The sequence below is a fragment of the Flavobacterium weaverense genome (assembly GCF_003688495.1).
Lineage (GTDB): Bacteria > Bacteroidota > Bacteroidia > Flavobacteriales > Flavobacteriaceae > Flavobacterium > Flavobacterium weaverense.
In genome coordinates, this window is record NZ_REFH01000009.1 from 173,014 (window position 1) to 288,356 (window position 115,343).

The window sequence follows — 115,343 nt, forward strand, 5'->3', positions numbered from 1 at the left end:
GCAGATTATTTTATGTGGGAACGTTTTATGACTAAACCGCTAGTGGATAATGGTACTTTCCGACGAATTGATGATTGTCCTACGCCATGGCCATGCTTTGTAATTGCAGTTCGTGATGAAGTTATAGAAAATGACCCAACAATTATCTCAAAAATTCTTTCTGTTATAAATCAGACAACTGAAGACTTCAAAGATATCCCAAGTATTGATAAATCATTGGCATCAAATTACAACCAGAAAACAGAAGATATTAAAGAATGGCTTTCGTTGACGCATTGGTCGCAAAAATCATTAGCACCACAAATGTTAAACAAAGTTCAAAATCAGCTTCTTCAACTTAAAATTATAGATAAAAAAGGTACTTTTGAGGATATTGTAAAAACAGTCTAGATTACTGTTTTTATTAATGCTTATGATAAAAATCAATAACATCAATTTTCAAGAAATAAAACAAAAACTTCAGGTCAAAAAACCATGGGATGATGTTATTATTTTTGTATTGAATATTTTGATAGCCATCCCGCTTTTTATCATATTACATCAAAATTTAATAAATCCAAACTGGTTTTTAAACATTGATCGTGTTATTCTCTTTATAGTGATGATTGTGGTTATTCAAATCATTCTTAGACTATTACGAAAATTTATTATTCCTTGTATCATCGTTTACTTATTGGTTTTGGGTTACGGTTCAACGATAGGTAATTATGGATTTAATAATGTATATGACGATTATAATTCAATGATGTATAGCATGTCATATAATCCGTATCCGCAGGATATTATTATCGCTAAACTTCTGCCCTTTCCAAATAAATCAAAAATTATAAATGCAATAGAATACCAAAATCCAAAGGTTCGAAATTTTGCTGTGATGGCAACATCAAAATATTTTAAAGATCTAAAAGGTTATTCTGAATACCGCACCATAATTCAGTGTTTTGCCGTTTTTAAGGAAATTAATGGCAGATGGAACTATGTAAGTGACCCAAAAGCTGGCGATTATATTGCCACTGCAACTGAATCACTACTATATTTTTCTGGTGATTGTGATGACCATTCCATCTTGATGGCCGCATGTGTTAGAGCAATTGGTGGAACTCCCCGTTTGATACATACTAAAGGGCACATCTACCCTGAGATCTTAATAGGTTCGCACGCGGACTTAGAAAAAGTCAATTTTCTAATTAAAAACATCTTGTTCCCAAACGAAAGCCGCGACAAAAAGCTCTTTTATCACGTAGACGAACGTGGCCAAATATGGATGAATTTAGATTATACGGCGAGATATCCTGGCGGACCGTTTTTATCAGAAGAAATTTTAGGAGCGCTAACATTAGATTAAGTGTTTCTAGAAATTATTCATGCAGAAAAAGATCACTTAAATTTTTTGCTTAATCGAACGTGAAAATGATGTTAATATGAATTCAAGCAAATTATATTTTGTTATCTTGAGCAAACTTAAGATTTACATTTAATTTGTTCACCATGGAAAATTCAACATTAAAAGCTTTCATACCACTATTTTATCTCGTTTGGTCAGACGACCTATTGACCGAAAAAGAATTCTCGACTTTGAAGAATTTTATAACATCACAGAGTTGGTTGTCTAAAAAAGATCAAGAATTAATGCTATCTAAATTAGATGCAAAAAATCCTCCCTCTCGAGTTGTTTTAAACAGTTGGAAAGCCGAAATAGAAGCAGTCCTTAGCCTAAATCCAACTGTAAAATCAACATCAGAGATAGCAATTTTACTTTCTGATAACAATCAAGCGATAAAAAATAATCATATTGAGTTTCTAAAACTTGAAAATGATTTAGGATTTTCAGGTGACGAAATTATTGCTGATTTCAGTAAAGAATCAAACAGCTTCACTTCAAATCAAGCAGCTTCTTCTAGTTTTGAAATAGAAAAATTAACCGAAATTTTAGATGGCGAGCAAGCTCCTATAATAAAAAAGGTAAAATCAATTATTAGCCAACCGGTATTTGCTTACGAAACCTCTACCGATACCGCCGTTTATCGGGAAAAAGTATTTGAATGGTGTAAAATTTTGGCAAAAGAAAACTTAGGAAATATGGCCTATCCCACTGAATATGGTGGAGGCGATAATATTGCTGATTATTTTGCTATAATGGAAACCTTAAGTTATCATGACTTAAGCTTAGTAATTAAATTTGGAGTTCAATTTGGATTGTGGGGAATGAGTGTTCACTCCTTGGGAACAGAAAAACATTATGCTAAGTATTTAAGAGATATTGGTTCTTTGAAACTTCCTGGTTGTTTTGCAATGACGGAAACTAATCACGGTTCGAATGTTAAAGGAATGGAAACTACTGCAACATACAATCATGAGACAAAGACTTTTACAATTCACACTCCGCATCCAAAAGCTCAAAAAGAATATATAGGTAATGCCGCTGTTCACGGCCAAATGGCGACAGTTTTTGCCAAATTAATTATTGGCGAAACAGATTATGGAGTTAATGCATTTATAGTTCCTATTAGAGATAGCAATAGTATTGTCTTAAAAGGAGTAACTATTAATGATTGTGGTTTAAAAATGGGATTGAACGGAGTTGACAACGGAACAATTAGTTTTAATCAAGTTGTTATTCCGAAAGAGAATATGCTTGACCGATTTGCTTCTGTAAACGAAAATGGAGAATTTGAAAGTCCAATTCCTAGTGATAATAGACGCTTCTTTACCATGCTTGGTACTTTAGTTGGTGGTCGAATAGGTATCCCTAGATCGGCTTTGGCTGCAGCCAAATCTGGATTAGCAATTGCAATCAGATACAGTGATAAACGCAGACAATTCGGTCCAGAAGGTGGTTCAGAAGTGCCAATATTAAATTACCGAATTCATCAAAGAAGATTACTACCATTACTAGCAAAAACATACGCTACTCATTTTGCATTGAAATATGTTACGAAGCGTTTCATGGTCAGAACTGAAATTGAGATGCCTGAGATTGAAGCATTGGCGGCGGGAATGAAAGCGTACTCTACTTGGAGTACTACTGCCATTTTACAAGAATGTAGAGAAGCGTGCGGTGGAAAAGCTTATCTATCAGAGAACAGAATTGATGCTCTAAAAAATGATACTGAAGTATATACCACGTTTGAAGGTGATAATACAGTTTTAATGCAATTAGTTGCTAAAAACCGCTTATCAGAATTCAGAAAGTCATTTGGAAAGATGGATACAATGGGAATCATTCAATATGTTTACGGAAATGCAAAAACTGCTATTTCTGAAAAAAATCCTATTGCAACACGCAAAACAGATGCAGAACATTTAATGGATGAAAAATTTCATTTAAGTGCTTTTCAGTATCGTGAAAAAACAACTTTGGCATCAGCCGCAAAACGATTAAAGAAACTTATTGATGGCGGTCTCGAACCTTACGATGCTTTTAATGTGGTGCAGCACCAAATGATTGATGTAGCACAAGCATATCTTGAAAGAATAGTTTTAGAGCAATTTCAATTAGCTATTAAAACAATTGCTGATAAAGAAGTGAAGGCAATATTAGTAAAAGTATACCAACTATATGCGCTTTCACAAATTGAAAAAAATAAAGGATGGTATTTAGAAGACGGTTATATGGAAGCCGTTAAAACAAAAGCTATTCGTAAAATGGTCAATCAATTGTGTTGGGATATCCGACCAGAAGCCGTCGCTTTAGTGAAAGCTTTTGACATTCCTGACAGTTGCCTTGCTGCGCCAATTGCTTTTTAAAAGTTAAAACCTTACCGGATAAATTTTTGAGAAGTTTAACACCCTGTTTTTCATTAAAGTTAAAGTAGAAAAATACATCAATATATTTTCTAAAAGCCCTCAACACGATACAAAGTGTTCAGGGCTTTTTTGATTTATAAATATATGTAAAAAGCTGTGTAGTGATTAAACTACATGCATTTCCATTTTCCACTACAAAGCCATTTGTAAAGCTAACGTAGATTTGCAGTGTTCAAAAGGAACAAATAAAAAAGATATAAAATCCCAAATCTATATTATTATGAAAAAACAAATCGTTATTGCAGCACTAGCTCTTGGAGCATTCGTTTTCGGAACTACAAATGCACAAGCTCAAACAGGAACCAGTTCTACACCAGTAAGCACTGCAGTAAATATTATTTTATCAGACGTTATTTCAATTGACGCTGGAAGTGTGGCAACCGGAGGTTTTGTAAATTTCAATTATAGTACAACAGCAGATTATAACACGGCTAAAAATGAAACGGTAGCAAATAGTTTAAAAATAACTTCATCAAGAAATTTTGATGTAAAAGTAAAAGCAGAAGGCGCAAATTTCGTAAACCCTACACATTCAGATGTTATTCCTGTAGATGTTTTACAAGTTAAAGCAGTAACTGGTGGAACAATGGTTGGAACTTTAAACGATATCACTTTATCTACAGCTGATCAGATATTGGTATCTGACGCAACTTTAGGAGCAGAAAGAACATTAGATATTGATTACTCTATTTCTGCAACTAAAGCAAAAACTGTTCTTTTAGGAAAAGCACCTGGAACTTACACTCAAAAAGTAACTTACACGGCAACAGCTTTGTAATTCATACTAAAAAAATTCAAAAGCCCTAAGCACGATTTAAAGTGTTCAGGGCTTTTTTGATTTATAAATATATGTAAAAAGCTGTGTAGTGATTAAACTACATGCATTTCCATTTTCCACTACAAAGCCATTTGTAAAGCTAACGTAGATTTGCAGTGTTCAAAAGGAACAAATAAAAAAGATATAAAATCCCAAATCTATATTATTATGAAAAAACAAATCGTTATTGCAGCACTAGCTCTTGGAGCATTCGTTTTCGGAACTACAAATGCACAAGCTCAAACAGGAACCAGTTCTACACCAGTAAGCACTGCAGTAAATATTATTTTATCAGACGTTATTTCAATTGACGCTGGAAGTGTGGCAACCGGAGGTTTTGTAAATTTCAATTATAGTACAACAGCAGATTATAACACGGCTAAAAATGAAACGGTAGCAAATAGTTTAAAAATAACTTCATCAAGAAATTTTGATGTAAAAGTAAAAGCAGAAGGCGCAAATTTCGTAAACCCTACACATTCAGATGTTATTCCTGTAGATGTTTTACAAGTTAAAGCAGTAACTGGTGGAACAATGGTTGGAACTTTAAACGATATCACTTTATCTACAGCTGATCAGATATTGGTATCTGACGCAACTTTAGGAGCAGAAAGAACATTAGATATTGATTACTCTATTTCTGCAACTAAAGCAAAAACTGTTCTTTTAGGAAAAGCACCTGGAACTTACACTCAAAATGTAACTTACACTGCAACAGCTCAGTAATTCATACTAAAAAAATTCAAAAGCCCTAAGCACGATTTAAAGTGTTCAGGGCTTTTTTGATTTATAAATATATGTAAAAAGCTGTGTAGTGATTAAACTACTTTACTTTACATATTTGACTACAAAAGTATCTTCAATGCTAGCATAAATTTGCAATGTTTAAAAGAAACGAAGAGAAATAATAAATTTCATGACAAAACAAATCTTTAATGCTGTACTAATTTTAATAGCATTAATTTTAGGAAGTACTAATCTGTTCGCTCAATCAAATGCGACTTCAGTAACTACAACCGTGAATATAATTTTGGCGGAAGTTATTTCTATTGACAATGGAAGCATAGCAAATGGCGGAGTAGTAAATTTCAGTTACTTTACAGCTAGCGATTATAATAACACTAAAAATCTAACGATTGAAAATAGTTTAGTGGTGACTTCTTCAAATAACTTTGATGTAAAAGTAAAAGCAGAAGGAGAAAATTTTATAAGTGAAGCTGGCACTATTCCGGTGGGAGTTTTACAAGTTAAAGCTGTTAGCGGAGGATCAATGATTGGCACGCTAAATGATATTACTTTGTCAACAACTGAACAAATATTAGTTGGAAATGCAAATCCAGGAGCTCAGAGGACTTTAAGCATCGATTACTCAATTCCCGCAAATAAAGCTCGAACTGAACTTTTAGGTAAAGCACCTGGAACGTATACACAAAGAGTAAAGTTTACGGCAACCGCTTTATAATCAGATACCATTCATAGTTTTATGATATCGAATTAGGAGAATATTTAAATAATGTCTATTTTGCTACGATTATATATTTACAATTAAATTATTTAAGAAAAATATAATTGAAATTTGTAGAAACACCCCAAACTACTAACCTATTATGAAAAACATTTTGAAAACCTACCTACAAAGATTTCAAGAAAGTTTGTTTTTGCTTTTACCATTTAAATCTTCAACTTTAAGGGTATTATTTATTAGTGCATTAATTTTAACTACATCTTTTGCTAAAGCGCAGGAAGTAGCAACTAAAGTTAATATTACACTAGCAGACGTTTTATCAATTGACTCAGAAAGCGCTGCAAATGGTGGTGCTGTTGATTTTAGATACGAAACTGTTTCAGACTATAACTCTCAAAAAACAGCTACTGTACCAAAAAGCTTGGTAGTTACTTTCAGCAAAGCTTTTGATGTTAAAGTGAGAGCTAATGGAGAATATTTTGAAAATGGAATTAACCAAATTCCAATTAATGTTATCACCATACAAAGAAATGAGTCTTCAACGTTGATGGGGAAATCAACTCCCATTATACTTTCGACAACAGATCAAGTTCTTGTAGGCTCAGCCGCTTTAGGACTTAAACTACAATTAGATTTAGATTATATAATTCCAAAAGCAAAATCATCATCTACTGATATACTAGGTAAACCAGCAGGAAGTTATACTCAAACGGTTACTTACACTGCAAGTGCCTTGTAAAACGCATCTTTCAAAAAGTTTTAATTACCTACCTAATAAAACTTTTTAAATAATAATTTAATCCCAAATCCAAATGTACAATTACTTTAAATTTGTATTAACTTTTATATTTATCCAAGGTTTCGCTTTAGTTGGCTTTTCTCAAGGAGTTTCAATGTCACCTACTCGCTTATTTTTTACAGGTAATCCTGGTGAAACAGTAACTCAAAATGTTGTGATTCATAACGGATCTGCAAATGATTACATTTTCAATATAAATGTAAAAGACTGGAATCGTGAAGAAGATGGAACTAAAGTCTACTTTGAGCCAGGAATATTAAAACAAACCAATTCGGCTTGGATTTCTACTCTTGAAAAAAATATTAATTTACCTGCTAAGTCGACGCAGGAAGTTTTAGTTACAATGAAAATTCCAGCAAATGCATCGACAGTAGAAATGACAAATTCTATGCTATTTTTTACACAAATAGGAAAGCAAAAAGATGAGCTGAAATTAGATAAGGGAATAGGTATTATAGCCTTATTTGAATTTGGACTTCACGTTTACTACACACCTGCCGCTAGCAATTCAGTCAGCGTAGATATCATTAGTATTGAAGCGACGCCAAAACAGGTTGATAATTCTCAAGCGGTAGCAATCCGCCTTTTTAACGACGGTTCTGTAGTAAATGATGCTGCAGTAGAGTTAGAACTAACAAACATGGATTCTGGTGAGGAAATTAAATTGACTCCGATAAATCTATCGATGATGCCAGGTACTTATCAAAATATCACACACAAGCTACCAGAAAATATTAAAGGAAAATATGCAGGAGTAATCATTGTTAAAATGGCAGGTTCGAATGATTTACGAGTTGGTGAAAAATCTTTTGAATTTTAAGTTTTATTATTGAAATCTTCAATTAACATATTATCTTTTCTACAAAGAAAGGTTGCATTGCTACTGTTTATATTCTTTATGTTTTCTACAAATATCTTTGGGCAAACCTCAGATAATGAGGTTAAGTTTTATTTTGAAGCTGACACTATTAAAGTCACACAAGGCAAAACTTTTACTAATTTTTTGTACATAAAAAATTTATCGAAAACGAAACTAAATATTAGCAGTTTGATAGCTAGTGCAAATTACCCTGGAATTTTACTTATGCCTAAAACTCCATCAGTTATTGGCATTGGTGAAACTGAAAAAGTATTTGTTAAGTTTATCGCTAGTACTCCATTTATGAAGATGAGCTCGAACGAAATTAAATTTGAACTTTCTTATTCGTTAGATGATGAAAAGAGCAAAACTATAGGAGCAAGTTTTCAAAGAAAAATAAATGAGGAAGAAGATGTACTAATTTATCCAATCACTCAAGAGAATTACATTAATCCCTTGATTCCAGAATCTACAATTTCATTATTTGTCGAAAATACGGGTTATGCAAGTCGATCCGTACGATTGCAATTTGATTCAGACTTCGCAGGTCTAAAACTTTTAGAACGTCAAATAATTTTAAATTTAGAAGGGAAGGAAAAAAAAACTGTTGAATTAAAACTTTCAATGCGCCAGCAAAATGTATATTTTCCAAACTACAATATACAAGTTAAAGTCACTGATGTTAACAAAAACAAAATAATTAATATCAATACCATTAAGATAATGGTTCTCTCTAATAGCACTCAATTGATGCGTAATTCAAACATTGCCACTGACAAAAACTATATGGAGTTAGCTTATAATCAACTGAGCAGTGGTTTTGATTACACTCAGTTAAAAGCAAATACCCAACTTAATTTAGGAAACGAAGTTCGAGGCACTTTTAATACTGCGATCGATTATTACAACAGTGAAAATAAATTTAGCATATATGACACCTATCTTGATATAGAACGTAAAGGGTCCTCAATCAGATTAGGAAATATTTATGGCAACGATTATGATTACTCCGTTTCTGGTCGTGGAGCTAAAGTTTTAGCAAATTTAGGTTCTAAAAGAAATTTAGAAGTTTTAGCTGTTGACAACAACTACAATATATTTAGTACTTACACTAACGGATTTGAAAGTTCAAAAACTATCGGAGCAAAATACAGCTTTGGTGATTACAACAGCTTTAATGGTAAAATATCTTATTTATTCGATCATGATCCTAGACTATCGATTGATTCGCAAATAATGCACTATAGCTCTGGATTTCAAATCAATAAAAATCATAATTTCAGAATTGAAACCGGACTAAGTCATGAGCAAAGTGCGTTAAACGACAATAAAGAAGCTGGTTTTATGAGTAGTATTAATTATGACTATAGGGATAAGCGTTGGGATTTAAATTCACTTACTAACTTTGCGTCAAGTAATTATGTAGGAATGAACAGAGGTTCAGTCAATACCTATCAGAACATTGGATATCGATTTACAGAACAACAGCGCTTGTTTTTACAATATCAAAATTCACAGTCTAAACCAAAATATCTTTACAATCAAGTGGTGACAGACAATAATGGACAAGTATTATTTGATTCCTACAATTTCTACAGTACGCATGGATTAAAGTTAGGATATCAAATTTCCAAAAATAATTGGAATTTTACTTTTAGCCCGCAAGTAGAAAAACAAAAGAATATTAACAACCTTATCAATGAAGGAATACTATCATATCGATTTCGCACAGATATTGGTACTGCAATTAAATCTCATCGAATTAATTTAACTGCGGAGTACTCCTACTCTGAAGCATCAAAAACGCTTTATAAATTTTCTAGTTTTAAAACAACTTTAAGCTACAGTTTTAAAAACTTTTCTTTGAATGGTACAGCGCAGTTTAATCCTAATACTATTTATGATTTAAATTATTTTTCAGAAAGCAGTGATAATTTTATAAACTATAGTGCTTATTCCTCGTATAACTTTTCGGCTTTACAAAATAAAATCAAAGGTTATCTATCAGCAGGACTTAATTATTCTGAACTTTACAATAATGTAAATCAGAATGCTAACGCAAATATCGAATATAAAATAACAGAAAGTTGGGCCGCTACAGGTTATGCTAACTATTCCAATTATCAATCTTTACTTGCAAATAGTTTTAAAGGAAATAATTATCAATACAAGGTTGGTATTAAGAAATACTTTTCGAATGGAGGTTCGGGTGGCTATCACACTATTAGTTTACAATTCTTTCAAGATAAAAACTTAAATGGTATATTAGATAAAGGAGAAAATTTAATGGCAGAAGAAATTATCAAGTTGGATAGTTACGTTGCTAAAACCGATAAGAATGGCAAAGTAAGTTTTAGAAATGTACCGAAAGGAACTTATAAGTTACGTGTGAATGAAAGCGTGGGCGTTCGCTTAATGCAGGATCCTGAAATCATAGTTGGTAAAAATGTAAATTTAAAAATAGGATTAGGAAAAAATAATAAGGTAAAAGGTAAACTGGTTGAAGTGAAGCAAACTTATGATGATTTAGAATCAGATGTTCGTGGAATTGTAGTTTATGCAGAAGATGATAAAGGACAAAAAACGTACACCGCGGTCGACCAAAATAATGAATTTGAATTCTACCTTAAAAATGGATCATACCGCATTTTTATAGAAAACAATAAATACGAGTATGTTAAATCATCTCAAACAATACAATTAAACAATGCTGACTATTCTGAAACGCTTCTTTTCAATTACGTGAAAAAAGACAGACAGATCAAAGTCAAGAAATTTTAAATCGTACGATATGAAACTACTATATACATTATTTTTCGCACTATTTTTTTTACTGACAGGTACAGAGTCTGTTTCTGCGCAAGATGTTAGAATCACAATTCCAGGAAACTCCATTTTTAATCGATCTGAGTTTGTAACAGTTCAAAATGTAATGAATAGCCAAGGTAATAAGTCATGGAGAGTGGGCGGAATAGACCCAAAAATTAGGTCTGATTCAGGTGAAAATTTTAAGCATACTTCCTCTGGTGAATTTAAATTACCTACATCTGTTCTTCAATGGCAACTAGCGAAGATTGGAAACCAAACTCCACCATTTGATTCTGGGGACGTGTTACCGGGATATAAATGGTTTACAAATTCTTTTCAAACATGGTATCAACCTAGTGGTGGCTCTAAGTATAATCAAGGAGATATAAATTTTAGTTTTCGAGTACCATCATTACAAATTGAGGGCAATACCTTTCATGCAGGGCAGTATAAACTAGAGGTAGTGCAGGATTATGGTCGTAGCGGTTGGTATGCAATCCAATTTAGTCCTGATAATTTTAATGTTTTTATTTCCATTCCCGAAGAGATTAAGTGGATTTCAGGTGCTGACAGTAAAAATGTTACTATTAACTCATTAAATGATTTCCGCTCTGGTTCACAACTTTCTGTAAATCTTGGTACAATGGAAGTTGGCCATACGGTTGATTTTACTTTAGCAGCAAAGAGTAGAAAAAAGGAATTTACATTTAAACCATTAGATGGAAAAGATGGAAAATTTACTATTTCAACAGTTAAATTGGGTAGTAGCAACCCAAAAATTAATTCTAAATTAATTACTGAGAAGTTTAATAATCACTCTGCAGAGGGTGCTTTTAAAGTGGAGCGTGGCAATAGAAGCGTTTTCGACTTAAATCTAACAATTAGTTCAGAAGATTTTAAAAATGACTTTTTCGAAGCTGGAACTTATGCTTTTCAAATTGTGCTTGATGCCAAAAGTGCTAATAAAGTTAACTCAGAAAAAGAAATTGAAGTTACATTAGTGGTTCCTGCATTATCAGAAATTTCGGTTCCTGGCGGAAACTCTGAGGTGAATTTTACATTCAATACGATGCAGCAATATAATGAAGGACAAAGCAAAACTGTTCCTAATCAGTTGCGGGTTTCTAATAATGAAAAATATGAACTGTATGTGAAATCTGCTGCAAATTACTTTAATTCTAATGGTGTGCAATCGACTTTAAATTCATCTATATTGCAAATTAGTGTTGAAGGAAACACACAAAAACAAACACTCACTACTACTCCTAAAAAATTAATAGATAAAGGAAATCCTGCAATCGACAAGAATTTAAATGTTATCTATACAATATCACCAGAGTCAGCGCAGTCGTTAGTTCAGCAGCAAAAGAAAATATACGGTATTAATATAATTTACAGCTTTACAGCTTTATAATAAAAAATTTTAAGTCATGGAAAAAATTGAAAATCCACATAACGCCGCTAAAAAAGACACTACATATAAATTAAGCATATTTGAAAACCGCTATGGTGAAGCATTTGATTTTTTGATTTTTTCAATCGTTAGTATGACTGACGTAGCCTTATGTACTGTGACGCTTTTTAGCGATGACAAAGCGTATGTAATAGCGACAAATGACAATTCCATTGAGAAAATTTGGCCGTTTGATAAACAATTCGATCAAATTTCAATTGATGATAATGAAATAGAAACTGCTCATGAAGCAAGTGCTTTAGATGTGAAATTCAGCACTGCTTTTCCAATAACGGATTCTAATAATGTTATTATAGGAAGCTTAAATATTTTTGATACTAAAGAGCGTATTCTTACGCCAGAAAACAAAATCTATCTTGACAAATCAATCCAACAGCTAAATCGTTGGGTTAGAATCAAAGAAAAAGAGCAACGTTTGACTAATCAAGATCATTTATTTGAGTTTGCAGATGACTTAATTGGAATATTTTCGCTTGACGGCAAATTTATAAAAATCAATCCCGCTTTCGAAAAAACACTTGGTTGGGAAAGCGAAGAGTTTATGGAAGCGAATTTTATAGATTTTGTATTTGAAGAGGATAAACAAGAAACCTTAAATGCAATGAGCACTCTTAACAAGGGTGAACGGATTCAAAATTTCACTAATCGTTATCTTACGAAATCCAACACAATTAAATGGATTGAATGGACTTGCTCGTCTGATCTTGACTTAAACGTCGCATATACTATAGGAAGAGATGTTACTGAGTATGTACAAAAAGAAAAGTTATTACGTAAAAGTGAATTAAAATTCAGGAAAGTATTCGAAAATATTAGTGGAATATTAAGTGTTTTAGACCTTGATGGAAATTTTATCGAAGTAAACAAAGCTGGATTAATTGCTTCAGGCTTTTCAGAAGAAGAAATGAGCACTTCATCGCTTTATGATCTTATCGATCCAATAAGACATAATAGAATAGAATTCTTCTTAAGTGAAATTAAAAAACAAGGTTACGCAGCCGGTGAAATGGAAATCATCAAAAAAGATGGTGAGCAATCAACCTGGTACTTTATGTGTTCTCTAGATGAAGATCAGAACGGTAATAAGCAAATTTTCTCTAACGTAATTGATATCACGGAACGCAAGAGAATCGATGAAGAACTTAGAAAAGCAAAGGAAGATGCCGAAGAAGCATATTTAGCTAAATCTGAGTTTGTTGCTAATATGAGTCACGAAATACGTACGCCATTGAATGGAATAATTGGTTTCACTGAGCTTGCTTTAGGAACTAATTTAGATGACACTCAGAGACAATATTTAGAAATTATCAATCAATCTGGTATCTCACTGTACAGCATAATAAATGACATATTGGATTTTTCGAAAATGGAAAAGAACCATATGAAATTAGACATCGACAAAATTGATGTAGAAGAAGTAATCTCTGAAGCGTTCAATATTGTCTCTTACAGTGCCAATAAAAAAGGTCTTGAAATGCTAATCGATATTGACCAAACCGCACCAAGATATATTTGGGCAGACGGTATGAGACTCAAGCAAATATTTGTAAACCTCTTAAGTAATGCACTTAAATTTACTGAAAAAGGAGAAATCAAATTATACGTTAAAGTATTAGACGACTTAGGCGATAGTAGATTAAAAATGCGTTTTGGCGTGCGTGATACTGGAATAGGGATTCATATTGATAAGCAGCAAGAAATATTTAATGCTTTTTCTCAAGAAGATGCTAGTATTACAAAGCGATTCGGTGGAACAGGATTAGGGTTAACAATTTCGAACAAACTTCTAGCATTGTCTGACAGTGCGCTTGAGTTAGAAAGTGAACAAGGCAAAGGAAGTAATTTCTTTTTCGACATTGATTTCGACACTGAAAAAGAAGAATTTAAAATGGAGCTTGACGGAATAAAAAGCGTTCTAATTGTTGATGATAATGACAACAATAGAATGATTCTTCGTAGAATGTTAGAAATAAAAGGAATAGCAGTTACAGAAGTTAACAGCGGATTGCAAGCAGTGCTTACAATGATGGAAAAAACCAAGTTTGACGTAATTATCATGGACTATCATATGCCTGTTATGGATGGTATTGAGACGATCAGAAAAATTAAAGATTTAAATAAAAATGCTCCTTTTATTGTACTCTATAGCTCTTCTGACGATGAAACACTTCAGGAAGCCTGTGAGGAATTAGAAGTAGATAATAGATTGGTAAAGCCAATTAGAATGAACTTAATGTACAAAGTACTTTCTAAACTTAAAAATGATAGTAAAATTGAGGAAGAAGCTATTGAGATTGAAGAAAAGCAATCTGATGTTATAAAATACGGAGTAACGATATTAGTCGCTGAAGACAATCCAGTTAATATGTTCTTAACTAAAAGTTATCTGAAAGAATTAATTCCCAATTGTAACATCATTGAAGCTTCTAATGGCGAGGAAGCGGTTGAACAGTTTAAAAAACAAAGTTTAGATCTTATTTTAATGGACATTAGAATGCCTCAATTGAATGGAATCGATGCAACTTTATTAATACGCAGTTTAGAGAAAGATATCGAGATTCCTATAATTGCTTTGACAGCAGGAAGTTTACCCGGTGAAAAAGAAAAATGTGTCCAAGCAGGAATGAATGATTTTTTAGCTAAACCCTTATTAAAATTAACTTTAGCTACTATGCTAAAAAAGTGGATTGGTAAAGAGTAAAAAATAACTAAATTCGCAATCCCCTTTTCGAATTAAAAATTAATAAAAAAGTACTAATGATCAATACGCTTGAAGAATTACAACTAGAAAACACAAAACTTAAAAACGAAAATAATCTTTTGACAGGTTGGATTTCTTTGATTTCTCATGATACTAAGCAAATATTTGGCAATTTAAAATGGATAATCGAAGCTTACGACGATAATATTATTGGTAAAGAAGATCTTTTTAAAATGTTGCCTCAAATTAAAAAAGACGCTACAAAGAATTTCAATACGGCTCAAGATACTAGTGATTGGTTAAAAACGCAGTATGGTAATTTCAAACCTAAAAATGAAAATATTAATGCTTTCAACTTGTTTGAACAACTTCAGGAAGAGCAAGATAGCAAAATTACTGCAAAAGAATTAAATTTTGAATTTGAAGGTGATCGTACTCTAGAACTAATAACTGATCGCACTTTAATCCATTTTATACTTAACAAATTAGTTGATAATGCCATTAAGTATTCAAATAAGCAAAGCAAAATAATTCTAAATGTTACTAAAACCGATAGAGAATTCATCTTATCGATAACAGACTTTGGCACTGGAATTAATGAAAAGAATATAGATTCGATCTTTTCTTTCGAAAGTTCGGTGTTTGCAGGAACGATGGGCGAAATCGGTGCAGGTTTAAGTTTGAAAATCGTTCAAAGTTTTGTATTTTTGTTATATGGTAAAATTGTAATTAAGTCCAAATTGGACGAAGGAACAACAGTTTCCATTTATCTACCCCAAATCGATAAATAATAAAATATGCAAAAAATTGATCGTATTCTAGTTGCGGATGATCATGAAATTGTAAGAATGGCATTACTTCATGTAATCAGACAGTTGAAACCTCACGCTCACTTGTCTGAAGTAAATGATTATAAATCATTGTACACTGCTATTTCTAACGATTCTTATGATTTACTTATATTAGATGTTAATATGCCTAATGGCTCATTTCAAGAGGCTGTCAATTATGTAAAATTGAAACAGCCAAAAATTAAAATACTTGTTTTCTCTTCCCAAGATGAACTGATTTACGCGTTGCGCTATTTAAAATTGGGAGCTGATGGTTATTTGAATAAAGAATCTTCCTCTGCTAAAATTGAGAAAGCTTTGAATGCTATGCTGACTTCAGGACGTTATATTTCTGAAGAAGTGAAAGATGCAATGATTTCAGAATCTTTAAATGGTCCTACAAATAGTACTCCTATTGAATCATTATCAAATAGAGAATTACAAATTGCTAATAAATTAGTGGAAGGAATACCTTTAAAGGAACTTTCGAACACATTAAATTTACATTCATCGACAATTAGCACGTACAAAAATAGATTGTTTGAAAAGCTAAATATACAGTCTATACCAGAGCTCGTTGAAGTTTTGAGGCTTTATAAAGAATAACTTTGTAATCGAATAGTTTTAGATTTCAAGAGAGACAAAATAGAAAATATCTGTTTTGTCTTTTTTTATTTAGAAGCAATTAATTATGTGAAGTTTATCTTTATATCAAATTTAGTCGTTCTAATACTATCTAACTGTACTTTTGAATTAAATTTGCTGTATCAAATATCATATTTAATTATTACAGAAATAGTTCTAGTGGAAGTGGAAAAAATGCAAGAAACAAAATGGAATGTTTGCAAGGAATGTAAAGGACAAGGTAAAAAAAGCCATGGCCTCAGCAAGAAGACGCAATACGAGTACAAATTAGCTTTGCAACAATTTGAGAAAAGTAAAGAAATTGCCCAACTTCCAAAAATTCCCAAAGCACATTTATATACTTGTAAAGATTGCTTAGGACTTGGTATTGTTCCCGGTTCAGAATATCCTCTTCAAGATAAAAATAAATTTCCAGAGATAGCAATAATTGGTGGTGGAATTGGTGGAGCAGCATTAGCTGTAGCTTGTTTACATAGAGGAATTCCTTTTACAATCTATGAGCGCGACAAAGATTTTGATTCGCGATCTCAGGGTTACGGCCTCACTTTACAGCAAGCTAGTAAAACAATAAACGCGTTAGGAATAAAGTCACTGTATGACGGAGTAATTTCGACAAAGCATATCGTACATAATACGGATGGTGCTGTTCTGGGGGAATGGGGAGTTAGAAAATGGCTAGACGGCGATGTTAAAAATTCGAAAAAAAGAACTAATATACATATTGCTCGTCAATCCCTTAGAAAGGCTTTATTAGAACAGTTAGATATACAAGAAAGTATTAAATGGAATCACCAACTCATAGATTTCAAAGAAGCTCCAGATAAATCGATGGAATTAACTTTCCTTGTTGACGGCGTAATGAAAAATACAAAAGCTGATTTAATTGTTGGTGCTGATGGTATTAGAAGTTCCGTACGGAAATTATTATTTGGAGAAACAACTACTCCACTACGATATCTAAACTGTATTGTGATTTTAGGAATTTGTCCTTTAACAGCAATCGAAGATACAAATAGCTCGTTACTTGATTCTGCTACTGTCTTTCAAACTGCCAATGGGAGCGAACGAATATATATAATGCCTTACGACTCAGAATCTGTTATGTGGCAGCTTAGTTTTCCAATGACAGAAAATCAAGCGCTAACCTTAAGTGCTAAAGGACAAAAATCACTAAAAGAAGAAGCAATTCTAAGATGTCAATGGCACACTCCTATTCCTGCGATAATAAAAGCTACTTCTGTTAATCAAATCTCTGGTTATCCTGCATACGATAGAGAATTGCTCGATTCAGATTTACTAATTAATGCTGGAAACAGTACTTTAATAGGCGATGCTGCACATCCTATGAGTCCGTTCAAGGGACAAGGTGCAAACCAAGCATTACTTGATGCATTAGCATTGGCACGAGCCATTACTAAAGAGTGTGAATCTTCCTCTCAATGGAAAATAGATGGACTCAGAAATACTATTTTGAAAGATTTTGAATCTGAAATGATAGAACGAACTGCTGTCAAAGTTAAAGATTCTGCTGAAGCAGCACTATTCCTGCATTCTGAAACGGTACTTTTAGAAGGTAATTCACCGCGCGGAAGTCTTGCAAAGAAAAAGTAATAATAAAATCTTGTTACAATAGAATCAATCGTACAATAATCTAAAATAAATTTTTACAAATCTTTCTTTTCTATAATGCTTAGACTGAGATTCTCTAGCTGTAAATAATACAATATTATAATCTAAAATTAAATTTTACTAAAAAATGAGAATTTACATTTTATGCTATTGCTTTCTAACGACAATTTATTAAAATGTTTCTATCAAAACTTTATAAATTTATTCAGACTCCCTTTTAAAGCTACAAAATGTAAAATTTTGAATCGTTTCGAAAGGTGTTTTATGATCTTCAGTGATACATCTTACTTTATGAAATCCATTTTTGAATGCAATTTCCAAATCATTTTCACCGTATTGTACAATATTTAGTCCACTACATTTCGTTGGTCCGTTTTTAGAAAAGGTTCCAATTATTAAATATCCCTTAACTGCTTTTCTGGCCAACTGTAAATATTTTTCAATTTGTTGTGGTGTCGTTAAGAAATGAAATGTCGCTCTGTCGTGCCAAATATCATAGTTCCTTGTTGGAACAAATTCAGTTATATCGCTTACAATCCAATTAACTTTCTCACCTTTTGCTCCCAATCGCTTTTTAGCCTTTTCCAGTGCTTTTGCTGAAATATCTAAGACGGTAATGTTTTTATATCCTTCTTCTAATAAATAATCTACCAGTTTACTATCTCCTCCACCAATATCAATAATTTCGACATTTTTATCTAAACTAAAAGAATGAATAAACTCAAGAGAAGTTCTTGGAACATCTTGTGTCCAACTAACTTGTTCTGGATTTTTAGTTTCATAGACTGTTTCCCATTGATCTTTATTAGCTTCATTCATAATTTCCTTGCTTCCGTTTAATTGTTATTAAAAACGTTTTACTGCTTACTATATATACAAATTTAGTAACTATTTATTTTCTTACACAGTTTATTTTTTTTCGGACAACATTTACAATGCTAATCGCCAAGTCTTTGTTCAATACATTTTAACGATTTTTTAGAATACAATCCCTTTTTTAGTTTAATTAAACCTTGGATGATAAAAGTATAGATAAATATGCATTAAAATATAAAATGAAAATTACAAAATATAGCTTAGCATTACTTAATGTTTATAATGACTTAAAAAATAGTGCAATAGTTCTGGTAAAGCTTCAACTTTGACCTGCTTTATTAAATCTATTTTTAAGCTATTGAAAGGTCTTTGAAATCGTTAAGTAGATTTTAAAATCGGTAGAGAACAATAAATTAGTGTATAACACTTTTCTAAAATAAGGTATTTAAAAGTAACTGCTTTTATTTCAAACTATTGGATATCGATGATTTTTGAAATTGATGACAAAGATTATCCATATATCAAAAAAAAACTCCTTAATTTCTTAAGAAGTTTTGTGGGCGATGAGGGGTTCGAACCCCCGACCCCCTCGGTGTAAACGAGGTGCTCTGAACCAGCTGAGCTAATCGCCCTTTCGGGTTGCAATATCTTTCGGTATTGCGTGTGCAAATATACAGTTAGAAATCGTATTCACAAGCACTTTTTAAAATTATTTTTATAAAAAATTTTCAATATTTCCTTTGTCTCTCTTTAACAGCATTTTAAATAAGAGATGATTCCGAATCATTTTTTTGTATTCCCTTCGTATAGTCTTACATTTGCTTTTTTAAACAATAAAAAATGGCAAGATTCAAAGAAAACGATTTACCAAAATCAAAAATCACAGCGACATCACTCAATAAAGCACTAATTATCTTCAAATATGCAGGCGGTCATAAATGGAAATTCTACGTTGGTTTAATATTTCTTCTTTTTACAGGAGCAACAGCTTTAGCATTTCCAAAGCTTATGGGTATGCTTATCGATTGCGTTAAAAATAAGAATAACTCTGAAGCTAATTATATTGCATTAGGTCTTATTGTTATTTTATTTATGCAATCCATATTTTCATTTTTTAGATTGTATTTATTTGTCAATTTTACTGAGCATACGCTAGCTAACCTTCGCTTGGCATTATATAGTAATTTAGTAAAATTACCGATGTCTTTCTTTTCGCAAAAGCGTGTAGGTGAATTAAATAGCAGAATCAGTTCTGATATTACCCAAATTCAAGACACCTTAACTTCAACCATCGCAGAGTTTTTAAGACAATTTATACTAATAATTGGTGGTGTACTTTTACTAGCAAGTGAAAGTATTAAATTAACATTATTAATGCTATCTGTTGTCCCTCTTGTAGCGGTGGCAGCGGTTATTTTTGGTCGTTTTATTCGAAAATACTCAAAAAATGTTCAAGATAAAGTGGCAGAAAGCCAAGTTATAGTTGAAGAAACAATGCAAGGTATTTCTATTGTAAAGGCTTTCGCCAATGAATGGTACGAAATCGCACGATATGATGGCAAAATTAAAGAAGTAGTAAAAATAGCAATCAAAGGAGGTAAATATAGAGGATACTTTGCATCATTTATTATTTTCTGTCTTTTCGGAGCCATTGTTGCTGTAGTATGGTTTGGTGTTCGCTTGAGCATCAGCGGAGAAATGAGCGTGGGTCAATTGATTTCGTTCGTTTTGTATTCTACATTTGTTGGAGCATCTTTTGGTGGTATAGCAGAACTATACGCGCAAATACAAAAGGCTATTGGAGCAACAGAACGTGTTTTTGAATTACTCGATGAAGCACCTGAAAAAATCAATTCAGTTCAAAATCCTTCTTATCAAAAAATTAAAGGTGATGTGACTTTCAAAAACGTCGGTTTCAGCTATCATTCTAGAAAGGAAATTAAAGTATTAAAAGATGTTAGTTTTACCGCTAGTTATGGCCAAAAAATTGCCATCGTTGGACCTAGTGGAACTGGAAAATCGACTATAGCATCATTACTTTTACGCTTTTACAACATTGATAGCGGAGAAATACTTGTCGATGGTAAAAATATTTATGATTATGACTTAGAAAAGCTACGTGGAAATATGAGCATTGTACCGCAAGACGTTATTTTGTTTGGTGGAACGATCAAAGAAAATATAGCCTACGGAAAACCAGATGCTACTAATGACGAAATAATTTTGGCAGCGAAGCAAGCAAACGCTCTCAATTTTATCGAAAGTTTCCCTGAGAAATTTGAAACAATCGTTGGAGAACGAGGAATTAAATTATCGGGAGGTCAAAGACAGCGTATTGCAATTGCACGCGCCTTGCTAAAAAATCCTAGTATTTTAATTTTAGATGAAGCGACTTCTTCATTAGATAGTGAAGGTGAAAAATTAGTCCAAGAAGCTCTTGAAATTTTAATGCAAGGAAGAACGAGTATAATTATTGCACACCGTTTATCTACAATTCGTAGCGCTGACCAAATATTAGTTTTAGACAATGGAGTAATCTCAGAGCAAGGAACACATCAAGAACTTATTACATTGGAAAACGGAATGTATAAAAACTTAAGTAACTTACAGTTTAGTAATAGTTAGGATACTCTCCCCTCCCGAAGTATCGGGACTCTCCGAAGGAGAGGGCGAGTAAAGACATAATAGAAATAGTATTAAATTAAAAAGCTCCAATTTTGAAAAATTGGAGCTTTTTTTGTTTCTATAGAATTAGAAGATAAGCGAGGAAAGCTGAAAACTAATAATACACTATCATTTTCCGATCACTCACTATTTAACACTGATAACTAAATACTACACTGATCAATCAATACTGAACACTGATCACTGAAACTTACTTCCCCTTTCTTCTATTTCTTTCTGCTTTTATCATTGATAATTCGCGGCTTGTTTGTCCCGCAACTGAAGTATTTTCTTCAGCACGACGAATTAAGTACGGCATAACATCTTTTACCGGTCCAAAAGGCAAGTATTTAGCGTCGTTATATCCATTTTCAGCTAAGTTGTAGCTAATATTATCACTCATTCCGTACAATTGACCAAACCAAATACGTTCATCGTTTGCATTTATACCTTTCTCTTTCAATAATTCCATCAATTTGTAAGTACTCAATTCGTTATGAGTTCCTGCAAAAATTGACATCGTATCTAAATGTTCTGCCATATAACAAACAGTATCATCATAATTTTTATCGGTAGCTTCTTTAGTTGCGCATATTGGAGATGGATATCCCTTTTCTATAGCGCGAGCTATTTCCTTTTCCATGTAAGCGCCACGAACAAGCTTCATACCAATAAAAAATTCTTCTGCTTTTGCTTTTTCATGCAATTGTTTTAAGTAATCTAAACGATCCCAGCGGTACAATTGTAAAGTATTAAAAACAATAGCTTTTTCTTTATTGAATTTGCGCATCATATTAGTTACCACTTCGTCAGCAGCGTCTTGCATCCAACTCTCTTCTCCATCAATCAACAAAGCGACATTCTTTTTATGAGCTTCGTTACACACTTGGTCAAAACGAACTAATACTCTATTCCATTCTGCTTGCTCATCAGCAGTTAAAGCAATTTTAGCTCCAATTTTTTCGTACAGTTCGAAACGGCCAAAACCAGTCGGTTTGAAAACTGCAAATGGAATTGCCTGACGTTCTTTGGCAAATTCAATAGTTTTCAAAGTCATATCTAATGCAGCATCAAACTGATTTTCCTCTTCTTTTCCTTCAACAGAATAATCTAAAACAGACGAAACTCCTTTCGTATACATCTTATCCACCACTGAAAGACAGTCGTCTTCGTTCACGCCACCACAAAAATGGTCAAAAACAGTAGCGCGAATCAATCCTTCAACAGGAAGGTTAGCTTTTAGTGCAAAATTTGTAACTGCGGTACCTATTCGAACTAAAGGTTGATTATCAATCATTTTAAAAAGAAAATAAGCTCTGTCTAGCTCAGTGTCGCTTTTTAACGAAAATGCAACTTGTGTATTATTGAATATTTTTTCCATTTTTTGTGAAATTTTTCTACAAATATAAAGAGACTTTTAAATATTATTCAGCAAAAATTACCTTATTTTGCGGTTATAATAAATTATTTAAGATGCAATCAATTCAAGCCAACAGTTATCCAATTCATTTTAATGAAAAAGCATATGAAGCACTAAATCTTCATATAAACGAAAACAAATATTCAAACCTATTTATTATTGTTGACAGTAATACAAATGAGTTTTGTTTACCTCATTTTCTGCCCTTTTTAGAAACTGATTTAACGATTGAAATCATAGAATTTGAAGCTGGAGAAGTTAATAAAAATATAGAGACTTGCGTCCAAGTCTGGAATGTGTTAACAGAGCTTGGCGCTGACAGAAAAACTTTAATCATTAATTTAGGTGGAGGCGTTGTAACGGATTTAGGTGGTTTTGTAGCCTCTACTTTTAAAAGAGGTGTTGATTTTATTCACATTCCTACTACCCTACTATCAATGGTTGACGCTTCTGTAGGTGGAAAAAACGGAGTAGATTTAGGTAATTTAAAGAACCAAATTGGTGTGATCAACGTACCGACAATGGTTCTTATTGATACACAGTATCTTGAAACGGTTCCTCAAAACGAAATGCGTTCTGGATTAGCAGAAATGCTAAAACATGGTTTGATTTATGATAAAGAATATTGGGAACAATTTCTGGATTTAAAAGCACTCGATTTCGCTGACTTTGACCAATTAATTTACCGATCTGTAGAAATTAAGAACGAAATCGTGACCCAAGATCCCACTGAGAAAAACATCCGCAAAGCATTAAATTTCGGACACACGCTCGGTCATGCCATTGAAAGTTATTTTTTAGAAAACGAAGATAAGACTACTTTGTTACACGGTGAGGCAATTGCTGCGGGAATGATATTAGAAAGTTATATTTCTATGAGCAAAGAATTGATAAATGAAAACGAATATTCGGAGATCAAATCAAGTCTCAAATCGATATATGAAGACATTCTTTTTGATGAAAATGATATCGAACCTATACTTGATTTACTTATTCATGATAAAAAGAACGAATATGGTAACATACAGTTTGCACTTATTGAAGGTATCGGAAAGATTAAAATTAATCAATCAGTTGAAAATGAATTAATTCTTAATGCCTTCGCAGATTATAAATCTTAATTTTATTTTTACAAAAAGGAGATAGTGAGTTTATAATATTTTTTTACATTTGCATCAATGAAAAAGTGTCAAAATAAGCCAAATTATAGTTCTAATAAAACTCGGAACAATATGTCTTTTCTAAGAATATTGAAGCGATTTTATTCTATTAAAGGAAACTTTAGTTTTGATGTATTTCAATATATGAAATCAGATCACGAAAAGCTTCAGATTATATATGCAAATATTCGAGTTTGAATTGTAGCTTAAATTATTTTAAAATATTCTAATCTACTAATTTATTACATCTGATGAACACAAAATATTCTGATTTAATCAATCAAACTTATTATTTCCCGCAAGAAGAATTTAAACTGAACAAAGATAATCTTCAATTTCATAATATTGATTTGATGAGTCTTGTTGAAAAATATGGTACGCCATTAAAATTCACATATTTACCACAAATTTCAAATAACATCAACAAAGCTAAAGCATGGTTTAGAAAGTCGATGGAAAAAAATAAGTACGAAGCTAAGTATTATTACTGCTACTGTACTAAGAGTTCTCATTTTGAATATATAATGAATGAGGCGTTCAAAAACAATATACACATTGAAACATCGTCTGCTTTTGACATTAATATCGTTGAGAATTTACTTCAAAACGGTAAAATAAACAAAAGTACCTACGTAATATGTAATGGTTTCAAAAGAGACCAATATGTTGAAAATATCGCGCGATTAATTAATAATGGTCATAAGAATACGATTCCTATTATTGATAATTACGAAGAGCTAGATTTACTTCAAGCAGAAATCAAAGGTAAATTCAAAATTGGAATTCGTATCGCTGCGGAAGAAGAACCAAAGTTTGAGTTTTATACTTCAAGACTTGGAATAGGATACAAAAACATAGTAAGCTTTTACAAGAAACAAATTCAAGATAATAAAAATTTGGAACTGAAAATGTTGCACTTTTTTATCAATACTGGGATTAACGACAATGCTTATTACTGGAACGAACTTGTAAAATGTATCAAAGTTTATGTTGCCTTGAAAAAGGAATGTCCATCATTAGACGGATTAAACATTGGTGGTGGTTTTCCAATTAAAAACTCTCTAGCATTCGATTTCGATTATCAATATATGATCGACGAAATTATTAACCAAATCAAAATTGCTTGCGACGAAGCAGAAGTTGATGTTCCTAATATTTTTACAGAGTTTGGATCGTTTACAGTAGGAGAAAGCGGTGGAGCTATTTATCAGATTTTGTATCAAAAACAACAAAACGATAGAGAGAAATGGAATATGATTGATTCTTCTTTCATTACTACTTTACCAGATACTTGGGCAATTAATAAGCGTTTTATAATGCTTGCTGTTAATCGCTGGAATGATACGTATGAAAGAGTTTTGCTAGGCGGAATGACTTGTGATAGTGATGACTATTACAACTCTGAACAAAACATGAACGCAATTTATTTACCTAAATACAATAAAGAAAAACCACTTTATATTGGTTTTTTTAACACTGGAGCTTATCAAGAAACAATAGGTGGATATGGTGGTTTGCACCACTGTTTGATTCCGCAGCCAAAACATATTTTGATTGATAGAGATGAAAATGGTATATTGGCAACTGAAGTTTTCTCAGAGCAACAAACTGCTGACGAGGTACTTAAAATATTAGGTTACGATAAAAAATAATATATATTTGTCTATTAGCTAAGTAATTTTTATAAATTGCTTTATTTATAAATCAAATTTATGTAAGACTTTTTAAGATTAAATAAAATAAATAAAAACAAAATGAGTAAAGGACCAATCAGCCAATTTATTGAGAAGAATTATCTGCATTTTAATGCAGCTGCTTTAGTGGATGCTGCAAAAGGATATGAAGAACATTTATTAGATAATGGGAAAATGATGATTACGCTTGGTGGTGCGATGAGTACTGCTGAACTTGGAAAATCATTAGCAGAAATGATCCGTCAGGACAAAGTACATATCATTTCATGTACTGGAGCTAATCTTGAAGAAGATATTATGAACTTAGTTGCTCATAACTCTTACAAGAGAATCCCAAATTACAGAGATTTAACACCTCAAGAAGAGCGCGATTTATTAGACAATCACTTTAATCGTGTAACTGATACTTGTATTCCTGAAGAAGAAGCCTTTAGAAGATTACAATCACATTTATTCGACATTTGGAACAAAGCTGATAAATCTGGAGAACGTTTTTTTCCACATGAATTTATGTTCCAAATGATTAACTCAGGAGTTTTAGAGCAGTATTACGAAATTGATCCAAAAGATTCTTGGATGGTTGCTGCAGCTGAAAAAAATCTTCCAATAGTAGTTCCAGGTTGGGAAGACAGTACGATGGGAAATATTTTTGCATCGTATTGCATCAAAGGAGAATTCAAACCAACAACTACAAAAAGCGGAATTGAATACATGATGTGGTTAGCGGATTGGTATCCAAAAAACTGTGGTGGTAAAGGAATCGGTTTCTTCCAGATTGGTGGTGGAATTGCTGGTGACTTCCCTATATGTGTGGTACCAATGCTAGATCAAGATTTAGAAGTAGAAAATGTTCCTTTTTGGAGCTATTTCTGTCAAATTTCAGATTCTACAACAAGTTACGGTTCATATTCAGGAGCAGTGCCAAATGAAAAAATTACTTGGGGTAAGTTAGATATTACAACTCCTAAATTTATCATCGAGTCTGATGCTACAATTGTAGCACCATTAATTTTCGCTTATTTATTAGACCTATAGCATATTTATGAAAAGAGTAATAGTTGATTACGCCAAACTTACGAACGAAATTTTAAATCTACTAGTAGAAAAATTTCCAGATGGTTATGATGATTCAAACATCATAAGTTTTAGAAACGCTAAAAATGAATTGATTGAAGCAGTCGAGGTTCGCACTGATGATACAATTTATTTGGTAAAAGTGAGCACAAAACTTTCTGATAGAATTGAAAATTATGACGAAGATGAGGAAATGTTAATTGACGAAGTTGTTGAGCCGATAAAAGGTCTAGACTTAGATGATGATATTGACGATGATGACGAAGATGATGCTATCGATAAGCCAGATACTGGCGATGATGAAGATGACGAAGATGCAGATGAAAAAGATTATGCAGATGAAGAAGACGATCAAGATGATGAAGATTAATTTCTATCATTCTTACTTATACAATTTAAAAGGAACTCTTAAATGAGTTCCTTTTTTTTATTACTTTAGTTTCAAAACGTACACGCCACAATGACTACCCAAATCTTACACGACACATTAAAGGAAAATTTTGGATTTGAAAAATTCAGACCTAATCAAGAAGACATAATTAATGGCGTGCTTTCTGGACAAGATACTTTAGCAATCATGCCCACTGGTGGTGGGAAATCAATCTGTTTTCAATTGCCTGCGTTGCTCTTTCCGGGTATTACAATAGTTATTTCGCCACTTATTGCTTTAATGAAAGATCAAGTTGATAGTTTGAAAGCAAATGGCATTGCAGCATGCTTTATTAACAGTAGTCAAACAGAAGGCGAACGTCAATTCTACATCGAAAGTCTAAAAAACAACACAATAAAATTAGTTTACATTGCGCCTGAGAGTTTGTCTTTTCTAGATACTATTTTTAATAGTCTAACAATTAGTCTGATTGCAATTGATGAAGCACATTGTATTTCTGCATGGGGACATGACTTTAGGCCAGCTTATACTAACCTAGGATATTTAAAAAATCGCTTCCCTTCTACTCCAATCTTAGCTTTAACTGCAACGGCTGATAAAGCTACACGTAAGGATATTACCGATCAACTAAACTTAATAAATCCAACTATCTTCGTAGCTTCTTTTGATCGGAAAAATTTAAGTTTAGAAGTTCGTCCCGCTTTAGACCGCGTCAAACAAATTATCGATTTTATAAAAGAGAAGCCAAATGAGTCGGGAATAATTTACTGCTTAAGTAGAAAAACCACTGAGGAGCTTGCTGAAAAATTACAAAAAGTTGGAGTCAATGCAAAAGCCTATCATGCAGGTTTGGATAATAAAATTCGGTCAACAACGCAAGACCAATTTATAAATGATGATTGCCAAGTAGTTTGTGCTACAATTGCTTTTGGGATGGGAATTGACAAATCAAATGTGCGTTGGGTTATTCACTATAATTTACCAAAAAATATAGAAGGTTATTATCAAGAGATTGGTCGTGCGGGTCGCGATGGTCTGCCATCTGAAACCGTATTATTCGAAAGTTACGGCGACATGATTCAGCTTCAAAAATTTGCTTCTCAAGGTTTAAACGCCGAAGTGCAATTAGCAAAACTAGAGCGAATGAAACAATATGCCGACGCATTAAGCTGTCGTCGCAAAATTCTTCTTTCCTATTTTGGCGAACTTGTTACTGATAATTGTGGAAATTGCGATATCTGCAAAAACCCACCTTCATTTTTTGATGGAACTGTAATTGCTCAAAAAGCATTATCAGCCATTATTCGTTTGCAGGAAATTGAACCTTTACCAGTTATTATTGACTTTTTAAGAGGTTCTAAAAACGCATATATTTACGAAAAAGAGTATCAGCACTTGAAAACATATGGTGTGGGCGCTGATCTTTCTTGGTTTGATTGGAATCAATATTTAATCCAGCTGATAAATTTAGGCTATTGCGAAATTGCATTTCATCAGCAAAATAAAATTAGATTAACCGCTTTTGCAAAAAAAGTGCTTTTTGAAGGAGAAAAAGTGCAATTAACAACCGTACAGAAAATTAACGTAGATAAGATTGAATTAAAAGAAAAGAAATCAAAAACCACTGCTAATTCTCTTTTCGAAAACTTGAGAAAATTGCGTTATGAAATTTCTAAGGAAGTAGAAGTTCCGGCTTATGTGATATTTAGCGATGCCGCTTTGCGCCAAATGGAAACCGAGCGTCCTATGAGCGATCAGGAACTTTTAGCCATTGACGGTGTGGGAAAAGCAAAGCTAGAAAAATATGGCGATATTTTTATTAAAGCTATAATTGATTTTCAGAAAGCCAAATTAGTTACTAAAAAGAAAGAAGGGACAACTTACAAAGAAACTTTAGAACTATACAATAGTGGATTATCAGTTGGAGCTATCGCAGAGAAGCGGAAATTAGGTTTAAGTACAATTATGTCACACTTAGCTAAACTATACCTAGACGGATCAGCGATTGACTTAAAAACATTTGTTTCAACTGAGGAAGTTAGTGAAATTGCAATAGCTAAACAAAAGCTTGAATCTCCAGTTGCCTTAAAACCTTATTTTGATTATTTCGAAGAGAAAATAGATTACGGAAAAATCAGATTAGGTTTAGCGATACTCGAAAAAGAAAATACAATTAGTTAATTATGATTAATTCCTTCCAACCATTCGTAGATTCTAGTACCAAGATTTTAATTTTAGGAACTATGCCTGGAATAGCATCTCTTGAAAAACAAGAATATTACGCGCATCTGCAAAATCATTTCTGGCGTATTATCTACAAATTATATAGTGATCAAGAAGTTTCCACATTATTTTCAGATAAAATCAAAATTTTAAAGGCAAATTCTATCGGAATATGGGACGTATTGGAAAATTGCGAGCGAAAAGGAAGTTTAGACATGCATATTAAAAATTACAAGGAAAATGATTTTGAATCACTTTTTAAAAAATTTCCTGCAATACACAAAATTGCCTTTAATGGTAAAGAGAGTCATAAGTACTTTTATAAGAAATTTGGACAAATAAAAGGCATCACGTATTACGTAATGCCTTCTACAAGTCCTGCTAACACAATGTCTTTCGAAAAAAAATTAGAAATATGGTATGCGATAAAAGAGTAAATTATAAATAACGCTCTTCAAAAACTTTTTGATGGTGTTTTTGATGACCTATCATAATAAACCCAATCGCACGTACAGATACACCAGCATTAGATGCAATTCCCGTTCTTTCTAATTGTTCTACCGAAAGACTTTTAAATAAAAAAATATTTGAATGCCTCACAGCTGAAAACTCAGTTAATAAGTCTTGAAGACCGCGATTATTAGCCGCAGTGTTAATTATATATTCATTTTCATCAAATCCCGGTAACGGAGTTTTATCATTTCTTGAAATGCGTAAAGCACGATACGCAAAAATTCGCTCTGTATCTATTATATGTTGAATGATTTCTTTGATAGTCCACTTTCCCTCAGCATACCGATAGTCAAATTTATCCATAGGAATATTTTGCACAAAATGTATGAAATCATGTAGTGATATTTCTAGTTCTTCGATCAATGTTATCTCCCCCAAAGCATTAATATAAGGGAAATAAGATTCGGCATACTCTTTAACTGGTAATTGTGATAGTTTCATTTTTTTATCTTTTAAGCTGAATTTCTACTAGCATTTGTATTCCCAAAAAGAGAGCGTGTAACGATTTTCTCATACACTTTTATTAGCTCCTCATTTGGTACACTTTCTTTATTTAATTCATTTATCTTTAACAATGCATATTGTTGTATTGTTATCAATGGCAATATAATACGCTCTCTAACATCAATTGAAGCTTTACCATCAGGATAGTTCTCCATTAAACTTTTATGACCTGCAATTTTTAACAACAATCGTTTCGTTTCTAAAAATTCATCGTAAATAATTTGCCAAAATTCTCCAAACTCCGCATCTTTTCTCATATATGCCGTTAGCGGAAAAAATGACTTTGCTAATGACATCATACTGTTTTCTAAAAGTGTTTTAAAGAACATTGAATTATTGTATAAGTCCTGAACTTTGTCCCACTGATCAGTTTCCTCATAATGTTTTAGCGCCGTTCCTAAACCAAAAAATCCAGGAACATTTTGCTTCAGTTGGCTCCAAGAACCTACAAATGGAATTGCTCTTAAATCAGCAAAATCTAAACTTGCTGATTTGCTCCTTTTTGAAGGTCGGCTTCCTATATTTGTCTTTGCGTAATATTTCAATGTACTCATCTGTTCTAAATACGGAATGAATTTAGGATGATTTTTAAAACTTAAGTATTTTTCGTATCCCAAATCCGCTAAAGCATTTAGAACATCTTTTTCGCCGCCACTAAGCTCATTTTCACCTTTATTAAAAACTTGGTTTGTAACACCGGCGCTTACTAAATTTTCTAAATTATAGCGACAAGAATCCATAGTTCCAAAGTTTGAACTAATAGTTTGTCCCTGCACAGTAATTTGAATTTCGTTATTTTCAATATTTGGACCTAACGAAGCATAAAACTTATGTGTTTTTCCGCCACCACGAGCTGGAGGTCCTCCACGACCATCAAAGAAAATAACTTTGATTCCGTATTTTCTAGAAATTGCGGTAAGCTCTTCTTTCGCCTTATAAATACTCCAGTTTGCCATCAGATAACCACCATCTTTAGTTCCATCAGAAAATCCAAGCATTATTGTTTGCTTATTATCTCTGTTAGACAAATGCTTTGCATAAGCTGGATTTAAATATAATTTCTCCATTATTTCATGTGCACTTTGTAAATCTTCGACAGATTCAAAAAGAGGGATGATATCAACAGTAGGATTCTCCCAATTACTCAATCGGAATAATGCAAAAGTCTCCATCACATTAAGTGCGCTTTCATTATTACTAATAATGTATCGGTTGGCACCAAATTCTCCATTTTTAGCTTGAATCGTTTTAATGGATTGTACTGATTCAATAGTTAATCGGGTTAATTCATTTTCGAAAACCGTAGGATCTAAATCACTGCTTAAGTTCGATAAGACCTCGAATTTTTCTGCTTCTGCTAATTCAAAATAATTTTTAGGAAAAACGCTAGCATCGTTTTTCAAGTAATAATCAACAATATCACTAAAAACTGAATCGTGTATTTTACTGTTTTGACGAATATCCAATGACGCAAAATGAAAACCAAATAGATTTACTTTTATTAACAAAGCCTCTAAATCATCTAAATATAAAGATTGATGTTGGTCAATTATTATATGTTTAATTTTATTCAATTGTGCTTTAAACTCTTCTAGAGTGATAAATATTTCACCTTTAGAATAAAATACAGACCTATAAAGCTTATATTCAAGTTCAGCAACTAATGTATCTACGCCTGAGAAAGTTAATTTTCTTTTTAGTGCTCTAATTTCGATATAATAACATTTCAAAATTGAAGTACGAAGTCTTTCAGCAACATTTAAAGTTATGTCTGTAGTTACGAATGGATTTCCATCACGATCACCACCTGGCCAAAAACCAAGTTGAATTAATGGATTGTCAATTGATTTACCTTTAAAAATATTTTTTTGTAAGTAGTGCACCATTTCTCCTGACGTCTCATAGAAAACGTTTTCAAGATACCAGATCAAACTTACTGCCTCATCAAATGGATTAGGTTTTTCGTCCTTAATAAAAGGTGTTTTTCCTAATTGAGCCAATAATTGTTTAATCTCTAATAAATTATTTTTCCTGATTGCATTAGTTAAATCATTGATTATTCCTAATACTGCTCCTGGATAAAACTGAGTTGGATGCGCAGTTAAAACCGTCCTAACATGAAAATTTTGCAAAAAGTCAATTACTTCTTCCTGCTTGTTTTTAGCATCTGTTTTTTCTTTTACATCCCTTAACGATCCTCTTCCCTCCATATTGTGAACTATGGGAAAAGCTGCATCTTCAATCGCATCAAATAAAACAACTTGACGCTCGATGTACTGAATAAAACGAAACATTATATCAATCTTATCTTCCTCAGTAGCATTTTGAAAATATCGTTCAGCGAAGAAATCTACAATCTCTTTCGGTGTTTCTTGTTTTTTAAATCCTGTATCGCATATATCTGAAAACAAAGGCAGTAATGCTCCCGTATTATCAATGGAATCAAAAGGAAGCGTAATAAAAACACTATTATAGATATTATATTTTGATAGAACGTCTTGGTTAAAACGTTCGATTTTTGGTAAAGTGTACATAATTATATAGTTGTAGTTGGTTTAGTCAATTAATTTGTCATAAAAAAACCCCAAGAATAAACTTGAGGTTATATTTTAAATATAGCGTATTCAAGGTTAATTACATATTTTTGAAAATAGTATGCATCAAACGCTTCTTATCATTAATGCTTTCTTCAAGCGAAATCATAGTTTCAGTTCTATAAACACCATCAATATCATCAATCATAAAGATGACATCTTTTGCATGCTTAGTATCTTTTGCTCTAATCTTACAAAAAATATTGAATTTACCTGTTGTAACAGAGGCTACAGTTACATAAGGAATTTCATTAATACGTTCTAAAACGAATTTTGTTTGAGACGTGTTGTTTAGGAAAACACCAACGTAAGCGATGAAAGAATAACCTAACTTGTCATAATCAAGTACCAAAGATGATCCCATGATTATACCAGCATCCTCCATCTTTTTTACTCTAACATGAACCGTTCCTGCAGAAATCAGTAATTTTTTTGCAATATCGGTAAAGGGAACTCTTGTGTTATCAATCAGCATATCCAATATCTGGTGATCTACTTCATCTAAACGAAATTTACTCATAATTCTTTAATTAATTTTATTTTAATTGCTTTAACAAAGTATAAAATTATACATAAATATTAACAAGACGATACAATAATTACGATTTTATCATTCCATTAACAAATTTGATGTTATTATCTAAATAAAAATCAGCTTTTTGATTTAACTTCGGAATATTATCAGCATCATCTTTATATAAGGCCTCTTCCGCATCGTATTCAAAATGAGCAAAGTAATGTTCTAAATTACCTATTTCTGAAATATAGGCATTAAAGCATATCTGATTTTCAATTAACTCTTCTTTGTATTGAGCTGCAAAATTGGTGATTTTTTCAATACCATCATAATTAATTTTGATGTTTTTATAAATAAAATCATAAAAAACGACTTTATTTTGAGAAATATTCAAGTATTTGTCAATTCCATTGACAACTATAACGTTTTCGTAAAGTGTAATGAAACTGGTTACAAGTGACATGAAAATATATTTACGGGTTTCTTCTCGCTGATAATCACCTGCAAAATGACCCGCTTCAAACAAAATAGTAGGTGCTCCTAAACTCTGAAACATATCACCAATACAATTGATGTTGAAAGAATCATCAAAACGACCTACTTGTCCAGGAATATACTTCTGTAATGCTTCATTAATTGCTACAATTACCGAAATAGCTTTCATTCTTGATTCATTAATCTCTCTTGCATCATTATAAGAAGGAGCTAAAAAAGAAACTGTAGCTGGCTTACCAGTAGCGCCAACGCCGAAAATAGTACGTTGATCGTGCAAGTTAAAACAGTAGTCCGGTTTAAAAGAATCAAATGTTTTTCGTAAAACTTGACTTTCTGGCTGAGAAAGATCTACAGAGTCGCGATTCAGGTCTACTTTGTTAGCATTTTCTCTGGTATATAACAAAGCTCCATCTGGATTTAAAATCGGAATACTTAAAAAAGTAAATTTATTTAGAAATTGCTGTGCTAAATCAGAACCACTTTTTAAGAAATTTAAAAAATCAAATAATGCTTTTGTCGTCGTACTTTCATTTCCATGCATTTGCGACCACAGAAAAATTTTCATCTTACCTGATCCAATTTGGAAAGAATAAATAGGTTTCTCTAAAACAGAGTATCCTATAATTTTAAGTTCATTTTCCGTATTTAATTTATTCAATAGCGGCTCAATCGAACTTAAAGTTAAGTAACGACCACTTATTGATTTCTCTTTATTTTGATTAAAAAGCACTTCTAAATTCATTGCGTTTTGTTTGATTTACAAAAGTAAACATCTTTGCATTTACATTTGTAAACTCAAAAAGTAAACAATTTTTCATTAATGTAAACACTTATATTACGCGTTAACCGCAAACGCATATCCTTACAATTAACAATTGTTACTAGTTATATAATAATTTATTAAAATATTTAAAACTAGTATTTTAACGTATATTAATTTTAGCATTACTTCAAACAAATATTACTGTATTCTATTATTTACATCTGTAATCTTGCTATTGAGATTACTTTTAGTTACATTTGTAATTAGTAATGGATTAATTGTAATTTACAATGGTAAACATAGAAGATTTTATAAAAAGGCTGGAGATATTGTTAGACTATTACAGTCTAAATGCTTCTTCTTTTGCAGATAAAATTGGTGTACAAAGATCAAGCTTGTCTCACCTATTATCTGGAAGAAATAAGCCAAGTTTAGATTTTATACTTAAAATTTTAGAGGTTTACCCCGATGTAGATTTGTACTGGATTTTAAATGGGAAGGGAACTTTTCCAAAATCTTCTAATGAGAACTTTGAAAATATTGCACAAATTAACACTGTTTCAAAAGAGAACGATTCTCCACTGCAACATAAAGATAGCATTGTGGAAGATTTATTTTCGAATAATAAAATAACAAAAGCAGTTACTAACTCCACTACAAAAGAAATAGAAAAGCAGAATAACACCGTAGCTCTAAATTCTAACGAGATTGATAAAATTGTAATTTTTTATAAAAATGGAACTTTCAAAAGTTACAGACCAGATTAGTTAAAATAAAAAAATGAGCTCGATATAATATCGAGCTCATTTTTTCTAGGAAATATATTTATTTTACTTTTTCTAAATAAGTAAAAAATACTTGGTGCTCAAAAATTTGAAGCTTTAATTTATTTTATTAAAAGAAAGATTGAAGTAACCCCTGCTTCTACTCGTGAATTTGTTGGAGCTATATCAGCAGATGTCATTGGATATACAAATGTTAGCACTTTACCACCACCATTTAATCGCTCTGCTACATAAATATAATTAGTAGAACTATCGTAAGCAACGTCAACAGGATTTCCCAACATAGAATTGGGACCGTATATTCTAACTTGGTTAGAAACAGCAATTGTGCCTAATGCTGGAGTTGAAGCGAAAACACTCGAGAAATTTTTTATAACAATTAATCCACCGTCAGTTGCTGAAGCTGCATCAGCAACATCAGTTAAAATCATTACATCATCTGCTGAAGAGTACGTGATACCATGTGTACGGGTCAAACCTGCTATTGTTACGCGTTTAGTTGCAGTAATCATCCCTGAAGCTTTACTCATAAAATCTTTAAAAAGAACAACATCACCAGTTAAATCAGCAACTGCGTACAAGTCTGCTCCAGTCATGTGAATTCCCCAAAGTTTAAAATCAGTTGTAAAGGTTTTTAGTAAATCAAAACCGACAGCAGTCTTTTTATAAACAAAAAGCTTATTTGTCATTCCGTTTGTAGCAAATTGATCTTGCGCCACCACAACGATATCCCCGGAAACTGCTGTTTCCCTAGCATTAGTGAATTGGCCAGTAATACTATTTAATGTAGCATTCAAATTATCGGTTCCTGCTTTGAATCCCGTTCTTAAACCAGAATAACTTTCTAAACGATTGCTACTTCTTGAAGCGACTGTTACCGCATCGTTTTCACTATCATACGAAATTCCTTCTGCATCCAGCGAAGCAATTGTAAACGATTTCACCATAGAATTTGGCTTTGCCAAATCAAGATAGGAGATTTTTCCAGAAGTGTTACTTGATGTTACTAAAGTAGCTTCAGAGGAATTGCTGTTTGAATCATTATTATCGCATGAAGCGAAAAGTAAAATCAAAAGTGCCGAACTGATAAATAAATTTTTCATGTGTATATTGTTTAATGGTTTAGTACACTTACGAAAAATTGAAGATCTTGGTTCTGCTTTTTTAATATATATTTAACTTTGTTCAAGAATATATCCGTTTTTGGGAATTTTACCTTTTACACCGATGAAATGTTTCTTTAAAATTTCAATTTCAGCTTCGATGTCTCCTGTGGGAAAAACTGGTTTTCCTAAATTAACCTCTTTTTTACCAAAATCGAATGCTACAGGCACAATAGGAACATTTGCTTTTAAAGCAATATAATAAAATCCTGTTTTGAGTTCTGTAACTTTATTTCGCGTTCCCTCTGGCGCAACAGCCAGACGAAAAACTTCTTTACGCTTAAATATAGCAGCGATAGAATCTACTTTATTTAAACCTCCCGATCGATCGAGTGGCTCTCCTCCCATATATCTAAAATACCAACCAAGAGGAAATCGAAACAACTCTTTTTTGCCCACAAAATTCATTTCTAATTCAGTTATTCCTCTGGTGAAAATTCCCAAATAAAAATCGTGTGCGCTAGTGTGTGGAAGTACCATCAACACACACTTTTTTATGTCTGTATCGATTGTTCCCACTATTTTCCAACCCATAAGTTTGAAAAATATCCACTTGTATAATTGTTTCTTCATTCTTTTGTATTTTGGGCAAAATAAATAATTAAAACCATATTTTTGACTAAAACTTCTTATAATGCTTAAAAAAATATTCAGCTACTTCATTCCTATAAAAATCTACGAAGTTAAGTCGGCTTTAAGTAAGTCAATTGAGGTTAGTTGGGCGAATGGCGAATTAGTATTAGACTCTGAAAATGCTAATTATTCTTATGGAAGTTTACAACGTATTCTGCGATTAGGATTAAAAAATATTGGATACAGCAAAATAGTATCGATGAATCATATTTTAGTGCTTGGGGTTGCTGGCGGAAGTGTTATAAAAACATTAGTTGACGAAATTAAATACAAGGGTTTAATAACTGGTGTTGAAATTGATCCTGAAATAATCGAAGTAGCGAATGTCTATTTTCATTTAGATAAAATTAAAAATCTTAAAATTGTAATCGATGATGCTTTTGAATATGTTCTAAAAACTAAGAATAAATATGACCTCATTATTGTAGACGTTTTTCAAGATACGAGTATGCCCGCTTTTCTATTTGAAAGCTTTTTTACAAATCGTATTTGTTCACTGCTTAACGATAGAGGATTTATATTATTTAATACAATGATTTTAACTGAAAATCAAGATAATAGAAATAGAAAGTACGTTTCTGAATTTTATCAACCACAATTTAAAATAAAAACAATTCCTAGGGTTGAAGATCACAATGAACTTATTGTAATTAAAAAATGCGGTTAATTATAAATAGAATTTAAAAATTAACGTAATAAAATAGATCTAGAAAGCAATTATTTTGTACTCTTACGGAGCCGTATTTAATAGGGAAGCAAAATGAAAAAACATTTAAAAAAATTACTTTTAGGAAAAACCGCAAAAGTTACGCGACCCAAATTTAATCCAATTCAGAAAAGAATTCTAAATATTCAATCTATTTGGAACAATGATCATCAGGATGATAGCGGAATCGAGAAAATTGTCCGTTTGATTCTTGCCTCTTCACAATTATTATTTCCTGGAATTTATATTAAATATTTAGCAAGTAAAAAAGGTATCGCCTATCAGGAATTAGCTTCTGATTTTTACATCCTATTTAAAGTAGCATTACCACTACTAATTTTAATAAATCAATGGCAAAGCCATCAATGGCTCATCTGGATCGTTGTTTATCTTTTTTTAGAAACTTTATTTTACATTCCTACGTTGATTTTCGCTTCAGATTTATTTGGAAAACCACGGTCGTATAAGAGATCAATGCTTTTATTGTTTTTCAACTATTTGGAAATTGCTTTTGAGTATGCCGTTTTTTATTCTGTGGGTAATTATCTAAACAAAGCATTTACTCATTGGTTTGACCCAATTTATTTCAGCATCGTAACATCATCTTCTATTGGCTACGGTGATTTGTATCCTATTAATCCCCTTGGGAAATTTCTTGTAAGTACTCAATCATTGTTATTCTTGTTTTTTATTGTACTTTTTTTGAACTTTTTCTCCACTAAAATAAACACTAAAGGTTATTTTGATCATGATGATCATTAATTCATTACAGCATTTTTCTAGCTTTTTCTAAATCTTCAGGAGTGTCTATTCCGATTCCAACATGCGTTGTTTCGACCATTTTTATCCGTTTTCCAAATTCTAAATAACGTAATTGTTCCAGTTTTTCGGATGCTTCCAAAGACTTCATTGGTAAGCTATAAAAATCGAGTAAAGCTTGTTTTCTAAAAGCATATATACCGATATGTTGCATATACCGAACTCCCACATTTCTCTCTCTAGGAAACGGAATAACGGAACGCGAAAAATATAAAGCGAATTGATTTTGATCAACAACTACTTTTACATTATTCGGATTATTGATTTCTTCCTCGTCTTTTATTTCTCGCATTAAAGATCCTAAATCTACTTTTTTATCAATGTCATTTTTAAAAACCTGAATCAATTCCCGTAATGGTTCACTATTTATAAATGGTTCATCACCTTGCACATTAACAACGATATCTACATCAATGCTCTCAACTGCTTCAGCAATACGATCGCTACCTGACTCGTGTTCCTTTACACTCATAATCGCCTTTCCATTATGAGAAACTATTTCATTATAAATTAAATCAGAATCAGTTACTACAAAAACATCATCGAATAGATTTGTTTCAACTGCTGCTTCATAAGTTCTTAAAATCACTGTTTTTCCTCCCAAATCCTGCATTAGTTTTGCTGGAAATCGCGTAGATGCGTAACGTGCTGGTATAACTGCTATTATTTTCATTTCTATATTTTTTGTTCTGCCGCGAAGACGCTAAGGCACGAAGTTTTTATTTTAATTTTCCAAAAATCTTTACATTTCAAGATTCATAAAACAATATCAAATATAAGATTGTCCTCAACTCTCGCCAGTGTAAAAATAATGTAAATTATATTAAATTTTGTTAGTAATAAAATAGATGATTAATGCTACCAAAAAAATAAACCCCACTTAAAGTGAGGTTATTGCTGTATCAAATCTTTATCTGTATAATGTCCTTTTAAACTATATATTAAAATAACATTATTTTCTAGAATTTCATAAATGATTCGATGTTCTTCATTAATCTTCCGTGACAAATTTCCTTACAAATTGTATTTTAATGCTTCGGGCTTTCCAATACCAGAGAAAGGAGTTTTTAAAATATCTTCAATTAGTAACAGAATCTTCTTTTGAACTGCCCTATTTACTGATTTCTTCCAAAATTCTCTATGCTCGAGCGCTTTCTTGGTAAATTTTACTTCCATAAATCTTCGGGAGAAATAGTAGTGCAGTCTCCTCGATAATATTCTTCTCTACCTTCATGAACAGATTTTACAAGCTCAAAATTATATTCATTATTTTTTTCTTGTACAGTGACGTTTTTAACTCCTTTTAGATGTTCCAAAAGTGTTTTAACAAATGTAATGTGCTGATCATCTACTTCAATAGTTATCGTGCTCATGATAATTTTATTTTGTAATTATAATTATAAAGATACTGAAAATACGTTTCTGTTTGACATATCAGAATTTTAGTAAAATCAACAAATCTGCAATGATCAATAAAATCAATACTCCTCAAAACTTTCATCCTTAAATCCTATCAAATACAATTTATTCTTGGCTCTAGTCATTGCTGTGTACAACCATCTAATGTAATCTCGATTAATTCCATCTGGAAGATAAGGTTGTTCTATAAAAACCGTATTCCATTGACCACCTTGTGACTTATGACAAGTTATTGCATACGAAAATTTGACTTGTAGGCCATTAAAATATTCGTTGGCTTTTACTTTTTGAAACTGATTGAATTTAGTTTCTCCTTCGTAATCCTTCAACACTTCTTGATACAATCGATTCGATTCTTCATAAGTTAGAGAAGGTGATTCGCTTTTTATAGTATCTAATAATAAGACGGTTTCAAAAGGTTTCTGGTCTGGATAATCAATCATTCTAATTTTGACTTTGGCAAACTTAAAACTGTATAATTCTTTTATATTGAAAATTTCTAATACTTCAATAATATCACCATTGGCTATAAAGCCAGCATGATCAGAATCTTTCAGCCAAAAATAATTATTTTTGACTACCATTAAAAAATCTCCTGTAGATAGTTCGCTTTCTTTGTCTAAAATTTTAGTTCTTATTTGCTCATTGTACTGATTCGCTCTTTTATTCGAACGGACAATAAACGCAGTGTCTTCAATACTATAATTACTATACGCTGAATTTATCGCATCTTGAATGTCGTATCCATCAGTTAAGCGAACAATATCTTTGAATTTTTTAACATTGAATTTAAACTCGGTGATAAAAGAATCTTTGAGCAATTCCCGAAGTTCAGTCGCATTATACAAAATTCCTGAATTTTCTTCTTGACGCATTACTTCGTCTAATTCTATGTGCTCGACTTCTTTGTCATAGTTCATACCTAAAGTCTGAATATCTAAGGCCGGACTTATGTCTAAATTTACAGGAGGCAATTGTGCCGTATCTCCCAGTAAAATCATCTTACAATTTTTACCTGAATAGACATAGGAAATCAAGTCATCTAACAGAGATCCGTTTTCATATAATTTAGAATCGGAATTGGTGTCAGAAATCATCGAGGCTTCATCGACTATAAAAATAGTGTTAGTATGCTTGTTTTGTTGTAATGTAAAAGAAACGCCACCACCAGAAGATTTCTTAGGGAAATAAATTTTCTTATGAATGGTAAACGCGGGTTTATTAGAATAATTAGCAATCACTTTTGCCGCACGACCCGTTGGCGCCAATAAAACATATTTTTTATTAATGTCCAGCAAGCTGTTTACAATAGTAGAAATTACGGTTGTTTTCCCTGTTCCTGCATATCCTTTAAGTACAAAAATGGTTCTGTTATCAAGTTCGTTTAGGAAAATAGCAATCTTTTGAAAAAAAATATCTTGTTTATAAGTGGGTTGAAAGGGGAATTTTTTTTGTAAAAGACTGTAAAACAAGGAGGAATTCATCTATGGATAATTTGTAAAATGAAATTCAAAGATAGGCTTTCCATTGTAAAGAGATTGTACCATTATGATTGATTTTTGAAATTGAAAGCAAGATCGAAAATGATTTTTACAATTGAACTTGCTTTTTTTATTTGTAAGTTTGCAACCTCATTTAATTCTTTCTACAGTAGAAAATAGAAATGGATTGAAAACCAAATTATGCCAACACAAAACACTAACATAACCGAAAAGGTTTATAAAAAACTATCTATTCAAGTTTCTTTGAATGGTTTATCTTTTTGCTGTTTTGACACATTGAATAATACCGTAAGTTCCTTCAATGAAGTGCATTTTGACGCTGTGCAAAAAACTGCTAAAATTGAAGATTTATTTGCCAATGCTTTTGAATCTCACCCAGAACTTAGAGAAACCTACGATGAAATTTTAGTAATTCATAATAACAATCTTTCGACATTTGTACCAGAAGCACTTTTTGATGAACATTTCTTGGGTAGTTATTTACAGTACAACACAAAGGTTTTTGAAACTGATTTTTTTGCATTTGATGAAATTCCGAATTATAATATGAACTTGGTTTATATTCCTTATGTGAATATAAACAATTTTTTTATTGATCAATTTGGGTCGTTTGATTACAAACACGCAAATAGTATTTTAGTTAATAAATTGCTGATTGCTTCTAAAAATAAGGATGAGAAAAAAATGTTCGTTCACATTAATTCTGGACATTTTGAAATAATTGTGGTCCAAAATCAAAAGCTATCACTTTTTAATTCTTTCGAATATAACACAGCAGAAGATTTTATTTACTATATATTATTCACGGCTGAGCAATTAAATTTAAACCCTGAAAATTTCCCATTAGAATTAATAGGAGCTATTACTAAAGAAAGCGACTATTTTAATATCGCATACAAATACATTCGCAACGTTACTCTTATAGATGTAGAGGATTTGCGATGGAATAATTACTTTTCTGAGGTCGAAAACAGAAAACATTTTATACTTTTCAACTCATGAGAATAATTTCAGGAAAATACAAAGGAAGACGCATTTCTCCTCCCAAAGGATTACCCGTTCGACCAACAACCGATATGTCTAAAGAAGCATTATTTAATGTTTTAAATAACCATTTCAGTTTTGAAGGACTCAAAATATTAGATTTATTTGCAGGAACAGGAAACATAAGCTACGAATTTGCGTCCCGTGGATGCACACCAATAACCTCTGTTGACGGAGATTTTGGTTGTGTAAAATTCATCAAGCAAGTCGCTGCAGAATATGATTTTAATATCGCTGCAACTAAAAGTGATGTGTACACGTATTTAGAAAGGTGTAAAACATCTTACGATATTATTTTTGCCGATCCACCTTATGGATTTGACCAAAAAACATTTGAAAAAATCATAGAGTTAGTTTTTGAAAGAGAGTTACTTAATTCAGATGGAATGATGGTTATCGAACATTCTAAATACACAAAACTCGATCACATGATTCACTTCTCTTTCCAGAAAAGTTACGGTGGTTCAATTTTTAGCTTTTTCGAAATAGCTTCAGATAGTGACGAGGAAGAAGAATCCGAAATTGAAGAAGGCGAAGAAGAATAAACTTTTCTTAATTATACCTTCCCTTATCTAATTATATTAAAAAAAAAAAGATGCTAGTACAGCATCTTTTTTGTTTTACAATTTTATCTAAGCAAATTACTATTAAAAGCGCTTTTAAAACTATCTTTTATTTGGCACCAGCTTTTTGCAACAGTTTTACCATTTCAGTATAGCCAGATTTTTTTGCGTGATCTAATGAAGTATCACCATTTTTATCAGCGATATTTACATCACAACCTCCATCTATTAAAGCTTCTAGAATTTCAATATGCACTTTTCCGCCGTCGCTTAATATAACAGCTTCAAGCAATGCGGTCCATCCTAAATTATTAATATGATTTTTAGGAAAATTTGGCCAGTTCACTAACAATTTCACTATGTCCAAATGACCTTTTTCAGCGGCTGGTATAAGTGCAGTTCCGCCATAACGATTGTAGATTTTAAAGTTGGCTCCGTTATTAAGCACTAATTTTACGATCTCTACATTACCTTCAGCACCAGCATATAAAAATGGACTGTTTTTCATATTGTCCTGCGCATTAACATCGGCACCAGCATTTATCAAAACTGTAGCTATTTCATTATTCTTATTGTAAACTGCTTCCATTAAAGGAGTTCTTCCTTGATCGTTTCTAATTTCTAAAGAGATATTTTTTTCTAAGATATCAATTAACTGATTCTTATCTCCATCGTAAACTGCTTCAAAAATTGCCTTATTGCTTTCCATACTATCTGCTTTTAATTCCTTTTTTTTTGACGAACAACTCAGTAACATCACCATCGATAAAACGATGGTGCAAACTACTTTATTATTTAATTTCTTTTTTAGTTTCATCTTCTAAAATTAGTGATTAAAAAATTGGTAAGAAAGCCGTTCGGTAGTTCATCCGCAAACCTTGTACAATAATTACACATTTTATACTATTGGTTTAATTAGCTTACTTTTTAAAGTTAGCTAACCCTGTTTTCAACCACTTGTGGTATTCTTGAACGTCAGGTGTATAACCTACGGGATCTAATAAATTTTCACCATCAGTATCCGCTAGTACATAAAATGGTTGCGCATTTGCCTTATATTTTATGGTTTGGAATTCGCTCCACTTTTGACCTACATATTTTAATTGTTTACCAGGTCTCAATTTCGACTCGATTTCTTCACCTGCAGGAAGTGGTCTTTTATCATCAACATATAATGAAATTAGTACAACTTCATTTTTTAATATAGATAAAATTTGCTCTTTTGGCCAAACTTGCTGTTCCATTTTTCTACAGTTTACGCACGCATAACCAGTAAAATCAAGCATTACAGGTTTATTTACTTTTTTGGCATAAGCCATTCCTAAATCATAGTCTGTAAAAGCGACAATATTATGTGGAGCCATTAAATGCGCACCTTCTGGAATTTCGGGAGTTGCTGCAGTTGCAGATCCGCCTTGAGAAGATCCTACACCGTACGGTGATTCACTGTAATGTTGAGCTGGTGGAAAAGCGCTAATTAAATTTAACGGCGCACCCCATAATCCAGGAATCATATAAATTGTGAATGTCAAAGTCAATAATCCTAAACTTAATCTTCCAACAGAAATATGCGAAAGTGGAGAATCGTGTGGCAATTGTATTTTTCCAAAAAGATAAAATGACAAAGCTCCAAAAATAGCAATCCAAATCGCTAAGAAAACTTCTCTTTCCAGTAAGTGTAATTGTAAAACTAAATCAGCATTTGATAAGAATTTAAATGCCAAAGCTAATTCTAGAAATCCTAAAACTACTTTTACAGTATTCAACCAACCGCCAGATTTAGGTAGTGAATTTAACCATCCTGGGAATGCTGCAAATAAAGCAAATGGTATCGCTAAAGCCAAAGAAAAACCAAGCATTCCGATAATAGGTCCAACTTGATTTCCACCCGCTGCTGCTTGTACTAATAAAGTTCCGACGATAGGTCCTGTGCATGAAAAAGAAACAATCGCTAATGCCAATGCCATAAAGAAAATCCCAATCAGTCCACCTTTATCAGCTTTTGTGTCTACTTTATTTGCCCAAGAATTAGGAAGCATAATTTCGAATGCACCTAAAAAAGAAACTGCAAAAACAATTAACAACAAGAAGAATATAACATTAAACCAGACATTGGTAGAAAGTGCATTTAATGCGTCAGCGCCAAAAACGGCGCTTACTATTGAACCTAATAACACATATATGATAACAATTGATAATCCGTAGATAATCGCATTTTTAATTCCTTTAGCTCTATTTTTACTTTGTTTAGTAAAAAAGCTCACTGTCATTGGAATCATTGGAAAAACACAAGGAGTCAATAATGCTGCAAATCCAGAAAAGAAAGCGATAATAAATATGGCTAATAAACTTCTATCATTAGATTTTTTATCAGTTCCAGTAACTACATTTTCTGTTTTACTTTTGTCAACAGTTGCTGTAGTAGTTGAGTCGATTGCCACTTCTTCTTGCACTACCGTATCAACCGTAGTTTTTTCTGTAGAAATTAGGACAGCCTCTTTTTCTACTTTTACATCTTCCTTAACAACCGCGGTTATGGCAGTTTCTGGAATTTGAAAGTTTAGATCGACATAAGTTGGTGGTAAACAATTGGCATCATTACACACCATAAATTCAACTTCTCCAGTGATTTTAAAAGCTTTTTTTGAAACTACATTAATACGCTGCTTGAACGTAGCTTTATTTTCAAAAAACTTAATTTTCATATTGAAAATTGCGTCATTAACGGTTTTTCCAGTTTCTTCAGATACTTTACCAAGTAACTCGTAAGCCGAATTTTTAGGAAAAGTAAAGGCAGTTGGAATTGGACCATTTTCAGGGACGTTTTGCGAGTATAAATGCCAACCGCTTTCAATAGTTGCTTGAACAACTAAATCATATTTCGTTTCTGAAACTGCTACCACAGATGTAGACCATTTGACAGGATTATGTATTTGGGAAAATGAGACAGCACTTATAAGGAGTGCTAACAGTAATACTATTTTTTTCATTGTAATATAATTTTTGGTAGATAGGAATAAAAAAGGGCCATTGCTTAAATGACCCTATAAAATTCTTTCGTTGTTTGTGTACTAATTCAAAATACTTAAAATAAAACTAAGTAAAAACGAAAGTTGTTTTTAGTACTACTTTTTAGGTTTAAAAATAAATTCGAAACTCTCAGCGCCATTCATCATCGTTTTAACCAAATTCTGAATGTCTTGCTCTGTTACTGAATTGATAAGATCAACGTTATTTTTTGCATCATTTCTATTGTAACCTTCAATAGCATAATCATACATTACGCTCAACTCGTAACCAGTATATTCTCTTTCTTCTTTTACATCCTTTAAATAACTCGTTAGAACTTTATTTAAATCTTCTTTTTCAATGTCGCCATTTTTAATTTTGTCAATTTCTTGGTGAACAATGTCTACTAACTTTTCTACTTTGTCAGGATTACAATCAAAATATACATAGAAACTTGCATTTTGTTTTGGTCTCTTAGGCAATGTACTGTAAACACTAGCTCCGTACGTTCCACCTTCTTGTTCTCTTAATGTTTCTAATAATCTATTTTCAAGGATATCTTGAAACGCTTTTAAAACATAAGCGTTTTTTAAACTATAGGTATATGGTTTTTTGAATGAAATACGAACCGTAGCTTTTGGATCTTCCATTTCCATGAAAATTTCTTTCTTGTTAGTTCTGTTCAACCATGAAACCGAATTATCTTGCCATTTCTCTTTTTTCTTGGTAGTTGGCAAACTAGCAATGTATTTTTCTAATAATGGTTTCAAAGTTTCTTTTGAAATATCACCAGCGATAAAGAAAGTGAAGTCAGCAGGATTTTTAAAACGGTCTTGGTAAATAGCTTTTATTCTTTCGAATGAAATATCATTTAAATATTGCTCGTTAAACAAGCGTTTTTTAGCATTATTAGATCCGTACAAAGTAGAAGTAATACTGTCTTCCATTTTTGTCCCAATGTCATTCTTTCTTTGAGTTAAAGTATTCGCTAGATTATTCTGAAGAACTTTAAAACTATCTAAATCAAAACGAGGTTTTACAAACTGTAAATGAATCATTTGTAATAACGTTTCAATATCCTTAGTAGTTGTCATTCCTGAAATACTTTCTTCCAAGTCAGCAATTCCAACACGCGCATTAGCATTTTTACCTGCTAAAACTTTTGATAAATCTGTAGCGCTATAATCTCCTAAACCAGATAATCTTGCTAGAGTACTAACCATTGAAGCTGAAGGTAAATCAGCATCTTTGATTAACGAATTACCACCAAAACTTGAAGCTTCTAACAATACATTGTTTTTTTCAATATCAGTAAATTTATAATCTACCACTACTCCATTGCTCAAAACAAATCGCGTAGAACCAATTTCCTTATTCGCTTTTTCTGAAACAATTTTACCCGCTTTTATTGCAAGACCAGAAATTAATGTTTTTCCAACAAATTCATCAGCGTAAGCAGTTAAAGTAGAATCATTTTCTACCTCACTAATCAATTTTAATGCCTCTTGTTGAGAAAGATTATTTTCTCCTTCAACACCTGTAACATCTAAAATTCTATTCTCTTTCGTGTACAAACTCTTAAGAAAATCTTGCAAATCTTGCGCTTTCATTTGGCTAAAAATTGTTTTTACAATTTCATATTCTTTAGCCATATCGGTCATTGCCTTATTTTCTAAATAATTTAGCTGCATTGTGTTTACAATTTCAGCATGCGCTGTTTGATCAATTTTACTAATTTTAGTTTGGTATAAATTGTTATAAACCGCTACGGTTCTTTCGATTTCTGCTGCTGTAAAACCAAATTTAACAGCACGCTCTAATTCTGCTAAGGCAGTTTTAAAAGCTTGTTGCTGCATATTGGGTTTTGGCGAAATCATTAAACCAAAAGTATTATTGGCTCTAGCCAAACTTGAAAAACTTGCTGTTGCTGAAACAAAAGGAGAGTCTGGTTTTTGAGAAATCTCTCTTAATCTAGAACTTAACATTCTTGAGACCATACCATTAAACAACGATTCTTTTAAATCTGCAACCGTTTCATTTTTCAATGATTTAGGATGATTAACTGCATAAACAAGCGTAGAAGTAGCAACTTCTTTATCAGTTCCTAAATTGTAAAGCATTTCCTTGTTACCTGGAATTGTAATTACAACTCTTTCAATTGGATTTTTAATAGCTTTAATTGGTGAAAATAATTTTTCAATTTTCTGCTCTATTTCTGCAACATCAATATCTCCTACAATAGCTATTGCTTGCAAATCTGTTCTATACCAGTCATGGTAAAAATCTCTTAATGCTTTATATTTAAAATTATCCACTACACTCATCAAACCTATTGGCATACGATCAGCATACTTAGTATTGTTAAACATTGTAGGTAATGATTTTTTGAATAGACGCATATAACCATTTTGACGGGTCCTCCACTCTTCTTTAATTACACCACGCTCTGAATCAATTTCAGCATCAGTAAGTGATAAACCATCTGCCCAATCGTGCAAAATCAATAATGAAGTATCAATTAATCCCGGAACATTTGTTGGAATATTATCCATGTTATAAACCGTCTCATCAAAAGCAGTGTACGCATTAATATCTTTTGCAAATACAGCACCGTGTTTTTGAAGCGTATTTAAAACTCCTTTTCCAGGAAAATTTTTAGTCCCGTTGAAAGCCATATGTTCTAGAAAGTGAGCCAAACCTTGCTGATCATCATTTTCTAAAACAGAACCTACATTTTGAATTATATAGTAACTCGCAACATTTTTTACGACATCTGTTTTATAGATATAATACGTCATTCCGTTTTTAAGAACACCCTTTTTAATTCTGGTATTCACCGGAAGCGGATCGTTCAATTTTAGTTCTTGTGCAGAAACAGTAAATACTGCCAAGAAAAGAAAAAATACAGTTAATAGATTTTTCATATTTATTTAATAGTAAATTTTAGATATAGAGTATGGAAGAGAATAGATTTCTCTTGAATTAATAAAATAAAAAGAATGTGTTATTTGGGCGTGTTCGCCGCGGCGACCGGGCTTTACGTTCCCGCTTTTTTTCCAAGATTTCCGTTCGAAAACGAAAATCTCAAAAAAAAGAGCTCCACTACAATCCCTCACGCAAACAAGGAATTAGCAGACTTATGGTTTTCTGTAGAACAAATTAAATTCCAAAACAGAAATAAAACTGTGAGCCAATACAACTTAACAGAATGAAGTTTTAAAGCACATTCTTCAGATTGTTTTGATCGCTCAAAATATTTAAATTACATATCTAATGAATTCAATATATCTTGTAATTCAGGTTCTGAAGGTCTAGGTGCATCAGAGCTTATTATTTTTCCTTCTTTATCTAAGATGATAAAACGAGGAATTGCTTGAATATAATAACCAGCAATAAATGATGACGCAATTTCTTTATCTGCTAAAAGTTGGATTCCAACTAATCCTTCTTTTTTAATCATATCGCGCCATTTTTGTTCATCTTTCAAACGGTCAATAGAAATACTTACAAACTTGATGTTTTTACCGTGATACATTTTTTCTACTTTTCCAATAAAAGGAAACTCGTATTTACAAGGTCCGCACCATGTTGCCCAAACGTCAATAAAAACATAGCTTCCTCTAAAATCAGAAAGTGATGATTTTCCACCATCATGATTGATGTAGTTTTTAAAATCAGGTGATTGTTTACCAGCTCCTAATTCACTATTATTTCTTTTTTCCTCAACAAAATTTACAGACATTCCTTTATTAAATTCCTCTAAGTATGCTAATTGAGCAGTAACGAAATCAGCCTCTAAAGTTGATTTTTTCTGATCTAATTCAGTTTTAAATTCGTCACTGAATTTTTTCATTTTAGAATCAAAGTTTGGCTTTTCAACATTCAAAAAAGCTTTGTAATCTGCACCCATTAAACCGCCTTCAAGTTTAGCTCTAAATCGTAGGAACGTATTTTCATGTTCGCCTTTTCCTTTAAAAACGATTGTTTTAGAGAGACTTTTAGCATCAAAATTAATTTCTAAATCCATATCATTAGCTAGGTAAGCAGCAAAAATATTTCCGTAAACTGCATTATAATAAGCAGCTTTTTCTAATTTAATTGTATCTCTAAAAACACCGTTAGCTTCTACTTTAATTGTAAAAGATTTTCTGCTCGTCGGATTATAAAATCTCAAGCCTAAATCTTCAGTAGGGTTTTCAATTTTTCCATGTAAAACAATATAATCTTTTTGCGCGGGTGCGTCTTGGCATGAAAGCATAACTAATAGAAATGCTAAGAATGATAAATTTTTCATCTAATTGGTTTTTAATTTAATAGTTAAAAAAGTGAGAGTGTGATTCAAAAATTAATAAACAATTCAATTCCTTGTTCACACTCTCCTTTAATCGTCAAGGATTAATACCCTTTGTTTTGGATTATAGTTTTATTACCGGCAAGTACTTGCAGTGGTATTGGTAATACAAATTGATTTGGAGATACTAATGAAGCTTTAGCTGTAGCAGCCGTTAGATTTCCAAGATTTACATAACGAACGATATCAAACCAACCTTCTCCGTTTTCGAAGAAAAGCTCTAATAACTTTTCGTTACGTATGTCGCTTAACAAAGTTGCTTTATCAGAAAGGTTTTTAGCAGTAACTCCTGCTCGCAATCTAATTTCGTTAAGGCTTTCTAATGCAATATCAAGATCACCACCAGCTTTTCTAACTTCTGCTTCTGCTTTAATCAAATAGATTTCACCTAGACGCAAGTGATACAATGTATTTCCTTGAGAAGATAGATTATTCAAAAACGGATATTTTCCATTTCCATTTGATTTTTTAGTAGCTGCTGAATAAGCAAAAGAAAAACGAGGATCATAACCTGAACCGGTAGTTGTTAATTTACCATCAGTTGTAGTTCCCACTTGAGCATCAGCTAATGTTCTTAATGTTTGGCTGTAGCTAGTTTTAATTACTTCGTACATATTTGTTTTTCCTTCGTTATCAGGTCCAGTTAATGGAGCAAAAATTACTTCTGAAGAATTAAAACTGTTTTTGAAAATATCAGAATATTGTGCTTCTAAAGCATAACCTTCGTCATTATTAATTACTTCATCCGCTAAAGTTGCAGCTTCAGTATATTTTTTCTCGTACAAGTACACTTTAGACAATAAAGCTTTAGCAGCTAAACTTCCAGAGTAAAAATGCTCTACATACTGAGGTCCTTTTGCGGAAGCATCAACTAAATCAGCTTCTATTTGCTTGTACACATCTGCAACAGTATTTCTTGGATTAGATTCTAATGTCGTAGAAAAAGAAGTTCTTAATACAATACCATTAGCAGAATTTAAGTCATAGAATTCACCAAAATAACGTAGCAAATTAAAATGAGCAAAAGCGCGTTGGAATTTTGCTTCTGAAATCATTTCTCCTTTTTTGTCGTCAGCAATACCAATTGCTTTTCCTGCTTCTAATTCTTGAATTAAAAAATTAGTTGCATTGATAATCTTATAATGACCGCTGTATAAATTAGCCAAAAAGATATTATCAGCGGGAACTTCATTTGTATTAAAACCTTTGCTTCCGCTCATAAATCCAGAGATAGTCCCTTCATTTCCATAAGCTGCAAGATGCAATGGAAAAAAACTAACATCAAACTCTCTACCTAAATCATAAACACCATTTAAAACTAACTGAGCCGAAGCTTCATCTCTAATAGTATTTTCTGTAGTTAGTTTATTGTATGGTTTTATATCGTCAATACTACAGCTTGTTACTGATGCTGCTACTGCAAAAAGCAAAACTGCAGTACTATTTTTTATATATTGTTTCATCTTTTTTTAAATTTAAAATTGAACTTGAACTCCGAATGAGAATGACTTAGCTAATGGATATGGATCTTCATTGTTGATTTGATCAGTAATCGTTCCTCTTTCTGAGAAAGTCTCTGGGTCAATACCAGGCCATTTAGTCCATGTCAATAAATTAGTTCCTGTAAGTGTTAGCGACGCTTTGTCAATACCCATTTTACTAATTAATTTTTGTTCAAAATTATAAGTGAACTGCATACTTTTTAGACGCAAGTAAGAAGTGTCATAAATGTAGCGATCTGAAATTCTTCCATTTGAAGAAGGATCTGTATAAAGTGCTTTTGCGTAACGCGCATTAGGATTTTCAGGTGTCCAAGTATTTAAACCGTATTCACTGTATTTATTTTCTCCTAATGAATTGAAAACTCCTGTTGGAATTGCATTCCAAATCGATTTTGCTCCTACTGAATATTGGAACAAAGCACTTAAACTAAAGTTTTTGTAAGCTAATGTATTTGATATTCCACCAAAGAATTTAGGTTGGATGTCGCCTATTACTGCTTTATCATCTGCTGTAATTAAACCATCTTTATTTACATCTTCCATCATGAAATCTCCAATAGAAGTGGATGCTTTATCATATAATCCTGAAGGTGAAGCTGCGTTTAATGCATCTATTTCATCTTGTGAATTAAATATTTTAGTTACTTTATATCCTTTGATCGTCCCTACTGGTTGGCCTTCGATATAATAATCTAACTGGAAAGGATTAATACTTGCACCGTTTAGTTTAACTAATTTATTTCTATTGAAAGACCAGTTTACAGTCGTTGACCAAACAAAATCAGTACTTCTAACAATGTCTCCACCTAAACTGATTTCAATACCTTTATTACTTACGTCCATAAAGTTAGAATAGTACGATTTAGGCCCTAATTCCAAAGGAATAGGAGTTTTAACTAATGCACCAGTAGTTTTTCTAGAATACGCATCAAAACTACCTTTCAAGCGATTATTAAAAAATCCAAAATCTAAACCTAAGTTAACCTCGTCTGTAGTTTCCCAACCAATTTCTGGATTTGGAAAATTATCCTCAGCAACAATACCAGAATTACCATTGTAGATGCTAGAAGCAGTATTTTGAAAAAATTGTAAGTAAGCAAAGTCAGATACGTTAGTAGATCCTACTCTTCCTGCACTCGCTCTTAGTTTTAAGATATTGATTTGTTCAACTTCCGAAAGGAATTTTTCATTGGAAATATTCCAGCTTGCAGAAATAGATGGAAAATATCCTCTTTTATTAGCCGGTCCAAATTTAGATGAAGTATCTGTTCTAAAATTTAAAGTAGCATTATATAAATCACTGAATCCGTAGTTTAAACGAGAGAATAAAGAATATAAACCTGTATCTAATTTATTAGTAGAATAACCAATAATTGTACGAGCTGATGTAGCGTTATTTAAAATTTCGTCATCTGGAAAACCGCTGTAAAAATGACTAGAGCTATTAAAATTAGTTCTGTCCCAAGCAGCTCCTCCTAATATTCCAAACTTATGATTTTCTGAAATTTTAAAATTATAATCAGCTGTTAAGTTCGTTGTAATGTTAGAAACTAAACCATCTGCCTCCGCTAAATAAGAATCATTTGCAAAAAAGATATAATCTGTTTCTACAGTTCTTGGTATAAACGAAGAATTCTTGTTGTAAAAAATAGAAGCGTTTGATTCTGCTTTCAATTTTAAGTCTTTTAATGGCTCAACTTCGATATAAGCACCACCAATAAAGTTGTATGCTTTATTGTTAGTTTTATTACCCAAACGCATTAAAGGATTAGGCTCAAGAGTCATAAAACCATTTTGATAATCGGCCTGACCTACTAATTTTCCATTTGCATCTCTTGGCGCTAAATCTGGACGAGCACGAGCGATAGAAGTATTGATAGTAAATTGATTTAAAATGTCATTTTCTCCAGAATTAGATTCTGTATGACCCACATTTACTGAAGTTCCTATTTTTACATATTTAGTAAGATCAGTATCTAATGAAAGACCTAAATTATACTGCTTCATTTTATCTTTGATAGTCAAACCTTCTTGATCTATAAATGATGTACTGAAATTGTAATTAGTTTTCTCGCTTCCACCACTCAAGCTTAAATTAGCTTGTTTAGTAACAGCCATACTTCTAAAAACTTCTTTATTCCAATCTGTATTTGCAGTGCCAAAATAATCATCGTTTATACCATCATTGCTTACAATGAAAGTATCAAAATCTAAATCAACTTTTGCAATATTTTGTAAATCAAAAGCCGTAAATGGATCTAATTGACCGTTATTCATAGCATCAACGCTATTATTAATCAACTGATTGTAAAAGTTTTTATACTGACTTGCATTTAATGCTCCTACCGTGCTGATAGGGCTTGCTATAGTAGTAGCATAATTAAAATTAACTCTTGAAGGTTGTCCTTTTTTACCTCTTTTAGTTTTAATGATAATAACACCATTAGCACCACGAGATCCATAAATAGAAGTTGCTCCAGCATCTTTCAATACATCAAAACTTTCAATATCGTTAGGATTCAAAGTTGATAATGGATTTGCTCCGTTCAAAGCATCAACATTAAAAGGAACACCATCAATTACAAATAAAGGTTGGTTTAATCCTCCACCTACAGATGATAATGGCGAAGTTAAACCTCTAATATTGATACGAACAGGTGCACCAGGACGACCTGTATTTTGAGAAACTTGAACTCCTTTAACTAATCCACCTAAAGCTCTATCAAAACCAATTGTTCCAGTTGAAGCTTGAACAATATCCTTAGCACTTACTGATGAAACCGCTCCAGAAAATTCAGAACGCTTTTGTTTACCGTATCCTACTAATACAACTTCTTGAAGTTCATTAAGTTCTTGTAAAAGCACTATTTTTAAGTTACTTGTACCGTCATACGCTATCCTCATAGGTTCAAAACCTACGTATGAAAATATCAAATATTTTCCATTTGCTTCAGATGCAAATTTAAATCTTCCATTGAAGTCTGTAGTTGTACCGAAATTTGTTCCTTCGATAGTTACAGTTACACCTGTTAAAGGTAATCCAGCTTTATCTACAACAACTCCTTCAATTTGCTTTTGATAAGCAGCACTTACAGTTTCAACTTTAGTTTTATCAACTTTTTTAAGAACAATCTGATTGCCTAAAATTTGATACGAAATATTAGTGTTGCTAAAAAGCTTTCCTAATACGTCTGAAACCAGTTTTTTATCGACATTCAAATCAATTTTTTGATTCAGATTCAACTCATTACGGTTGTAAAAGAAATGAAAATCGGTTTGGTTTTCAATGATCTGAAATACATTAGACATTGCAACACCATTTACGTCCATAGTAACGGTGTTCTTTTGTCCATAACTACTTGATGCACTGACCTGCATAAGAGTGGTGAATAAAAATAAGAGTGAAAATTTCATCTTTAGGTTAGAGTTATTCAAAATGCGTCTCAACGCACTTTTAGTTCGCTGTTTTTTCATAAGTTTACACTTGGTTTAATTTTGTTAGTTTTAGATTAAATCATTTTTTAGAATGACTGGGAAGGTGTTGGCGCATCTTCCTTTTTTTTTGCTCAAATAAATTCTTACATATTCTTAGGTTTAGTTATAGTTATTACTTTATTTTTTATCGTATAATTGAAAGATTTGTAGGTTTGAAAAGTTTTCAAAACCTGCTCTATATTCTCTTCTTTAAATGTCGCTGTAATCATAATATTATTCAGCTCATCGTAATTATTAACAATATCAACATTGTATTTTCGCTCCAGTTTATTTGTAATTACTCCAAAAGAATCATCGATAAACATTAACTGTCCAGAAACCCAAGCAATGTATTTTCTAACATCTACCGGTTCTGTTTTCAAATTTTTATTTTCGAAAAATGCTCTGTTACCTGGTTTCAAAATCACTTCATCATTTTCAGTAATGTTATTTGAAGCTGCAACACTTCCTTCAACTAAAACAGTATAGGTTTTAGCATCTTCTTTATAAGAAGTCACATTAAACTTTGTTCCTAAAACTTTTACGTCCATGTCACTTGAACCAACTATAAAAGGATGTTTAGCATCTTTAGTTACGTCAAAATAAGCTTCACCGTCTAAAAACACTTGACGATTTTGTCCATTTATAAAACGGACAGGATATCTTAACGAAGTACCAGCGTTTAAATGAACATTAGTTCCATCTGATAATCTAAGTTCGAAGCGTTTTCCGTAAGGAACTTTAATAGTGTTGTAAACAAGCGTATCTTTTGCGGAAGCATTATTATAAACTAATTGGTTTCCTTTTTGAGTACCTACCACATTTCCATTTGCATCCACTACTTCAGTAGTTCCATCTTCCTTAATAACTTGGATATCTCCATTAGCTAATTGCAAAGTAATTGCTGCTTCTGAAGCGATAGAATTTTCGAATGTTGGCTTTAATACCGAAACCTCTTTGTCAAAATAAAAATAACTAATAGACAAAAGAACAAGGACGATAGCTGCAAATTTTAAAAATAGCGTTGTCGCTTTCAAGGATCGAACTTTAGTTTCTTTTTGCTCTATTTCCTGATTATGCAAAGGCGTCTCTAATTGAGACACTATTGAACTCCACGCTTTATCTTTCTCTGTAGTAGTTGCAAAAACTACCTGTCTGGTTTTTTTATAAAAAAGTAAGTAATCTGAAAATGCTTTTTTGTTTTCAGGACTTTCATCGATCCATTCTTTTAGAAAAGAAAATTCGTTCTCGCTTATCTCCTTAGAGATATAAACCGAAATTAGTTCTAAAATACTTGTTGGAATAGTGTTCATATTTGTCATCTTATATTGTATAGAGTACAATAGATGAAAAATGGGTGACAAAAAATTAAACTTTTTTTAAACTAATAGTAAAATTATAATTACATCCAGTGAACTGCGCAGTTGTTTTAAGGCTCTTGAATAATGTGTTTTCACTGTATTCACCGATATTCCCAGCTCTAAAGCGACGTCTTTGTACTTTTGATTTTCCAATACAATTGCTTTAAAAACTTCTTTGCTTTTTAAGGGTAAAGCTTCTATTTCTTGATATAATTTTTGTTTTTCTTGCTCTAAAAACTCTAAATCAAGATGCTCATCGTCCATTAGTACATTTACTTGATCTTCAATTTCCTCAAAATAATATTTACTTTGTTTTTTTACGGCTTTTAAACTGTTGTTTTTTACGGCTTTAAAAAGGTACGGACTAATGGCTTCATCAAGTTTAAGATAAATCTTTTGGTCCCAAAATTTAATAAATAAATCCTGAACGATATCTTCAGCTAGTTCAAATGAATCACAGTACTTTAAGGAATAGACGCTAAGTGGCATGTAGTACAAGTCAAATAATTCTTTATAAGCAGAAGAATCTCCTGCCTTAAGTTTTTCAAGGATTATTAAATCTTGTGACTTCATAAAGAATGATTGCTACTTGGTAAAAAAGTGGATTGAAATATAAAATGGTTTCAATTTTATTCCCACAAAAAAACTCTTTGAGTTAAAAATTAATTGGTTTATAATAATGCCCGAATATACTATTTTTTGAAGCAAAATCAAATCAAGAAACCTATCATTTACAAGTCAATGAACTCCTTGTCTGTCTTTTTCTTCAAATTAAAAAATAAAAAACCGACGCAACAATCTTTTAAACTACTAATAATAAATTATTTAGCATTTATGATACCATACAAACAACCGTATTTTCTATTTAACAGTATTTACAAAAATAACGCAGATATCTTCACAAAAGCTTATTCTTTTCGAAATGACAAATGAACAATCAAAATCAACGTTGACAAAACAATTCCAAGAGTAGAAACTCCTATCCATTTATAATGTCCCCAAGCCATTGCTCCTGCCACGGTTCCAAAAGCACCACCAATAAAAAAACCAACCATATAAATGGTGTTGACTCGATTTCTAGCTTCTGGATTTTTAGAAAAAATAATCTTTTGATTCGTGATATGTAGTGACTGCAATCCTAAATCAACTAACAACACTCCGGCCATTAAGCCAATAAGTGAAGTTCCAGAAAAATAGAGAATAACCCACGAAAGAATTAATAACAATGTACCAAAAAGAATAATGGAATGATTACTAATAGTACTGCTGATTTTCCCGACGAATGTAGCTCCTAAAGCTCCTACGATTCCTAAAATCCCGAATGCTCCGGTGATTGCGCTACCATAACCAAAAGAATCTTGCATTAAAAACACTAACGTGGTCCAGAACGCACTTAATCCTGCAAACGCTAATCCACCTCTTAAAGTAGCTAAGCGTAACGAACCATCAGTTTTAAAATAATGATAGAGCGATTTCATTAAACTAGTGTAACTCCCTTTAAATACTGGTGCAATTGTTGGCAATTTGTATTTTAAAAGGATGTAAAGCAAAACCATCATTACTGCTGCGGCATAAAACATAACGCGCCATCCAAATTGTTCTCCTACAAATCCACTTATTACGCGACTTCCTAGAATACCAATTAATAATCCGCTCATTACAATTCCTATTGCTCTACCTCTGTTTTTATCATCAGAAAGCTGAGCTGCCATAGGCACAAACAATTGCGGAATCGCAGATGTAAACCCAACAAAGAAGCTACTTATGATAAGAATAAATAGTGAACTTGACATAGCGGCTGCAATCAAAGAAATAACCATTACTAAAAAATCTAGTCGTAAGATCTTTTTATTCGAAACTTTATCTCCAAGTGGAATGATAAATAATAATCCCAGAGCGTAACCTAATTGTGTGAACAAAGCAACATTACTCACCTCTGCTTCTGATACTTTAAAACTAACTGCGATTTGGTGTAATAAAGGCTGATTGTAATAAAGATTGGCGACGACTAAACCAGCAGATATACTTAATAAATATAATACTTGATTACTTAAATTGACTTGTTTCATGGTATGTTTTAGAAATGGGATTGAGATAGAAATTTTATAAATAAAGTAAATGCAATGATAAATCTTAAATACTTGAAACAAAAAGCTACCAAGCTTATATTTTATTTTTTGCCAAAATTAAAAATAAAATTAGCTAAAAACGTTGTCCTAAGTCAACGATTTAAAAAACTATAGTTTCATTTTAGTCATTTTTAAAATGTAAAGAGTAATTTTAATGTTCAATTCAAACCACTAATCGCTTACTATTAGAAAGACAAAAAATAGTGTATTACATATTGAAACAACCCTAACAAAATACTTTTTCAACAATCAATTAGTTTTGTACTTTTGACCTTCGAAAATAATAAGCACAACAAGATGAACTCGTACTACATACACGATGGAACTGAAAGCGCAGGACCATTTGATATCGCACAATTAAAAGCCAAGTTAATTACTAAATCGACTCCGGTTTGGTGCGCAGGAATGGACGACTGGAAGTATGCAGGCGATGTTGTAGAATTACAAAATCTTTTCGTTGTAACTCCTCCACCCATCAAGATCTTTCCACTAGTCACAAAACAAGAGGTAGAGGCTGATATTGAGCCGGAAGAAGAGATATCAGATTCTAAAATACTAGGGATTGATAGCACTCTTTTTTATGTACTTTCTGGACTTTTAGTACTGATTGTCGTAACTACAATTTTTAGCTTTTTTCAAAATCAACGAAGCGCCGAATTAGAACAACGAAACAACGCCACAGAAAAAGAAAATCTACAAGTTCAATTAGAGCAAAAAAGAGTTGAAAAAGAAAAAAAGCAAGTCATTGAGCAGGAAAAAATAGAATTTGAACGCGTTTTAAAAGAGCGTAAAATATCGCTAAATAGCCGCCTGGTAGAAGTTCAACAAAAACTTTTTGTAGCGGTAAGTGGTTTAGATCAAGCTAAGGACCGATTAGCAAAAGCGCAAGATTTTCAATTTTTAAGATCAGAAAACGAAAGAGAAAATGATATCAATAAAAGCCAACAAGAAATCGATACTTTAAACAGTGAGATAATTGAGTTGAAAAAAGAAATGGATCATATTTACTTAGAATTAGAAAAAATCAAAGTCTAGCTGATATTAGAATAATGTTTTTTTTTACCATGTAAGACATTTAAGTTTTTAGTAGCGCTGATTTAAAGTGAAATAAATATTTTAAATTATAAGATTTGAATATTACAGTAAAATGAATGCGTGTGAGCTGCTTATTATAAAAAAAACAATGTATGAAATAATTTCGTAATTGTTATTTCAATTGCGAAACAAAAATTAAAATAATAGCTAACAAAGCTAGACTAAGACCAGCATAATTCATTTTGGTTAATTTCTCTTTGAATACGAGAACTCCAATCAAACTCCCTATAATAATGACACCCATGTTCATTCCTGCAAATACAGTGGAAGGATTTTCTGCGAATGCTTGGTGTGCTTTTAAATAGAAAAGAATATTTCCGAAATTGAAAGCACCAACTAATCCACCAAAAGCTACATTTTTGAAATTTAGATATATCTTCTTAGCAATCAATTCGTAAATAACCACAGCAATCATTATTAGCAATGCAATGCTAAAAACGACAAATAAAGAGGTTGTGTAAGGTAAAGTAGTGTATAATGCAATTTGTTTAAAAAGGATGTCAATCAAACCAAAACCAAATAGAACAACCGCTGGATAAATCCATTTGTTTTTAGTGTTTTCTGAAGGCTTTGCGAGAATAAGTAAAATTGCAGGCAATCCAATTAAAAATGCTGTAATCTTCAACGTATTGAAGTCCTCTTTAAAAATGAACCAAGCCGCTAGAATAGGAATAAAAAGAGAAAGCCGCTGTGCAGCATCTGTTTTTACAATTCCCATATGCTTAATTGATGCCGCCAAAAACAAGAATACAGAAGGCAATAATAATCCAATGACAATATATAAACTCCAAGGCGGGTCGTTTCCTACTGCACTCAAATTAGGACTAAAAAAGAAATAGCAGAGTATTAAAGCGAATAGATAATTTGCAGCGACAATTTGGGAATTATTGACATTGTATTTTCGAGAAACTTTAAAAATCACACCGACAGTAACACTGCAAATAATACTTAAAATAAGAAAAAGCATAAAATAAATTTAATGCGCAAAATTACTGTTTATTGTTTGATGAGGAGTTTATTTCTTCAATTAAACTATACCAAGTTCTACTTCTAACTTTTAGGATAAAGTATATTAAAAATTCCGCCACAGATTTCACAGATTTTCACAGATTAAAATCAATTTAGTTCTGTAAACCTATGGCCAATAAATAGAATTTACGTCAATAATTGACAATGTAAGAACGTAAAACAAATTATTTACTTTCAATGCTAAAATTTCACCATAGATTTCAGAGATTTGCACTAATTAAAATCATTTTAATTCTTTTAATCTGTGGCTAATTAATAGAATTTACGGAAATAATTGACAATGTAAGAACGTAAAACAAATTATTTACTTTCAATGCTAAAATTTCACCATAGATTTCAGAGATTTGCACTAATTAAAATCATTTTAATTCTTTTAATCTGTGGCTAATTAATAGAATTTACGGAAATAATTGACAATGTAAGAACGCAAAACAAATTATTTACTTTTAATCCTAAAATTTCACCACAAATTTCACAGATTTTCACAAATTAAAATCATTTTAATTCTTTTAATCTGTGGCTAATTAATAGAATTTACGGAGATAATTAACAAAGTATGAGCGCAAAACAAATTATTTACTTTCAGTGCGAGAAGTTAGCCACAGATTTCACAGATTTTCACAGATTAAAATCATTTTAGTTCTATTACTCTCTGGCTAAATAAAAGAATTTGATTAGATAAAAAATTACGAATAAAAATAAATTAACATATTGATTATAAATAATTTAAGAACAAATTTCACTGATTTACACAAAATTAAATCAATTTAATTCTTTTAATCTGTAGCTAATAAATAGAATTTACGGAAATAATTGACAAAGTAAGAACGCTAAACAAATTATTTACTTTCACTGCGAGAAGGTAGCCACAGATTTCACAGATTTTCACAGATTAAAATCAATTTTGTTCAATTGATCTACGGCTAAAAAAAGAAAAGTTAAGTAAGCGCATTTATCAACATTTACATCACTACAATTGGGAACTTGATTGATAAGACTTACTTTCGCAGTATGGATTCTTTTACTCAAATCGTTCTAGGAATTGCCGTTGCAGAATTTTGCGCTGGCAAGCAACTTAAAAACAAAACCTTTTTATACGGTGCGATCTTAGGAACACTGCCAGATTTAGATGTTTTGGTTGGACTATTCTTAAATCCGGTAGATGCAGTTCTCATTCACCGCGGCATTAGTCATTCCCTCTTTCTATTTGTTCTGGTCAGTCCGTTCTTTGGTTGGTTAATTTCAAAGATTGAAAAAGGAAAAATAAGTTTTTTCACAGCCACAAACATGGCTTTTTGGGGATTATTCACACACGTTTTGCTGGATATGTTTACTTCTTGGGGAACCCAAATCCTATGGCCGCTCGAACAACGATTTGCTTTAAAAACCATCTTTGTAATAGATCCTTTGTACACGATTCCACTATTAATTTCATTGATATATTTGTGGAAAACGAAACGTACAATTCTTCGTTATAAATACATCAAAAGAGGATTACTAATTAGTAGTTCCTATCTGCTATTATCTTGCTTTATAAAGTTATACGCTTTGTCTCAATTCGAAAAAGCATTAAAAAATCAAGAAATTCAATATTCAGAAATAATTGTAAAACCAACTGCTTTCAACTTGATTTTATGGAATGCGAACGTAGCAACTGATGATAATTATTTACTGAGTGATTATTCCCTTTTTGATACTCAGGCTATTTCATTTACTGCTTACAGCAAAAATAAAACTTTAGAAAAGCAGTTAAAAGGGAATTCTGATTTTGAGAAACTCAAACAAGCCAGCGAAGGTTGGTATATTATTTCGCAAAAAGACGAAAGCTTATACTTTAATGATCTACGCTTCGGTTTATTGAATGACAATCCAACCAACCCACAATTTGCTTTTAGTTACCAGTTTGTTCAAAACAACTCTGAATTAAAAGCTATCGAAGTTCCTAAAAGCAAGCGCGATGGAAAGAGATTACTACAAAAGATATTCACTCGCTTAAAAGGGAATTAATTTTAAGAAAAAATATCTATTGATTTATGTATAAAAAAGTAATTGCGCAATTAATCGCTTTTCAACCAACCCGTAATACTCATTCTGGTATTTTGTGTGACTAGAACTTCGTGAACTAATTCATCACTTTTAAAGAAAACAGTTTTACCTTGTGTTGGCGCTATTTTTTGATTGTTATCTATTTGATGAATAAGGAGTTCGCCACCATCACTTTCTTTCCAATCAGCATTCAAATAACTAATCATAGAGTATTTTCTGCTCGGATTACTTTTAAACTGATCGAGATGCTTTAAATAGAAATCACCCGATTCATATAAGGAATAATGAAATTCATAGCTTGTAATTCCGGCGTAGCAACTTCGGTTGAGATATAAAATAAATTCTTCTATTTGGGCAAAGAATTCATTTTCAAAGGCGTTATTGTGTTTTTTATCCAACCAATAAATAGAATCACTCCGAATCGCTCCATCGTAAGAGACCTTTTCGGCATTTCCTATTCCTGCTTCTACCAATAAACTTTTAGTGTTGAGAGCAATTAAATTTAGCTTTAAGTTATTCGCCAAAGTATTACTCAAGAAATGCTCCGATATACCTACTTTATTTTCAATATAAGTGGCTATCAAAGTCTCGAAATTATTTTCCATGTCAATTTTCATTGACTGCTTAGACCGCCAACGAGCAAAAGTAGAATAAAAAAAAATAGCATTACTTTATTGTGAAATAAATATTACACGACTGAAGAAAAAAAATTTCACACGAATTTCACGAATTATCACTAATTAAAATAATTATGAAATAAATTTAAAATGAATTCTACTGATGATAAAACCACTATTAAATTTCAATTAAAAAATTTGCGCAATTTGCGTAATTTGTGGTTTTCTTTAATTTTTTTCGCCACGAATTCCACAGATTATCACTAATTACAACTGTTATGTCAAAAATTAATATTAATCATCACACGAGTGGGAATTAGTGAAATTTTTCAAATTAAAATATTCGTGCACATTCGTGTAATTCGTGTCTACCTTTTTTTTGAAAAAACTATCTATTATTGCCGTCTTACAACCTCGTACAATTCGTGTCTAACTTCTACTAAAAATCGCATAAAAAAAAGGGTTTAGAAATAAATCTAAACCCTTTTTACTTTATAATTTACTGATAAAACTACCGTAAATATCCTTAAACTGATACCCTTCTGAGAAGCGGTCTTTACTCAATTTTTTATATTCAACCAAAGCCCATAAAATAAACTCCTTCATGAAGAATTTATCTTCATTAGCTAGTTGCGGTTGGTATTTCTTGATTAAAACTTCAAGTGGAACAATACTTCCCAAAATTCTTTGGTATTCAGCATCCGTACAATCATCTAGTAATTCAAAACCACTTTCGGCAAAAAACCATTCTATAATATCTGTGTACGCAGTTTTTTGGTCCTCTTTCTCCAGTTTCTCAATTTTTGGAAAATAAGCAGGGAAAAAAGTATGAATCGCATCACCTAGTAAGTGTTGCGCCACTACCGCAGCACCCTCCTGCTCTCCTTCATAAACTAATTCTACTTTACCAGTAATCGAAGGAATTATTCCCATAAAATCTGACAAACGAACCGTAGTTTTACCATCACCAGATTTTAAAGCTCTTCTTTCGGCAGTACTTAATAAATTCTCAAAAGCCGTAATACTCAAACGAGCACTAATTCCGCTTTTATTGTCTATATATTCGCTTTCTCTCGCTTCAAAACTAACTTGCTCCAGTAAATCTCTAGCTAACGAAGGAACGTATACCATATCGTTCTGTAACGCATCTAACTTTGCTTCCTGCTCCGTAATCTTTCTTGCAATTTTAATTGTATCTGGATAATGCGTCAAGATTTGGGAACCTATTCTGTCTTTCAATGGCGTTACAATACTTCCTCTATTAGTATAATCTTCGGGATTCGCTGTAAACACAAACTGCATGTCCAGTGGCATTCTTAATTTAAAACCTCTAATTTGGATATCACCTTCTTGCAAAATATTAAATAATGCTACTTGGATTCTGGCTTGTAAATCGGGTAATTCATTGATTACAAAAATACAGCGATTCGCTCTCGGAATCATACCAAAGTGAATCACACGATCATCCGCATACGAAAGTTTTAAATTAGCCGCTTTAATAGGATCGACATCGCCTATTAAATCTGCAACAGTAACATCTGGCGTAGCTAGTTTTTCAAAGAAACGATCACTTCTATGCAACCACGAAATTGGCGTTTCATCTCCTTTGCTTTCAATTAAATCTTTCGCAAAACGCGAAATCGGTTTCAACGGGTCATCATTGATCTCAGAACCTTCGACATAAGGGATATATTCATCCAATAATTCGATCATCTTACGTGCTAATCTCGTTTTAGCTTGACCACGAAGACCTAATAAGTTAATATTATGACGTGACAAAATCGCTCGCTCCAACTCTGGAATAACAGTATTCTCAAAACCGTGAACTCCTTCAAAAGTAGTTTGTCCAGCTTTAATCTTCTCTCTCAAATTCGAACGCAATTCATCTTTGATGCTTTTGCTTTCGTAACCTGATTTTTTTAATTCCCCGAGTGTTTTTATATTTTCTATTTTCATGTTTGTTTTTTTTAACCACAAGGTTCACAAAGTTTTTCCGCTAAGTTCACCAAGATTAATTTTTATATTTTTTAACTGCTATTCTCTAAATATATTTTTACTAATTACTACTTTCTTTCATCTTTCCTCTTTGCTCTCGTAGTCTTTCTTCTTTACTCTTTCTTCCACTGACCACTGACCACTTCCTTCTTTCCACTTCCTTCTTTCCTCTTTCCTCTTCCTTCTTTCCTCTCTACTCAACTGACCACTGCCTTCTGAACACTATTTTATCCTCTTCTTCCTATTCGTCTCATAATCTTCAAAAATCATTTCGCCCAGTCCTTTTAGTCCAGTATAAAATGCTTTCCCTTGATTCGCTTCCGTAAAATGGTTCACAAACTTTTGCAAATAGGGATCATTCGCAATCATAAACGTAGTAATAGGAATATGCAATTTTCTGGCTTGTTGCGCTTGATTGTAGCATTTATCTACAATATATTCATCCAGACCGTTGCTATTCATATAATAAGAACCATCTTTCTCTCTTACGCAACTTGGTTTACCATCGGTGATCATGAAAATTTGCTTGTTGGTGTTTCTTTTGCGGCGCAAAATATCCATAGCCAACTGTAATCCAGCAACCGTGTTGGTGTGATACGGACCAACTTTTAAATACGGTAAATCGCTAATTTGAATCGTCCATGCATCATTCCCAAAAACTAAAATATCTAAAGTATCTTTTGGATAACGCGTAGTAATCAGTTCAGCAAGCGCCATCGCTACTTTTTTAGCAGGTGTGATTCGATCCTCACCGTACAAAATCATACTGTGGCTAATATCAATCATCAACACCGTACTCATTTGGGATTTAAACTGCGTTTCTTCGACAACCAAATCATTTTCGGTTAGCATAAAGTCCTCAACACCATTATTGATTTGGGCATTACGCAAACTTTCCGTCAACGAAATTCGTTCCAGTCCATCTCCAAAATGAAACTCCCGAAACTCGCCGGTATGCTCGTCTCCACTTCCTGCGTGTTTCGTTTTATGATTCCCACTTCCAGAACGTTTCAAGTTGCCAAAAATAGTATCCAAAGCCTGCTGTCTTATCGCACGTTCCGTCTTGGCAGTAATCCCAGTCCCCGACGTTCCGTCCTCTTTAAGTTCATCACGGATATATCCTTTTTTCCTTAAATCCTCGATAAAATCATCAATAGTATACTGTTCATCGGTAAGTTTATATTCCTTGTCTAATTCCCGCAACCAGTCGATCGCCTCATCAAAATCTCCCGAAGTATGCGTAATCAACTCCTTGAAAATCCCAAAGAGTTTATCAAACGGGGACTGAAATGGCGCTTCATATTGCTTGAAAAAGAAACCTTTTTTATTTACATTTTCCATAGACTTTAAAATTACATCATTTTGCAGCGTCCTTCAAACGAACGTTTACTAATTTTTAGTTAAATGCGGTTTTAGACTACTTTTTTGATAATAATTTGGGCGTGTCCGCACTTCCACTAAAGTTTCAGCGCGGTCGTGCTATACGTTTCAATCTCCCTGAAAAACGGGAGGGTTTCTACTACTATCACTCACGCGGAAATTGTGCTAAAAAGATGTTTATCTTTGACTTGATGAAATGAATTTGTAGGAAAATTTTATATATTTGGGTTTGATTCAATTATTATAGGTTCTTATCATAAAAACCTAAAATTGGTATTGCAGTGTAATTTTATCAGAACTAAATACAAGTTATAAACTATCATAAAACCAGCAGCAGAAAGAGTAAATTAGTAACAAAAATGACAGACTACTATAAAATATTAGAGATTTCAACAGATGCAACCTCTGATGAAATAAAAAAAGCTTTCAGACGACTTGCGTTAAAATATCATCCTGATAAAAATAATGGAGATATAACCGCTGAAACGATGTTTAAAGAAATAGCGCAAGCCTATGAAACTCTTTCTGACACTATAAAAAAGAAAAATTATGATTTAAAATTTAAGCATAAAAGCAAGTCAAAAGATAATTCATATCAAGAAGAAACTGAACAAAAAAAAGAACCACTCACTCCTCAAACATTTCTAACTACTTTCAAAAAGTTAAGAAGAGAAATTGAATTAATTGGTAAGAAGAATATTAACAAAAGAAACGTTTATGACAGAATTAACGAATTATTATGTGAAGAAAGTATAACTTTCTTAATAAATCATGGCGATTATAAAATTAATAAAGAAATCATTGGAGAAGTATTAGAATGTTCTAAAATCTTTGGCTACGAAAAACATCCTATTTATTCGTTTGTATATATAGAAAATATTAATCCTAAGCTTGCTAAATTAGCAGGAACTGATAATGAAACTATTCATAAAATTTATAGATATAATAAACGAAGTAAATTACTTAATTACTGGACTAATTATAAAGGTGTATTTTTTGTATTAATAATTATACTTACTGTTACTGCTACTGTTATAAATAATGACATAAACACATTGGACGATTCGCCTTCAAATAATTCTCCAACAAATGGCGACTTAAATAATACATTTACTGAAAAAGAGGCAAAATTTGAAGTAACAGATGAACAGCAGTTCCAAAAGAAAAAAGATTCTTTAATTTTATTAGGTTGGCAGGAGCAAGATATAAGTAATGGACAACTTTCACCTTGCTATAATTTCAAGCCCAAAAAAGGGAAAATTAATAATTATTTAGAAATTGTTGTTGGCGGAGGAACTGATGTTGCTGTAAAAGTTATGAACTTGAAAACCGAAAAATGTATTAGATATATATTTATTAATAGTAGTTCAAGCTATAAAATAAAAAATCTTCCAGAAGGTCAATACTACTTGAAAATTGCTTACGGAAAAAATTGGATTTCAAAAATTGTTAATGATCAATGCATTGGTAAATTTATTAGAAATCCAATGTATGAAAAAGGAGAAGATATTCTAGACTATAATCGCCAACATCATTCAGACGGATATAGAGTACCAAGTTTTAAGTTATAATTTGACGTAATTGCAACAGACGTAAACAATTCTTTTAATTCTGAAAATATTACGGAAGATTCATTTAATCTTTAACCATCGCAAAAAAAACTAATAATAACAGCAAAGAGTTCCGCAATTAGCTTGAAAAACGAATAATTAATCTACTATTTAATCACCAAACGGAAAAAAGCTAAAACCAATTTATTGCCTTCGACACACTGGAATTATCTTAAAAATTTTTAATAAATTTTGAGAGGCTAATAAGACTCTTTTAATTTTCAAAATCCATATAAATACTTGTTAATCATCAACTATATTTATTTCATGATACTATCATGTGATACTATCAAAAAATCATTTTCTTCATCTCGTTAATAAATAAATATGTTTCATTTAAGATAATTTAAACAAAATTTTTGAATCTGATTTCCCAATAATAAAAGCTCACGCCATGAAAAACTATATCATTCTCCTTTTCACACTACTTTTATCTGCCAATCTAGCTGCGCAAGTCACAGTTGGAGAAGATAAAGAAAGTAATGATTCTGAAGTAAGAGGTGAATTTTATGATGGTTTAACAAAGATCAAAAAAAATGGCAAATGGGGTTTTGTCAATAAAAAAGACGAAATTATTATTGAGTTTATTTATGACTTTGCTCAAGACTTTTCGGAAGGTTTAGCTGCGGTAAAACAAAATGGAAAATTTGGATATATTGATAAAATGGGCCAAATCGCAATTCCATTTAATTTAAATTATTTAGCTGTTGGTAATTTTCACGAAGGACTCGCTTTATTCCTCGATCATAATGACAAAATCGGTTTTATAAATAAGTCTGGAACGATTGCAATACCTTCAAATTATCAATCTGCAGCAAATGGATTTGAAAATGGATTTTGTTTAGTTTCAAATAATGATTTGTGGGGAGCTATTGATAGTAAAGGAAAGATTTTAGTGCCTTTACAATATATTTGGATGGAAAATTTTTCAGATGGCTTAGCAGTTGTGATTAATGAAAGTGGTAAATATGGTTTTGTAGACATAAACGGCAAAATAGCAATTGCCTTAAAATATAAAAAAGCCGAAAAGTTCGTAGATGGAAAAGCTAAAGTCACTTTTGGAAGCAAAACGTTTTTCATCAATAAAAAAGGTAAAAAGCTTTAGAGTGCATTTCCATTTTAAAATGATATCTAAAGCTCTTATTAAAACGTAATAATCAAGCATCATATTTTGCAGCGAGATCATCGATATCTGTTTTTCTAGCTAAATATTCTAGCCACTCAGTTGGTATATTTTCAACACCATAAATCAAAGCAGATAAACCTCCCACTACTGCAGCAGTTGTATCAGTATCATTTCCGAGATTTACAGCTTTTAAAACAGCGTCAGCATATGAGTCAGTGGTAAGAATTGACCAAATAGAAGCTTCTAATGTATCGATAACGTAACCAGAACTTTTGATTTCGAAATCATTTACTATAGAAATATCCTCTTTTAATAATCGACTAAAATGTTGAATTTCTGCGGCATCTATTTGCTGACTTTCTAAGTAATTTTTAATTTCACTTTGAAGTTCGTTGTACGCTTGCCATTTATCCATTCCTTCAATAAGTTTCTTGGCAAATTCGAGGTAATAAAAACAAGAAATAATCGATCGAATGTGTGCATGCGTTAACGAAGACACTTTTTTAGTCCATAAAAAGCGTTCATCAACTGTTAGTTCTTTCGTGTAAACGATTAAAGGCAAAATTCTCATTAAAGATCCATTTCCATTATCCAGTGCATTAGGACCTCCGGCAAGTTCTGTCTCCACTCCTTCTTCTAACTTCTCGATTGCGACTCTTGTTCCAATTCCAATGTCAAAAACCCAACCAAGCGCGGTCCAATAATTATTGTTTCTCCAGTCGATAAATTTTTGAGCCAATAGATTCATGTCTAAACCTTCGATAATACTTTCTGCTAAACATAAAGTTAAAGAAGTATCATCAGACCAAGTGCCTTTTGGTTGATCGTGTGTTCCATATTCCTGCATATCCACTACTGGATTGTCCTTAAAATAACTCCTTGGGTTAAATTCTACAGGAACTCCCACAGCATCACCAACAGCGACACCTAGAAGAATTTTTTGAAGTATATTTTCCATTTTTTTTATTATTTATTAAAGCATTCAATCAATTTTTTAGATTTTGTTTTAATTAGAATGCTACGTTTTACATTATTTAATTTAGGATAAAATAAAAGGTAAAATTAAAGTTTGATCCGCTGTCGTTTTTAAAGATATTAGCTTTTTTCGAAACAAAAAAAACATTCGATAGCTATTTTAAAAAAAATAAATTCTGTTAAAATTTTATGCAGTTCATCGAGAAATTGATGGAATTAAAGTTTTGCTGATTGATTATAATATTACCTGATTTACGGTTTTTTTTTAATTCCAAATCGATTATCTTTTAGAACTATTAACCTAAAATTTATCTATATTTATCCTACAGTAATCTAAATTTCAAAAAAGATTTAAAGCTTCAATTATTAATTTCGATCCAGCCAAAAATGAAAATCTCAATATTACTTTTATTCATACTCACTTCCTGCAGTCCAAAATACATTCAAGAAGTTCCATCTGACACGAAAACCAAATTTGGTTTTGAAATATCGGCACCAAATCAAGCCGTTTATTTTGTAGAAAATGAAAAGTTTGAATTTAAAAATAATAGAACATTCGAACATGAAAAAATTGCAAACGAATTGTATAATTCTTTCGGTCCTGCAACAGATGATTTTTACATTGGAAAAACTAATGCCAGAGATTTTAAATTTAATGTAAACAATAAAACTTATTATATCGCCGTCGAAAGCCTATCACAGCGAACAGCTATGATTTTATTTGATGGTGCTCATAAACCTATAATTGAGTTCAATCCTAAAAAGTACCGCAAACTGATTCTTAAAATGAAAAAATAACTTACTTTTAAAAAAGTCAAAACCTTATTTATAGAATGAATTATTACTTAAAACTCTTTCTTCTTTCGGTCGCTATTTCAGTGATTAATGTTTTACTATACTTGTTTTTGTTACAATTTCAAATTGTCAATAACAGCAGTTATATTCCGCAAGAATTGGGTGTAATTTTCTTAATTATAATTGCAGTACCCGTACAGTTTATAGTATTACTAGGAATTGCGGCTATTTCTAAAAAAAATGATTTTTCTATATTTTTCACAAGCTGCGTACTTATAGTGCTTTGCTTTATTTTACTTCTGTTAAGCTCTACTGAGGAAAGAGCTACTTTTAACAATGAGCAAGAGTATCTAAGAACGGAGAGTTACGAGTACCAGCAAGGCATTTCTACGCCCGAAGGTTATCCCATTCGATTGCTAGAAGGAAGTGGATTTGCAATCGGGATTAGAGGCCATCGTACTCCTTACACTTTGCTAGAAGACAATAAAGTATATTCAACACAATGGGGTAATGGCGACACCACTTTTAAATCATCAATGGCGGGTGGAGTTCCTGTGCCAAATGGTTTACAGTTATACTGGTATTCCTATCTAGAGGATAAGTATTACGAATTATACACCAAACTCGATCAAAAAAAAATTGCTGCCTATTTTAAAAATGGATTTATACGTGACAATAAAGTAACCTTGACTAATGAAGGTTCGACTAAAGGATTGTACAACGGTTTAGTTGCAGGTATTGCGCCAGGTGGAGAGGTTGTTATCTGGATTTCTGGTGTTAATGAATCCAAAGAAATAGGAGTTTTTAAAGCTAAAGAAATCAGTGCTGATAGAATTACTGACAACGATAAAGTAAGTGAAGAAGCACAAAAGCTAGTTTTAAACGATACGTGCAGTTGCGAAGATAGACCTCAGTTTAGAAGAATTGTCCATAATGGTGAAAAAATACCTTTTGGAATCTGGACAACTAAATACCGTAAAAAATACAATTGGAAAGTGAAACCTAACAATTTTGGACAAGCAAAATCGGCGTTCAATTTCTATTTTTATAATGGCGAAGCTTTTGTAATACAAAATGAGGATGTAATAAATCTAGACTACAAAAAGCAGGTTTTAACCAAATTAATTAAGTTCACTTTTTTTAAAAACCAAAAGAAATATAAACTCTTTATCGAGTTTGATGAAGAAGAGCTTTTTGATCATTTTGAGGAATTAACAAAAAATAATCCAGACGAGCCACTTGATCTAACTATAACGATAAGTCTAGATCTAAAAAAAACAATAGTACAATTGCAGTCAAAAGATAAAATACTGGATTTCAAAAAAGTCGAAGACATTAAAATATCCCTTCGTTAAGTGAAATTTGGAAATTTAAATTACATCATTTTCGAAATCTTGCAGTTGAAGATGTGTAAGCGAACATTGTAAATTTATTTTTTTATTGTACTATTTTTGAAACCAATTACACAAATTATTATAGAGATAATTGCGATCTCCTACCCTATGGAACAACCAACAGCAGAAAAGATTAAAGAAATATTTGACCGTTATTATTCAGCAGATTTGAGTCTTTGGAATGAATTTTCCAAATATGTAAAGCCACGATTATTTAGTAAAAACGAAATCATAAAAGAATACAATAAAACAGAGAAACACGTTAATATTCTTATCTCGGGTTCCATAGCACATTTTGTATTGGCTGATAACAAAGACGTTTGCATTAATTTGTACTATGAAAATCATATTTTCAGTGAATACTTATCATTTTTACTACAATCGCCCACTATTATTAAAACGGAAAGTTTAGAAGATTCAGTGATCTGGTCCATTAGTCACCAAGATTTAAACGAATTATACTCAAAATCTAATAAAGGACTTTTAATAGGAAAAGCCATATCAGATGCAATGTTCATAAGGAAACAATTTGAGCAAATTAACTTATTAACGCTCTCACCTTCAGATCGCTATTTAAAATTGATTAAGGAACGACCAGAAATCTTTCAGCGCACTTCTCTAAAAATAATTGCATCGTATCTTGGTATTACTGCCGAAAGTTTGAGTAGAATTCGAAAAAAAATATCCTAATATTTCATTTCTTACCCAAAGTCAATTTTTTAGCGAAATGGAATTTTTAATTTTGGAATGTAATTAAAACTAGAACTTATGAAAACCAAAATCAACTATTTTGCAATTATTAATTTTTACATCATTGCAATTGGTTTACGCTACTTAACTAACAAAACGAATTTATTAGAAAATGTAAACAGTGATTTTATAAAAGTTATTCTTCAAGCCGCTGGACCGGCTATTGGCGCTGTAGTTGCTTTTTCAATATTCAAAATAAAACCAAAACTTTCGTTAAAAGGAAATTATAAAAATGGTATAACTCCTTTTTTATTGTATTGGATTTTTCCAATTACTTTAATTTTAGCAGTTGAATATTTCACAAAAGGAACCTTTTCTTTTACGGCTATATCTGCAATATTAATCTACGGACTTCTAGAAGAAATAGGGTGGCGCGGCTTTCTGCAACAAGAATTAAAGTCATTACCAAAAATTGTAAATGTTCTAATAGTAGCAGTGCTTTGGTTTATTTGGCACTTAAATTTCGAACTAACTAGTGGTAATATTATATTCTTTGGAATTTTGGTATTAGCATCTTGGGGAATTGGTAAAGTAGCAGACAGCACACAATCATTATTAGCAGTGTCCGCTTTTCATTCTCTAAACAACTTTTTTCCAGAGATGAATTCGACAAAAATTATCATTCTAGTAGTTTTAATTGCTACTTGGGTAATAACTTTAATTATTAGAAAAAGAAGGATGAAAGCAATTAATAATTAAAATTCCTTTTTAAAAAATAGTAGATTTCTCGAAGAATGATAAATATTATCTATCTAATAATTTCTCAGAAAGTTGAAGTCTAAATATGAAATCTAAATTTCTACAAGTTGAATACCTTATTTAGAAAAATTCACCATCAACATAGAACCAATTTCCATTTTCAAATATAAAAGTGGAAAGTTCGTGATGAATGTGGTTCACGCCATTACTGTCTAAATAATACGCTTTAAATTCAACCGTATCTTTTGTAGTATTAAGTACTTCTAGGTTTTGCCAGCGATTGCTTGCTGCCCATTCCAAAATATCTTTTTTAGAATGGTGTTTTCTTGTAGAAATATGAGTAGTTGCTACAAGATAACCAGCTTGATGTAGTACATAAGCTGAATAGCGCGAACGCATTAAAGAATCGGCAGTTGTGGCTTTTTGAATACCTTTAATTATTGGTTCGCAACAGACCTGAAAATGTTTGGTTGAACCACAGTAACATTCGATTAAAATCATTATTCGACCAAAAAATTAATTAGAAGAGGTTGATTGACCATTAAGTCCAACAATTTTTTGATGCAGTTGATTCAGTAATACCTGGTAACGGCTTACTTCCATTAAATCTTCATCTTCCTCAGCAAAATCAAGTAATTCATCTAATTCTTCGCTTACTTCAACTAGTTTATTTCCCGCTTCTTTCGCATTTTTTTCAGCAATTAAATCGATTATTAATTGAACACCTGTTTTTACTTCTTCAAATTTACTTTTATCCATGCTGCTTATATAGTATTAGTATCGGGAGTATTATTCTCATTGAATTTTTTGACGATCTGCTTCAATTTTTCTTTACGAATGATTTCCGCTTGCTTCACTTTATCTTGTGCTTTGTGCAATTTATCGTTGTGCTTTTTTATATTTCTATCGTTATTGCGACCCATATTATATGCTGTAAAATTTCCAATACATTTATTTGTTTTGGAAACGACTGCAAAGTTCGGCTTATTTATTAAATTTAAAATGATTTTGAAATGATTTTTTCAGTATTTCAATATTGTAATTGGTTTAAAATAGTAGCATTCAGAAATTTAAATCTAATTTTGAATAGGTAATCAAGTAATTTTTGTTATATTTATTTTAAGGAATAAAATACATTTTTAGTAATATAAACGCTTCTAGATTCTATTGTATGTAATAAACATGAAGTAGCGAAGACATAAAAACATAAAAATGGCTTTTCTTTTGATTTTTTTTATCTAATATTGAAGCGCCCTAAACCTACTTACTAATAAATGAAGTCTCAGAAAAAAAATAATAAGCATGTCAAATGGTTCTATGAACGACCTAAACTGACAGGGATTATTACGTTCCTATTTCTCAGCTATATTGTAGGCTTTATTGTTTTTCAACAATATAAATTGGCTACCGAGGACAACACGCGAGAGATGACTTCAATTCTTCATGTAGTGCGTCAAAATATTGAACAATCTCTTAAAAACTGTTACACTACGACGCTATCTTTAGCCTTAACAATTGATGATTCAGGTTATCCAACTGATTTTGATACTATTTCAAAAGCACTTATTGAGGCTAATGAAAACATAACTACTGTCGAATTAGTTCCAAACGGTGTAATAAAATATATTTATCCATTAGACAAAAATCAAGAAGCTCTTAATTTAAATATTCTTCAAGATAATAATCTCAAAAAAGAAGCTTTAAAGTCCATTGCGACTCATAAAATGTATTTTGCTGGTCCTCTAAAGCTAAGACAAGGCGGAGAAGCAATAGTAGGCCGTTTACCTATTTTTATCAAGAGTAAATTTTGGGGTTTTTCAGCGGTAGTAATTGATTTAGAAAAGTTGCTGAACTCAGCAGGTATTAGCAATATTGATAGTTCTAAATATTATTTTCAATTTTCAAAGTTGAATCTTGAATCTCATAAAGAAACTTTTCACTTATCAAACAAAGCCGATTTTACCAATCACGCCAATATATCTGTGAAAATTCCAGATGGCGATTGGAAATTATATATTATTTCGAAAAAGGAAAACAATATTCCGTACCAAATTTTAGTACCCGGAATTATTGGAATTATTCTAGCAGCGTTATTTGGTATTTTAATATTTACACTATTAAGAATGCCTAACGAACTGCAATCGTTAGTTACTGCTCAAGCTAAAAAGCTGATGAATTCTGAGATAAAATTTGAAACAATTTTTGATCAAGCTGCTGTGGGAATTGCACACGTAGATTCCTTTACTGGTCGATTTATCCAAGTTAACAACCAGTACTGCAAACTTTTAGGATATACGCAGCAGGAAATTCAAGAGTTAAACTATCAAACTTTAACGCATCCCGATGATCTAAATGACGATCTAACAAGTATAGATAAACTTAGAGATGGGCAAATAACTGATTATTCAAGAGAGAAAAGATACATCAGTAAAGATGGAACAGTGATTTGGATTAATTTAACGGTTTCACCACTTATAAAAACGGACGGCAAAGTAATATCTCATATCGCTATTATTGAGGATATTTCGATAAAAAAAGAAGCAGAACAATTAATCAAAAAAAGCGAAATACGTTTTAAAAGTTTATTTGAGGATTATCCTATTGCGTTGTGGGAGAAGGATTTTTCGCTGGTTAGAAATTATCTAGTAGAACTTGATTTGATGCATAAAAGTGCAGAGGAAGTTAAGAAATATTTAGGTACACATCCTGAAGTGGTAATTAAAGCGATGACGTTAATACGCGTTATCGATGTGAATACCATGTGTATGAAACTTCATAACGCTGAGAATAAAGAGGAATTAACAGTAGGTTTTCAAAAATTAATAGGAGAACGCTACTCTTGTAATTTTGCAAATCATATTCTAGCAATTACACAAGGCGAAAATGAAATCATAGCAGAAACAATAATAAAAACTGCTCATGGTGAACCGCGCGACGTCAAGTTTAGATGGAGTGTAATTAGTGGATTTGAGGAATCGCTAGCACGAACTATTGTCTCAACAGAAGATATTACAGTACAGAAACAAAGTGAAAATATTATAAAAAAATCGCAACAAAGAGTTGAATCTTTGATTAATACCATTGATGGAATTGTTTGGGAATTTGATACTGAAACGGATCGCTACAACTTTGTAAGTAAAAAAATAGAAAGCATTTTAGGTTACACAGCTGAAGAATGGATAAGTAACAGCGTATTTTGGCCAGAGCACATTCATCCTGATGATAAAGACTGGGTTGTAAAGTATTGTGAAAATCAAACAGATGCTCACTTAAATCATGATTTTGAATACCGTATGATTAAAAAAGACGGTACAATTGTGTGGTTAAGAGATATTGTAAACGTTGTTGTCGAAAACGGCAAACCTGTTACCTTACGTGGTATAATGATTGACGTGACCAAAACAAAAGAAGCAGAAAAAGATTTAAATGCTTCGTTTGATTTAGTATCAGAACAAAACAAAAGATTACTAAACTTCTCTTATATTATTTCTCATAACTTGAGATCGCACACGAGTAATATTGCCTCTATAGTTTCGTTGATCGAATCATCCGAATCCGAGGAAGAAAGAAATGATATGATGGAATTACTTAAAACAGTTTCTCGTTCTCTTAATGAAACGATGCTTCATTTAAACGAAGTCATAAATATTAGAACAAATATTAGTTTAGTATCTGAATCCTTAAATTTAGAAGATAATATCACAAGAGTTAAAAACATACTTTCGAAACAAATAAATTCTAATGAAGTAACGATCATAACAGAAATACCAAAAGACACTGTAATTAATTACAATCCGGCATATCTTGAAAGCATACTTTATAATATAATTTTAAACTCTATTCGATACAAGCATCCTAATCGTAAACCGCTGATCAAAATTACGTTTACATCAGAAAATAATGTCAAAATACTAAAAATTTCTGATAATGGAATTGGGATTGATTTAGATCGAAATGGTGATAAGGTTTTTGGGATGTACAAAACATTCACTGATAATTCTGATTCAAAAGGAATCGGTCTTTTTATAACAAAGAATCAAATTGATGCAATGGGAGGAAATATCACTGTGGAAAGTGAAATCAATATTGGTACCACATTCAAAATCTATATTCTATGAGAAAAAAAACAATCTGGGTAGTTGATGATGATCCGATTTACCAAATCATTATCAATAAGATTATCCAACGATCAGAGATGTTTTCAGAAATCTTCTCTTATAAAAATGGAAAAGAAGCGATTGACAACTTAAGTGAGGTTATAGATAAAGATGGTGATCTTCCCGACATTATCTTGCTTGATATAAACATGCCTGTTATGGATGGATGGGAATTCATGGAGGCTCTGGGAGAGATACAACCTAAATTTAAAAGACAAATCATTGTTTATATTGTGAGCTCCTCCATTGCAGTCGAAGATAAAAACACATCAAAAACCTACACTAATATATTAGGATATTTATCAAAACCTGTAAGCGTAAATGACTTACTGCTAATAGCTTCCAACGATTAAAAACAATTATAGATTTTTAAAATATAAATTTTTTAGATAAATTGCTTTTTAATTTCCTCCAATGTTTTATTAGTAAAAACTAAATCAGTAATGATTTTTTTTCGTAAAACATCAATATCATCATAATCGAAATACTTAGCCCAAGAAGTCAAATTTAGTAAATTTCGAACTTGCTTAATCCGCTTAGTTGTTTCAAAACTGGTTCTTAATATTGCTTTCTTATCGTAAGTTGGATTATTTTTATGCTGATAATTAACTGTATTTTTGTAATAGTTAACCTCAAGATAGTATAATTCCTCAACTGCGTTGTCTGGATAAAAACTTTGCCAAGAAGCGTAACCCAATTTAAATTTAGATTTTGTTTCAGGTTCCAATGGCTCTAATCTCCATTTACTATTCGCTAATCGTCCCCAATGATTAGACAATCGGTACATTCCAGCCTTTGTGTAATAATATTTACTTCCCGATTTGCTATCGTACTGTATTTTCAAATTACTAATAGCTTCGATATCTATTTCATCAAATACACAAAACGTATTTTTGAAGGAATTAGGATGAGGTCTAAAATTTTTCTCCATGTCACAAAGATAATCAGAAAGCGCAATTCGTATCAATTCAAACTATATTTGATTAACTTTGCAGCCAAGAATTATTTTAAATAAATTGATTATGACTAAAGCTTCTGAAGAAAGAATGTTACAAAAAGGTGTTTACACTGGAATAATGGAAAAAGATGAAAACAACAACTTTTTTTGTGGTATATATCTTTTGGATTACAAAATGGCATCTAAATATCCTGTAGGAGAATGGATTACTATAAAATCTATTATCGAAAACCCAAGTGATATCAGCTATAACAAATACCCGAAAAAATCTAAAAATTTTGATAAGGCTAACAACAAACCGGAACAATAACGGTTTCATTTTACCTTTATAAAATATACAATAACCTAAAATTCATTTTTTTTTGAAAATTTATTGGTCTCAAACCATTAAAATAAAAAAAAGTGTACCTTTGCAAAAAATTTGTCGATTTTGAAATCAAATTATATTGATTTTATATTAAAAGACAAGTAGTTACCTTATTTATGAAAAAAATAGTTGAATACCGCAAATTGCTTAATGTAGATAAAACTGCAGAACTTAAAGATTTAAAAACGATCTATCGTAATGCGATGAAAGAAGCACATCCTGATAAATTTCAAGGTGATGACGCTGGATTAAAAGAAGCAGAAGAAAATAGTAAAAAAATTATTGAAGCATATCATTTCTTGGTAAGTATCAATCCTGAAACTACTAAAATAAACCTACCAGAATACACTGAAACAATTTCTACTTCAACTATCACTGATTACAAGTTTGTTGAAGGAAGATTAATCATTAACTTTTCAAACGGTAGCGTTTATGAATACATTAGTGTTCCTAAAGCAACGTATGTAAAAATGGTTAACGCTGAGTCTCCTGGAAGATTTGCAAAAAGACATATCTTGAATTCATTTACTTGGAGAAAAACTCTTAATCAAGATTAATTTCTTTTTTAAAGTATCAAAATATAAAAGCATCCTATTTAGGGTGCTTTTTTTAGTTTAGCAAAGCTCCTTCTTTTAATTTGGATCGTACTTTCTTTCAGCGCTCCACTCCTTCTCTGCTTCATGAAGTGCTTTTAATTGATTATAAATCCAACTTCCTATTATTGAGGCAATTATAAATACTGTTATTTATAACGATTCAAAACATAAATTGCTTCGCTAAATCGCTAGTAAACAACGCTTAAGTGAGGTGAAATTATAACAAAATTTTAGGTTCTAAAAAGATTTGAAATATGATTATTTTAAATACTTTTGCACACTTAACTCAATTAACTAATTAATAATGAAAAAAATAATTTTATTACTTTCGGCCGCTGTAGTTTTAATCGCTTGTAACAAGGTGGGGAAAGACGAGTACATTATTTCAGGAACTGCAACAGGGATTGAAAATGGTAAAACAATCATCTTAGAAACTCAAGATGAAAGCGGAATGGGATTGCTTGCAAAAGATACTGTAAAAGTAGAGAATGGTAAATTCGAAATGAAAGGTAAAATTACTGAGCCTGCATTTTATACACTTCAACTTGAAGGAGCACAAGCTAAAATTCCTTTTATATTAGAAAATGGTGAAGTAAAAATTGCTATCGATAAAGATAGTATCCAAAAATCTAAAGTTACTGGAACGTATAACAACGAAGAGTATGCTTCATTCAATGAAGAAATCACTAAGGTTCAAAAGAAACTTATGGATTTCCAAAATAAGAACATGGAGACTATGAACAAAGCTCAAGAAACTAAAGATACAATTGTTATCAATCGCTTGATGCAAGATTTTAATAAAATCCAAGAAGAAGTAGGTGTTGCTTCAAAAGCTAAATATTTGAGCTATGCTGAAACACATCCTAAATCTTTCATTTCTGCTTTGATTATCCAAGGTATGTTGAATGATCCATCGGCTGATGTATCTAAATCTGAAAAACTATACAATGGTTTAGATGAGTCATTGAAAAACACAAAACCAGGAAAAGCAATTAAAGCTAAATTATCAGAACTTAAAGCACCTGCAGGTGTTGGAGCAACAGCGCCAACAACTGACGGTAAATGAAGAGCAGATTTTTCCGCACCTAACCCTGAAGGGAAAATGGTTTCCCTTAAAGAAAGTTTAGGAAAAGTAACAATAGTTGATTTCTGGGCATCGTGGTGTGGTCCATGTCGTCAAGAAAATCCGAACGTTGTTGCAATCTATAACGATTTACACGCTAAAGGTCTTAACATTATTGGAGTATCTTTAGACAAAGATGCTACTAAATGGAAAGAGGCAATCGCAAAAGATAAATTAACATGGACCCATGTTTCTAATTTAAAATTTTGGGATGAACCAATAGCAAAGCTATATCACGTTGAAGCTATTCCTGCTACTTTTATACTTGATGCTGCAGGAAATGTGGTAGCAAAAGATTTAAGAGGTGACGCATTAAGAGCTAAAATAGTTGAGCTTTTAGCAAAATAAACACTTAGTTTAACGCAAATAAAAAAATCTCCCTAGCGGAGATTTTTTTTATTTTATTCAATACCAATGTGTTAAAAATAATACTGAAATTAAGTACAAATTTTGTTTGCAGAAACAAAAACAGTTTCTATATTTGCACCGCTCACAACAGGTAACTGTTGTACTCAAAGGCCTTGGGGAGATACTCAAGCGGCCAACGAGGGCAGACTGTAAATCTGCTGACTACGTCTTCGTAGGTTCGAATCCTACTCTCCCCACTAAAACGCTGCAAGCAATTGCAGCGTTTTTTTTTATAAAAATATTTCATAACATTAACTCTACTTTGGTTCACTATTTTAAAAGATAGAAAACGTATTGAAGAAGAATAAAATTATTGAATTTTACTTTGACTATAGTTTGGAATACCAATTGATTTGTTGTTTAAATAGCTTATTATACTAAATAGTAGCAACTTTTATTGCTGATACATATTTAACGCCCACAAACGCATATTTGAGTACAACTGGAGAGGTCAAGAGAGACTTAATAACGGAAAACCCATAAAGAAACTTTTTGCAATATTTTAAAGCAGAGTGAACATTTTTTAAATTACTATTCCCTTGTTACTTTAACGAACTTAAGATACTAGCTCATTACATTAATAGCACCCACTTTTCATATAACTTGATTCAATTTCCTTTTCAAGGTGTTGGAAGTTATTTATTGTGAGAAATCGTCTAAATTATCATTTCAAAACAATTACAATTTCAAAAATGGCTAAATAAGTTTTGAATATGTTAATAGCTTATTGAAAGAAGACAAAATTTCCATAAAAATTAGAAAGGATGTGCGCCCAGCATTTATTAATTTTAACTACACAAATTCATTTGAATAAAACTAGAAAGAAATTTCTTTAAAAATAGCCATGAAAAAGCCCTATAATATTGTTTAAGGCTTTTTTATGTAAGAATTATTCATATATTTGATAGAATAAAAAATTATAAACCTTCGCCAATCAACCCCAAAAATAGGTGTATATACGAAGGTTTGATTCGCATATATACGAGTTAGCGGATATCTTTGGAAAATTCCGTTAATAAAAAAACAATATAAAATAAAGGAACTATTCAAAAAAAACAATAAACCCTTAATGTTGTAAAAATGGCAGAAAGTAAAATTATAGTATGAATGTCTAAAAGTACTGGAATTTATAATAAAAGTAATAAGTACGAAATACTCATTAATAATGAATCTAAAGCTGAACTTGACTATGTAAATAACAGACAAATATTTATTGCAGAAAGCGGAAAAAATATTATTCAAGTTAAAAATGAAAATACTACTATTTTAAAAGTGATAAATATAAGATATGCTCAAGACATAACTATAACTATTAATGCAAGTGTTACTTATAAATTAGGTGTGGGAATTATTATAGGAATTGCAATTACAAGTTTAATTATTCTATTAATTATTGCGAAAAAAGTAATATTGCCTTTAGTTTTTATTCCATTTATTTCGTTGCTTTTCGTAAAAAAAGAAAATTTTCCAAATAGTTTTGAAATAACAATTAGTAAGTAAGACATCCGCTAACCGTCGTTTGGCCATATGGCAGGATTTGGCTTAATTTGAAGATGGTTTTGTACTTGGAAAATTAGCCATTAACCGAAAGATTACGCTTCCTTAATCCGCCACATCGCTAAGCGACCAAACGTAATACACAAGCTTTCCAAAATCCCCAATAAATGAAAGTATTCAAATTTCGAGGTGTTTTAGATGAGAAAATATTAGAGAGAGATTTAAATACATTTTTAGCTAACAAATTCTACGCTTCTAAATTTGAATCTATGAATGATAAATTTGAAGCTAATTTTGATGAAATAATTACAGAGACTTTTGCTTCTCTTGCAAAAATATTTAATGTTAAAGTACCAGACATAAGGAAAGGGATTCAAGAAATTACCAAATATAAAGATACCTTAGGAATATATTGTCTTTCTAAAACATACTTAAGCGAAACACTTTGGGCATATTACGCAGATAATAACCGAGGTTACTGCATTGAGTATGATATTTATAAATTAAAAGATAAAACTCAAAATTTTGATTTTGCATATGAAATTGATGTAAATTATTCTGATGAAAAACCGATTCTTATTGTAAACGACATCAATAATCAAATAGCAATCAATAAAATGTTTGGCACCAAAAAGAAACGCTGGAGTCAAGAAGAAGAAATTAGATTATTATTTGATGATTCAGGTTTTAAAACTCATCATCACTCTGCAATTTCAGCAATATATTTCGGCTGCGATGCTTCAAATGAATTAATAGAAAAATTTATTCGAAAATTTGAGAATAGAAACATAGATTTTTACAAAATGAAAATAAATTATCAAACTAATGCGTTTGAAAGAGAATTAATACACAAAAATGTTATGAAATTGAATTTTGATATAAATAAATTCAATTATCAACTTGTAAAAACTGTTGATAATTTAGTAGTTACGAATTATTATCTTTATATAGAAAAAAAATATAATCTGGATGAGTTAAAAGAATTAGCATTGGCATTTAAAGAAAAACATGGTTACAGAAATTGTAATATTTACTTTGTTAATAATATAGAAATTCTTGAAATTCTTGAAAAATATCCTAAGTCAGATAGTGAATATGTAAAATTTGCAGAATCAATCATCGCTGATTTTCCTTTTGACTGTAATGATGAAATATTTTCTTATCCTTTTAAAGATTGGAAGTATGAAGAGCTTATAACCAAATAAGCCTGCGTATAACAGCTATGGCTTTGTTGGGCTTGAAAAGCCAACAATAAAGCCGCGGTTGAATCCTCCAAGGCGGACAAGCTGGAACCCATTACATGCCGTCAACACTATGGAGTTATCGGAAAATGAGTAGAGAGATTACAAGAGGCTAAAACGCCTCTTTTTTTCCAGTAAAATTGAGTATGGTTTTTCTAGTGTTTTCGTTCATATCTGAATACAAAATCCCTTATCTACGAAATTAGTTTTCACAGGGACCTGAACTTTGGCTACCGCCAAGATACCAAGCAGGCTGACCACGCTGATCAAATACTGCTATTCGATGCAAATTGCCTGTTTTACAACAAGGACATTTGGGCAAAAAAGTTTTCTTCTCTACTTTTTCAATTAGTTTTACCTTTAGTTTTTCTTGTAAAACCTTAAGTTTCTCCCCTTTCCAATGCCTGTTCCGATTCTTATCGGGATGCTACTCAAAAAGCCATAATGATGGATTTTTACAAAACGTTTGGGCAGAATATGCAACGCAAACCTTCGGATAAATTCCTCATGGGTAAGTGTCATTTGTTTCTTAAATCCGTTTTGACGGTAATCTTTGTAGCTAAAAATTACGTTTTGATCGTCAATACTTTGGATTCGGTTATTGCTAACGGCTATTTTATGGGTGTATCTTCCTAAATATTCAACTACTGATTTTGGACTTCCAAAAGGCTTCTTAGCGAACACTACCCATTGCTTTTCCCACAATTGCTTCTTGACTTTGGTATAATTATCAGGGCTTTTCTCTTTTAGTTTCTCGCAATGTTTTGCCCTAAAAACTTTGGACAATGCCTTGACTGGAAACAAAAATTTAACATCGTCTCGTATGTTTTGCCACTTGCCATTTTTGTTCACACCGCCGCCTGGAACAATGCAATGCAAGTGTGGATGCAGGGATAAATTTTGTCCCGCACCCCGTTAGAAATTTTTATACTTTTACATAATGGAAAAATATTATGTTTATGTTTTAGTTTCTCTAATGGATAATTCGTGGTATATAGGCTAGACCTCAAATTTAGATGAAAGAATTATACAGCATAATTCTGGTAGGACAATAACGACGAGTAAAAAGATGCCGTGGGAAATATTGTATCATGAAGTTTCATTTAATAAACAAGACGCTATTGCTACAGAAAAATATCTAAAAAGTGAAATGGGAAGAAGGTATTTAAAAAACAGATTAAAAAATCAACTAGATTTCTAACTGGGCAAGCGTGTGCAAAACAGCAATCATTCCGCTTTGGATTACTGCGGCTTTACCATAGGTTTTCAACGTTTCCTAAGTGGACTCAAAAAGAATATCATACACTAATCTGGGCTCTTGCATCGCTACACTATTGATGCTATCAGGCAAAGTAAAAACAACATAAATTAAGCGAAGCGAATCACGAATTCAAATAAAAAACAAATAAAAAAACATGAGTAAAGTATGGAACTGGTAAGAGTTCGCTTTGTCTAGCTTGTATCCAATCTTTTAGTTTTTTCCCTGACATTTGGGACAATGTCTATTGCGACACGAGTTGTAACTAATACTAATTTTACCACATTGATCACACGCATCAATATGACCGCCTAAAGCTGCCGTTCTACATCTTCTCACGGCTGACAAAGTCCGCAATTGCCAGGTATTGAGCCCTAGATTCTCTATTTTATTACCCAGTTTTTCCATTACATGAGCGACTTCACTTCCACTACGCTCAGTGCAGGCAAATCGACTTCGTTCAGCAGCTACTTGCGGCTGCCGATGAATTTCATTTGAAACGGCATCGTTTGCTGCTTGACTCTAAGTAGAATTGAGCAATCAAAACCGACGTAATCTTAAAAGCAATAATCGTTCTTGCAGCAAAGATATAGTGGAAAGCCCGACCTGAGCCAAACAAAAATATTTTGTTAAAATTAATGAGAATTCTACGTCTTGATCAGAGTAAAATCTCTGGCGAAGGGCCTGCCCAAATAACAAAAAAAATCAGTACACTTGTACAAAAAAATATGTTTATATGGAAGAAATATCCAGTTTGAACTACTTTTACAACTACAAACAAGCCGAAAATAAACTAAAATGCCAATAGAAAATATACCCGAGAAATACTTAAAGAACAGCACGAAAAGTCCAGATTTATTCGTCTATGATTTTAAAATGACCAGTGATGTTTTGAAGAGCAAGGTTAATTTAGGGATGAATATGTTTAGCTTTTTACAAATTGGTAAGAAGCAAGTGCACTTTGCAGGGACAGCGGTTGCGGTAAATAAGGAACAATCCTTACTATTGAAAAAAGGAAATTGGCTCTGGACCGAATTGTTGGATAAAGAGGAAATTTATTACTGCAAACTATTCTTTTTTTCTGAAAAAGTCCTCCGTGAATTTCTCGAAAAACACGGCGCCAACGAGCAACAAGTAAATGATGACATTCCGTATTTTATTATCGGAAATGATGCCTATATTTCGTCGTATATCAATTCGCTTTCGACAATCAGTGAAGCTCCAAAGGTCTTTATGGAAAATTTACTCTCGGTTAAATTTGAAGAGTTAATGCTGTATCTTCTACACAAATATGGACAGAAATTTCAATCATATTTATATTCACTTGTCGCCAAAGAAACCTCTCCGTTTCGGAAAATTGTGGAAAGCAAAATTCATTCTAATCTGAAATTGGGAGAAATTGCATTTTTATGTAATATGAGTTTGTCCACTTTCAAACGTCATTTTATAGAAGAATACAAAGTTTCTCCGGGAAAGTGGTTACAAGATAAACGACTTCAAAAAGCGAAAGAAACTTTAGAGCAAGGTAGTTTGAGACCATCGGATATTTATCTTGATTTTGGTTACAACAATCTTTCTAACTTTAGTATAGCCTTCAAAAACAAGTTTGGAATAAGTCCAAGAGATATTTGATTACCTATTAGAAGTTTTATAATCCATTTAAAATCAAGATGCTAATTTATATTTTGGACGACCTTTTCATAAAAAATTAATATTTGACCTCTTTTCAATAAGATTGACCTTTTATAATAAGTGGAACGGTTGGCATTCTTTCTAATTTAGTTGTAAATAATTTAAATCTGAAAAGTATGTGCAAAAATCATGGAATTTCCTACATGGGAACTGGAAAAGTGGAGTTACTAGAAATAGAATATCCTAAATTAGCGCTAGGTGACAGAAAGTGTGAACACGGTGTTATCTTAAAGATAATCGCCACTAATATTTGTGGATCTGACCAACACATGGTGAGAGGTAGAACCACCGCCGAAAAAGGATTGGTTCTTGGACACGAAATTACCGGAGAGGTTATAGAATTAGGACGCGATGTGGAATTTATCAAAAAAGGAGATATCGTTTCGGTTCCCTTCAACGTTGCTTGTGGTCGTTGTAGAAATTGTAAGAGCGGTCTGACGGGAATATGTCTAAATGTTAATGGCGATCGTGCCGGAGGTGCTTACGGATATGTCGACATGGGTGGATGGATTGGAGGCCAAGCAGAATATGTGATGGTACCTTACGCTGATTTTAACCTATTGAAATTTCCTGACAAAGATCAAGCAATGGATAAGATATTAGATCTTACGATGCTTACAGATATTCTCCCAACAGGATTTCACGGAGCAGTTATGGCAGGTGTAACGGCTGGTTCAGTCGTATATATTGCAGGTGCTGGACCAGTAGGTCTTGCTTGCGCGTCAAGTTGTCAATTATTAGGTGCAGCTGTGGTAATTGTAGGTGATCTTAATGAAGAACGTCTTGCTCACGCCAGAAGTTTTGGTTGTGAAACCATTAATTTGACCAACGGTATTCCGGTGCAGGAACAAATCGCGATGATTGTTGGTGTACCTGAAGTAGATTGTTTTGTAGATTGTGTCGGTTTTGAGGCAAGTGGACATGGTGCAAACGCAGGGAAAGAAATGCCCGCTGTTGTTCTAAATCAAGCTATGGCAATCACTCGCGCTGGAGGATCTATTGGAATTCCAGGTTTGTACGTGACTGAAGATCCAGGAGCAACAGACAAAGCGTCAAAAGAAGGAAGTCTTAAAATTCGTTTTGGATTAGGTTGGGCAAAATCTCACTCTTTCCACACAGGGCAAACGCCAGTGATGAAATACCACAGACAACTAATGAATGCAATTTTGCACGACAAAATTAATATTGCCAAAGCTGTAAATGCAGAAGTGATAAGCTTAAAAGATGCACCACGAGGCTATGCTGAATTTGATAGCGGAGTTGCTAAAAAATTCGTAATTGACCCACACGGAATGATACGCAGATAAACTGACTCATTTTCATAAGAAAATAGACTTTTTAAGTAATCGGACTTTTTCAATCTCACTGTATATTTACAGTATAAATAGTAACAAATTTTAAAATATAAATATATGAACATTACATTAGCAAAAGCAGAAAAAGCGATTGCGGCAGCAAAACAAAAAGCGGTTGCAATAGACACAAAAATGAACATCGCCATTGTAGACGGAGGAGCAAACTTAGTAGCATTTGTTCGTATGGACGGTGCGTGGTTGGGTTCGCTAGACATCTCAATCAAAAAAGCAAAAACAGCTCGTTTCTTTGATATGAATACCGGAATTGTTGGTTCTTTATCTCAGCCAGGTGGTTCATTATACAATATTGAACATTCAAATAACGGATTAATCACGTTTCCAGGTGGAATTCCAATAAAAAACGCTCAAGGCGAAATCATTGGAGCTATTGGTGTAAGCGGAAGTTCAGTAGAAAATGATCATACAGTTGCAGAAGCTGGAGCGTCAACGTTCTAGTAAAAACATAAGTTTTGGTAAAAAGAGGACAATTAGCAATAATTGTCCTCTTTTTTTATGGAGTAAAGTCAAGAAATTCAATGTCCAGGTTAAAGCCACATTTGCTTTGTTATTTTGGAATACTGACAAACTTTGGGTCATTAAGCACAGTGTATTAAATTTTAGTTTGCTTGGCATTTCAATAGCTTTAGGTGTTCATTCTAATGAAGTAATTTATATTTAGCCCCCAATTTCTCAGAGGGACAGTCCTTTTAAATTCGTTAAAACTTCAGCTTTAATGCTTTTTCTTCGGGCGCAACCTTCGCCAAAGTGTTTTCGATAGAATTTCAACTTTTCGTTTGACTCAGGTCAGGCTGTCCATTATATCTTTGCTGCCAGAAATTTTAGTTTTCATTTTAGAAATTTTTCGAGGGCAGCAAAGGATGCCATTACCATCCCTTGCGCGGGTTATTACACAATTATTAAAATTGAGAGCATGAATGTAAAAGCAATCGTTGCGAGAAATGTTATTGGAATGGAAATTCGAGTGATTATTTAAAAAGTAAAAGCTAAAAAAATTTTCAAAAAATTTATAGAACAATAGAAAAAAATTTAGGAAAATTGGAATCCAATTGTACTAAATAAAGAAGATTCACCAGACGAATATTATGGATATTTGCGCCAACTAGTTTAAAAATCAATGGTGGGAATAAAACAAAGATAATAGAATATTTATTCAAAAGTAGGCAACGAAATGATAGGAATTCAAGCTGAAAAAGAATATTCTGAAAAGACAGCCAAAAAGATAAACAACATATAAAAATAAAATCGATTGCACAACAACTAAGGCTTTGTTGCGCTTAAATCGATGCAAGAGTTCCTCAAAATTTGGAACTTTACGAATTGCCTGATTAAGGATTTTTTTTTCCCTTAACGCATCCGGATGCTTTTTTTGTATCCATGTAAAAAGTTTTAGTATTTTTACAAAGGACTAACATTTTCACCCAAAACAATACCGAAGGTTTAGTTCAACAACCGTTAGAAGATATTTGGACATTTGGCTGAATTTAAAGATGGTTTTGTAATTGGAATATTTGCGTTTAATAAAAAAATCTTTCAGCTTTAATACTCATCTACACCAAGAGTAAAGACGATTTAGCCGATGTTAATAATCGACAATGAAAAATTAAATTGCAATGGAAATACGACCACGAATAAAATTAGAACTCACACACGCTGACAAGACCGTTGAAATAATTGGTTGGCTTTTAATTTTTGCTATTTGGGGTTTGGCATTTTATAAATTCGACAGCTTACCAGACATTATTCCGACACATTATAATGGTTCTGGAGTTCCTGATGGTTTTGGTGATAAGTGGATGTTTTTAACTTTATCATTAGTGGCAACAGTACTTTTTGTTGCTATGACTGTATTAAATAAATTTCCTCACATTTTTAATTATCCAACATACATAACGGTAGAGAACGCAGTAAAACAGTACACAAATGCAACTAGATTAATTAGGTACCTAAAAGTAATAATTGTTGCCGTTTTTGGACTAATTGCTTATCAAACAATAAGACATATTAATGGACAAACAGAAGGATTAGGGGCTTGGTTTTTACCATTGACAATGGTGCTGATCTTTATACCTCTATTTTATTTTATAATTAAATCATTTAAGACAAAATAAAGAGAAAAAATCAAGCACTGGCTTTAGCAGCGGATTACACAGGTGACGACAAATGCGGTTAATTTGCTTTTAACTATCGAAAGAGATTTTATGGTAGTCGAAAGATATCAGTTACAAAGTTCGCCAATTTGCAGGTCACGAAAAGCTATGTGGATCTTAAAAACAAATAATTAACAAAAAAAAAATCGTACTAATTTATAAACAAGCATATTAAATGAAAAAGCAACTTAGTAAAATAGTGCGATGGGAGAAATATAGTGGGATTGTTGGCTTTTATAAGTTTCTATTTATTTTTTTTGTTTTAGGAATTTTTTTTAGCCCTGTAGTATTGCATTTGCTCAACCCTAATATTTGGGAACAATTAAAAAATAGTGATTTTAGCAAATCAATAATTCCAGTAGTATTTTTATGTTTTACATTTTCTATACTACCATTTTTAATCGTTGGAATTATTCTTTGGTTTAAGAAGAATAAAGAATACAAATTACTCTTGACAAACGAAGAGAAATACAAAGACATAGAAAGTAGAAATTGGAGAGGTAATGACAAAATATGGGACAAAGCTATTACATACAGTCCTTCAATTAGTATATTAATTGCATTACTAACTTTGCCATTTTTACTAGTACATAACGCACCAATACAAAATTCATTTCCATTATATAGTTGCGCGATACTGCTATTGTTTGGGACACTATATTCCCTTTACCAATCATTCTACAGCAATATTTATAATGATAAATTATTTGTACCAAATTTTTTAAAAATTCTTTTTATAATCGTTTTGCTTTTGGTTGTATTATCAGTAGTGATCGTATTAATTGGTATTGAAAATTAATGATAGTAGTACACTAAATAAATTTCTATGGGATTCACGGTTACAATTAAAAAGTGTGAAAAAGAAATATTTGAATTTTTCCTCGGAAAGCTTCAAGAAATTAAGATAGTGGAGGAGGAAATTTTTAAACGAAGTAATAGCTTAAAAAAACTAAAAGAATCTAACCAACTCCAACCCGAAGAAAAGGAACTATAGCTAGAAAATCAAACCGTAGTAAAGTAATAGCTACTTCAATAAGTATAAATCGTTCATAAAAGGGTATTACTTCATTTATAGTTCAACAAAGTGCGAATATCTAAAGTATATTTATAATCAAATTATTTTCACAATGAACTAAGCAAATTGAACGGTTGTCAAAATGCAATATGAGTCTGGAATAAAAAAGCAAAAATATATATTTAAAATCAATCTATCATAAAAAGCAAAAACGCTGCAGTAATTTGCAGCGTTTTCTCTCCTTATATTCTATGAATTTAATTTTATTACAAAGTCGCCATATCAATCACAAAACGATATCTCACATCACCTTTAATCATTCGATCATAAGCTTCGTGAACATTTTTGATATCAATCATTTCAATATCTGAAACTATTCCATGTTCTGCGCAGTAATCTAGCATTTCTTGCGTTTCTGGCAAACCACCAATTAAGGATCCCGCTAAACTTTTTCTACCACCTATTAAACTGAAAGCATGAATTTGGTAAGGTGTTGGAGGCGCTCCTACACAAATGTGAACTCCGTTTACACCTAATAAAGAAAGATATAAATTCAAATCATGTGGTGCAGAAACAGTATCCAAAATAAAATCAAAATAACCTGTTACGCTTTTCAATTGCTCTTCATCTTTAGTAACAATAAATTTATGTGCTCCTAATTTTTTAGCATCAACTTCCTTTTCAGGAGAAGTACTTAAAACGGTAACTTCGGCTCCAAAAGCAACTCCGAATTTTACAGCCATGTGTCCTAAACCACCTAGTCCTAAAACAGCTAATTTATGTCCTTTTCCCACTTTCCAGTGTCTTAACGGCGAATACGTTGTGATCCCCGCACAAAGCAATGGTGCTACTGCTGCTAAATTTAATTTATCTGATACATGAAGTACAAAATCTTCATGCACGACGATTGTATTGGAATAACCACCATATGTTGGTGTTTTTCCATCTTGACCTAAAGCATTATAAGTTCCAGTACTTCCATTAGAACAAAACTGCTCTAAGCCTTCTTTACAATTATCGCAGGTTCTACACGAATCCACTAAACAACCAGTTCCAGCAAGATCTCCAACTTTGAACTTTTTGACATGAGTTCCAACTTTAACAACCTTCCCTACAATCTCATGACCGGGAACCATTGGGTAAATTGCTCCTCCCCAATCGTCCTTTATTTGGTGCAAATCACTGTGGCAAACTCCGCAAAATTGTATGTCAAATTGCACATCGTTTGGCCCTACCTCTCGTCTTTCAAAACTCCATGGAGCTAAATCTGTTTTTGCATCTTGAACTGCATATCCTTTAGTTGGTATCATAATTTTTAATTTTTACTAAAATTATGAAATTTTAAGTTTTATAGTGTTTACGCTCTCATAATGTTTCCATAATATTACGAGAGACCTAATTACTGTCACATACTTGCTGCATTCTGTTCGCAAAAAAAAGTAAAAGCTTTATATCGTTTTAATTTTTTAGAAACGAATATCCTTCTTTATAAATCCGCTTTCACTGTTTTTAAGTATCTTTAAAAAAATTAAAAACATGAAAGATCAATCTTATAAAAATCACATTCGGTTTTATCCACCGCATCATTTTGTTTATTATCCAATTATAATGGCATTTCTGTCCTTTAGCATTTATTTCGCTTTTACAACGGTAGATGTATTGTTGTGGTCATTTATAAGTGCCATTTTTGTAGTGCTTTTTTGCCTTGCCTTTATGTTGAGACAGCATTACGCCTTAACATTACAAAATAGAATCGTACGTCTTGAATTAAGTTACCGTTATCTTGCTGTAACAGGAAATAGATTGGAACTTATTGAAGATACATTAGATGATTCCCAATTATTTGCATTACGTTTTGCTCCAGATGAAGAACTCGCTGCACTGACGCAAAAAGCAGTAACAGAAAATCTATCAGGAGATACCATCAAAAAATCAATTAAGAACTGGAAGGGCGATTACGAAAGAGTTTAATATTGGAGAAGAAATCTTCTGATTAATTTGAACAGCACTTTAGAATTTGTTTCTTTGCTAGCAATCGAAAAATACAAAATGCCAGAATATTTTCTAGATATTGAATACGACAAAATTACTTATACTGAAGAGGAAGTTAATTTTAAAGAATTTGAATGCTGCACTTTTACAAATTGTAATTTCTCACAATGTGTATTTGTCGCAGTAACTTTTGTAGATTGTACTTTCAACAATTGTGTTTTTAGTGAAGCAAAAATAAATTATGTTGCTTTTAGAACCGTGATTTTTAATGATTGCGAAATCAAAGATGTCAATTTTGCAATGTGTGATAAGCTAATTTTCGAAATCGCATTTAATAACTGTGTATTAGATTTTTCTAAGTTCTACACTTTAAAAATTAAAAGAACTTCCTTTACTGACTGCAGTCTTGTTGCAGTAGATTTTATGAGTACCGATTTGACTGAAGTTGTTTTTGATAACTGCGATTTATATCGAAGTGAGTTTGCCAAAGCCATAGCTAATAAAGCTAACTTTCAAACTAGTTACAATTACACCATAGATCCCACCAAAACTAAAATTAAGAAAGCTGTTTTTTCTTTAGACGGAGTAAAAGGATTACTGTACAAACATGATATTATAGTTCAATAATTACATAGGTTCTAATTACTGAACTATAAATATTATCCATGAATGGTTTCGCTCTTTCCGTAATTTGCGATTACACATGCTTCAAATTCTATCCATTCTCGCCATCTTTTTTCTACGTCAATTCCAGTTCCGTACTTACGAGCATAGGTAATAAAGGTGGTGTAATGTCCCGCTTCACTTTCCATTAAATCCCTGTAAAAAACAGACAACTCTTCGTCTTGAATATTTTCTGAAAGTACCTTAAAGCGCTCACAACTTCGAGCTTCAATCATTGCAGAGAACAGCAATCGTTCCACTAAACTAGAAACTCGGCTGCCGTTACCGTTCTTTTTCATGTATAAATACAATTCATTTACATAATCGTCTTTGCGTTCGCGTCCCAGCTTTAATCCGCGTTTAATGATGATATTGTGAACTTGCTCAAAGTGATCAATTTCTTCTTTGGCTAAAGCCAAAAGATCCTGAACTAAATCCTGATGCTCAGAGTTATTAGTGATAATCGTAATTGCATTAGTAGCTGCTTTTTGCTCGCACCAAGCGTGATCCGTCAATATTTCTTCAATATTTTTTTCTACAATATTCACCCATCTAGGATCCGTTGGTAATTTTAATCTTAGTACAGTCATACTTTTAATCTTAAATTTATAAATAATAAAGTCGAAAATCAAATGCAAGAAAGAACAGCATAGTGTCTTTTTCAAGCTTTTGACTTTCGACTTTAAAAATTATTAACTATTTCTTAGTATACGAAAATAGCTCTTTCACTCATCATTTCGTTTACTTCAGTAGCAACCGCTTCAATAACGTCTTCGTTAGTATGATCAACTAAAACTCTATCGATTAAATCAACTATAGTTTCCATATCTGATTCTACAAGACCACGAGTGGTAATTGCTGCAGTACCAACACGAATTCCTGAAGTGACAAATGGAGATTTGTCATCAAATGGAACCATGTTCTTATTTACTGTAATTTCTGCTTTTACAAGAGCATTTTCAGCATCTTTTCCAGAAATGTTTTTATTTCTTAAATCGATCAACATCATGTGATTGTCAGTTCCTCCAGAAATAATTTCGTATCCTCTTTTTACAAAAGCATCTGCCATAGCATTTGCGTTCTTTTGCAATTGTAGAGCATAAGTAAAGAATTCATCTTTTAATGCTTCGCCAAAAGCAACAGCTTTAGCAGCGATAATATGCATTAATGGACCACCTTGATTTCCAGGGAAAACAGCTAAATCTAATAACGAAGACATCATTCTTATATCTCCTTTTGGAGTAGTTAAACCAAATGGATTTGGAAAATCTTTCCCCATCATAATTAAACCACCACGAGGTCCACGTAAAGTTTTGTGAGTTGTAGTTGTAACAATATGACAATGAGGTAATGGATCGTTCATCAAACCTTTGGCGATAAGCCCAGCAGGATGAGAAATATCAGCTAATAAAATAGCACCTACACTATCAGCAATTACTCTAAAACGCTCAAAATCCATATCGCGAGAATAAGCCGAAGCTCCTGCAATAATCAATTTAGGTTGTTCTCTCGTTGCTATTTCTTGAATTTTATCATAATTCAATAATCCAGTTTCCTTATCAACACCATAAAAAGATGGAGTGTATAAGCGTCCTGAAAAATTTACTGGAGAACCGTGAGTCAAGTGACCACCGTGAGATAAGTCAAAACCTAAAATTTTGTCTCCTGGTTTAATACATGCATGGTAAACTGCAGTATTAGCTTGAGATCCAGAGTGTGGTTGCACGTTTGCATATTCAGCACCAAATAACTCTTTGGCTCTGTCAATAGCAATTTGCTCCACAACATCAACTACTTCACAACCTCCGTAGTATCTTTTGCCAGGATACCCTTCAGCATATTTGTTAGTTAAAACTGAACCAGCAGCTTCCATTACTTCGTCACTTACGAAGTTTTCTGAAGCAATAAGCTCTAATCCGTGAATTTGTCTTTCTTGTTCTTCTAGAATAAGGTCAAAAATTTGTTCGTCGCGTTGCATTTTTTTGATTTTCGTTAATTTGATGCAAAAATACGAAAAAACGTTTGGTTAATAGTTAGATTATAATATATTTGATGAGTAATTTTTTAACAAAATAATTAACAGAGTATGCCGATAACAGCTAACGATACAAATAGAAAATCATGGCTTGAAGTGCCTTTAAACAGTGATTTTCCCATACAAAACATACCTTTTGGAGTTTTTCTTACAAAAGAAAATGTTGTGACGGTAGGGACCCGAATAGGCGATTTTGCAATTGACCTAGGTGCTTTACAACAATTGAATTATTTTGAAGGTATCGAACTAACAGACGATATGTTCATGCAAGATACTTTGAATGATTTCATCTCAGACGGGCAAAAAACATGGCGCTTAGTTCGAAACAGAATTGCAGAACTTTTTGACGTAGAAAACTCAAAGTTACAAGACAACGAGAAAGATAAAGAAATTATAATTTTCAACATGGAAGATGTTGAAATGCAATTGCCAGTACTTATTGGTGATTATACTGATTTTTACTCAAGTAAAGAACACGCTACTAATGTAGGTACAATGTTTCGTGATCCAGACAACGCACTTTTACCAAACTGGCTTCACATTCCTGTGGGCTATCACGGTAGAAGCTCAACAATTGTTCCATCTGGAATTCCGGTTCACAGACCAATGGGGCAAACGTTACCAAATGGCGAAACAAGTCCCGTTTTTGGACCTTCCCGTTTAGTGGATTTCGAATTAGAAACTGCCTTTATTACTACGGATGTAAATATAATGGGTGAAAATATTTTAGTAACCGAAGCCGAAGAGTATATTTTTGGTATGGTTTTACTAAATGACTGGAGCGCAAGAGACATTCAAAAATGGGAATATGTACCATTAGGTCCATTCTTAGCGAAGAGTTTTGCGTCGTCAATATCACCGTGGATTGTTACTATGGACGCTTTAGAGCCTTTTAAAACTAAAGGTCCTAAACAAGAGCCTACTCCACTTCCCTATTTACAGCAAAAAGGAAAACACTCATTTGACATTCATTTAGAAGTTGCAATCAAACCCGAAAAGGCGGAACCAACAGTGATTTCTCGTTCTAATTTCAAATATATGTATTGGACAATGAGTCAGCAATTAGCGCATCATACCTCTAATGGTTGTCGTGTTAATTCTGGTGATATGATGGGTTCAGGAACTATTTCAGGTCCTACTCCAGAAAGTTTTGGTTCGATGCTAGAACTAACTTGGGGAGGAAAAAATCCACTAAAATTAAATGACGGAACAGAGCGCAAATTCATAAATGATAATGATACCGTTATTATGAAAGGATATTCTCAAAACGAAAATGTTCGTATTGGTTTTGGTGAAGTTTCAAGCAAATTATTACCAACATTCGTTCGAAAATAAAAAATACGATTATACTTATAAAACCTAACAATTATTCTATTTTTGTTAGGTTTTTTTTTGGCATTATTTTTGGTTTTTAGAATAATAATGAACAACTAAAAAACCAAATTTAATTACGTAAATAGTACAGCTTATGAAAAAAATTACACTCTTATTATCATTTTTTATTGTCTTTTCGGCATGTGGTGTGAAGCAAACACAGAATTTATTAAGCTCAGGCAATTACGATCAAGCAATTGATAATGCAATTTCCAGTTTAAGAACTAATAAAGACAAAAAAGGAAAACAAGATTATATTTACTTGTTAGAAGAGGCTTTCGCCAAAGCAAAAGAACGAGATTTAAATATGATTAGTCTACTGGCTAAAGATGCTAATCCTACGCAGTTGGAAAAAATGTACAATGCCTATTTACAATTAAACGAACGTCAAGAAAAAATCAAGCCGATACTTCCATTACGATTATTGAAAGAAGGTAGAAATGCAATATTTCCTTTCGAAAATTATAATGACCAAATAATAGATAGTAAAAATGCTTTGTCAGCTTACTTATTCGCTAATGCGAAGAAATTAATGGCTAGCGGTGAAAAAATGAACTTTAGAAACGCTTATGATGATTTAGAATATTTAAATAAAATAAATCCAAATTATAAAAATGTAAAGCAACTTCTAGAAGAATCATTATTTAAAGGATGTGATTATGTACTAGTTTACACTAAAAATGAAACTAATATGATTATTCCAGTCCGTCTGCAAAATGATTTATTGGATTTTAGCACGCTGGGATTAAACGATAAATGGACGATATATCACAGTAATAAGCTGAAAAACATTAATTATGATTACGGTTTGATGATTAATTTTAGAAATATTTATATCTCAGCAGAGCAAATAAAAGAGAGAGAATTTTCAAAGGAGCGCATTATTAAAGACGGATCTAAGAAACTAATTGATGCTAATGGAAAAGAAGTTTTAGATGTTAATGGAAAAGTTGTAATGGTGGACAATCTTCGAACAGTAAATGCGAGTATTTATGAATTCAAACAATTTAAATCATGCCAAATCACAGCTAAAATTGATTATGTAAATTATAGAAGCAATCAGTTATTAAAAACATTTCCAATAACTAGTGAATATGTCTTTGAGAATATTTATGCCACTTACAAAGGAGATAGACGAGCATCTGATGATAATTATTACTCTTATTTTGATAGAAAAGCAGTAGTTTTTCCTAGTACAGAGCAAATGATTTACGATACTGGCGAGGATTTAAAATCAAAAATTAAAAGTATTATCACGCAAAATAGATTTAGAAATTAGTGGTTAAACACCATAAATAGTAATAAAGCTCCTTAATTGTAAAACATCAAGGAGCTTTTTTTGTTTAGAGGTATTGAACAATGTGACAAAATTATGTTACAAAAATCAATTTTGTTATTGCTTTTAAAAAAAAAGTGTACTTTTGTCCCGATGAATAACAACAATTTAAATATAACTCCTATCTCACGGACAAACGGACCTACGGCTTCACCCGAAGTACGGACACTATAACTATAGTATCCAATAGTAATCTGTAATATTTTTATTCATTTTTCATTTTCTCGTTTTGAATTCAACCCTATTTTGTTTTGGATCATTATATCCAAAAACTAATCTTACGATATTTTTATTTTGCTTCAATTATATTTATTGCTTTACAATAAATGTTGTTTTAACTGGATTTTGTTGTTTGGTAAATTCATTTCAGAATCAATTTAATTTTACATTCTCTAACTCAAAATTCATCTCTTGAAATGAACATATCTATCAGTGTAACTCAGGAAGAACATTATAAATACTCGCAAGAAATATGCGATACCATTGAATTATCTGCTTTATTAAGAGGAACAGGAATTGCTAAAAGAACTCCTGAATATATTCAGAAAAAAATGGAAACCAACGATGCTGTTATTGCATTAATCGACGGAAAATTTGCAGGATTTTGTTATATCGAATGTTGGCAACATGGCAAATTTGTAGCTCATTCTGGTTTAATAGTACATCCAGATTTTAGAAATTTAGGATTGGCAAAAAAAATTAAGTCGTTTGTATTTGATTATTCCCTTAAAAAATATCCAAATGCTAAAGTGTTTGGAATTACTACTGGTTTAGCGGTAATGAAAATTAATTCTGAATTAGGTTATAAACCTGTTCCTTTTTCTGAATTAACAACTGATCCAAGTTTTTGGAAGGGATGCCAAACCTGCACTAATTACGACATTTTAAAAAGTAAGGATAACAAAATGTGTTTGTGCACCGGAATGCTCTATGATCCAAAAGAAAAACCTAAAGATCCACCTAAGCATGCTTTCAACGTCCGGATTTGGAATCGCTTGAAAAAAATAAAACAAGCTTTGTTTTTAGAAGATTAATAATACTTGTCACAATACTCGTCAATAAAAAGAGAGTTGAAAGAGAAAAAAATAATTAATAATACTCTGCCTACAATTAATCCTCTTAATCAGAGATTTTTAAAAATGACGAAGGCAGAGAAAAAAATAAAATAATGAAAAAAGTTGTATTAGCTTATAGTGGAGGATTAGATACGTCTTATTGCCTAAAATATTTAAAGAATGAAAAAGGATATGAAGTTCACACCGTTCTTATAAATACTGGAGGATTTGATGATGAGGAACTAACCGCTATTGAAGAAAGAGCATACGAATTAGGAAGTGCACAACATACAAATTTGACTATTATAGATAAATACTACGATAAAGCTATTAAGTACTTAATTTATGGGAACGTGTTAAAAAATAATACTTATCCATTATCAGTAAGTGCTGAACGTGTTTTCCAAGCAATGGAAGCTATTAAATATGCAAAATCTGTAGGTGCTAGCGCTATAGCTCATGGAAGTACTGGCGCAGGAAATGACCAAATCCGTTTTGATTTAATTTTCCAAACCATTGCTCCCGAAATTGAGATCATCACTCCTATTCGCGACTTGAAATTATCTAGACAAGAAGAAGTAGATTATTTATCAAAAAATGGAGTTCATTATTCTTGGGAAAAAGCACAATACTCTATAAACAAAGGACTTTGGGGGACTAGCGTTGGAGGAAAAGAGACTCTAACATCTGGACAAGCACTTCCTAACGAAGCGTATCCTTCGCAGTTGCAAAAAGAAGGTGAAGAAAAAGTAACATTAGAATTTAAAAAAGGGGAAATAATTGCTGTAAATGGTAAAAAAGACAAACCTTCCAATAACATTGTTACTCTAGAAAAACTAGCAAATTCTTACGCAATTGGTAGAGATATTCACGTAGGTGACACCATTATAGGAATTAAAGGAAGAGTTGGATTTGAAGCCGCTGCTCCTTTAATTATTATCAAAGCGCATCATTTACTGGAAAAACATACTTTAGGTAAATGGCAACAATACTGGAAAGAACAACTAGGAAACTGGTACGGAATGTTATTTCACGAAGGTCAATTTCTTGATCCAGTTATGAGAAATATTGAAACTTTCCTTGAGGATACTCAAAAGACAGTAAATGGAACAGTAACAGTAACTCTAAAACCATATCATTTTTCACTTGACGGAATTGAATCTGAAAATGACTTAATGAATACTAGTTTTGGTCAATATGGGGAGATGAATAATGCTTGGACATCTGACGATGCTAAGGGATTTATCAAAATTCTTGGAAATGCTCAAAATATATTTTCATCAGTAAACGATCTAAATTATGATTAATGTTGGAATAATAGGTGGCTCAGGTTACACTGCGGGCGAACTCATCAGAATATTGATGTTTCATCCAAATGCTATTCTTGATTTTGTTTACAGTACTACAAATGCTGGAAAACCACTTTCGGTAGCGCATCATGATTTGTTGGGCGACATCGAAATGAATTTTACTGATACCGTAAATCCAAACGTAAATGTGTTATTCTTGTGTTTGGGTCATGGAAAATCGAAATCATTTTTAGAGCAAAACCAATTTGCAAGTCATACTAAAATCATTGATTTAGGAAATGATTTCCGTTTAACTAAAGACAAAGAATTCGAAGGAAAATCTTTCGTTTATGGACTTCCGGAATTGAACAAAACAGCTATTAAAAACGCCCAGTTTATTGCAAATCCAGGCTGTTTTGCAACCGCTATTCAATTAGCGTTATTGCCTTTGTCGAAAGCCAAGTTATTGAAAGACGATATCCATATTAATGCTACAACCGGAAGTACTGGAGCTGGAGTTTCGCCTTCTGAAACGACACATTTTAGTTGGAGATCTAATAATATGTCGCATTACAAAGCTTTTGATCACCAACATTTAGGCGAAATAAACCAAAGTGTCAATCAACTGCAAGCAAATTATACAGACGAACTAATTTTCGTTCCTAATAGAGGAGATTTTGCCAGAGGAATTTTTGCCACTTTATACACTACAATCGAAGAAAGTCTAGAAGAAATCCTAGCAAAATATGAAGCTTTTTATAAAGACCAACCTTTTGTAACTGTTACTACAACTGGCATCAACATGAAGCAAGTAGTACAAACAAATAAATGTATTATTAGCTTGATGAAAAAAGGCAATCGCTTACTCATTACTTCAATTATTGATAATTTAGTAAAAGGAGCCTCGGGACAAGCGATACAGAACATGAATTTAATGTTTGGTTTAGACGAAAGCACAGGATTGCATTTAAAGCCATCAGGTTTTTAATTTTTAATTTTTAATTTTTTAATGATAAATTTTAAATTCTAAATTTAAAAAAGCGATTCATTTAAAATTCATAATTCAACATTTAAAATAATTTATAATGAACTTATTTGACGTTTACCCATTATACGATATTACTCCTGTAAAAGCGCTAGATTGTGCTATTACGGACGAAAAAGGAATTGAATATTTAGATTTATATGGTGGTCATGGCGTAATTTCTATTGGTCATACACATCCACATTATGTTGCTAAACTGAAAGATCAATTGGATAATATTGGTTTTTATTCTAATGCGATTCAGAATCCTTTGCAGGTAGAATTAGCACATAAATTGGGTAAACTATCAGGTTTAGAGGATTATACATTATTCCTTTGTAGTTCTGGGGCTGAAGCCAATGAAAACGCTTTGAAACTAGCTTCATTTCACAATAATAAATCGCGTGTGATTGCTTTTACTAATGCATTTCACGGACGAACTTCAGCAGCAGTTGCAGTTACCGATAACAAAAAAATCGTCGCACCCATAAATGCGCAACAAGTGGTTAGCTTTTTACCATTGAATAATATAGCTCTGGTAGAAGCGGAATTAAAAAAAGGTGATGTTTCTTCTGTAATTATCGAAGGAATTCAAGGTGTTGGTGGTTTAGACCAAGGAACAACGGAATTTTTTCAAGCATTGAAAAAAATATGTATGGCTTACGATGTAGTTTTGATTTTGGATGAAGTGCAATCTGGATATGGAAGAAGTGGAAAGTTTTTCGCACACCAACATCATAACATCAAAGCAGATATTATTTGCTTAGCGAAAGGAATGGGAAATGGATTTCCTATTGGTGGCATTTTAATTGCTCCAAAATTCAAAGCGAGTTATGGCCTTTTAGGAACTACTTTTGGTGGAAACCATTTAGCTTGTGCTGCTGGAATAGCAGTTTTGGATGTGATCGAAAGCGAGAAATTAATGGATAACGTAAATGAAATTTACGCCTACTTTTTAGAAGCAATCAAACAAATTCCTGAGGTAATTCAAGTAAAAGGAAGAGGATTAATGTTAGGTGTCGAATTTGATTTTGACGTAAGTGCACTTCGTAAAAAAATGATTGTAGACAAACATATTTTTACAGGAAACGCCAACAATAAAAACTTATTAAGAATTCTTCCGCCATTGACAATCAACAAAGAAGCACTAGACACTTTTATTAAAGCTTTAAAAGAAAGTGTAGCTGAATTAAAGTAAATCAGAAATTTGCTGCGTAAAGTCTTTGACTTTGAAGCAGTGATAAAAGATATATAATCGAATATAAAAATAAGTTTAAAGCAGTCAAACACATTCTAAAAGTCTGGGACTTTCAGAAGTGAAAAAATTTTTTTTTGCGTGAGGGATAGCAGCGAAAATCCTTTTTTAGTGATTGTAGCTTCAGCGGAAATTAATATAAAAGATTGCAGTGAATAGCCCGACCCGAAGTTGCGAGGAGGAAAGACAATGCAAAATGAGGGTCACGCCCAAATAGATAACATAAAAACTATGAACCATTTACTACCAATTAAAAAACGAGATTCGGTTTTAAGCAGAATGGCGGAACTTCTAGAAGAAGAAAGAACCAATATCAAAACCATCAATCAACAGGATATCAAGAATTATTCTGGTGATGACTTGGCGATGGAAAAACGCCTGTTAGTTGATGATGCTAAAATTGATGGAATGATTTTATCGCTTCAGCAATTATCGAGTCAAAATGATCCTATTGGTGTCGAACGTTTTAATTTTGATCATGCTAATGGTCTGAAAATCATCAATAAAACGGCTGCTTTTGGAACAATAATGATAATTTATGAATCTAGACCAGACGTTACAGTTGAAGCAGGTGGAATTGCTTTTAAATCAGGTAATAAAATTTTATTAAAAGGCGGAAAAGAATCGTTACAATCTAATTTAAAAATTGTAGAGCTGTGGCACCAAGCTTTAAAAGAGAATACTATTTCAATAGAATGGGTAGAATATTTGAATTATAATCGCGAAGAAACGCAGACGTTTTTAGAAAAACCTACACAGAAAGTAGATTTAATCGTCCCTCGTGGTGGTGAGCAATTAATTGCATTTGTAAAAAAACACGCCAAATGTCCCGTAATAATAAGTGGGCGTGGAAATAATTTTGTCTATGTTAATGCTGAGGCTGATTTAAACCAAGCACTTTCAATTATTATTAACGGAAAAACCTCAAACATATCAGTTTGCAACGCTTTAGATAAAGTATTAATTGATACTAATTTACCTAATTGGGAAGTCTTTGCAAAACAAATAATAGCTGAATTACAACACAAAAATGTAATCGTTTTGGGCGATCAAAGTATTTCTAAAATAGCCGATGTTCCTCAAATTGAATCCGATTTGATTTGGCACGAAGAGTTTTTAGATTATAAAATTGTAATTGGAACCACAAATTCTGATCAAGAAGCGATTGATAAAATTAACAAATATTGTGGCGGACATTCGGCCTCAATTATAACTAAAAACGATGCTGTTGCTCAAAATTTTATGGATAATGTCGATACTGCAGCAGTTTATCAAAACGCCTCTACCCGATTTACAGATGGAGGACAGTTTGGTCTTGGAGGCGAATTAGCAATTAGTACTGATAAATTACACCAGCGGGGACCAATTGGATTACAACATTTGGTTACTAATAAATGGTATGTTTACGGAGATGGGCAGATACGATAGTAATCAGTGAACAGTTATTAGTGTTCAGTTTTAAACATTCTCAAACACTAAATAAGAATTTAAAAAAGCTTTGTGACCTTTCCGTTATTAAAGGATAAATTAAACTTTGTGCCCTTTGTGGTTATACAACTATGGCTAAGAAAAGAATATTATTAAAGTTAGGGAGTAACACTTTAACTAAGGAAACCAATCATATTTCGAGAGGAAAGATTGAAGATATCGGGGTACAAATAGCTGAATTGCAAGAAGATTACGAATTCATAATTGTGAGTTCTGGAGCAATTGCAGCGGCCAAGCAATTTGTAAAACTTGAAAATCAAGATAAAGATGTTTTTGTAAAACAGGCATTAGCATCGATAGGGCAACCTCATTTAATGCGGATTTATCATGAAAGCTTTAGCGATTTAGGATTGTTGATCTCGCAGTGTTTGCTTTCTTATTCTGATTTTGAAAAAGAGCAATCTAAAGTTAATATAGTGAACACGATTAACGTATTAGTTAAAAATAATTACATACCAATTATTAACGAAAACGATACTGTGGCTACTGACGAAATTCGGTTTGGTGATAATGATAAATTAGCGGCATTAACAGCAGTTCTATTAAAAGCTGATATTTTAATCATAGCAACCAATACGAACGGGATTTACAAGAAATCATCAATCAACGATGCTATTCCAGAAACAATTTCGCTTGTAACTGATTTACAATTGATGGAAAGAGAAATAGGAGATTCTAAATCGTCTCACGGAACTGGCGGAATGCAATCAAAAATTGAAGCGACTGCTATCGCAAAAGCAGCTAATATTGAAACTTGGATTATTAACGGATTGGAAGACAACTTCATTTTGAAGGCATTGAAAAACGAAATTCCTTTTACAAAAATCATATAAATACTAAAATGAACTACATCTCAATACAAAATATAGATTCGCTTGAAAAGTGGGTCAAACAAGCATTAAAAATTAAGAAAAAACCTTTAAAAAACAAAAAACTAGGTAAGAACAAAACCTTAGGAATGTTGTTTTTTAATTCTAGTTTAAGAACGCGCTTGAGCACTCAAAAAGCAGCATTAAATTTAGGAATGAACGTAATGGTTATGAATTTTACAACGGAAGGTTGGACACTTGAATTTGAAGATGGCGCAGTTATGAACTCGGGCTCATCTGAACATATTAAAGAAGCTGCCGCAGTTGTGTCTCAATATTGCGATATCATTGCAATTAGAGCTTTTGCAGGGTTAATTGACAAAGAAAAAGACAATGCAGAAATAGTTCTAAGTGGTTTTTTAAAACACGCTACAGTTCCTATTGTCAATATGGAAAGTGCAACAGGACATCCATTACAGTCACTTGCTGACGCTATTACCATGGCAGAACACAAAACTAAACACAAACCTAAAGTAGTTCTTTCATGGGCTCCGCATCCAAAAGCATTGCCACAAGCTGTCGCTAATTCTTTCGTTGAAATGATGCAGTTACAAGATGCTGAATTTGTAATAACTCATCCTGAAGGATACGAACTCAACTCTGAAATCACAAAAGATTCTAAGATTGAATATGACCAAAATAAAGCTTTTGAAAATGCTGATTTTATCTACACCAAAAACTGGAGTAACTACAACGAATATGGTAAAATTACAAATACAGACTCGAATTGGACTGTAACTGCTGAAAAAATGAAACTGACTAATAATGCTAAATTCATGCATTGTTTGCCAGTGAGACGCAATGTAATTGTAACTGACGAGGTTTTAGATAGCGAAAATTCAATTGTTATCGAACAAGCGAATAATAGAACATATGCAGCACAGGTAGTCTTACAAAAAATATTAAAATCCTCCCCAACCCCTCCGAAGGAGGGGCTTTTTAAAAGTAAATCAGCAAAGTAAGAAATTGTAATATGACTATACAATCACAAACCTCCAATATTCAAGACTCAACTCCCTCTCCTGTTTTTGCGAGGAACGAAGCAATGGAGAGTCCCGAAACTTCGGTAGGGGTGAGAATAATTAAAATTGGCGGCAACATTATCGACAACCCACAAGAATTAGCACAATTCTTAGCTGACTTTTCTAAAATTGAAGGTTACAAAGTGCTTGTACATGGCGGTGGAAAATCAGCAACTAAAATGGCAGAAAGTATTGGTTTGACTCCACAAATGATTGATGGTAGACGAATAACGGATGCGCCAATGCTCGATGTTGCTGTGATGATTTATGCAGGACAAATCAATAAAAATATTGTTGCTCAATTACAAGCTAATCATTGTAATGCAATTGGATTTTCTGGCGCTGATGGTAATTTGATTCAATCTGAAAAAAGAAACCATCCAACAATCGATTACGGTTTTGTGGGTGATGTCAAATATGTGAATGGTGAATTATTAAGTAGTTTGCTTTCTAATGGAATAATTCCTGTTTTTTGTGCGATAACACATGATGGAAAAGGTCAATTATTAAACACAAATGCCGATACGATTGCGAGTGAATTAGCCATTGCTTTATCAAAGACATTCGAAGTTACTTTAAATTATTGTTTTGAAAAACCTGGAGTTTTACAAGATTCAAATGACGATTCTTCAGTTGTTGAAGTGATGAATAAAGAATTATATTCGAAATTAAAAAATGATAAAGCAATACATTCAGGGATGATTCCAAAACTTGATAACTGTTTCAACAGCTTAGCCAAAGGAGTTCAGAAAATAAAAATTGGTCATCACAAAATGTTGCAAAACGATGATTCTGTTTGTACCAAAATAGAGTTATAAATTATTCAACACAAATTTCACAATCGAGCGAAAGCAAACTGACTAAGTAAATTAGCAAAAATTATATTTTTACAATAAGATAAAACTTCGTGACTTTGTGCCTTAGTGGCTAAACCATAAAATATGAAAAGTATAGAGATCCTAACGCAAGAATCTATTGCATTATTAAAATCGCTAATTGAAACACCTTCCTTTTCAAGTGAAGAAGATCAAACGGCCATTTTAATCGAAAATTGGTTCACACAAAATGATATTCCTTTCGAAAGAGAAAATAATAATGTTTGGGCTTTCAATAAGCATTTTGATAAAAATAAACCTACGCTCTTACTAAATTCGCATCATGATACGGTAAAACCAAATCAAGGTTATACTAACGATCCTTTTAATGCATTTATTGAGAATGGAAAATTATTTGGCCTAGGAAGCAATGATGCTGGCGGTTGTTTGGTTTCTTTATTAGCTACTTTTGTCCATTTCTATCCTGCTGAAATTCTACCTTATAATATTGTTATAGTAGCTTCCGCGGAAGAAGAAAGTAGCGGAAAAAAGGGCTTAAATAGTGTTTTAAAACATTTACCTGAACTCGACTGTGCCATTGTTGGAGAACCAACATTGATGCAATTAGCTGTGGCCGAAAAAGGATTACTAGTTCTAGATGTTATTGTAAAAGGAACTGCAAGTCATGCAGCTCACAATAATCTAGACAATCCTATCTACAATGCAATTCCCGTAATTGAATGGTTCAACAGCTTTAAATTCGAGAGAATATCTGATGTTTTAGGTCCAGTTAAAATGACCGTAACCGCTATTAATGCTGGAAAACAACACAATGTAGTACCATCACAATGCGATTTAGTGATCGATATAAGAGTTAATGATTGCTATAATAATTCCGAAATTTTAGAAACAGTAAGAAAGGATGTAAACGCTGAAGTAAATCCACGTTCAATGCACTTAAACGCTTCTTCAATTCCAGTGAATCATGGATTAGTTAAAGCAGGAATAGCTTTGGGAAGAACAACCTATGGCTCTCCCACCCTTTCAGATCAGTCTGTTTTAAGTTGCAAATCTTTAAAATTAGGACCTGGTGAAACGCTGCGTTCACATTCCGCTGACGAATTTATCTATATTAGCGAAATTGAGGAAGGTATTCAATTGTATATTAAAATATTGGAGGATTTCTTTAGGAGCTAATCCCGCAATCCGCTGTATCTTTCCTTGCCTAAAGACGGCAAGCAAAGGATGCCGCTACTGTCGGGGCTAGGAAATATAGGAAATTAAGAGAATTCCAACTACTTTAGAAATTCGAGCAATTCAAAAAATAAAAACTTCGCGAATCTCTGAGTAATCTCCGAGTATCTTTGCGGAACAATAAAAATAAAACTATGAAACTTTGGGAAAAAGGAATACCAACAGATAAACAAATCGAGCAATTCACTGTTGGAAATGATAGAGAACTAGATTTAGTTCTAGCAAAATACGATGCTTTAGGATCTATAGCACATGCTAAAATGTTAGGACAAATTGGTCTTTTAACAGAATCAGAAACACTTTCTTTAGTTTTAGCTTTAGAAGATATTATAATAGATGTTGAGAATGGTAATTTCGAAATAGAAGATAGTTTTGAAGACGTACATTCTAAAATCGAATATTTATTGACGACAAAACTTGGTGATGCTGGAAAAAAAATTCACACAGCTCGTTCCCGTAACGACCAAGTTTTAGTTGATGTGAATTTATATCTAAAAGACGTTGTAAAAGACTTTAAAAGTCAAGTAAAGACACTTTTTGATTTACTGATGCAATCAGCTGAGAAACATCAGAATGTTTTATTACCGGGATATACGCATTTACAAATTGCAATGCCATCATCTTTTGGAATGTGGTTTTCCGCTTATGCCGAAACTTTGATTGATGATATAACGATGTTAAACGCAGCATTGAAAATCGTGGACCAAAATCCATTAGGTTCCGCTGCGGGATATGGAAGCTCCTTTCCTATCGATAGAACTTTTACAACTAAAGAATTAGATTTTGAAACCTTAAAATACAATTCAGTTGCGGCTCAAATGAGTCGAGGAAAGTCAGAAAAAACAGTTGCATTTGCAATGAGTAGCGTGGCAGCAACTTTGGCCAAATTCTCTATGGATGTGTGTTTGTACATGAGTCAGAATTTTGATTTTATCAGCCTACCAGCTCATCTTACAACGGGTTCGAGCATAATGCCTCACAAGAAAAACCCAGATGTTTTTGAATTAATTCGTGGAAAATGCAATAAAATTCAAGCTTTGCCATACGAAATCACTTTAATAACTAATAATCTTCCAAGTGGCTATCACAGAGATTTACAACTATTGAAAGAAGGTTTATTTCCAGCTATTCAAAACCTAAAAGCTTGTTTGGATATTGCTATATTTTCGATAAAAGACATTACTGTTAAAGAAGGCATTTTAAACGATAAAAAATACGATTATTTGTTTACAGTGGATTCTTTAAATGAGATGGTTGTTGCTGGAATGCCTTTTAGAGATGCTTATAAAGCTGTTGCAGAACAATTGGAAAATGGTACATTTCAATCACCAAAAGAAACTAAGCACACTCATGAAGGTAGTATTAATAATTTGTGTTTGAATGAAATTAAAGAAAAAATGAAAAGTGCTTACTAGTAGAATCTAAATACATTAGAGCGCATTGAGATTCTTAATGCGCTTTTTTAATCTATAATTTACTTACATTTGGTTTACTAATCTAAGCTAAATGGAAAATATTCATCAAAGGGCTACTCAAACTCTTTTTGATAAACAGTTAATTACAGAAGAACAACATGAGCAAATTGTAAGCTATAGAAGCTTAAATATATTTTCTTTAAATGCAGAATTAAAAATTTTTCTTTACTTATCTGTACTAATGTTCACTTCTGGAATTGGAATTTTAATTTATCAAAATATTGATACAATTGGTCATTCCATAATCATTTCATTAATTTCAATTGTTACTGTAATTTGTTATTACTTCAGTTTCAATAGAGCTCCCGAATTTAATAAAAGTCAGACTTATTTTGAAAGTCCGGTAATGGAATATATTGTCCTTACTGCTAATTTACTCACTTGTATATTAATTGGTTATCTACAAATTCAATACAATACTTTTGGAACGCATTACGGTCTAGCAACAATTATCCCAACTACAATAGGATTGTTTTCTGGATATTATTTTGATAACAAGAACGTACTTTCCATTGCAATCACAGGATTAGCTGCTTACATAGGATTAACTGTTTCACCACAATCCCTTTTGCAAAATGAAATCTATAACACAGATTCTCTAAGTTACGCTGCTATTGGGTTAGGTGTAGTATTAATTTTGTGGAATTATTATAGTTCTATAATCAAACTCAAAACACATTTCGCATTAATATTTTTAACTTTTGCACTTCATCTTATTAGTATTTCATGCATTAATACTATTATTGACAGTGATTACTATTTAGTGTTTTCTGCAATTTTGGGATTATCAACCTATTTTTTCTACATATCTAGTTACAAAATCAAGTCTATTTCTTTATTTATTTTCGCAGTTCTTTATGGCTTTATAGGATTAAATATTACGCTATTTAAAATTATTGACTATATGAATCTGACGGATATTTTTGAATTCATTTTGGTCCTTAGTCCATTTTATTTCATTGGAGCAATTATTCTGTTTATAATGATGATTAAAAAATTTAATTCCGAATTTAAAAAATGATAGCATTAGAAAAAATAAAAGTAGAAAATCAGCTGTTAGTTGAGGAATCACACGCGCTTTATAAAGCTAGATTTATATCAGAAGAGCAATTTAAGATAGTTCAGAAGTCACATCCTACACCTAAAAAACAGAAAAACATTTTGCTCCGTCTTGGGTTTGCATTTTTAGGAATTCTCTTGTATTCTTCTATTTGCGGATTTATTTCACTTTTGGGATTATCTTTCATAGATGATAGCTTTGAAGTTTTCCTTTTTGTTTTTGCAGCTGTTGGTTTTGCTGGAGCAGAGTTTTTTGCAAAACAAAATTACTCTGAACAAGGATTAGACGATAGCTTTCTCATAGGTGCTCAGTTACTTTTAGCAGGAGCGATAGCAACAGTCACTGATGGTTACGAAATGATCATAGCGTTATTTGCCACAATCGTTTCAGTACTAACGTATTTGAGATACATAAACCGAGCGTCACTTGTGATTTTTTGTATTGCAAGCACAGCTACTATTGCCTTCAGTTTATTTGAGATAGGAGTCATTGGTAAAAGTATTTTGCCGTTTGTTTTAATGATTTACGGAATCGGGCTTTATTTTATCTGCGATAAAATTGCCAGAAATTTACAATTCCCGTTTTATCAAAAAGGAATACTTTTAGTAAAATATTTTGGTCTTATTTTATTTTACTTCTCTGGAAATTATTTAATAGTTCGTGAACTTTCAGTAGAATTGTTAGGAAGCGAAATTCCAACTAACTCTGATATTTCATTTGCCTGGTTTTTCCACGCTTTCACTTTTATAGTTCCCACTACGTATATATTTTATGGTGTAAAACTACTTGATCGCGCATTAGTGTGGATTGGTTTCTTGTGCTTTGTTTTTGCATTGTATACAGTAGACTTTTACTTTTTAGAAGTAGCAGCAGAAATATACTTAATTACAGCAGGATTACTTCTTTTCGCAATAGCGTATTTTAGCATTAAAAAGTTAAAGGATAAAAAAGAAGGTATAACATTTCAACCAGATCGATTTATCAATTCAAGTGACTTTCTTCACACTGAAGCTTTAATTCTAACTTCTCAATTCGGCTTAAAGCCAGAAACGACAACAGACTCTCCTATGGAATTTGGAGGTGGAGGATTTAGTGGTGGAGGTTCTACTGGAGGTTACTAAAAACAAAGAATCCACGAAGTCAATACAATTATTGTCATCGTGGATTGAATCATTATGGTACTTAAAGTTTAGTTGCTAATGCTTCTGCATCTATCTCGTTATGCGAAACATTGTAAACAGCTTTACCATCTTTAATTAAAATCAACTGAGGCGATTGATGTACTACACCAAAGCGAGTTGCAATTTCATTAGAAACATCGCGATGCGAAATTAAGTCTAAAAAATAAAGAGTAACTTTATCTGAGCTATTAAACTCGTTTTCAAACTGTTTTAGTGCCATCCTACTGATACTACAACGGGTGCTGTGTTTAAAAATCGCAACCTGCTTTTCAGCTGATATTGAGCTAATTTCATTTAACTGACCCAAATCATTAAGTTCGATCCAATCAATTTTGCTTTCTTTTGCTCCACTGTCGTCTGAACTGCTAAAAATGTTTTTAAAAAAACTCATAATTGTCTTATTTTAAGACAGTTTGACATTTAAACATGATAAAAATCATGAAAATTCTGTCAATTTGTCCGTATTTTTGTGATGGAATATAAATTGAATACTAAAATTCAAAGTTAGTAAAATAACAATTAAACTCTGTAAAATCATGAACATAAATAAATTCACAATAAAATCTCAGGAAGCCATTCAGCTTTCACAACAATTGGCTCAAAGTCATGGCCAACAACAAATAGAAAATGAACATATTTTTAAGGCAATCTTTGAAGTCGATGAAAATGTTGCTCCTTTTTTATTAAAAAAGCTGAATGTTAATGTGCCATTGTTTATACAAATATTAGAAAGTACTATTCAAAGTTTTCCAAAAGTTTCAGGTGGTGAAATAATGCTTTCACGCACTGCAAACACAACCTTAAATGATGCTGAAATTATTGCTCAGAAAATGAATGATGAATTCGTTTCTATTGAACACTTAGTTTTAGCAATTTTTGATTCGAAAACAAAAGCGGCACAAATATTAAAAGATCAAGGAGTTACTGGAAAAGGTTTGAAAGCCGCTATCCAAGAATTGCGAAAAGGAGAAAGAGTGACTTCTGCATCGGCTGAGGAAACGTACAATTCCTTAAATAAATACGCTAAAAATCTGAATGAATTAGCACGCAATGGTAAACTTGATCCCGTTATTGGACGTGATGAAGAAATTCGTCGTGTTTTGCAAATCCTGACCCGTAGAACTAAGAACAACCCTATGTTAGTGGGAGAACCTGGAGTAGGAAAAACTGCTATTGCTGAAGGTTTAGCACATAGAATTGTTGATGGTGATGTTCCTGATAATTTAAAGGATAAAATAGTTTATTCTCTTGATATGGGGGCACTTATTGCTGGTGCCAAATTTAAAGGAGAATTTGAGGAAAGACTAAAAGCGGTTGTAAAAGAAGTAACATCTTCAGAAGGTGATATCGTATTATTTATTGATGAAATTCACACGTTAGTTGGAGCTGGCGGTGGTGAAGGTGCTATGGATGCTGCTAATATTCTCAAACCTGCTTTAGCTCGTGGTGAACTTCGTGCTATTGGAGCAACAACATTAGACGAATATCAAAAATATTTTGAAAAAGATAAAGCTCTTGAAAGACGTTTCCAAAAAATAATTGTGGAAGAACCAGACACTGAAAGTGCTATTTCTATTTTGCGTGGAATTAAAGAAAAATACGAAACGCATCATAAAGTGCAAATTAAAGATGACGCTATTATTGCTGCTGTAGAACTATCGCAAAGGTATATAACGAATCGTTTTCTT

The 115,343-nt window shown here is 32.2% G+C and carries 98 protein-coding genes, 2 tRNA genes and 3 pseudogenes (2 of these 103 only partly in view); 66 read left to right on the plus strand and 37 right to left on the minus strand.

Annotated features, from left to right (window positions below; genetic code table 11):
* The 14 genes from BC961_RS07505 to BC961_RS07570 all read left to right on the plus strand — a co-directional run.
* On the plus strand, positions 1–390 hold the 3' portion of the coding sequence (locus BC961_RS07505) for a substrate-binding domain-containing protein (RefSeq protein ID WP_121925251.1). The gene continues 462 nt to the left of window position 1, outside the view; the window shows 390 of its 852 coding nt (coding positions 463–852); its start codon lies off the left edge, out of view; the stop codon is at positions 388–390.
* A 22-nt stretch (positions 391–412) separates the two neighbouring features.
* Positions 413–1,345, plus strand: a complete 933-nt coding sequence (locus BC961_RS07510; RefSeq protein ID WP_121925676.1) for a transglutaminase — start codon at positions 413–415, stop codon at positions 1,343–1,345.
* Between the two features lie 143 nt (positions 1,346–1,488).
* Positions 1,489–3,747, plus strand: coding sequence for an acyl-CoA dehydrogenase family protein (locus tag BC961_RS07515; protein ID WP_121925252.1), 2,259 nt, complete (start codon positions 1,489–1,491; stop codon positions 3,745–3,747).
* 280 nt (positions 3,748–4,027) lie between these two features.
* Entirely contained in the window at positions 4,028–4,585 is a 558-nt protein-coding gene (locus BC961_RS07520; protein ID WP_121925677.1) for a peptidoglycan-binding protein LysM, read from the plus strand.
* Positions 4,586–4,792: 207 nt separating this feature from the next.
* On the plus strand, positions 4,793–5,350 hold the full coding sequence (locus BC961_RS07525; RefSeq protein WP_121925678.1) for a peptidoglycan-binding protein LysM: 558 nt from the start codon (positions 4,793–4,795) through the stop codon (positions 5,348–5,350).
* Positions 5,351–5,540: 190 nt separating this feature from the next.
* A complete protein-coding gene (locus BC961_RS07530; RefSeq protein ID WP_121925253.1) occupies positions 5,541–6,086 on the plus strand; it encodes a peptidoglycan-binding protein LysM in 546 nt (181 codons plus the stop codon).
* A gap of 145 nt (positions 6,087–6,231) precedes the next feature.
* The gene (locus tag BC961_RS07535) at positions 6,232–6,828 is read left to right on the plus strand and encodes a peptidoglycan-binding protein LysM (protein ID WP_245980851.1); all 597 of its coding nucleotides are present in this window, start codon (positions 6,232–6,234) and stop codon (positions 6,826–6,828) included.
* 73 nt (positions 6,829–6,901) lie between these two features.
* Positions 6,902–7,708, plus strand: coding sequence for a COG1470 family protein (locus tag BC961_RS07540; protein ID WP_245980853.1), 807 nt, complete (start codon positions 6,902–6,904; stop codon positions 7,706–7,708).
* A gap of 228 nt (positions 7,709–7,936) precedes the next feature.
* Positions 7,937–10,528 carry a carboxypeptidase-like regulatory domain-containing protein gene (locus tag BC961_RS07545; RefSeq protein WP_147440537.1) on the plus strand — a complete coding sequence of 864 codons (2,592 nt, stop codon included), beginning with the start codon at positions 7,937–7,939 and terminating at the stop codon, positions 10,526–10,528.
* Between the two features lie 10 nt (positions 10,529–10,538).
* Complete coding sequence (locus tag BC961_RS07550; RefSeq protein WP_121925255.1) at positions 10,539–11,969, plus strand: hypothetical protein; 1,431 nt, start codon at positions 10,539–10,541, stop codon at positions 11,967–11,969.
* 16 nt (positions 11,970–11,985) lie between these two features.
* A complete protein-coding gene (locus BC961_RS07555; RefSeq protein WP_170151297.1) occupies positions 11,986–14,730 on the plus strand; it encodes a PAS domain-containing hybrid sensor histidine kinase/response regulator in 2,745 nt (914 codons plus the stop codon).
* A 56-nt stretch (positions 14,731–14,786) separates the two neighbouring features.
* Positions 14,787–15,521 (plus strand): sensor histidine kinase, encoded by a 735-nt coding sequence (locus BC961_RS07560; protein WP_121925256.1) that lies wholly within the window; start codon positions 14,787–14,789, stop codon positions 15,519–15,521.
* A gap of 6 nt (positions 15,522–15,527) precedes the next feature.
* Entirely contained in the window at positions 15,528–16,166 is a 639-nt protein-coding gene (locus BC961_RS07565; protein WP_121925257.1) for a response regulator, read from the plus strand.
* Positions 16,167–16,379: 213 nt separating this feature from the next.
* On the plus strand, positions 16,380–17,816 hold the full coding sequence (locus BC961_RS07570; protein WP_121925682.1) for an FAD-dependent oxidoreductase: 1,437 nt from the start codon (positions 16,380–16,382) through the stop codon (positions 17,814–17,816).
* Positions 17,817–18,035: 219 nt separating this feature from the next.
* Here the strand turns inward: BC961_RS07570 and BC961_RS07575 are convergent, their stop codons facing one another.
* Positions 18,036–18,653, minus strand: a complete 618-nt coding sequence (locus tag BC961_RS07575) for a class I SAM-dependent methyltransferase (RefSeq protein ID WP_121925258.1) — start codon at positions 18,651–18,653, stop codon at positions 18,036–18,038.
* A gap of 554 nt (positions 18,654–19,207) precedes the next feature.
* Positions 19,208–19,282, minus strand: a tRNA-Val gene (locus BC961_RS07580).
* A gap of 208 nt (positions 19,283–19,490) precedes the next feature.
* Between BC961_RS07580 and BC961_RS07585 the strand changes: the two genes are divergently transcribed.
* A complete protein-coding gene (locus BC961_RS07585; protein ID WP_121925259.1) occupies positions 19,491–21,275 on the plus strand; it encodes an ABC transporter ATP-binding protein in 1,785 nt (594 codons plus the stop codon).
* A gap of 250 nt (positions 21,276–21,525) precedes the next feature.
* Here BC961_RS07585 and BC961_RS07590 read toward each other — a convergent pair whose 3' ends face one another.
* A complete protein-coding gene (locus tag BC961_RS07590; RefSeq protein WP_121925260.1) occupies positions 21,526–22,695 on the minus strand; it encodes a proline dehydrogenase family protein in 1,170 nt (389 codons plus the stop codon).
* Positions 22,696–22,787: 92 nt separating this feature from the next.
* Between BC961_RS07590 and aroB the strand changes: the two genes are divergently transcribed.
* From aroB to BC961_RS07620, 6 genes are all read left to right on the plus strand, one after another.
* Positions 22,788–23,855: a 3-dehydroquinate synthase gene (aroB, locus tag BC961_RS07595; RefSeq protein WP_121925261.1), complete on the plus strand. Its 1,068-nt coding sequence runs from the start codon at positions 22,788–22,790 to the stop codon at positions 23,853–23,855.
* Positions 23,856–24,145: 290 nt separating this feature from the next.
* Complete coding sequence (locus tag BC961_RS07605; RefSeq protein ID WP_121925263.1) at positions 24,146–25,546, plus strand: type III PLP-dependent enzyme domain-containing protein; 1,401 nt, start codon at positions 24,146–24,148, stop codon at positions 25,544–25,546.
* A gap of 102 nt (positions 25,547–25,648) precedes the next feature.
* Positions 25,649–26,623: a deoxyhypusine synthase family protein gene (locus BC961_RS07610; protein ID WP_121925264.1), complete on the plus strand. Its 975-nt coding sequence runs from the start codon at positions 25,649–25,651 to the stop codon at positions 26,621–26,623.
* 7 nt (positions 26,624–26,630) lie between these two features.
* A complete protein-coding gene (locus BC961_RS14710; RefSeq protein ID WP_170151298.1) occupies positions 26,631–27,032 on the plus strand; it encodes a DNA primase in 402 nt (133 codons plus the stop codon).
* A 90-nt stretch (positions 27,033–27,122) separates the two neighbouring features.
* A complete protein-coding gene (gene recQ / locus BC961_RS07615) occupies positions 27,123–29,234 on the plus strand; it encodes a DNA helicase RecQ (protein ID WP_121925265.1) in 2,112 nt (703 codons plus the stop codon).
* A 2-nt stretch (positions 29,235–29,236) separates the two neighbouring features.
* Positions 29,237–29,713 (plus strand): DNA-deoxyinosine glycosylase, encoded by a 477-nt coding sequence (locus BC961_RS07620; protein ID WP_121925266.1) that lies wholly within the window; start codon positions 29,237–29,239, stop codon positions 29,711–29,713.
* Between the two features lies 1 nt (position 29,714).
* On the opposite strand, the gene BC961_RS07625 is transcribed toward BC961_RS07620, so the two are convergent.
* The 4 genes from BC961_RS07625 to BC961_RS07640 form a co-directional block, all read right to left on the minus strand.
* Entirely contained in the window at positions 29,715–30,230 is a 516-nt protein-coding gene (locus BC961_RS07625; RefSeq protein WP_121925267.1) for a DinB family protein, read from the minus strand.
* A gap of 11 nt (positions 30,231–30,241) precedes the next feature.
* Positions 30,242–32,827, minus strand: coding sequence for a phosphoenolpyruvate carboxylase (locus BC961_RS07630; RefSeq protein ID WP_121925268.1), 2,586 nt, complete (start codon positions 32,825–32,827; stop codon positions 30,242–30,244).
* A gap of 100 nt (positions 32,828–32,927) precedes the next feature.
* The gene (locus BC961_RS07635) at positions 32,928–33,407 is read right to left on the minus strand and encodes an Lrp/AsnC family transcriptional regulator (RefSeq protein WP_066082003.1); all 480 of its coding nucleotides are present in this window, start codon (positions 33,405–33,407) and stop codon (positions 32,928–32,930) included.
* A 79-nt stretch (positions 33,408–33,486) separates the two neighbouring features.
* Positions 33,487–34,641 (minus strand): M14 family metallopeptidase, encoded by a 1,155-nt coding sequence (locus tag BC961_RS07640; RefSeq protein ID WP_121925269.1) that lies wholly within the window; start codon positions 34,639–34,641, stop codon positions 33,487–33,489.
* Between the two features lie 311 nt (positions 34,642–34,952).
* On the opposite strand from BC961_RS07640, the gene BC961_RS07645 reads away from it, so the two are divergent.
* Entirely contained in the window at positions 34,953–35,429 is a 477-nt protein-coding gene (locus BC961_RS07645) for a helix-turn-helix domain-containing protein (RefSeq protein WP_121925270.1), read from the plus strand.
* A 119-nt stretch (positions 35,430–35,548) separates the two neighbouring features.
* On the opposite strand, the gene BC961_RS07650 is transcribed toward BC961_RS07645, so the two are convergent.
* Positions 35,549–36,550 (minus strand): hypothetical protein, encoded by a 1,002-nt coding sequence (locus BC961_RS07650; protein WP_121925271.1) that lies wholly within the window; start codon positions 36,548–36,550, stop codon positions 35,549–35,551.
* Positions 36,551–36,622: 72 nt separating this feature from the next.
* A complete protein-coding gene (locus tag BC961_RS07655; protein ID WP_121925272.1) occupies positions 36,623–37,183 on the minus strand; it encodes a 1-acyl-sn-glycerol-3-phosphate acyltransferase in 561 nt (186 codons plus the stop codon).
* Positions 37,184–37,244: 61 nt separating this feature from the next.
* Between BC961_RS07655 and BC961_RS07660 the strand changes: the two genes are divergently transcribed.
* Together BC961_RS07660 and BC961_RS07665 are read left to right on the plus strand one after the other, a co-directional pair.
* Entirely contained in the window at positions 37,245–37,910 is a 666-nt protein-coding gene (locus BC961_RS07660) for a spermidine synthase (RefSeq protein WP_121925273.1), read from the plus strand.
* Positions 37,911–38,003: 93 nt separating this feature from the next.
* A complete protein-coding gene (locus tag BC961_RS07665; RefSeq protein ID WP_121925274.1) occupies positions 38,004–38,711 on the plus strand; it encodes a potassium channel family protein in 708 nt (235 codons plus the stop codon).
* Between the two features lie 4 nt (positions 38,712–38,715).
* On the opposite strand, the gene kdsB is transcribed toward BC961_RS07665, so the two are convergent.
* The 4 genes from kdsB to BC961_RS07685 all read right to left on the minus strand — a co-directional run bounded on the left by kdsB (position 38,716) and on the right by BC961_RS07685 (position 41,671).
* A complete protein-coding gene (kdsB, locus tag BC961_RS07670) occupies positions 38,716–39,441 on the minus strand; it encodes a 3-deoxy-manno-octulosonate cytidylyltransferase (protein ID WP_121925275.1) in 726 nt (241 codons plus the stop codon).
* Between the two features lie 341 nt (positions 39,442–39,782).
* A complete protein-coding gene (locus BC961_RS14940; protein WP_317126962.1) occupies positions 39,783–39,944 on the minus strand; it encodes a type II toxin-antitoxin system YoeB family toxin in 162 nt (53 codons plus the stop codon).
* Positions 39,935–40,141 carry a DUF2683 family protein gene (locus BC961_RS07680; RefSeq protein ID WP_121925276.1) on the minus strand — a complete coding sequence of 69 codons (207 nt, stop codon included), beginning with the start codon at positions 40,139–40,141 and terminating at the stop codon, positions 39,935–39,937. Before BC961_RS07680 ends, BC961_RS14940 begins: the two co-directional genes overlap by 10 nt.
* Positions 40,142–40,246: 105 nt before the next feature.
* The gene (locus BC961_RS07685; RefSeq protein ID WP_121925277.1) at positions 40,247–41,671 is read right to left on the minus strand and encodes an ATP-dependent DNA helicase; all 1,425 of its coding nucleotides are present in this window, start codon (positions 41,669–41,671) and stop codon (positions 40,247–40,249) included.
* A 198-nt stretch (positions 41,672–41,869) separates the two neighbouring features.
* Here BC961_RS07685 and BC961_RS07690 point away from each other — a divergent pair, with 198 nt between their 5' ends.
* Together BC961_RS07690 and BC961_RS07695 are read left to right on the plus strand one after the other, a co-directional pair.
* Positions 41,870–42,691, plus strand: coding sequence for a DUF3822 family protein (locus BC961_RS07690; protein ID WP_121925278.1), 822 nt, complete (start codon positions 41,870–41,872; stop codon positions 42,689–42,691).
* Positions 42,688–43,278 carry an RsmD family RNA methyltransferase gene (locus BC961_RS07695; RefSeq protein ID WP_121925279.1) on the plus strand — a complete coding sequence of 197 codons (591 nt, stop codon included), beginning with the start codon at positions 42,688–42,690 and terminating at the stop codon, positions 43,276–43,278. Before BC961_RS07690 ends, BC961_RS07695 begins: the two co-directional genes overlap by 4 nt.
* A gap of 127 nt (positions 43,279–43,405) precedes the next feature.
* Here BC961_RS07695 and BC961_RS07700 read toward each other — a convergent pair whose 3' ends face one another.
* The 9 genes from BC961_RS07700 to BC961_RS07745 all read right to left on the minus strand — a co-directional run bounded on the left by BC961_RS07700 (position 43,406) and on the right by BC961_RS07745 (position 59,062).
* A complete protein-coding gene (locus BC961_RS07700) occupies positions 43,406–44,113 on the minus strand; it encodes an ankyrin repeat domain-containing protein (RefSeq protein WP_121925280.1) in 708 nt (235 codons plus the stop codon).
* Positions 44,114–44,216: 103 nt separating this feature from the next.
* A complete protein-coding gene (locus BC961_RS07705) occupies positions 44,217–46,286 on the minus strand; it encodes a thioredoxin family protein (protein WP_121925281.1) in 2,070 nt (689 codons plus the stop codon).
* Between the two features lie 135 nt (positions 46,287–46,421).
* A complete protein-coding gene (locus tag BC961_RS07710) occupies positions 46,422–49,229 on the minus strand; it encodes a M16 family metallopeptidase (protein ID WP_121925282.1) in 2,808 nt (935 codons plus the stop codon).
* Between the two features lie 338 nt (positions 49,230–49,567).
* Entirely contained in the window at positions 49,568–50,599 is a 1,032-nt protein-coding gene (locus tag BC961_RS07720; protein ID WP_121925284.1) for a TlpA family protein disulfide reductase, read from the minus strand.
* Positions 50,600–50,700: 101 nt separating this feature from the next.
* Positions 50,701–52,119, minus strand: coding sequence for a RagB/SusD family nutrient uptake outer membrane protein (locus BC961_RS07725; protein ID WP_121925285.1), 1,419 nt, complete (start codon positions 52,117–52,119; stop codon positions 50,701–50,703).
* A gap of 12 nt (positions 52,120–52,131) precedes the next feature.
* The gene (locus BC961_RS07730) at positions 52,132–55,572 is read right to left on the minus strand and encodes a TonB-dependent receptor (protein WP_245980854.1); all 3,441 of its coding nucleotides are present in this window, start codon (positions 55,570–55,572) and stop codon (positions 52,132–52,134) included.
* A 164-nt stretch (positions 55,573–55,736) separates the two neighbouring features.
* On the minus strand, positions 55,737–56,945 hold the full coding sequence (locus BC961_RS07735) for a FecR family protein (protein ID WP_245980855.1): 1,209 nt from the start codon (positions 56,943–56,945) through the stop codon (positions 55,737–55,739).
* A gap of 66 nt (positions 56,946–57,011) precedes the next feature.
* Complete coding sequence (locus BC961_RS07740) at positions 57,012–57,566, minus strand: RNA polymerase sigma factor (RefSeq protein ID WP_121925287.1); 555 nt, start codon at positions 57,564–57,566, stop codon at positions 57,012–57,014.
* 335 nt (positions 57,567–57,901) lie between these two features.
* Positions 57,902–59,062, minus strand: a complete 1,161-nt coding sequence (locus BC961_RS07745; RefSeq protein WP_121925288.1) for an MFS transporter — start codon at positions 59,060–59,062, stop codon at positions 57,902–57,904.
* A gap of 357 nt (positions 59,063–59,419) precedes the next feature.
* Between BC961_RS07745 and BC961_RS07750 the strand changes: the two genes are divergently transcribed.
* Positions 59,420–60,157 carry a GYF domain-containing protein gene (locus BC961_RS07750; RefSeq protein ID WP_121925289.1) on the plus strand — a complete coding sequence of 246 codons (738 nt, stop codon included), beginning with the start codon at positions 59,420–59,422 and terminating at the stop codon, positions 60,155–60,157.
* A 172-nt stretch (positions 60,158–60,329) separates the two neighbouring features.
* Here the strand turns inward: BC961_RS07750 and BC961_RS07755 are convergent, their stop codons facing one another.
* Positions 60,330–61,184, minus strand: coding sequence for an EamA family transporter (locus BC961_RS07755; RefSeq protein WP_121925290.1), 855 nt, complete (start codon positions 61,182–61,184; stop codon positions 60,330–60,332).
* A 1,073-nt stretch (positions 61,185–62,257) separates the two neighbouring features.
* Here BC961_RS07755 and BC961_RS07760 point away from each other — a divergent pair.
* Positions 62,258–63,253 (plus strand): metal-dependent hydrolase, encoded by a 996-nt coding sequence (locus BC961_RS07760; RefSeq protein WP_121925291.1) that lies wholly within the window; start codon positions 62,258–62,260, stop codon positions 63,251–63,253.
* Positions 63,254–63,303: 50 nt separating this feature from the next.
* Here the strand turns inward: BC961_RS07760 and BC961_RS07765 are convergent, their stop codons facing one another.
* The 3 genes from BC961_RS07765 to BC961_RS07775 all read right to left on the minus strand — a co-directional run bounded on the left by BC961_RS07765 (position 63,304) and on the right by BC961_RS07775 (position 67,245).
* On the minus strand, positions 63,304–63,897 hold the full coding sequence (locus BC961_RS07765; RefSeq protein WP_121925684.1) for a 2OG-Fe(II) oxygenase: 594 nt from the start codon (positions 63,895–63,897) through the stop codon (positions 63,304–63,306).
* A 504-nt stretch (positions 63,898–64,401) separates the two neighbouring features.
* On the minus strand, positions 64,402–65,865 hold the full coding sequence (locus BC961_RS07770) for an AAA family ATPase (protein WP_121925292.1): 1,464 nt from the start codon (positions 65,863–65,865) through the stop codon (positions 64,402–64,404).
* Between the two features lie 261 nt (positions 65,866–66,126).
* Positions 66,127–67,245, minus strand: coding sequence for a vWA domain-containing protein (locus BC961_RS07775; protein ID WP_121925293.1), 1,119 nt, complete (start codon positions 67,243–67,245; stop codon positions 66,127–66,129).
* 398 nt (positions 67,246–67,643) lie between these two features.
* Here BC961_RS07775 and BC961_RS07780 point away from each other — a divergent pair, with 398 nt between their 5' ends.
* Together BC961_RS07780 and BC961_RS07785 are read left to right on the plus strand one after the other, a co-directional pair.
* Positions 67,644–68,855, plus strand: a complete 1,212-nt coding sequence (locus BC961_RS07780; protein ID WP_121925294.1) for a J domain-containing protein — start codon at positions 67,644–67,646, stop codon at positions 68,853–68,855.
* A gap of 433 nt (positions 68,856–69,288) precedes the next feature.
* Positions 69,289–69,999 (plus strand): WG repeat-containing protein, encoded by a 711-nt coding sequence (locus BC961_RS07785; protein WP_121925295.1) that lies wholly within the window; start codon positions 69,289–69,291, stop codon positions 69,997–69,999.
* A 52-nt stretch (positions 70,000–70,051) separates the two neighbouring features.
* Here BC961_RS07785 and BC961_RS07790 read toward each other — a convergent pair whose 3' ends face one another.
* Complete coding sequence (locus BC961_RS07790; RefSeq protein ID WP_121925296.1) at positions 70,052–70,978, minus strand: ADP-ribosylglycohydrolase family protein; 927 nt, start codon at positions 70,976–70,978, stop codon at positions 70,052–70,054.
* Between the two features lie 404 nt (positions 70,979–71,382).
* On the opposite strand from BC961_RS07790, the gene BC961_RS07795 reads away from it, so the two are divergent.
* From BC961_RS07795 to BC961_RS07810, 4 genes are all read left to right on the plus strand, one after another.
* Positions 71,383–71,793: a hypothetical protein gene (locus BC961_RS07795; protein ID WP_121925297.1), complete on the plus strand. Its 411-nt coding sequence runs from the start codon at positions 71,383–71,385 to the stop codon at positions 71,791–71,793.
* Positions 71,794–71,828: 35 nt separating this feature from the next.
* Positions 71,829–73,145 carry a DUF2931 family protein gene (locus BC961_RS07800; protein WP_121925298.1) on the plus strand — a complete coding sequence of 439 codons (1,317 nt, stop codon included), beginning with the start codon at positions 71,829–71,831 and terminating at the stop codon, positions 73,143–73,145.
* 96 nt (positions 73,146–73,241) lie between these two features.
* A complete protein-coding gene (locus BC961_RS07805; protein ID WP_211331310.1) occupies positions 73,242–73,874 on the plus strand; it encodes a Crp/Fnr family transcriptional regulator in 633 nt (210 codons plus the stop codon).
* 78 nt (positions 73,875–73,952) lie between these two features.
* On the plus strand, positions 73,953–74,633 hold the full coding sequence (locus BC961_RS07810; RefSeq protein WP_121925300.1) for a CPBP family intramembrane glutamic endopeptidase: 681 nt from the start codon (positions 73,953–73,955) through the stop codon (positions 74,631–74,633).
* Between the two features lie 120 nt (positions 74,634–74,753).
* On the opposite strand, the gene BC961_RS07815 is transcribed toward BC961_RS07810, so the two are convergent.
* Genes BC961_RS07815 through BC961_RS14715 form a run of 3 tightly spaced genes read right to left on the minus strand, consistent with a single transcriptional unit; the run spans position 74,754 to position 75,556 of the window.
* Positions 74,754–75,134 carry a YchJ family protein gene (locus tag BC961_RS07815; protein WP_121925301.1) on the minus strand — a complete coding sequence of 127 codons (381 nt, stop codon included), beginning with the start codon at positions 75,132–75,134 and terminating at the stop codon, positions 74,754–74,756.
* A 15-nt stretch (positions 75,135–75,149) separates the two neighbouring features.
* On the minus strand, positions 75,150–75,392 hold the full coding sequence (locus BC961_RS07820) for a hypothetical protein (RefSeq protein ID WP_121925302.1): 243 nt from the start codon (positions 75,390–75,392) through the stop codon (positions 75,150–75,152).
* Between the two features lie 5 nt (positions 75,393–75,397).
* Positions 75,398–75,556 (minus strand): hypothetical protein, encoded by a 159-nt coding sequence (locus BC961_RS14715; protein ID WP_170151299.1) that lies wholly within the window; start codon positions 75,554–75,556, stop codon positions 75,398–75,400.
* 351 nt (positions 75,557–75,907) lie between these two features.
* On the opposite strand from BC961_RS14715, the gene BC961_RS07825 reads away from it, so the two are divergent.
* On the plus strand, positions 75,908–78,751 hold the full coding sequence (locus BC961_RS07825; RefSeq protein WP_121925303.1) for a PAS domain S-box protein: 2,844 nt from the start codon (positions 75,908–75,910) through the stop codon (positions 78,749–78,751).
* Entirely contained in the window at positions 78,748–79,143 is a 396-nt protein-coding gene (locus BC961_RS07830) for a response regulator (protein WP_121925304.1), read from the plus strand. Before BC961_RS07825 ends, BC961_RS07830 begins: the two co-directional genes overlap by 4 nt.
* Before the next feature lie 32 nt (positions 79,144–79,175).
* Here BC961_RS07830 and BC961_RS07835 read toward each other — a convergent pair whose 3' ends face one another.
* Complete coding sequence (locus BC961_RS07835; protein WP_121925305.1) at positions 79,176–79,721, minus strand: hypothetical protein; 546 nt, start codon at positions 79,719–79,721, stop codon at positions 79,176–79,178.
* Between the two features lie 91 nt (positions 79,722–79,812).
* On the opposite strand from BC961_RS07835, the gene BC961_RS07840 reads away from it, so the two are divergent.
* The 7 genes and pseudogenes from BC961_RS07840 (at position 79,813) to BC961_RS07870 (ending at position 84,944) form a co-directional block, all read left to right on the plus strand.
* On the plus strand, positions 79,813–80,058 hold the full coding sequence (locus BC961_RS07840) for a hypothetical protein (RefSeq protein ID WP_121925306.1): 246 nt from the start codon (positions 79,813–79,815) through the stop codon (positions 80,056–80,058).
* Between the two features lie 173 nt (positions 80,059–80,231).
* The gene (locus tag BC961_RS07845) at positions 80,232–80,672 is read left to right on the plus strand and encodes a KTSC domain-containing protein (protein ID WP_121925307.1); all 441 of its coding nucleotides are present in this window, start codon (positions 80,232–80,234) and stop codon (positions 80,670–80,672) included.
* 343 nt (positions 80,673–81,015) lie between these two features.
* Positions 81,016–81,777 carry a DUF4369 domain-containing protein gene (locus BC961_RS07850; protein ID WP_121925308.1) on the plus strand — a complete coding sequence of 254 codons (762 nt, stop codon included), beginning with the start codon at positions 81,016–81,018 and terminating at the stop codon, positions 81,775–81,777.
* A gap of 18 nt (positions 81,778–81,795) precedes the next feature.
* A pseudogene (locus BC961_RS07855) lies at positions 81,796–82,182 on the plus strand (peroxiredoxin family protein); the annotation flags it as partial.
* 175 nt (positions 82,183–82,357) lie between these two features.
* Positions 82,358–82,439 (plus strand) — tRNA-Tyr (locus BC961_RS07860).
* A gap of 910 nt (positions 82,440–83,349) precedes the next feature.
* Positions 83,350–83,742, plus strand: coding sequence for a hypothetical protein (locus BC961_RS07865; protein ID WP_121925310.1), 393 nt, complete (start codon positions 83,350–83,352; stop codon positions 83,740–83,742).
* 164 nt (positions 83,743–83,906) lie between these two features.
* Positions 83,907–84,944, plus strand: a complete 1,038-nt coding sequence (locus BC961_RS07870; RefSeq protein ID WP_121925311.1) for a DUF2971 domain-containing protein — start codon at positions 83,907–83,909, stop codon at positions 84,942–84,944.
* A 238-nt stretch (positions 84,945–85,182) separates the two neighbouring features.
* On the opposite strand, the pseudogene BC961_RS07875 reads toward BC961_RS07870, so the two are convergent.
* Positions 85,183–85,886, minus strand: a pseudogene (locus tag BC961_RS07875) (IS91 family transposase); the annotation flags it as partial.
* A 109-nt stretch (positions 85,887–85,995) separates the two neighbouring features.
* Between BC961_RS07875 and BC961_RS07880 the strand changes: the two are divergent.
* A pseudogene (locus tag BC961_RS07880) lies at positions 85,996–86,181 on the plus strand (GIY-YIG nuclease family protein); the annotation flags it as partial.
* A 270-nt stretch (positions 86,182–86,451) separates the two neighbouring features.
* On the opposite strand, the gene BC961_RS14945 reads toward BC961_RS07880, so the two are convergent.
* Positions 86,452–86,646 (minus strand): transposase zinc-binding domain-containing protein, encoded by a 195-nt coding sequence (locus tag BC961_RS14945; protein ID WP_394345440.1) that lies wholly within the window; start codon positions 86,644–86,646, stop codon positions 86,452–86,454.
* Between the two features lie 390 nt (positions 86,647–87,036).
* Here BC961_RS14945 and BC961_RS07890 point away from each other — a divergent pair, with 390 nt between their 5' ends.
* The 5 genes from BC961_RS07890 to BC961_RS07910 all read left to right on the plus strand — a co-directional run bounded on the left by BC961_RS07890 (position 87,037) and on the right by BC961_RS07910 (position 92,252).
* The gene (locus BC961_RS07890; RefSeq protein ID WP_121925312.1) at positions 87,037–87,870 is read left to right on the plus strand and encodes a helix-turn-helix domain-containing protein; all 834 of its coding nucleotides are present in this window, start codon (positions 87,037–87,039) and stop codon (positions 87,868–87,870) included.
* A gap of 176 nt (positions 87,871–88,046) precedes the next feature.
* Positions 88,047–89,237, plus strand: coding sequence for a formaldehyde dehydrogenase, glutathione-independent (fdhA, locus tag BC961_RS07895; RefSeq protein WP_121925313.1), 1,191 nt, complete (start codon positions 88,047–88,049; stop codon positions 89,235–89,237).
* 105 nt (positions 89,238–89,342) lie between these two features.
* Entirely contained in the window at positions 89,343–89,741 is a 399-nt protein-coding gene (locus BC961_RS07900; RefSeq protein ID WP_121925314.1) for a GlcG/HbpS family heme-binding protein, read from the plus strand.
* A gap of 1,175 nt (positions 89,742–90,916) precedes the next feature.
* Positions 90,917–91,414, plus strand: a complete 498-nt coding sequence (locus BC961_RS07905) for a DUF1648 domain-containing protein (RefSeq protein ID WP_121925315.1) — start codon at positions 90,917–90,919, stop codon at positions 91,412–91,414.
* 214 nt (positions 91,415–91,628) lie between these two features.
* Positions 91,629–92,252 carry a hypothetical protein gene (locus tag BC961_RS07910; protein ID WP_121925316.1) on the plus strand — a complete coding sequence of 208 codons (624 nt, stop codon included), beginning with the start codon at positions 91,629–91,631 and terminating at the stop codon, positions 92,250–92,252.
* 482 nt (positions 92,253–92,734) lie between these two features.
* Here the strand turns inward: BC961_RS07910 and BC961_RS07915 are convergent, their stop codons facing one another.
* Positions 92,735–93,778: an NAD(P)-dependent alcohol dehydrogenase gene (locus tag BC961_RS07915; protein WP_121925317.1), complete on the minus strand. Its 1,044-nt coding sequence runs from the start codon at positions 93,776–93,778 to the stop codon at positions 92,735–92,737.
* Positions 93,779–94,004: 226 nt separating this feature from the next.
* Between BC961_RS07915 and BC961_RS07920 the strand changes: the two genes are divergently transcribed.
* Both BC961_RS07920 and BC961_RS07925 read left to right on the plus strand, forming a co-directional pair.
* Positions 94,005–94,439 (plus strand): DUF6526 family protein, encoded by a 435-nt coding sequence (locus BC961_RS07920; RefSeq protein ID WP_121925318.1) that lies wholly within the window; start codon positions 94,005–94,007, stop codon positions 94,437–94,439.
* Positions 94,440–94,517: 78 nt separating this feature from the next.
* On the plus strand, positions 94,518–95,087 hold the full coding sequence (locus BC961_RS07925) for a pentapeptide repeat-containing protein (protein ID WP_121925319.1): 570 nt from the start codon (positions 94,518–94,520) through the stop codon (positions 95,085–95,087).
* Positions 95,088–95,119: 32 nt separating this feature from the next.
* On the opposite strand, the gene miaE is transcribed toward BC961_RS07925, so the two are convergent.
* On the minus strand, positions 95,120–95,713 hold the full coding sequence (gene miaE, locus BC961_RS07930) for a tRNA-(ms[2]io[6]A)-hydroxylase (RefSeq protein ID WP_121925320.1): 594 nt from the start codon (positions 95,711–95,713) through the stop codon (positions 95,120–95,122).
* Between the two features lie 113 nt (positions 95,714–95,826).
* Positions 95,827–97,101, minus strand: coding sequence for a serine hydroxymethyltransferase (gene glyA, locus BC961_RS07935; RefSeq protein WP_121925321.1), 1,275 nt, complete (start codon positions 97,099–97,101; stop codon positions 95,827–95,829).
* 108 nt (positions 97,102–97,209) lie between these two features.
* On the opposite strand from glyA, the gene fahA reads away from it, so the two are divergent.
* The 14 genes from fahA to BC961_RS08005 all read left to right on the plus strand — a co-directional run bounded on the left by fahA (position 97,210) and on the right by BC961_RS08005 (position 113,595).
* Positions 97,210–98,493, plus strand: a complete 1,284-nt coding sequence (gene fahA / locus BC961_RS07940) for a fumarylacetoacetase (RefSeq protein ID WP_121925322.1) — start codon at positions 97,210–97,212, stop codon at positions 98,491–98,493.
* Positions 98,494–98,626: 133 nt separating this feature from the next.
* Positions 98,627–99,811, plus strand: coding sequence for a hypothetical protein (locus BC961_RS07945; protein WP_121925323.1), 1,185 nt, complete (start codon positions 98,627–98,629; stop codon positions 99,809–99,811).
* Positions 99,812–100,284: 473 nt separating this feature from the next.
* On the plus strand, positions 100,285–100,902 hold the full coding sequence (locus BC961_RS07950) for a GNAT family N-acetyltransferase (RefSeq protein WP_121925324.1): 618 nt from the start codon (positions 100,285–100,287) through the stop codon (positions 100,900–100,902).
* A gap of 134 nt (positions 100,903–101,036) precedes the next feature.
* Entirely contained in the window at positions 101,037–102,230 is a 1,194-nt protein-coding gene (locus BC961_RS07955) for an argininosuccinate synthase (protein WP_121925325.1), read from the plus strand.
* On the plus strand, positions 102,223–103,200 hold the full coding sequence (gene argC / locus BC961_RS07960) for an N-acetyl-gamma-glutamyl-phosphate reductase (RefSeq protein WP_121925326.1): 978 nt from the start codon (positions 102,223–102,225) through the stop codon (positions 103,198–103,200). The genes BC961_RS07955 and argC overlap by 8 nt, the downstream gene beginning before the upstream one ends.
* A 97-nt stretch (positions 103,201–103,297) precedes the next feature.
* Entirely contained in the window at positions 103,298–104,434 is a 1,137-nt protein-coding gene (locus BC961_RS07965; RefSeq protein ID WP_121925327.1) for an aspartate aminotransferase family protein, read from the plus strand.
* A gap of 288 nt (positions 104,435–104,722) precedes the next feature.
* A complete protein-coding gene (locus BC961_RS07970) occupies positions 104,723–105,919 on the plus strand; it encodes a glutamate-5-semialdehyde dehydrogenase (protein WP_121925685.1) in 1,197 nt (398 codons plus the stop codon).
* Positions 105,920–106,050: 131 nt separating this feature from the next.
* Positions 106,051–106,812, plus strand: coding sequence for a glutamate 5-kinase (gene proB, locus BC961_RS07975; RefSeq protein ID WP_121925328.1), 762 nt, complete (start codon positions 106,051–106,053; stop codon positions 106,810–106,812).
* Between the two features lie 8 nt (positions 106,813–106,820).
* Positions 106,821–107,810, plus strand: coding sequence for an N-acetylornithine carbamoyltransferase (locus tag BC961_RS07980; RefSeq protein ID WP_121925329.1), 990 nt, complete (start codon positions 106,821–106,823; stop codon positions 107,808–107,810).
* 83 nt (positions 107,811–107,893) lie between these two features.
* On the plus strand, positions 107,894–108,688 hold the full coding sequence (gene argB / locus BC961_RS07985; RefSeq protein ID WP_121925686.1) for an acetylglutamate kinase: 795 nt from the start codon (positions 107,894–107,896) through the stop codon (positions 108,686–108,688).
* A 123-nt stretch (positions 108,689–108,811) separates the two neighbouring features.
* Positions 108,812–109,882, plus strand: a complete 1,071-nt coding sequence (locus tag BC961_RS07990) for a M20 family metallo-hydrolase (protein ID WP_121925330.1) — start codon at positions 108,812–108,814, stop codon at positions 109,880–109,882.
* A 191-nt stretch (positions 109,883–110,073) separates the two neighbouring features.
* A complete protein-coding gene (gene argH, locus BC961_RS07995) occupies positions 110,074–111,354 on the plus strand; it encodes an argininosuccinate lyase (protein WP_121925331.1) in 1,281 nt (426 codons plus the stop codon).
* Positions 111,355–111,445: 91 nt separating this feature from the next.
* A complete protein-coding gene (locus tag BC961_RS08000; RefSeq protein WP_121925332.1) occupies positions 111,446–112,435 on the plus strand; it encodes a DUF2157 domain-containing protein in 990 nt (329 codons plus the stop codon).
* Positions 112,432–113,595 (plus strand): hypothetical protein, encoded by a 1,164-nt coding sequence (locus tag BC961_RS08005; protein ID WP_121925333.1) that lies wholly within the window; start codon positions 112,432–112,434, stop codon positions 113,593–113,595. Before BC961_RS08000 ends, BC961_RS08005 begins: the two co-directional genes overlap by 4 nt.
* Before the next feature lie 61 nt (positions 113,596–113,656).
* Here BC961_RS08005 and ytxJ read toward each other — a convergent pair whose 3' ends face one another.
* A complete protein-coding gene (gene ytxJ / locus BC961_RS08010) occupies positions 113,657–114,046 on the minus strand; it encodes a bacillithiol system redox-active protein YtxJ (protein WP_121925334.1) in 390 nt (129 codons plus the stop codon).
* A 145-nt stretch (positions 114,047–114,191) separates the two neighbouring features.
* Between ytxJ and clpB the strand changes: the two genes are divergently transcribed.
* Positions 114,192–115,343 carry the 5' end (the start) of an ATP-dependent chaperone ClpB gene (clpB, locus tag BC961_RS08015; RefSeq protein ID WP_121925335.1) on the plus strand. It continues 1,452 nt past the right edge of the window, so 1,152 of the gene's 2,604 nt are visible here — the first part of the coding sequence; its start codon is at positions 114,192–114,194; its stop codon lies off the right edge, out of view.

Bases quoted from the DNA above. Each gene is read 5' to 3' on its own strand.
- BC961_RS07510 (WP_121925676.1), top strand. From the start codon at position 413: ATGATAAAAATCAATAACATCAATTTTCAAGAAATAAAACAAAAACTT.
- BC961_RS07515 (WP_121925252.1), top strand. From the start codon at position 1,489: ATGGAAAATTCAACATTAAAAGCTTTCATACCACTATTTTATCTCGTT.
- BC961_RS07520 (WP_121925677.1), top strand. From the start codon at position 4,028: ATGAAAAAACAAATCGTTATTGCAGCACTAGCTCTTGGAGCATTCGTT.
- BC961_RS07525 (WP_121925678.1), top strand. From the start codon at position 4,793: ATGAAAAAACAAATCGTTATTGCAGCACTAGCTCTTGGAGCATTCGTT.
- BC961_RS07530 (WP_121925253.1), top strand. From the start codon at position 5,541: ATGACAAAACAAATCTTTAATGCTGTACTAATTTTAATAGCATTAATT.
- BC961_RS07535 (WP_245980851.1), top strand. From the start codon at position 6,232: ATGAAAAACATTTTGAAAACCTACCTACAAAGATTTCAAGAAAGTTTG.
- BC961_RS07540 (WP_245980853.1), top strand. From the start codon at position 6,902: ATGTACAATTACTTTAAATTTGTATTAACTTTTATATTTATCCAAGGT.
- BC961_RS07550 (WP_121925255.1), top strand. From the start codon at position 10,539: ATGAAACTACTATATACATTATTTTTCGCACTATTTTTTTTACTGACA.
- BC961_RS07555 (WP_170151297.1), top strand. From the start codon at position 11,986: ATGGAAAAAATTGAAAATCCACATAACGCCGCTAAAAAAGACACTACA.
- BC961_RS07560 (WP_121925256.1), top strand. From the start codon at position 14,787: ATGATCAATACGCTTGAAGAATTACAACTAGAAAACACAAAACTTAAA.
- BC961_RS07565 (WP_121925257.1), top strand. From the start codon at position 15,528: ATGCAAAAAATTGATCGTATTCTAGTTGCGGATGATCATGAAATTGTA.
- BC961_RS07570 (WP_121925682.1), top strand. From the start codon at position 16,380: ATGCAAGAAACAAAATGGAATGTTTGCAAGGAATGTAAAGGACAAGGT.
- BC961_RS07575 (WP_121925258.1), bottom strand. From the start codon at position 18,653: ATGAATGAAGCTAATAAAGATCAATGGGAAACAGTCTATGAAACTAAA.
- BC961_RS07585 (WP_121925259.1), top strand. From the start codon at position 19,491: ATGGCAAGATTCAAAGAAAACGATTTACCAAAATCAAAAATCACAGCG.
- BC961_RS07590 (WP_121925260.1), bottom strand. From the start codon at position 22,695: ATGGAAAAAATATTCAATAATACACAAGTTGCATTTTCGTTAAAAAGC.
- aroB (WP_121925261.1), top strand. From the start codon at position 22,788: ATGCAATCAATTCAAGCCAACAGTTATCCAATTCATTTTAATGAAAAA.
- BC961_RS07605 (WP_121925263.1), top strand. From the start codon at position 24,146: ATGAACACAAAATATTCTGATTTAATCAATCAAACTTATTATTTCCCG.
- BC961_RS07610 (WP_121925264.1), top strand. From the start codon at position 25,649: ATGAGTAAAGGACCAATCAGCCAATTTATTGAGAAGAATTATCTGCAT.
- BC961_RS14710 (WP_170151298.1), top strand. From the start codon at position 26,631: ATGAAAAGAGTAATAGTTGATTACGCCAAACTTACGAACGAAATTTTA.
- recQ (WP_121925265.1), top strand. From the start codon at position 27,123: ATGACTACCCAAATCTTACACGACACATTAAAGGAAAATTTTGGATTT.
- BC961_RS07620 (WP_121925266.1), top strand. From the start codon at position 29,237: ATGATTAATTCCTTCCAACCATTCGTAGATTCTAGTACCAAGATTTTA.
- BC961_RS07625 (WP_121925267.1), bottom strand. From the start codon at position 30,230: ATGAAACTATCACAATTACCAGTTAAAGAGTATGCCGAATCTTATTTC.
- BC961_RS07630 (WP_121925268.1), bottom strand. From the start codon at position 32,827: ATGTACACTTTACCAAAAATCGAACGTTTTAACCAAGACGTTCTATCA.
- BC961_RS07635 (WP_066082003.1), bottom strand. From the start codon at position 33,407: ATGAGTAAATTTCGTTTAGATGAAGTAGATCACCAGATATTGGATATG.
- BC961_RS07640 (WP_121925269.1), bottom strand. From the start codon at position 34,641: ATGAATTTAGAAGTGCTTTTTAATCAAAATAAAGAGAAATCAATAAGT.
- BC961_RS07645 (WP_121925270.1), top strand. From the start codon at position 34,953: ATGGTAAACATAGAAGATTTTATAAAAAGGCTGGAGATATTGTTAGAC.
- BC961_RS07650 (WP_121925271.1), bottom strand. From the start codon at position 36,550: ATGAAAAATTTATTTATCAGTTCGGCACTTTTGATTTTACTTTTCGCT.
- BC961_RS07655 (WP_121925272.1), bottom strand. From the start codon at position 37,183: ATGAAGAAACAATTATACAAGTGGATATTTTTCAAACTTATGGGTTGG.
- BC961_RS07660 (WP_121925273.1), top strand. From the start codon at position 37,245: ATGCTTAAAAAAATATTCAGCTACTTCATTCCTATAAAAATCTACGAA.
- BC961_RS07665 (WP_121925274.1), top strand. From the start codon at position 38,004: ATGAAAAAACATTTAAAAAAATTACTTTTAGGAAAAACCGCAAAAGTT.
- kdsB (WP_121925275.1), bottom strand. From the start codon at position 39,441: ATGAAAATAATAGCAGTTATACCAGCACGTTACGCATCTACGCGATTT.
- BC961_RS14940 (WP_317126962.1), bottom strand. From the start codon at position 39,944: ATGGAAGTAAAATTTACCAAGAAAGCGCTCGAGCATAGAGAATTTTGG.
- BC961_RS07680 (WP_121925276.1), bottom strand. From the start codon at position 40,141: ATGAGCACGATAACTATTGAAGTAGATGATCAGCACATTACATTTGTT.
- BC961_RS07685 (WP_121925277.1), bottom strand. From the start codon at position 41,671: ATGAATTCCTCCTTGTTTTACAGTCTTTTACAAAAAAAATTCCCCTTT.
- BC961_RS07690 (WP_121925278.1), top strand. From the start codon at position 41,870: ATGCCAACACAAAACACTAACATAACCGAAAAGGTTTATAAAAAACTA.
- BC961_RS07695 (WP_121925279.1), top strand. From the start codon at position 42,688: ATGAGAATAATTTCAGGAAAATACAAAGGAAGACGCATTTCTCCTCCC.
- BC961_RS07700 (WP_121925280.1), bottom strand. From the start codon at position 44,113: ATGAAACTAAAAAAGAAATTAAATAATAAAGTAGTTTGCACCATCGTT.
- BC961_RS07705 (WP_121925281.1), bottom strand. From the start codon at position 46,286: ATGAAAAAAATAGTATTACTGTTAGCACTCCTTATAAGTGCTGTCTCA.
- BC961_RS07710 (WP_121925282.1), bottom strand. From the start codon at position 49,229: ATGAAAAATCTATTAACTGTATTTTTTCTTTTCTTGGCAGTATTTACT.
- BC961_RS07720 (WP_121925284.1), bottom strand. From the start codon at position 50,599: ATGAAAAATTTATCATTCTTAGCATTTCTATTAGTTATGCTTTCATGC.
- BC961_RS07725 (WP_121925285.1), bottom strand. From the start codon at position 52,119: ATGAAACAATATATAAAAAATAGTACTGCAGTTTTGCTTTTTGCAGTA.
- BC961_RS07730 (WP_245980854.1), bottom strand. From the start codon at position 55,572: ATGAAATTTTCACTCTTATTTTTATTCACCACTCTTATGCAGGTCAGT.
- BC961_RS07735 (WP_245980855.1), bottom strand. From the start codon at position 56,945: ATGAACACTATTCCAACAAGTATTTTAGAACTAATTTCGGTTTATATC.
- BC961_RS07740 (WP_121925287.1), bottom strand. From the start codon at position 57,566: ATGAAGTCACAAGATTTAATAATCCTTGAAAAACTTAAGGCAGGAGAT.
- BC961_RS07745 (WP_121925288.1), bottom strand. From the start codon at position 59,062: ATGAAACAAGTCAATTTAAGTAATCAAGTATTATATTTATTAAGTATA.
- BC961_RS07750 (WP_121925289.1), top strand. From the start codon at position 59,420: ATGAACTCGTACTACATACACGATGGAACTGAAAGCGCAGGACCATTT.
- BC961_RS07755 (WP_121925290.1), bottom strand. From the start codon at position 61,184: ATGCTTTTTCTTATTTTAAGTATTATTTGCAGTGTTACTGTCGGTGTG.
- BC961_RS07760 (WP_121925291.1), top strand. From the start codon at position 62,258: ATGGATTCTTTTACTCAAATCGTTCTAGGAATTGCCGTTGCAGAATTT.
- BC961_RS07765 (WP_121925684.1), bottom strand. From the start codon at position 63,897: ATGGAAAATAATTTCGAGACTTTGATAGCCACTTATATTGAAAATAAA.
- BC961_RS07770 (WP_121925292.1), bottom strand. From the start codon at position 65,865: ATGAAAATAGAAAATATAAAAACACTCGGGGAATTAAAAAAATCAGGT.
- BC961_RS07775 (WP_121925293.1), bottom strand. From the start codon at position 67,245: ATGGAAAATGTAAATAAAAAAGGTTTCTTTTTCAAGCAATATGAAGCG.
- BC961_RS07780 (WP_121925294.1), top strand. From the start codon at position 67,644: ATGACAGACTACTATAAAATATTAGAGATTTCAACAGATGCAACCTCT.
- BC961_RS07785 (WP_121925295.1), top strand. From the start codon at position 69,289: ATGAAAAACTATATCATTCTCCTTTTCACACTACTTTTATCTGCCAAT.
- BC961_RS07790 (WP_121925296.1), bottom strand. From the start codon at position 70,978: ATGGAAAATATACTTCAAAAAATTCTTCTAGGTGTCGCTGTTGGTGAT.
- BC961_RS07795 (WP_121925297.1), top strand. From the start codon at position 71,383: ATGAAAATCTCAATATTACTTTTATTCATACTCACTTCCTGCAGTCCA.
- BC961_RS07800 (WP_121925298.1), top strand. From the start codon at position 71,829: ATGAATTATTACTTAAAACTCTTTCTTCTTTCGGTCGCTATTTCAGTG.
- BC961_RS07810 (WP_121925300.1), top strand. From the start codon at position 73,953: ATGAAAACCAAAATCAACTATTTTGCAATTATTAATTTTTACATCATT.
- BC961_RS07815 (WP_121925301.1), bottom strand. From the start codon at position 75,134: ATGATTTTAATCGAATGTTACTGTGGTTCAACCAAACATTTTCAGGTC.
- BC961_RS07820 (WP_121925302.1), bottom strand. From the start codon at position 75,392: ATGGATAAAAGTAAATTTGAAGAAGTAAAAACAGGTGTTCAATTAATA.
- BC961_RS14715 (WP_170151299.1), bottom strand. From the start codon at position 75,556: ATGGGTCGCAATAACGATAGAAATATAAAAAAGCACAACGATAAATTG.
- BC961_RS07825 (WP_121925303.1), top strand. From the start codon at position 75,908: ATGAAGTCTCAGAAAAAAAATAATAAGCATGTCAAATGGTTCTATGAA.
- BC961_RS07830 (WP_121925304.1), top strand. From the start codon at position 78,748: ATGAGAAAAAAAACAATCTGGGTAGTTGATGATGATCCGATTTACCAA.
- BC961_RS07835 (WP_121925305.1), bottom strand. From the start codon at position 79,721: ATGGAGAAAAATTTTAGACCTCATCCTAATTCCTTCAAAAATACGTTT.
- BC961_RS07840 (WP_121925306.1), top strand. From the start codon at position 79,813: ATGACTAAAGCTTCTGAAGAAAGAATGTTACAAAAAGGTGTTTACACT.
- BC961_RS07845 (WP_121925307.1), top strand. From the start codon at position 80,232: ATGAAAAAAATAGTTGAATACCGCAAATTGCTTAATGTAGATAAAACT.
- BC961_RS07850 (WP_121925308.1), top strand. From the start codon at position 81,016: ATGAAAAAAATAATTTTATTACTTTCGGCCGCTGTAGTTTTAATCGCT.
- BC961_RS07865 (WP_121925310.1), top strand. From the start codon at position 83,350: ATGTCTAAAAGTACTGGAATTTATAATAAAAGTAATAAGTACGAAATA.
- BC961_RS07870 (WP_121925311.1), top strand. From the start codon at position 83,907: ATGAAAGTATTCAAATTTCGAGGTGTTTTAGATGAGAAAATATTAGAG.
- BC961_RS14945 (WP_394345440.1), bottom strand. From the start codon at position 86,646: ATGGAAAAACTGGGTAATAAAATAGAGAATCTAGGGCTCAATACCTGG.
- BC961_RS07890 (WP_121925312.1), top strand. From the start codon at position 87,037: ATGCCAATAGAAAATATACCCGAGAAATACTTAAAGAACAGCACGAAA.
- fdhA (WP_121925313.1), top strand. From the start codon at position 88,047: ATGTGCAAAAATCATGGAATTTCCTACATGGGAACTGGAAAAGTGGAG.
- BC961_RS07900 (WP_121925314.1), top strand. From the start codon at position 89,343: ATGAACATTACATTAGCAAAAGCAGAAAAAGCGATTGCGGCAGCAAAA.
- BC961_RS07905 (WP_121925315.1), top strand. From the start codon at position 90,917: ATGGAAATACGACCACGAATAAAATTAGAACTCACACACGCTGACAAG.
- BC961_RS07910 (WP_121925316.1), top strand. From the start codon at position 91,629: ATGAAAAAGCAACTTAGTAAAATAGTGCGATGGGAGAAATATAGTGGG.
- BC961_RS07915 (WP_121925317.1), bottom strand. From the start codon at position 93,778: ATGATACCAACTAAAGGATATGCAGTTCAAGATGCAAAAACAGATTTA.
- BC961_RS07920 (WP_121925318.1), top strand. From the start codon at position 94,005: ATGAAAGATCAATCTTATAAAAATCACATTCGGTTTTATCCACCGCAT.
- BC961_RS07925 (WP_121925319.1), top strand. From the start codon at position 94,518: ATGCCAGAATATTTTCTAGATATTGAATACGACAAAATTACTTATACT.
- miaE (WP_121925320.1), bottom strand. From the start codon at position 95,713: ATGACTGTACTAAGATTAAAATTACCAACGGATCCTAGATGGGTGAAT.
- glyA (WP_121925321.1), bottom strand. From the start codon at position 97,101: ATGCAACGCGACGAACAAATTTTTGACCTTATTCTAGAAGAACAAGAA.
- fahA (WP_121925322.1), top strand. From the start codon at position 97,210: ATGCCGATAACAGCTAACGATACAAATAGAAAATCATGGCTTGAAGTG.
- BC961_RS07945 (WP_121925323.1), top strand. From the start codon at position 98,627: ATGAAAAAAATTACACTCTTATTATCATTTTTTATTGTCTTTTCGGCA.
- BC961_RS07950 (WP_121925324.1), top strand. From the start codon at position 100,285: ATGAACATATCTATCAGTGTAACTCAGGAAGAACATTATAAATACTCG.
- BC961_RS07955 (WP_121925325.1), top strand. From the start codon at position 101,037: ATGAAAAAAGTTGTATTAGCTTATAGTGGAGGATTAGATACGTCTTAT.
- argC (WP_121925326.1), top strand. From the start codon at position 102,223: ATGATTAATGTTGGAATAATAGGTGGCTCAGGTTACACTGCGGGCGAA.
- BC961_RS07965 (WP_121925327.1), top strand. From the start codon at position 103,298: ATGAACTTATTTGACGTTTACCCATTATACGATATTACTCCTGTAAAA.
- BC961_RS07970 (WP_121925685.1), top strand. From the start codon at position 104,723: ATGAACCATTTACTACCAATTAAAAAACGAGATTCGGTTTTAAGCAGA.
- proB (WP_121925328.1), top strand. From the start codon at position 106,051: ATGGCTAAGAAAAGAATATTATTAAAGTTAGGGAGTAACACTTTAACT.
- BC961_RS07980 (WP_121925329.1), top strand. From the start codon at position 106,821: ATGAACTACATCTCAATACAAAATATAGATTCGCTTGAAAAGTGGGTC.
- argB (WP_121925686.1), top strand. From the start codon at position 107,894: ATGGAGAGTCCCGAAACTTCGGTAGGGGTGAGAATAATTAAAATTGGC.
- BC961_RS07990 (WP_121925330.1), top strand. From the start codon at position 108,812: ATGAAAAGTATAGAGATCCTAACGCAAGAATCTATTGCATTATTAAAA.
- argH (WP_121925331.1), top strand. From the start codon at position 110,074: ATGAAACTTTGGGAAAAAGGAATACCAACAGATAAACAAATCGAGCAA.
- BC961_RS08000 (WP_121925332.1), top strand. From the start codon at position 111,446: ATGGAAAATATTCATCAAAGGGCTACTCAAACTCTTTTTGATAAACAG.
- BC961_RS08005 (WP_121925333.1), top strand. From the start codon at position 112,432: ATGATAGCATTAGAAAAAATAAAAGTAGAAAATCAGCTGTTAGTTGAG.
- ytxJ (WP_121925334.1), bottom strand. From the start codon at position 114,046: ATGAGTTTTTTTAAAAACATTTTTAGCAGTTCAGACGACAGTGGAGCA.